Below are 115,343 nucleotides of genomic sequence, written 5' to 3' on the forward strand. Positions count from 1 at the left end.
CTGTGCTTTCGGTATCATTTTTTTACGTACAGCCCATCTATGACTGGCTGATCCGTGATCTCGATCAACAGCTGGCCATTCTAGGGCCAAGTGAGATTCTATGGGTGTATTTTATGATTTCAGGCGTGATTGCTATCGCGTTCACGATCCCCGTCGCCGCTCACCAAACGTGGATGTTCATTAAGCCAGCGCTTAGCAAAAGTGAGCAAAAGGTTACTTTGTCTTATATTCCGGCACTTTTTTTCTTGTTTTTGTTAGGTTTATCGTTCGGTTATTTTATCGTGTATCCAATGGTCTTAAATTTTCTAATGAGTCTATCAGAAGGTCATTTTCAAACCTTTTTCACATCGGAAAAATACTTCAAGTTCTTGATGAACCTGACATTGCCATTCGGTTTTCTGTTTGAGATTCCACTCGTGGTGATGTTCCTGACGTCACTTGGGATTATAAACCCCCACTTACTGACAAAAGCGAGAAAAGTCTCGTATTTTGGACTTGTTGTCGTTGCAGTCTTAATCACACCGCCAGATCTCGTTTCGGATTTTCTTGTAGTCATTCCGCTTCTTGTTCTCTATGAAATAAGCATTATGCTGTCACGCGTTGTCTATAAAAAGAAACTTGTAAAAGAACAGTTGGCAGTAGAAGAAGATAAGGTCGTACAGATGAAACGTCCTTCATAAAAACAAATCGGAAGAACCCCTGTGTACTTACACAGGGGTTCTTTTGCGCTAAAAAATTTGGGGGAATTTTTAGAAGGCTAAATGCGGGGACTAGGTCTTTTAGCAGTACTTTTTGACTAGTGTGAAGTGGAAACTGGAGCGTAATTATCCCAATTGAGTGGTGAGCAACTCAATGCAATAATTTTAGTAACTCTTTATTTCAAAGACGGAGGTGAACTTGGATGGATAATATTCCAGATATACGCTAAGGAATGCCTAAATAGATTGCTAGTGTAAAAGAGGAGGAGAAAGATGGAAAGAAAACCGAGAATCTCACGTTTAGCTGCTATTGCACTTTCTACAACCTTGTTAGTTTCCCCGACTTTAGGGACAAAAGCGGAGACTTTCATCAAACAAGCTGCAGGGAGTGCCATAGAAACTGATGTTGAGCAAACAATCATACCTACTGTAAAAGATGTTCCTGCTGCTAACGGTGAATATACAATCACCCTCATTACAGGTGATGTTGTGAAAGTAACGGATCTTGGAGATGGAAAAAGTACGATTGAAGTTACCCCAGCTGATGGTGTAGAAGATCAGACACGAATCCTTACAGTGGACGGAGAAACATATGTCTTTCCTGAAACAGCCATGACGTATATCGCAGAAGGTCAGTTAGATGATGATCTGTTCAACATTACAAAGTTAATTAAGAACGGCTACACCGATTCAGAGGTTTCTAGTCTTCCTTTGATCGTGGAGTATAAATCAGAAAAAACAGCTCGAACGTTAGCTGTTCAGCCAAAAGATATTGCAGGGTCCAAGCGTACGCGAACGTTAGAGAGCATTGACGGGGCAGCTGTATCTGCTGAAAAAGGGAAAGCGAAGCAGTTTTGGAAGTCCATCTCAGCTGATTTAGGAACGAAGGAACAAAAGGTATTCCCTCAGCTACAACAAGGAATTGAAAAGATCTGGCTGGATGGAAAAGTGGAAGCAACTCTTGATCAGAGTGTTCCTCAAGTGGGCGCTCCAATAGCATGGGGAGCAGGCTATGATGGTACAGGTACAACCGTTGCTGTACTGGATAGCGGAATAGACAGTGGTCATCCTGACGTAGCAGGCCAGATCAAAGATATAAAGAACTTTGTGCCAGGTGAGACTATCGATGATTATAATTCCCATGGAACGCATGTTGCTTCAACAGTGCTTGGAACAGGAGCCGCTTCAGCAGGGAAGATGAAAGGTGTTGCTCCTGGAGCTGATCTTATCGTCGGTAAGGTTTTGGCGAATAACGGAAGCGGTCTGAATTCCTGGATCATTGACGGAATGGAGTGGGCTGCAACACATGCGGACGTTGTAACGATGAGTTTAGGATCTCCAGACGCTAGTGACGGGAAAGACCCTGTATCTCAAGCTTTAAATGAATTAAGTGAAGAGACGGGTACGCTTTTTGTGGTTGCGGCAGGTAACCGTGGCGGGCAAAGCACGATTGGTTACCCTGGAGCAGCAGATCAAGCTCTAACGGTAGGTGCTGTATCAAAAACAGATCAGTTAGCAAGCTTTTCTTCAAGAGGGCCACGTTTAGGAGATAAAGCCATCAAACCTGACATGGCAGCACCTGGTGTTGGAATTGTTGCCGCACGCTCTCAATTCGCAAAAGGTACCGGCATGTATACGTCAAAAGACGGAACATCGATGGCTACGCCACATGTTGCAGGGGCTGCGGCTATCCTAAAACAAAAATATCCAACGTGGACAGGCAAACAGATCAAAGATGCTTTAGTAAGTACAACAAAACAACTTCAAAACTACAAACCGTCAGAAGTGGGTTCAGGACGTCTAGATGTACCAGCTGCTCTGAATGGTGTATATGCAACAGGATCTATCCATTTTGGATTCTTTGACTGGCCGCATGATGAGACAGAAGCAATAGAAAAGACAATCACGTATCACAATGATCGTGACGAAGCGGTGACATTGGATCTAGGTGTAAACTTTAAGGATGCTAGCGGTAATCCTGCTCCAGCAGGGCTGTTAAAACTTTCAGCTAATAAAATTACGGTACCAGCTAAGGGACAAGCATCTGTTAAGGTTTCAGCAGACGTTAAGCTTGGACTAGCTGGAGCTCAATACAACGGATATGTAACAGCAACTGAAGAAGGCAGAAATACAGCTCATACAACATTAAGCTTAATAAAAGAAGAAGAGCGCTATAATCTGACTTTAAAAGCTTACGACCGCGATGGTTCTGAGATTCTTGCAAGAGCTCTTATTTACAGTCCTGATTGGGGTTACCAATATGTAAATGTAAAAGGGACGGCAGAACTTAGATTGCCACCTGGTAACTATTCTGTAACTGCAGGGTTAAATGTAGATGCGAATACCGATCATATGGGAATTGCATTGGTTGGAGATCCAGAAGTGGAATTGAACAAAAATAGAACGGTAGAACTTGATGCAAGAAAAGCAGAAGAAGTGAAATTTGAAGCACCAAAGAAAACCGAGCCGATCTATCGAAATATGAAATTCTCTCGAACATTCGGCAACGCTGGAATTGGTGATCAATGGCTGCTTCCTTCAACAGCTGACAAAATGTATGTTCAGCCTTTTGAACAACCAGAAAAAGGGGAATTTAGATTTGCCACTCGTCAGCGTTTGGTTAAACCCGTTTTAGAAATCAACTTTAAAGGAAAAATTCTGGATGATCTTATGCAGCATGGCTCTACACCACTTAAAGGGAATTTCAGTTTAAAAACGGTTTATGCAGGTAAAGGTTCACCTGCTGATTATGAGAAAATCGATGCAAAAGGAAAGGCCGTTATCATCGAACGCAGTGATGAAGTGGATTCCTATGATAGAGGACAAGCTGCAATTCAAGCGGGTGCGAAGCTTCTGCTCGTCGTGAATGATAAAGAAACAGAGCTAGTTGAATCATACTTAAATGCTAATATAAGCTATGATCCGATTCCTTTAGCTGTAACATCATTAAACAGCACGGATGGAAAAGAGCTGATTGATGCCGTACAATCTGGAAATTTTAATCTACCTGTTCAAGGTTCGGGATTTGCTCCTTATTTGTACGATTTAAACAAAGTTTACAAGAATTCTATATCAAGCAAGGAATTAGTATACGCTCCTACTACAGATGAATTGGCGAAGATTGACACAAAATATCATTCTGATCGATATGCAACAGGTGATGAATGGCGATTTGAACTACAGAATGGATTGGATCGCAGACTGAGATGGGAGCCAATGGCATTCCCGATTGAAAGAGAAGAATGGGTGACGCCAGAAGACAGCGAATGGTACCAAAAAATAGTTACTTCCGATGATGCATGGGAAGTGAGACACGAGCCAACGAAATATAAGGCAGGCGACCGTCTTGAACATAGCTACTTCGCACCGGTAGTACGCCCAGGCTTCGGAAAAAGCCATTTCTATCCATACCGAGAAAATAAACTCTTTTATTTCAATGTTCCAGCGTGGGGGGATTCAGAGGATTCGCATACAGGTTTTCTCGATCAATCAAGATTACTTCACACAACAACGATGAAGCTATATCAAGGATCAAAGCTACTCGATCAAAAATTAGGTACTGGTCTTCATACCAATAAAAATTACACATTTGACCGAACCCAATATCGATTAGTAGCCGATTCTTTCCGAAATGAAGAGCGTTGGTCCACATCAACCAATACGCATACGGAGTGGACGTTCTGGTCCGATTGGAAAGAGTCGTATGGTTTTCGTACAACGGTACCATTGATGGAGATCGACTATGATGTAAAAACGAACCTAGCTGGTGAAGTGGCAGCAGGAAGCACATCTGACCTTGTACTAACTCCTTCCCATATCCCTGGGGCATTAGGTGCAGGAAATATTGAAGGTGCAGCGCTTGACGTTTCGTTTGACGAAGGAACGACATGGAAAAAGGTAGAATTGGAACGCGAAGGAAGTCAATGGATTGCGAAGATTAAACATCCGTTTAAACCAGGCGGTTCTGTATCCCTGCGTGCAAGTGCATGGGATGATGCAGAAAATAAGATTGAGCAGGAAATCATGAAGGCGTATCGTTTGCGTTAAGTTAACGCCTGTGAGCAAGCTGGCTCTATTAAAACAGAGCCAGCTGTTTTTTAAAATGTGGTCTTATACAAACTGATTTTTACGTCTATTTTTATCCGCGATATTCTTTGCATATTGGTTTGCTTTTTCAATCATTCCATTTTTCATATGAAAGTCAAACAGCTTGATCTCATAATGAACGGAAGGCAACACATAACCTAGTTTATTTAGAAATGGATAGAGTTCTGTTTCAAGGTAATGAAAATACAAGTCTTCTTGCTTTTTTAATCGGTAGATATGTAATTGAAAGAAATGAACAAAAACGGTAGAGCCTGTTTCATTGGCAGTTTTTAACCCTTTTTTTGCAAGAGCGATCAGTTTTTTTACAGATTCTTTTCCAAGGAGAAATGAAGCATTTATGTAACCTTCTAAAGAGCCTAGATAGTTTGGAGTGAGAGGATCTTTTAGTTTCATAGACTCCTGGTAATACTGACAGGCTTCTTCGTATTTTTCATGCAGGATACAATGATAGCCAAAGTTATGAAGAAGAAGGGCCTTTTGTTTATCAAAGCCAAAGTTCTCACACATTTCAATAAGCTCTTCATACTTATCGATTTGAGGACCGCTTGTGGCATCTTGCTCAATCTGAATAAGCATCAACATTTCGGTTTCCACTACGCGTGCGTAACAATGCACTCTTTCAAAATAGGCAAGAGCTTTGCTTGCGTAATAATATGCTAAAACACGAGCACTTGTAGAATGATAGGCAACCGCCATATGGTAGTAATATTCTTGGTTGTTATAATGTGCAGGGTTCACCTGTTTTAATAAATCAATCGCTTCATAGTAATTGTGTTTCATCTGGAGCCCGTATATCCCTTTAATATGAAGAAGCATGTTACGTTCTCGAGGTGTAAGATCTACCCACTTTTCCATTTCTTCGATGAGCTTGTCTGCTTTCGTCTTTAGATCAGTCATTAGGTAATACCGTGTTAATAATAGAGTGTGTGTCCGGTAAAAATCAGGAATATGCAATAAAGCAATACACTCAAGTTGTTTCTTGATCTTTTCGGCTTTTTCATTCAGCTTCCTGATGATCGCTTCTTCCCATTTATTCAAGAGAAGCTCTACATGGACATACATCTTTATTTCATCTTGAATATGAATCTCGAGTCGATCAGCTAAAAATTGAATCGTGTCATGCGAGACTTCTGTTAGACCGCGTTCAATTTTGCTTACATGTGTACCCGAACAAATGCCGTCTCCAAGTTCCTTTTGTGTCATGTTTTTTCGTTCACGATAAAACTTTATAATTTTCCCCTCAAGCATGACTGTTTGCCCCCCCATCCTACTTAAAAAAGCAAAATCTCTAATATTTCTATTCTACTAAAGAAAACCCCAATTCAGTTTTACGTTTTTTATGTCTATCTCCCTATTTATTTCTCTCATTTCACGTTGATTTCTCTTAAGTTACTTGTTGCTATAGGTTTTGAGTCATGGATAAAACCCCGATAGCGGTGCGGTGGTATTGGCTTTACAATAATTTTTGAATAAACAGAATTTTTAAAAAGCAGAGAGGAGGCTACCTGTATATTTGTTTTTCTAAAAAAAATAAGAAAGCAGGGAAACGATGAAAAAGAACTCTTTTTTTAAGAAATCTACCGCTCTTACATTAGCAGCAGGATTGCTGTTTTCACCGAATGCTTCACTACTCACACCTAAAACAACAGCTGCAACGTTTAAGGCAGAGGACATCTTATCAACTCTAACTGCCAAACAAAGAGAAGCTTTAAAGCAACTTGAACTAACAGATGTTCACGGTCTTCAAGGCTTTAAAATGGAAGAATTACGCAGTGAAAAAGAAATATCTGTTATCGTACAGTTCCAATCAAAACCTGGACAAGCCGCTTTGTTAGAAGCTCAGCTAAAAGGCAAAAAATTATCTCGCCAGCAAGCAGACAATAACGTTGATCAAGAGCATACTCAATTCAAGAATGATTTAAAAACCCTGATTCCATCAGTTGCACCTATGAGCAAAAAATCCAGTCATAAAATAACGTCAACTTACAAAACGGTATATAACGGAGTCGCGATGAAGCTGCCTGCGAATCAGGTAGAATCTCTTTTGCAATCTGAGGCGGTTAAGGCCGTTTATAAAGATGTGACGTTTATAGTTGATCCCATTGCAATGGGAGAAGAAAAGGCACTAAACCCTAACAGTGCGGGAACATCTGTTGAGAGCATTCCTTACTTGAAGATTGATCAGCTACATAATGAAGGCATTACGGGTGAGGGAGTAAAAGTTGGGGTAATCGATACCGGTATCGACTACAACCATCCCGATCTAAAAGACGTCTATAAAGGCGGATATGACTTTGTCGATGGTGACAGCGATCCGATGGAAACGACCTATAAAAACTGGCAAGATTCTAAAAAGCCAGAGTTCAACGGAAATTCCTATTACACCGCACATGGGACACACGTTGCAGGAACGATCGCTGGTCAAGGAACGAACCCAGATGTATCAATCCAGGGTGTAGCACCTGATGCTGACATCTATGCTTATCGTGTATTAGGTCCATATGGTTCAGGTTCTTCTGAAGCGGTAATTGCGGGTATTGAAAAAGCTGTTCAAGATGGCATGGACATCATTAATCTCTCGCTAGGTGCCGGCATAAATGACCCTTATTATCCAACGAGTACAGCCATCAACTATGCCGTGTTAAATGACGTAACGGCTGTCGTCTCTGCAGGAAATACAGGACCGAACGCCTATACGCTTGGATCTCCGGGTGCTGCTGCGTTAGCCCTTACGGTTGGAGCGAGTGATGTACCGATGACGGTAGCTTCTTTTACAGGATCGGTTGGAAGTGAGAGAGGACTTCAACTCACAGGGATTGCTCGTCATTACGCTGATCGACTGAACGATCTTTCGGGTAAGTCGTACGACCTTGTTGATGTCGGCCTAGGGAAAGCAGCAGATTATACAGGTAAGGATGTAACTGGTAAGGTCGTGCTCATTGTCCGCGGCGAAACAACGTTCAATGAAAAAATAAACATAGCCAAACAAAAGGGAGCAGCTGCTGTTTTGCTATATAACAATGTGGATGGTGTGCTCGATGCGAATTTAGGTGAATCCACTGGATTTATCCCTTCATTCTCATTAACCAAAGCAGCTGGTGAAAAGATTAAGTTGCAAATAAGTTCTGGCCAATCAAGGTTTACTTTTGGTGATTATGCTGAAAAGAAATCAGAAGGAAATCGCTTAGCAGCTTTCAGTTCAAGAGGACCTGCAAGACAGTCTTATGATATGAAGCCAGAAGTAACAGCGCCTGGAGTTGCGGTTCTTTCCACCGTACCGTCTTATATGGTGAATCCGCAGAACCAAGAAAACTATGATTACGCGTATTCTAGATATTCTGGAACATCGATGGCCGCTCCTCATACAGCAGGTATCGCAGCCCTACTGCTTGGTGAGAACCCTAATTTAGAACCAGAGGATGTAAAAACCATTTTAATGAATACAGCTGATCCGCTTAATGGGGATTATTCCGTATTTGAAGTAGGAGCAGGACGTGTAGATCCGTATCAGGCCGTGTACAGCGGAACAAGCTTCCAAGTGAATGATGAGACGCTGATTCCTAGCTCTACCAATCTTGTGAAAATTAAAGAACGTACAGGCGGCATAGCATACGGCAGTCACTATGCAGGTAAGAATTTGTCTCTGAAGAAGACCATTACAATTAACAATTATGACAACGTAAAGAAGACGTTCAACGTGGTAGTGAAAGAAACAAAAGGATCACCAAGTCTGAAGGAAAATGGCATTGTAATCAACATGCCAGAGGAAATTAAAATTGAAGGTGATGATTTTAAAAAGGTGTCAGCAGGGATCGACATTCCGAAAAAGGCCAAAGAGGGCATTTATGAAGGGTATATCACACTGACAAACAAGGCAAAGTCAGCTGAGCAGTACCGAATTCCATTCAGTGTTCGTATAACAGAAGAGGGCTATAACAAGGTAGAGCTTTCAACACCTGCTATTGCACCAAATTATTTGAACCAAGCGGGATTCTTTGGGTATCGCGCAGTGTACACAGGCATGGAATTTAACTTTAAAGCGCCAATGGAAAAAATGGAAGTGGTTCTCCAAGACGGAACGACAGGCAAAGATCTAGGATATATCGGGACACTGAATTTGAGTGGACGCAACGAAAACCAATCGTATTACGTATTAAACGCGTTTAGCGGAATGTATTACAAATTTACGGGTGAGAAATCCGATCCGATCGATTCTAAATTCTCATTCGCACCAACGGGTCACTATAAACTTAAGCTGATCTCCACTACAGCTACAGGCAAAGAGATCATCGACTACCGACATGTGTTCATCGATATTGATGCACCGACATTTAAAAGTTCCCTTGATGGAGAATCACCGTTTATAGAATACAAACCAGGTCAAGCAACCTATCCATTTGATATTCAGATTACGGATCCTCTTGTAGATCAAATGAAGGAAGCGGGATTAAACGTCGATCAATCTTCAAACGCCATGATCTACTACTGGAACTCTCCATTTCCGTCCACTGCTATAAAAATGGACAAAGAAGGGAAATTTGTTGAAGAGATCGCGATGAATGAAAAAGTTCAGGCACTCAACTTCCGTATGGACGGATTTGATCAGGCTGGAAATCAAGCCCAGCAAAAGAACTATTATTTCGTTAAAGAAGGTACAGCCGTTTCTTATACGAAGAGTAATGAAGCCGTTCTGAAATCAGGAGATACGGTGAAAGCTCTTCTTTCATTAGACAATGTAACGAATATTACAAAAGCAGAATGGAACGTAAAGAATATCAGTAATGGAGGGATGTCACTTGTCGACGCTAAACTGAGTGACTCCTATAAAAATAAAGGCTCTATAGATGTAAAAGAAGACATCATAACAGTTCAATTTAATGAAGGAAGCGGCGATTTAGATCATGCTGACCTTGTGGAAGTAACACTAAAAGTAAGCGATACGATCTACACGACTCGAGCAGGTGTACAGCCGGTTGTAAAAGTTACGGATGCTCATGCAATCACAACAACAGTTCTTCAAGCACCATTCTTTTGGAAAGTGAAGCCACAATTCTCTACAGCTAATGGTTACATTACGCCACAAGGATTCAAGAATGACGCCGAAACCGTTACAGAAAAACGAGATTGGACCAAAGTTGGTGGCTCTGTACAAATCATTGATGCACAAGGAAACGCACATGATCCATCAGCGCGCATCGCAGACAATGGACAATACAAATACGACAAACTGCCACTGCAAAAAGAAGCGTTCACGGTCGAAATGAAAGTGCCCGGACACTTTTACACAAAAAATGAAATCTTTGTCGGATTTGAACACAAAGGTGAGTTATACGGCCAAACCCGTTTTATTACGGCACTCGATGTAAAAGCGGGAGATGTGAACCAAGATAACGTAATTGACATTTTTGATGCAATCGAAATTCAAAACGCATGGGGAACAGCGAAGCGCGATGCGGATATTAACTTTGATGGAAAGGTAGATGGCAAAGATATGAAATATGTTCAGAAGAACTATTTGCTCCAAAATCAACATGTGGATGATGCACCACAGCCCAAAAAGAAATACAATGGAAAGACATTAGAAACGATCTTAGTCGAACTAGGCATCTAGCAATAGTGTGAAGCCAAGCAAGTGAACAACCTTTAAAGGAGCAAGTCTTCTTTGGAGGTTGTTTTTTTGACGAGTCCGTCTAAATGGTAGATGCGAGCTTTTCGGCTGCCAGTGAAAGGGAGGTTTAACGTACGCAGCAAATGGTACGTTTGATCATTCGTGGAAAGGTTCAAGAATTTTTTACAAGACTTATTAGATATAGTTGTTGAGATAAGAAGAGCATAGTCAGTTAATGCAGCCTCATGAGCTTTGTTATAGTTTCTTTTACATATGAAGCAGTGCCACGTTCTTTTTACTCTTTGCAACACTACCATTTCACATCTTGGACAAAATACACCTCTGAGTAAATTTTCGTGGGGGATTTGAAACTTGCTGCATACATCTGGATCTTCAGGTGTGTGGTGTTTAGTAAGATACTTAATAATTTTTTTAATGTTATTTGGTTGCAGTATTGCTTTTTGGTGCTTGTTGCTTAATTCTTCAAATTTAGATACTAGACCTGAGCTTTTGATTACTTTCGAGCGAGCTTCTTTATAAAGAGGTGAGAATTCTGTAATCGTTGTAGGATTGGTCATAACTACGAGGGATTCGATAGGTATTTTGGGAGATTTGAGATTATTTAAAATTGACATTAAGTGATAGGACTGTCGTTTTACTTGTTCAACCGGGTTGTCAAACGCTTCACGTTGATTATTGAGCGTACGAATCATTGGATCATAGGGACTCTCAAAATATAAGTGTCCCGCAATATTCTTACTCTCAATAATAAGAAGGAAGTTCGATGTAATAATAAGTGTGTCCATTTGAAAAAAGTAATCTTGGTGCAAGATTCTGATTCCGTGAAGATAATTTAGGTTGTTTTGTGGTAAATATCGATAAAAATAGTCCAGCGATTGTTCGCCGCGATAACCCGATACATATTTTCTGAGAGCGTCCTTAATTTCCTCTCTTTTAAGCTCTGATAAAGATGTTCGCTTTAATAGTGATTGTAATTTATGAATGATTATTGGCCGGGAGCGATATTTTTTTATCAAATAAACTCACCTCAACTAATTTTTTATCCATTTTGACGACTTTGGAAGAGACAAGCAAAAACCAAAATCGTTAAAAATGTTTGGAAAAGATGATAAATAAGAGGTAATCCACTTTAATTACGAGGTAAATGGATTTATACCCGCGTATAAAACCGATAATTACCCACATAAAATTTTTTATACGATTTTCGACGCACCCCAACAAATTGCGACACCCCCAATCAGCTAGAACTCACAATATTGATTGAACTAGCTGCGCCCGGTTCGTCAAACTCCCGGAACAACCACCGAACGCACCGGCCCCACCAAGTTCGAACCCCATCCAAAACATCAGCCTCCCTCCCACTTCACCCCATCACCGCGGCACTAAGGTCGCATTTACAAGGGCATACTGTGATTGGTATACTTTTTTCGGCTTTAGCTTAAACAAAATGAAAGTTTGAGGTTAACGAACAGCGATGATGATGGCAATGAGAAAACGACGAGGGATCTTACATCCAAAAGTTGAACTTTTTTTAGAATATGTATATGTAGTCATTGGATCAGGACTAGTGGCACTGGCTTTCTCGGTGTTTCTGCTGCCAAACCAGATTGCTTCTGGAGGCGTGAGCGGAATATCGACGATCCTATACGGGCTCTTTCAATGGAAACCTTCTATTGTGCAGTGGAGTTTAAACATACCGCTTTTCTTTGCGGGACTCTTTTTCCTCGGCAGACGGTTTGGGGCAAAAACACTTGTTGGTACGATCGTGCTTCCGTTCTTCGTCTTTATTTTTGAAGAGTGGGGCGCAGCGACAGAAGATCCATTGCTAGGAGCGATTTTCGGCGGACTTGGAATTGGAGCGGGACTTGGAATCGTATTTCGAGGAAAAGCTTCTACAGGCGGCGTGGACTTGCTCGCACAGATTGTCCACAAATATACGGGCGCATCGCTCGGTACGATCATCCTCCTCATAGATGGGACGATTGTTACAGCATCAGCTCTTTTCTTCGGAATCGAGCAAGCATTGTACGCACTGATTGCGATGTTCATTACAGCAAAAACCATTGATGTGGTGCAGATCGGACTGGGTACGACGAAAATGGCGCTTATCATTTCTGATCAGGAAGATGAGCTGCGCCAAGGGATACTCACCCACATCTACCGCGGCGTTACGAAGATTAATGCGTTTGGCGGTTATACGCAAGATGAACGTCCGATGCTGATGGTGGTTGTTGCACAATATGAGGTTACGAAATTAAAACAATATGTAAAAAGCGTGGATCCATCCGCCTTTGTTATCGTAGTTAACGCGAACGAGGTACTTGGAGAAGGATTCAAGCGGGGTTAACCAAATCCAGCCGGACTCGTCGGCTGGATTTTCTAATTCATTGGGACTTTTATCACATATCTTTCTTTTTTACTACAAATCACCCTGTCACAGCCGATAAAAGACAACGTGCACCAGGACAAAAAGCACTAAATGTTCTTTCAATGGACGACTTTTTACTAGGAGTGTCGAAAAGTTTATCTGCAGGTTTTTAGTGATTATGAAGGATTACAGCGAATCGTGTCGTATTTTTGATACTACAGAATCTAGAAATCATGACCATTGTCCCTTGTTTGAGGGAAGATGAAACACAACTGTAATAAAATTGTCAGTTCGAGATGTTATAATAGTTATTGCGGAAAAAAACTGACATTAATCGCGCTTTTGTCGAAAGACTCTATATATAGTTGATGGATAGGGAAATATTTTTTTGGGGTAGTAAGGAAGTGATTTAGTTTGATAGAAATGGTTGATGTATGGAAAACATATCCGAACGGTGTTATGGCACTGAATGGTATTGACGTCTACATAGATAAAGGTGAATTTGTATATGTAGTCGGACCGAGTGGTGCTGGGAAATCTACATTTATAAAATGTATGTATCGAGAAGAAAAGCCAACACAGGGTTCTATTATTATTAACGGCACGAACCTTGCTAAAGTAAAAGAAAGACAAATACCGAAAGTTCGCCGCAAGATGGGTGTAATTTTTCAGGACTTTAAACTATTGCCGCGTTTAACGGTATACGAAAACGTAGCCTTTGCACTTGAAGTTATCGAAGAATCGCCAAAAGTGATCAGAGAACGTGTTATGGAAGTTCTTGATCTTGTAAAACTGAAAAATAAAGCGCGTATGTTCCCAGACGAACTTTCCGGTGGTGAACAGCAGCGTGTATCGATTGCACGTTCAATTGTCAATCACCCGCCAGTTGTTATAGCGGATGAGCCGACAGGTAACCTTGACCCAGAAACAGCTTGGGAGATCATGGATATCTTTAAGGAGATCAATGCCCGCGGAACGACAGTTGTTATGGCGACTCATAATAAAGAAATCGTAAATACGATCACAAAGCGCGTAATTGCCATTGAAGGCGGCCGAATTGTACGTGATGAGGCGAAGGGGGATTACGGCTATGAAGATTAGAACATTAAAACGTCATCTGGTTGAAGCATTCAAGAGCATGGGAAGAAACGGCTGGATGTCCTTTGCTTCCATCTCTGCCGTGACGGTAACCTTGCTTTTAGTTAGTGTATTCTTAGCTATTCTTTTGAACATTAACTATATTGCGAGCCAGATAGAAGACGATGTACAGATCAGAGCCTACATCGAAAGAACAGAAAAGCAAGAGAACTATGCAGCATATCAAAAAGAGCTCGAAAAGCTTGATAAAGTCAAAACAGTAGAGTACCAGTCGAAAGAAAAAGGTCTCGATGAATTGATTAAAAGTCTTGGAGATGAAGGGGAAGCCTTCTCATCACTAAAAAATGAAAACCCATTGAGAGATGCGTTTATCATTTATACGGAAAAGCCGCAAGATACGGCAGCCGTAGCTAAAGAAGTTGATAAATTTAAATTTGTAAACAAAGTTGAATATGGAAAAGGGACCGTCGAAAAACTATTTAAAGTTACAGATGTTGCCCGAAACGTTGGGATTGTACTCGTGTTAGGACTTGTATTCACAGCGATGTTCCTGATCTCAAATACGATAAAATTAACGATTGTGACTAGACGCCGCGAGATTGAAATTATGAAACTTGTTGGTGCCACTAACGGATTTATCCGCTGGCCGTTCTTCATTGAAGGATTTGCTCTAGGTGTAGCAGGTGCATTCCTTCCGATTCTCGTAATCGCAGTCGGCTATCAAGCTATTTTCGATATCGTGAATCAAAAATTAGGAACAGTCTTTATTGAGCTGTTGCCAGTAACGCCGCTTATCCCTCAGCTAGCACTATTGATGCTGTTGATCGGCGGAGTGATCGGCGTATGGGGAAGCTTAACGTCTGTTCGTAAGTTCTTAAAAATTTAATTAAAGATCGCAGAAATAAAGAGCTCCAAGAAAAACGAAAAACTCAATAGGGGTTAGGGGAGGAAAATGAATGAAAAGGAAAGTGGTTGGAGCAGTGCTGTCATTAAGCTTAGCACTGAGCGCCTTTACCGTGTATCACTCTGAATCCGTCGTTCACGCGGAATCTTTATCAAGCATCAAGAAAAAACAACAAGAAAATGCTAAGAAAGCTAAGGAATCTCAAGCAAAGCTGGATGCGAACAAAACCAGCCAAGCAGCGCTTGAAAAAGAAATCGCACGAATCGATCAGCTTTCTTCTGAAACAGATTTAAAGGTACAAGCAAAGCAAACTGAGATTAAGGAAACAAAAGAAGAGATCAATGTATTAAAAGGTGAGATCGCCGTTGTTCAAAAGAGAATCGACGAGCGTGACAAACTTTTAAAAGAACGTGTTAACTCGATGTATGAATCTGGCGGAGCCGTTTCTTACCTCGAAGTTGTACTTGGTTCAAAAGACTTTGGTGATTTTCTTGATCGCGTTCTCGCATTGAACATGATTGCAGAGCAAGATCGCCAGCTGTTAGAAGAACAGAAAAAAGATAAAGAACTTCTTGAAGTAAAAATGGCATCTGTTGAGAAGAAACTAAACAATCTTCAAAGTGCGATGCAAGAATTGCAAAAACTTCAGCAGCAGTTAAAAGCGCAAATGGCTGAAAAAGACCGTTTGATGTCTTCGCTGCAAAAAGAAGAAGAGCATTTACATGCAGAAGCACACAAGATTGAAAATGAAGGTGCCCTTCTAAAGGCACAGGAAGACGCGTTCCGTGCTGAGCAGGCACGTGCAGCCGCTAGAGAAAAAGCGGCTCGTGAATCATCAGGTTCAGCTCCATCAATGGGACCTGTTTCAGGTAACGGCATGATCATCAAGCCGGCAGCTGGACGCATCTCATCTGGTTTCGGTAACAGAAGCAGCGGTATGCATGAAGGGATTGATATCGCGCAAGCTGGAACGGTTCCGATCTATGCAGCAGCTGATGGAACAGTTATTAAATCAGAATACTCATCTTCTTATGGAAATGTTGTTTATATTTCTCACTCGATCGGCGGTCAGCAATGGACAACGGTTTACGCTCACATGAGCAGCCGTGCTGTACAGGGTGGATCTGTATCAAAAGGTCAGTTCCTAGGAAACATGGGGAACACTGGACATTCGTTTGGCCAGCATCTTCACTTCGAGCTTCACAAGGGTCCATGGAATGCAGGAAAAACAAATGCTGTAAATCCTGCGGCATACTGGTAAAATAAACACATAAAGTAAACAAGCTATTCATATAGTGAAGTAGGAGACAGGCTGTGGCCTAAAGACTCTTACAATGGAAGGCATCGCACTTTGCAGGGTGTGATGCCTTTTCCTGCAAAAACGAGGTGAGCAGAATGAACGTAAATAAAAAAATGTTGGCCCTGCTAATTGTTCTTTCCTTGCTTGTTGGTGCCGGTGGAATGTATGGTTCGATGGCACTGTTTGGGAACGATTCAAAGTATGTTCAAAACGGCGAAGTAAACGATCTGCCAAAAGCGAAAACAAAGCTTAACAGTGACGAAGAATTTGCCAAGCTCCAAAAAACGTATGAGATCATCTCTTCACGTTATGTAGAAGACGTTGATCGTGACAAGCTGCTAGAAGGTGCCATTCAAGGAATGGTCAAAACGTTAAAAGATCCATACTCGGTTTATATGGATGAAGAAACAGCTAGCCAGTTCTCACAATCGCTAGATTCTTCTTTTGAAGGAATCGGTGCAGAAGTCAGCATGGTGGACGGCAAAGTAACGATCGTTGCGCCGTTCAAAGATTCACCTGCAGAAAAAGCAGGGCTTAAGCCGAACGATCAAATTATCACGATTGACGGTAAAAGTGTGGAAGGCCTTGATCTTTATAAAGCCGTATTAAAGATTCGCGGTGAAAAAGGATCGATCGTCACACTCGGCGTGAAGCGCAGCGGTGTTAACGATGTGATGCCGATTAAAGTCACACGTGACGAGATTCCGATCGAAACCGTTTATTCTGATATTGAAGAAGTAAAAGGCAAAAAGATTGGTGTTCTTGAAATTACATCGTTCTCTGAGAAAACAGGTTCTGATTTTAAAAAGCAGTTAACAGAGCTTGAAAAGCAAAAGATCGACGGACTCGTGATTGATGTGCGCGGAAATCCTGGCGGCTACTTAGAAGCTGTTGACAGCATCCTTCGCCAGATCATTCCAGAAAACAAACCTTTTGTTCAGATTGAAGACCGCAAAGGAAACAAAGAACGCTACGTTTCCACGCTAAAAGAAAAGAAAGACTATCCAATCGTTGGTCTGATCGACAAAGGAAGTGCATCCGCTTCCGAAATCCTTGCAGCTGCCTTACAAGAAGCAGGAAGCTACGATCTTGTTGGTGAAAAATCCTTCGGTAAAGGTACGGTTCAGCAATCGATTGATCTTGGTGATGGATCAAACATCAAGTTGACATTGTTCAAATGGTTAACGCCTGATGGAAACTGGATTCACAAAAAAGGTGTAAAACCGACCTACGAAGTGAAGCAGCCAGAATACTTCTACACGAACCCGATTGCGATTGAGAAAAAGTCACTTGAGTTCGATATGAACAACGAACAGGTGAAGAACGCTCAGATTATGCTAAACGGGCTCGGCTTCCAAACAGGAAGAGAAGACGGCTACTTTGACGAAAAGACACAGTCTGCTGTAACGGCATTCCAGCGTGCAAACAACTTGCCGGCAACAGGTAAAGTAGATGCCAAAACAGCTGGCAAGATGGAATCGAAGGTTATAGATTCGATACGTGATGATAAGAATGATGTTCAGCGTAAAACAGCTATTGAATTGCTTGTAAAATAAGGGATTATGGCAGGAAAAAACAACTGAAACACGAATACTATCCGTAGAGGAAATGTTTCTCTGCGGATATTTTTTTGTAAGATTGTTTTGATAGAATGTGGGAGGTTGATTTCCGCTCCAGGCTGCTCGCTTTCCGCGGGGCAGGCGGTGATCCACATTTGGACGTTTCACTTTTAAGTGTCTCACCTGCTCACCTGTCCCGCAGGACAAGGAAGGCTACGGCAGCGAAACATCGCACGAAGAAAATTCAAATTTTTAATTTTCGAGGAGTCTCGCATCTTACACTCCAATCAACTTGTCAATGGAGTCTTTACAAAAAAATAATTAAAAACCTTTGAAAGCAATCTAGAGTTCGTTTTCTTTTAGTTTTCACCATAAGCACTTCCAAATAAATAAAAAACGAACAAGTAATCAATTTGAGAAAATCCTTTGGAATCGTTAGAGGAGTAAAACAAATGCAATCATTGAATGTTGGAGATCTTATATTTCAGCTGATTTCTTTTTTAGTACTTATAGCAATAATTACCGGAGTTGGCTTGTTGGTGAAACGAGCTGTGACTACGGATCGAAGACTGAAAAGAATCGAAGAAAAAGTGGATGAAATAAACGACGCGAAAAGGAGAGAACGCCCATGACAGACACCTTTGTGAATGAATTGCTGCAAGGCATGGGGCTGCTTTTTTTACACCCGCTTTTTTATGGTTTTATACTAGTGGCTTTTTTAATCGGGTTAAAACGTGTAAAACGAGAGCGAAAAGAATTTAAAGTCAGGGTGCACCCGGTAATTGATAATCTTATTTTTTCTTTATTACCAGGCATACTGATCGGCCTCATTGGCTCAGTTATTTTTGTTGCGGCAGGTATAACATTGCCAATCGGTATGATCGCTTTAATCGGACTTATGTATCTTTTGCTAGGGTTAACGTTTAAGACGCGCTTTGTAAACCCAGCGTATGCCGTGAGCTTAGCGGCAGTTGTCGGTCTTATTCTACCAACCTTTGAATCAGGTATCTCCTTTTTAGACGGATGGATTTTGGATATCCAAGAAACACGGCTTGATTCACTAGCTGCCATCATCGGTGTGCTATTGATTCAAGAAGGAATTCTAGTGCTGTGGAAAGGTGCAGATCGCACATCGCCACGCCTGTTTAAAGGGAAAAGAGGACATTATATCGGAGCTCATGAGGCAACTAGATTTTGGATTGTTCCACAGTTCCTCGTTCTGCCCGTTGGTTCGATTCCAGTATTAGACTGGTGGCCATTGTTTCCGATGGGAGCGGTCGGTTTCTCCTTCATTCTCGTTCCATTTGCAATTGGATACCGTCAGCTTGTTACCCATACACTCCCTGCAGAAGCGATTAAACACTTAGGAAGACAGGTTGTGTTGTTGGGAATAATCGTAACGGGAATAGCAGCAGTTGGGCATTTTTATGAGTTGCCGCTTCTCGTTGCCATTGCGATTGCCGCAGGTCTTGCGGGCCGTGAACTGATTACACTTGTAACCAGTCAGCGTGATGACACACGACCTTCATTTTTTGTACCCCGTGACAAAGGGGTAATGATTCTTTCAGTTGTTCCAGGGACACCAGCTGCAAAAATGGGGTTAAAAGTTGGCGAAGTAATTGTAAAAGTAAACGGTGTCACCCTTTCGCACGATTCAAGTCTATATCGAGCACTCCAAATAAATGCGGCGTATTGTAAGCTAGAAGTGCTAGACCTGAACGGCGAAATTCGTTTTGTTCAAGGATCGCTTTACCAAAACGAGCACCATCAGCTTGGTGTACTTCTCGTTCATGATGTTGTGGACAGGAACGTGGCGGTAGGAGACTGATGTGATTTTTCATAATTAACCGGAATCTGGTCAAAATTCACCGGAATGATTTTTCATAATTTATCGGAATCGCATAACTTTTTATAAAAAAAGGCTCATTTAACGTGAGTCTTTTTTTATTTCTTTTATTCAACAAACGGGCCAGATTGTGGAATAAAAGGGAAAATTAAAATCGTTACAACTTCTTGCTTCATCCGTTAAATTCATTTCATTGCTCCTTTATCATTTTCAGACCAAAAATACTCCATATAAAAAAAGAGAGGGAGGGTATTCATATTATTCGAATATATTATTTTAATATTTACATTATTTAGAATATTATGTTATAATTTAACAAATATGCGCATATTTTAATAAAATTAAAGGGGATTTTAATTTGAATCTATTTAAAATAATAAAAATAGTGATGTCCTTTACTTTGTTGTTTAGTGTTTTTAGTAGCGTATATAATCAAGCCTCCGCTGAGGAAAATACTATACCTCCGGAGAATGTAATTTTTAATGACGATGGGACTGTTATTTACATTAAAGAAAATACTGAACAGGAACGTGTAACTGAGAGTACTATAAATGGGATAAAAACAGTAGCTACCTTTAATAAAATTGAGAACACTATTATCCTTCAGACAGATAATGAGGAGCCAATTTTTATTGATCTCAACACAAATCTATTACCTGAAAATGAACCTAGTTCTGACGGAATGCAAGAAAATCCAGTCACTTCAGATGAAGAAACAGAAGTGCCACCTACTGATGATTCAGAAATTCAATTTCCGAAACCAACCAAACCAACTTTTCCTCCACCAACTTATGTAACTGGGCCACAAGAATTATCCGGAGTTGATGTCTATGAAGCTACTTTTGGAAACTTTGAATACTACATTAATCTAGACAAAAGCCCTGATCTATGGGAAATAAGAAGACCTAATGGAATGTGGAATTACTACTATAAACAAGTCGGTTATTCAGGCACAACTAGAAAAGCAAATCTCAATAATTTTAGAAATAAAGTTGAGTATATAGATAATCAAGAAAAATACATTATTGCATATGGTGGCATGGCCGTTTTAAATACAATACTTACTGTTGCAATAGCAAGTTTAAGCAATCCAGCAGGTTTTGCTACAGCCGCTAGTGCAGCTGGTTTAACAGGTGCTATGCTAAAAGCAGGAGATAATCTTTGCGATGCAGAAAGTGATGCATTTTATTATTATAAGTCCATTTAATCTTTAAGGAGGAATTACCAGTATGCTTCTAAGTATCTTTCAATTTATTGTTTTAGTTATATTAATCATAGGTGGCTTTTACATTTATAAAACTGTTAATACAAATTATAGATATTTAGGAGTATTTCTTTTATTTACTGGTGTTGTAGGTACGGTAATTAACACCATATTAGTTATGGATTAATGAATACTATTTATTGAAATTTAATCAATAAAAGTTCCTTAAGAAAATTAAAGGGGACCGTTTTGAGGTGCAAAACAAAAAACATTTTAAACGACATTCAATTTTGCATTGAAAATGGCATAATAAAGTAAAAACCTCGTTTATAAATGACGAGGTTTTTTTGATGTAATCTTACTTGTAAATCTTACTTGCTCTAAAGGATTGAATGGTATCTCTCTAGAATACAATTTAAGGTTAAATAATATGTATTCAACAAACGTAGCAGGATTTGAAGGGTGGGGGGATTTTGGGTTCAAGAATAATGCACTCGATTATTGGTAATATAATTGCAGACGCGTTATCGATAGATAATAAAACATCATTTTTGCTTGGAAGTGTTGCTCCAGACGCTGTTTTTTCACACGAAGAAAAAAACTTATCACATTTTTTTGTAGGAGAAGTACAAGATTATTCAAGAAGTGTTGACTATAAAGGATTTTTACATAAATATAGTTCGCAAGTAGAAAGTAATAATTATTATATATTGGGGTATTGTGCACATTTAATTGCTGATGATATATGGCTAAGAGGTTTTAATCTTTCTTGGTTAAGGAACAGAATGGATGCTGATAAAGGATTATACAAATTATATCATAATGATTTCCGATTACTAAATGGAAAATTATTAGAACACTATGGTTTTACAAACGAATTGAGAAAAACGTTTAGTCATTTTCCTGCAATTTTAGACTTGGCAGAGGTTAAGTCCAAAGACGTTGAAAAATTTATTCCTTCTTGGAAGAAAGAATTTTGAATCCATTGGAAAAGCTTTGTGCAAAAGAAGAAATATAGTTTTGACCAGAGATAATGAGCTAACGTATGAAGGATGTGAAATGGCTCATTCCGTTCAAGAGGTCTTAGATTTATGTAAAGAGGAAGAGGAAATCTTTATATTTGGTGGAGAAGAAATCTATAAATTATTCTTGCCAAAAGTAGAAAAAATGTATATCACAAAAATTCATGAAGAATTTGATGGGGACATATTCTTTCCAGAAGTTAATTTTAATGAATGGAATGAGGTGTCAGTAAAAAGAGGTATAACAGACGATAAAAACCCATATCAGTATGATTTTTTTATTTATGAAAGAAACAATTGATTACTCAACAATCGGGTGCATTTCTTCAAGAAGGAGATGTGCTCTTTCTTATTGAAGTAAAGGTAGAAAGTAATATTTATTTTTTTTCATGTAGTATTAAGGACGTGATTAAGATGGATAAGAGGTTATCTGAGATCTATTTCAGATGGGAAGATAAAATAGATAAGGACGAGTGGTATTTCAGTAACTCGTTTGAATCAATTACAAAAGATATGTCTGCAGAAGAAGCATTTAATTACATTCCAAATGTCGTTGATATGTTGTTGAAATTAGATGATGATTATTTAATATGGGAAACGCTATATTTCTTAATCAGTCTTTATAATATCGCAGAAACAACACAAATCCACCTATCTCTCGAAGATAAATGGAATGAGTTAGAAGAACACATAAGAAATTATGATGATTCATTTGGAACTCCTTATAATGAACTGAAGAGATATCTTAGAATAAAGGATTAAGTAAAAAGATTGTTCAACAAACGGGTGAATTTCTTTAAAAAAACTAACTTAAGATTAAAACGGTTTTTACTCAACATATCCAAAACCTAAAGCAAGCGCCATTAACCCTAGGATAAAAATAAATCCTCCAGTTAAAAGACAAAATGTAATTCCTGAAGAGAGGGGATCAAACATTAATAACTCTCTTGCAATTCTATTAAATGCCTCTGACTTATCAGAAAATGACTTTTCCTGTTTAATTTCTTTAAAAACTAGATAAATGCCAGTTGAAAGTAGAACTAGACCAACAAGTAACGTTAAAAAACAAACAAATATAAAAATCTTTATGCCCACCTTTACTATTAATAGTTCTATCTTAAACTAGATTTGATTCTATTACCTATGAATGTTCTACAATCGGGTGCGTTCATACAAGAGGATGGCTGTCATTTAGATAAGAAATATCTTAGATATCGATATAATACAAGGAGATAAGTAATGAAAGCAGCAATTAAAGCTGAATTAGATAAATTAAATGGTTTGAAATTACAATATGCAGGAAGATCATCGGACCTTTTGTGGTTAGGGTTTGGAGAAATCGTTCAAATTTCTAGGAGAGGCAGAACCGAAGAAACAGCAGAATACGCATTACATATACAATGTTCGTGGAAAATTACGTTAAACAACAAAATTGTGGTAGCTTCTCGTGATATTTATGCTCCGAGCTCTGAATGGAATAACCTAAATGATGATTTCGATTGGGATATTCAAGGAACCAATAAATTTGATGAGCGTATTAAATCTATTAATAAGTTCAGTGGACAATTAATGGTAGATCGAATAGAAGCTGATGATATCGGAGGAATTGAAGTCTTTTTATCTGGTGATTATAAATTAGAAGTATTTCCGGATAGCTCAGGAGACACTGTTGATTGTGAGCACTGGAGGTTCTTCAATAGAAAAGAAAATAGTCCACATTTTGTTGTTTCTGGAGAGGGTATTGAAAGAGTTTAATCTCCACAAGACCAGCTAATACAGAGGAGGTTTGCTTATGTTAATAAGTTATAATTTATTGAGTTCTGATTATAAAGATTATTTGAGAGACAAAGATTATGGCTTATTTTTTTATACTGAAATTGAGTTGAAAATCTCTGAACAATTAACCTTAAAATCAGAGATGCATAAAGCTTTTTTAGATAGATTTTTTAGGGAGCTGGAATATTTATTTAAAGGAAAAAAGAAAAAGAAAGATGATAGTGAACTCTCCGGGATAGGTTGGACAATTATATATATAATGAAAATGGAAGGTAAGAAAATTTATATAAAAGAATATGATGAATATGACCGCAAAACAAAAAGCGTTAGTTATTTAGATAAATATGATTTTATAGATGGTTTAAAAACGTTTATGGGTAAATACAAAAAAGAAATAGTTTCAATTCAACCAGAAATAGTCAATTCGTCAGAATATAAAGAATTAGAAGAGCAATTTCAGAAAACATTAAAAGCTGCATCTTTATAATTATTAGACATTTTCTACTGATCTTCAATCCTACTTAAATATTCCGCAATCGGGTGCATTTCTGTAATAAGAAATGTGCCCTTTCTTTATGAATGGGCCAGATGGTTGAAAACGTAAACTGGATATATCGGTAAGACTAAGTCTTCACCTTGAAGATAACAGGAGATTGCAAAGGAGCCATTCGGTATTAAAGCTTTCTTGATTAGACCTATGTAGTTCATTCTACGGTGACGAGCAATATGGTGAAAGTAATCTCAAGGTTTTGGAGTAGCTAAACTAGTCCTTATAAACCCTGCATATCCGACTAGTGGTGTAACGGTTCTATTTCTTCCAAAAATCACTGGACCATTTTCAGACTGGTTCTTTCAACTAGGATTACAAGCAGCTAGTCGATCAACGGCTGTAATCATGATTAATTCTAATTGATGATTCCGTTATCAACAATAGTTGTCTCTATGTCTACGTCAATAGGGATATTGGGATACATTCTATTCCAATTTATTGTATTCCACAATTGAGGGTACTTTGCCTTGATTCTTAACCCGAGACCTAATCCATCACAATTCGTTGCTTGGAGTTTATGAACAGTCCGACTTGCAATCTCTGTAAAACGCTCTTCAATATGTTGATCAAGGACTTTTAGTTTCTTCTTGTTATCTAAATGATCTTTAGGATATTCATTCACGCTTACTTGAACATTTAGCTTTATTTTTGCATGTATCTTATCATCTATTTTTTGTATGTTAAGATCTCGCTTAATATTTACGATGTTAAGGTTGATATAATTTTCGAGTCGAGCTTTTTCATGATTAGATACCTTTACTGTGAAGGTAGCATTATGAGACTTATGGTTATTCAGCAATAAGAACATCCGTGACTCATGAACGGTTAAAGTCCCTACCATCTTATCCTTATTGAACATTGCCATACCAACGATCTTTGCTCTTTTTTCTTTTGGTATAACCTTAAGATAAGGAAGTAAAAAATCCTCTCCTTCAGAAAACATAATGGTACAGATATTCTGTATGTTTTGATTTTTAATCAATCCATCTTTAGCTGAACTTTTAAATAAGTTTGAAAAATACTCTATATTTATCGGAGTATCTTGTGGGATCATCTTTAGAGCTTCCTTGGCATTTCCGTCAATTACAGCGACATTCGCACCTAAAGCTCCCTTATAGTCTCTGTAAAAGGAGTCTAGCGCAGAATACACCCCTTGCTTTGCCAAATCTATCCCAATAAGAGTTACCCTGTTTTTGGAGGAATCAAATTTTTCCGCTACCTTTCGTTCTATGTGTGCTTTTGCATTTTTTGTCGTATTCCCAACACCTGTAACCACTATGGGGCTTTGCGGCGTATCAATACCCTTGCTAGATGCCGGAAAGGTAACCGTTTGAGCTATCTTCTTTTTTTCAGTTAAATCAAGAGCAGTCCCTAATATAACCGTAGAATCTTTTAATAATCTTTGGTCCCAGCAGCCTGAATTGAGAATCAGTAACGAACAAATGATGAAAGAACCAGTTATTTTATGCATATTTTATATCCTCTCTTTTCTTTAAGAACATTGTTAACATGAATAAAATAAAAGGTAATATCACAATAAAAACTAAGCTTAAAACAGAGGTTAGATTGGAAAGCTTGCTTACCTCTATCTTTTGGTTATAGATATTAGAGAGAGTAAAACTGATCATACCCCCGAGATACACATACCATTTTCTGTAGAAGGAAATGTAAACACTCTTCAACCCTCTAGACAATGAATAGAGATAGCTCATGAATGAAGTTGCGACCAAAACGATCCAAAATGAAGTGAAAAAGATGTCAGGCCGTTCAATAATTCTAAAACTGAAGGATTTGATTAAATAAAGTACCGGTTGTGGAATAAGCGTCAGTTCATCCGGACTAAAAAATGCTAAACAAGCAAGGGTAATTAGGGTATAAAAGGAAGTAACAAAAAAATTGGCTAAGGTAAAGACCTTTAATTTAGTTCCATCCGTAGCATTAATATTCGGATAGACCACCATAAACAATTCAAATCCAATAAAGGGAAGTATGGCTTCTTTCACTCCTTTTAAAATTGGAGTGACTCCAGAAATTCCAATAGGCATCAAATAATAATGGTTTCCAAAACGAAAAGAGTAAAACATTAGTACAATGAACATGAAGATAACCACAGATGCTAAAACATAAAACCTTGAAATAATTCGGATATTTTCTTTAGCGATATAGATCCCAATGAGCACCATCAATAGTTTGATAACCCATTGTGGTGTTAAAGGAAGTAGCCAACTTTTTATAGCAAGGCTAAATAAAGAGAGAACCACACTAGCTACAAGAATAAAATAAGCCACATAGAACACTATCACTAACTTGCCCAAACGATTTCCTAGAACATGCTTAATGATTTCGAACACATTACGTTCGGGGAACCGTTTTAATAAAGCCCAGTTCATAAGGATAATCAACTGAACGATAAATCCTGCGATTAAAACAGAGATCCAGCTGTCAGTTTTAGCGGCTAAAAATACAAAGTAAGGCAAAGAGATGACAGAGATCCCAATCTGAGACTGAATGACAAGAAAAAACGTCTGGAAAGAAGAAATCTGTATTTTTTTATTCTTCATCATCCCACTCCCTGTTCCGCCCTTGTTTTTGCATATTCTTCGCCCTTGTCTCCTGTGGACGTCTATTGAACATCCAGACTGGGAAACGAACAAAGGAATCTTTTAAATCTCTTATTGTTAATGGAGCGAGTGTAGCAAAATAGGGTGTCCCGAAAGACTCTAATTTGCATAGGTGACCGATAATAAACATAAGTGAAAAGGCCATTCCTAAAAAACCCAAAGAGGCTGCTGAAACCATAAGAGGAAACGTAAGTAATCGGATGGATGTACTCATCTCATAGGACGGGACCGTGAATGAGGAAACGGCCGTAATTGCTATAATGATGACCATCATATTGGAGATAAGCCCAGCATTGATCACGGCATCTCCTATGATCAACCCGCCAACGATCCCAATCGTAGAGCCAATAGGAGTTGGTAAACGGACTCCTGCTTCACGGATTAATTCAATGGTAAACGCCATTATCATTGCTTCGATCAATGGCGGAAACGGAACGCTCTCTACAGAGTGCTTGACGAGAACAACTATTTCATTTGGAATAACCTCAAAATGAAAAGCAACTATCGCGATGTACAAAGCAGGAAAGGTTAGTGCGACAATAAAACTGACGAATCGTATCAACCTGAAGAAACTTCCTGCATATACCCGGCTATTATAATCGTCAGGAGATTGAAAGAAGGAAAAAAGCGTAACGGGTGCAATGACCACGTCAGAACTTCCATCTGTAAATATAGCGATTTTTCCATCCATTAGATGCGCCATCACTCGATCCGGACGTTCAGAATAAAGAGTTTGTGGAAAAGGCGAAAAAGGTTCGTCTTCGATGAATTCTTCAAGATATCCAGGGCTAAAGAGCATATCAGACGAGATGCTCTGCATCCTCTCTTTTAAACAGGAAAGAACCTGTTCATTTGCCAGACCCTTCATGTAAACGACAGCTGTCCTAGTGTTGGATTCTGTTCCAATCTCCATATATTCAATTGTTAATTGACGGTTGGCTAATCTTGTTCTAATCAAATTTAGATTTGTATCCAAATTTTCGACAAAGCCCGAATGTGAGCCGCGGACTACTTTTTCATTGGAAGGTTCATCAGGAGATCGAGAGTTAATTTTACTGGCATTAAAAATGAATGCATTTTCATTGTCTTCCATAAATAATAGGCAGTACCCTCGTAGCATTTGATCGATTGAATAATCCAGATCATTCGAAGATTCTAATCTAGTTGAGGTAATCAATTTATCTATAGTCGTATTATTGCCAGTAAGTTTGGAAATAGGGACAAGGACGTTAGTCTGAATCTTTTCTAGGTCACAAACCGTCTCTAAATAAACGAGCAATCCTTCTTGTTTTATGAATTGAAATGATCGTGTCTTAAGATCACTACTCTGGTTAAAACTCTTTTGTATGTATATCATGTTATCGCTTAGAGATTTACTTACATTTTTGGTCTGTATTTGATCTGTTTGTTTTATTCTCCATCTACCGAACATAGGGAACCTCCTTTCAAGATTCATTCAATGTTCTTAGTATGAGTGAGGGCAAAGAAATCATACATTTGTAGTTTTGAAATTTAGTTTAATCAATTATATTAAAAGATTGTTCATTAAAATAAAGTTTGATATTGATACTTTTTGTAAGCAAGCATTATCCTTATAGGATTATTAGTCCTAGCGTTAATATTTTTTATTCAAATTGTCTTTGTTTTTCTATGGAAAAATGGAAACCCTTATCCCCCATTGATTATTCAACTATCGGGTGCATTTCTTCAAAAAGGGAAATGCACTTTTTTATTGATGATAATATTTTGCTAGCTAATTATAAAATTTCCAATTAATGTTATAATTAATTATTACTTACGTTTAGGAGGATATTTTTATGGAAACAGCGGGAACTTGGCTTCCACTTATGGGGCTTTTTTCTTTTATTCTACCATTAGGTTTGGTTGTCTTTGTTGTTGTGATGTTATATCAAATGAATCAATCTTTAAAAAGAATAGCTGACAAATTAGATGAAAAGTAATTAAAATTGTTAGAAAGACATTATTTTTCTTATAAACGACGTGTGCATTTTCATTAATAATCTATTCGATAATCGGGTGCGTTGGTCAAAGAAGGAATAACGTCTTTTTATGGAACTTTTTGAACAAACACATTGTTGCCTTTTTGAACCATTATGTAAGTGCAACAAAAATATTATCTAAGTATATGTTTCCAATTAGGAGGAAGCTCATAGGTACTTAAATGCTCAAATTTATTAAGTTTGATTAAGCTCGGTATTGTAGGTGCAATTTCAAATACTAATCGATCTTTACCTACTGCAATATGGGGTCCCACTGTAGGTTCAACTTCAAGTGTATATATAAAGTGAAATGATCGGAATTGACCTATTCTCTGAACTTTTGTCACTTTAATATCATATGGATAAACGGTAGGGTTTGTTGTTAGTATACGCGAGTAATATTTCTTAATTAATTCATCTATAGGCAATAAAAGCATTATTGTATCTTGATATTGTAGCTCTCTGGAATCTTGGCTGGTATCAATGAATTCTGCTTTGGAAGGCGATTGAAACAATACAATTAACACAAGAAATGAAGAAATAACAGTTACCTTTTTTATCATTTTTAACTCCACTTGTGAGACTTTTAAAGTTAGTTTTCCGATTTGCAACTGAATAATACAAGTTGTTGCAAATTACTTATCTTTTAAAAGAATTAAATTGAGGATGGGGATTTATGAAGGGTTTACTATTAGCAATTTCAGGTGCTATTGTTAGTTGGTTGCTTTGGGGGTTATTTACAAAAGATTTTGAAACAGATTCCGTTATTTTGCTCATAATTGGCATTTTTATAGGACATAGTATTGGAAAAAAGGAAAGCTCATCTACATAGAGAAGTAAATTTTCTTGTTCAACTATCGGGTGCGTTAGTTGAAGATCGCAGAGCTATTAACGTAGCTCTTTTTTTATTGAAATACTGGAGCAGGTTCAGTTGAACATTTATAAGGCATGGTAACCATAAAAAATGCGTATAAATTGAATCGTATCAATAAATTCTTATTCAGAAGTAAAATTTAGATAAAATTGTGAGGATTACACTTAAACTACATGTAGGATAGTTCGTTAACCCCCGTCCTTTTCGTTTCTCTGACCAACAACTGGAATAGGTACTCATCTATGTTACCCAAAATGAATATCTTATTGTTGAAACCATATTAACTAGGGGGGAATCTTCATGGGATACTTTGTTACCGTAGAGCCAGGTGTGAATTTATATGTAGAAGATATTAACCCGGGGGGAAATAAGACCATTGTGTTTTTACATGGTTGGCCGTTAAATCATAATCAGTTTGAATATCAGTTTAATATTCTTCCTGCTATGGGTTACCGCTGTATTGGTATAGACTGGAGGGGCTTTGGTAATTCGGATAAGCCAATGAGTGGCTATACTTATAACAGACTTGCAGATGATATCCGCACATTAGTTGGTACACTTCAATTAAACAACTTTACTCTCGTAGGTCACTCTACCGGTGGGGCTATCGCAATTCGATATATGTCTCGTTACAACGGTTTTGGGGTATCAAAGCTTGTTCTTATTGATGCAGCTGCTCCAACTGGATTTACCGTAGAAACTGCTAATAACTTTCTTAAAGAAACTTTAAATGACCGCCCTAAAATGATGCAGGACGTAACAGATGGCTTTTTCTTTCAGTATATAACTAAACCATTCTCGGACTGGTTTTTGCAAATGGGATTACAAGCAGCTAGTTGGTCGACAGCTGCTATTATAATTACGTTAAGAGATGAGAAGTTGCATGCGGATCTTCCAAAAATTAATGTTCCTACTTTAATCATTCACGGCATTCATGACAAAGTTATTCCATTTGTACAAGCTCAGGACCTAAATGAAAAAATAAGAAATTCACAGCTTGTTCCATTTCAATATAGTGGTCATGGCCCATTCTGGGAAGAACGTGACAAGTTTAACCAACTATTGACACAATTTATTTAGTTAAAACTTTGATCTAAATTCAAATACACGGAGAACGATAGCACAATAATCAGGCAATCGGGTGCATTTCTTCAAGAAGGGGAAGTGCTCTTTTTTAACAAAGGGGTTGATCAAAATAAAAACACTATTACAAAGTCTTATTATATTCACTGGTTTATATTGTTTAATACATATAATATTTGGCTTAAGATTTAACTCCTCCATTAACTTGGCTACTAATATTATTCAAGCTTTGTTTTTCGGATTTTCTTTTTTATACGTAAGTTTATATTGGAAAGAAGCTAAAAAGTAAATTGTGTATTATCAAATTAAAAAGCTAATAGTTAATCGAAAGGGTTTGGTGTCTAACCAATGTTATTCAAAAGTTACATGCATAAAAAATTCCCCAACTTAGAACTCAGGCAGCCTTTGTACTACAGTTGGAAGAATGCCATTAGGTTTGAGTTAGGGATTGAAGAGTTACGAGATTATGAAGCCGATAGTCTATATCTTACCGAAGTTTATAAACGTGCAATAACCCTTTTTGATTCTGTAAATCAATGTAATGATGAGATTTTCGTGGTAGCAAATATAAGTGATTACGGATATGGTATTACATCTAGGCATAAATTAAATGTATTTCTTAAGTATATCAAGCAAAAAGATGTCCTAAATAAATTGAATCATACAATAATACCTTATGTTTATCCCGAAGATGATGATGAGGGAGATTGTAAAACACATCGATTTATACTTAAATGTAAAGTCTCTGATATTAAATACCTTTCAATGATAAAAGCGATATGTAATCAAGATATGGGAGTTAAGCCAAGTATTAATCATGAAATTTTCTTTATAAACATAAAAAAAGAAACGATTTTCATTATTTATGATGATAGAGGTTGTGACATTTTAGCTAGTTCACGAGAATCACTATACAACATTTACAAAGAATATAATGGCTGGATCTTAGATTATGATCGTAAGGAAATTGATAGCATTTTCAGTTGATACACTGTTTAACAATCGGGTGCATTCCTTAAGAAGGAGAAGTGCACTTTAATATTGAACTATATGAAAGATTATTGAAGAGGTTACAATAAAGAAGGAGTAGCGATTACAATGACATTTAATCTTCTTTCTTCCATCATTCTTATTTCATCCTTAACTTACCTTTTTGCAATTAAATATAATAATCAAACTCTTATATATATTCTTAAACCCGGGACAATGCTCATGATCATTCTTATGGCACTAACTAGTACACCCTCGTCCTACGCCTGGTGGATTATCATCGGTTTGTTTTTGTCATTAATAGGTGACATATTTTTAATGGTCCCTAACGATCGATTCCTCCATGGCCTTGTATCTTTCCTTGTAGCTCATATTTGTTACATTATAGCCTGCCTACAAATGCAACCTCAGCAGGTGGAAGTGAATGTATTTCTTACAGTTTGTTTACTAACAGTAGCAGTTTTATTTTTTATTCTATTAGTAAAAGGAAAACGATTTAAAAGGGGATATCCTCTAAAAGTTGCGGTGTTTATTTACATAGTATGTATTACTAGTATGGTATGGGTTTCTATTTTGACAGAAAATCCATTTATAATAATGGCTGCTTCTCTTTTTTATTTTTCAGATGCAACACTTGCTTGGGATCGATTCATTAAACCTCTAAAGTATAGACACTATTTAGTGATGTCTACCTATTTTCTTGCACAATATTTATTTTCTTTATCCATTCATAAGGTAGTTTTATAAAGACATAAAGTTATTTATTAATAGTCAAAAAACGGTTGCATTTCTCCAAGAAGGAGAAGTGCACTTGTTTTTATTAAAGTTTATTAAAGTAAAGGGCAAGAATGTTTTGAGATATGAATTTAATCCAGAGGTAAAGTTATTACTAGTGAACCATTCGGATGAAAAAGTAAAGATGGTTTATATGGAGGATTCTTGGTTAATGTCCAAAATTGGGCTTAGACCACCTTATTATTGCTATCCAAGTTACGAACTTAATTATCCAATAATCTTAATAGGCAAAAAGACTTCTATACACAGTATGGAAGTCTCTTTGAAACCTAAAACAAATTCAACAAAAGGGTGCATTTCATTAAGAAGGAAATGTACTTTTTCTATTGAACTATAAGAAAGACATATAAGTAAATAGTTAATACGGATAAATTAAAGGGGTATAAGTAAGGGGTATAAGTAAGGGGTATAAGTATGAAAGATTGTGAACTTCTTTTATCAAGCTGGGAACAAATATTACATAAATTAAGTGAAAACAACGGAAATGTCCACCCCATTGAAATTGGAAAAAGAGCAACAATACAAGAGATTGAAGCTAAAGAAAGAGAGTTGGGTTATCAATTACCACCTTCGTATAAATACATATTACAGAACTTAGGGAAATCACTTTCGTTTTATTACTCCTTTTCTGAAGATACGATGATTCCAAGTGAATATAATGAAATATTCTCTGGAGAAATAAATTGGAATATTGATTACCTTCAGAACTTGGATGAATTAGCTGACGAATTGTTTGAAGACGGAGAAGATTATGGAAAGACACTCAGGGGGAAATTAGAGTTTGCTCATGCAGGTAATGGAGATGTATATGCATTTGATATGTCAGTTGAAAGTGAAGAAAAACCAGTTATTTATTGGGATCATGAAGAAGACACAGTCACTTATATTGCGGATTCATTTATTGATTATTTATTGAGAATTACTGAACTAGGATGTATTGGAAGTGAAAAATGGCAGCTTGAATACTTCTTAAGTGATGCAGGCTTGGCAACAACAAGTCCCTCAGCAGTAAAATGGAAACAATGGTTTGAATCATTTTCAGAGACAACGTTAAATGATGTGAAAAATAACATTAAACAGTTAATAGCTTTTGTTGTTTATCGTGAAAAAGTTGATAAAAAAACAATTGAAATTCTCAATAAATTTAATAAAAAAGAGTTATTTAACTTTTGTTTAGAAGAATTACATAAAAAAGATGCATTTGATGATCAGAAGATAATATGTGAGATAATCGGTAGAGTTTTTGGAGTAAACGTTGAGGAATGGGTGATAAGCTTATGGGAAGCTAAGCAATTTACTCTGGATGAAAGATTACGTTCTTTCTTAACGGCAAAATGTATGAGTAAGGATAAAGGATTACGTTTAGTAATAAATTTTTTAGAACAATTACCTAATAATAGTATAGATGGTTATGAAGCACTCTCCCATCTGAAGGATTTTCAATCACGTAAGGTCATTGAATGGATGGAGAAACACGTTAGGTTTCCAGTAACAGAAGGTTGGGACGAACTCTTTTTAAGATCAAACTTTTCATGGGCTGACTTAGAGAGGTGGACCTCATTAGAAGAGAAGCATGAAGTAACTGTAATTCACGCTTTGGAGAAGTATGTTGAGGAGAAAGTCGCTAATGATTTTCATTATGATATATTAGGACTTCCAACCAAATCGGATTTTACTGATTTTCTTGTTAAATTACGTGATAAACAAGTATTAAAAAAAAGAAGACACCCGATAGAAGATATGATACAAAATATAAATATTTTTTATTAAGTTTGTGAGAACATGTAATTCCACAGACAAATACAATAGAACAACAAAAACACGGTAAGAACGGTTTGAGTATAAAGGATCTGTACTTTTTATCACCAATTTAGTCCATTAAAAAATCTCAGACTAACAAATAGTCTGAGATTTTTAGTAATGGCTTCTTGTCGCATCGAATCCATTATGTGTTGCTTCTAATTACTTTGCGGAAAGTGAGCCAAGGAAACTGCTTCCTTGTTTTTTCGCCTTCTATATACGCTAAGGATCAATCCTACGGAAATCATCTCCAGCAATAAGTGTGAACCTCCATAACTCATGAATGGTACGGGTACACCAGTCAGTGGAGATAAACTGAGATTCGTCAGTAGGCTTAGTATAAACTGAGCTGAAAAGACTGCTGCCAGTCCTGTAATCAGTAATTTTCCATAAGGGTGATTCACACTTTTGGCGGTAATCAATATTCTACAAATAAAAAATATAACCAGGGCTAAAGCTATTAATGCAGCTAACCACCCAAACGAATAAATGATGTACGCTAAGATTAAATCTGTATGAACCTCAGAAATAAAACTTGGGGACACCTGGAGGGCACTCCCTATTAAATAAGCCTCACCTATTTTAAAATCTGTATAGCTCTGTGAAAGAGATAGCAGATTCCAAATGGGCCATATAGAAGCAACAACTGTGAATGTTATCGTTTGCTTCAGATTGGAACTTGACGTATGCATGATTGCAGCGCATACAATGATGCTAATTATAGTAGCTGCGAAAGCTCCTGTAGTCGCCATTAATAGAATGGGAATTGACATAATACCTATTCCAAACCATGACTTTTGGTTATCATTCCAATCCCAAGAATGAAACATTCCAGCAAAGGTTACGACCAAAAGGAATGGAGTGATTTCGGTGAAATTAATAGTGGCAAAGCCTACATTTAAAAATGGCACATCATCGACTCTAACACCAATAAGAACGGTTAATAAAAGTATGAGGATTGTTGCCGCATAGATGTACTTGGAGTACTTCATCAATCTTCTGTAATCAATCATAAATAGGCTAAGCATGAGCACGACACCCAACAAGTAGTAGACAAGACTTTTATTGAAAATTTTCATTTCTTGAAGCTCTGTAAAAGCCGAGTGGAATTGCAAATAATACATAACCAGCAGCCCGAATAGAGAAGCTGTAAGCACTGACAGCAAGGTTTTCACATCCATAGGGGCTTTATGTGTTTTGTTAAGCTGCTTTCCCAAAACTCCTACATCTCCCATACGAGCCAATGCTTGATCGATCGCCTCTTCTTCTGAAAGTCCAGTACTCATGAACTCCTCTTTGAGCGTATGAAGGTGATCGTGGATCTCCAATTTTATATGGGCATGAACATCCTTATTTTTTATCCGTTTACACAGATCACTAATATACATTTCAAACTTATCTTCTAATCCCATACGATTTTCTCCCCACGTAAAACTTCGTCAACAGCATTCTTGAAAACGGACCATTCTTCTTTTTTCTCTTGAATAAATTCTTTGCCCTGGTCATTAATCTTGTAATATTTTCTCTTTCTCTTTCCAGTCCCTTCGCCCCAGTAAGATACAATGAGTTCTTTCTCCTCAAGGGTGTGAAGGATGGGATAGATGGTGCCTTCCTTAAAACTAAAAATCCCATTAGACTTCGATTCCAGTTCTTTGATAATTTCATAGCCGTACATTGGTTTAGAATTAAGCAAACTCAAAATAAGAGTAGTGGTACTACCCTTAAGCAATTCTTTGCTTATCTTCATAAACATTCACCTCCATATACATAGTAAATCTATGCATAGTAATTATATGTATAAGTTAAGATATAAATGAATTTCTGTCAATATGTCTATAAAAAATGTTTTATAAAACAAAGGTTCAATAATTAATTTTTTAAAAGCTACTTTTTTAATAGTTCGAATTTGACCTGACCTCAGTAAAAAAGGATAACAGTCAATAAGAACTCCTATCAATTTGATTTTTATGTTTATAAAGCAAACATTGATTATTCAACATATGGGTGGTTTTTGAAGGAGAAGTGCTCTTTTTTATTGAATTTATTGAACAAATAATTAGGAGTAGGATTATCTACTGTAATATTGGAGGAGTTATTGTCTATCGAAAGAGATTTAATGATACCGCAGAACCTAAAAAAAGAGGCATGACTTCAAAAGTTCTACTTTTGGACATCCTCTTTTTTAAAAGATCCTCTAAAGGACCTTTCATGATATTAATTTGCATTTGCTGCACAACGAAACCCCAAATTACCTGTTGAGCTATCAGGCGTATTTGCACTTCTACCGGCTACTCGGTATCGATTGCAATAAGATTGATGACAAAGATAAGATCCACCTTTTGTCACTTTGGAATGTCCCTTAATTGGTCCAGTGGGATTACTAATGCTATTTAATTCATGTATAGGGCTAAACCAATCAGAGCACCATTCCCATACGTTCCCTACCACATTGTACAACCCATAACCGTTTGGCGAATAAGCGTCTACAGGTGCTGTTCCTATATATCCGTCTTCAGCCTTGTTTTCATTAGGGAAATGCCCTTGCCAAATATTACATTGATGTTTTCCGTCTTGCTTTAATTGATTGCCCCATGGATATTTCTTTTGTTCATATCCACCGCGTGCAGCATATTCCCATTCAGCTTCAGTAGGTAGACGCTTCTTTTTCCAATTACAATAATGAACCGCATCATTCCAAGAAATGTGTACGACGGGATGGTTCATGCGGTTTATAATCGTTGAATCTGGTCCCTCTGGCTGCTTCCAAGAAGCTTCATTTACAACAAGCCACCAAGGTGTTTGTTGTGGCACCTGAGTGGTTTGACGTTTCACATTTTCAGACACTAGAAGGTGAAAAACAAAGGACCATCCAAATTTCTCTGCTTCCGTCATATATCCGGTACTTTCAATAAATTGAGCAAACTCTTTATTGGTAACCGCATACGCATCGATATAAAAGGGATCGACATGTACTTCTCGTACCGGTCCTTCGCCATCTTCAGGAAAACCTTCCTGATCATCTGTCCCCATCAAAAAGCTTCCACCTTCTAAATAGATCATATCTTCTTTATATAGATTTAATTCTGCAGCTTTTTCACTGGTTGCGAGTTTGATATTTTTATTCGTTCTGTTTACTGCGCAACAAGCTTTATTCACCATTCTATATACCTCCTTTAAGAAATAGACTGTTTCTACCCGAAAAGGTTGTTTGATACAACTTGATTAAAAGGCTTATTCGAATTCTCTAGGATGACGTTTTTGAAGTTCTGCAATATGTAGTTCCCGTCCAGTTTCTTTTAATCGTTCAGCATACATTTTAAGATGCCCATTAGCATGATAAGGGCCGCCTTCTTTCATGACTGTCCATAATGGATCTACATCGTTATCCATGGTCTTCATCATTTCATCGTGCCATTCGTTTAAATAGTATACCGCTTCCTTACAAATGTCTTTCCGATCGTTCGCAAGATTATGTTGCTCATGAGGGTCTTCTTTTAGATTAAATAACATTTCTTTGTCAAAAAGGTGATAACCGTCATGATAGGTTCGAACATAAAGCCAATCTCCAAAACGAACACCACGTTGACATACGTGAGCACATTGAGAAATGACTAGAAACTCTCGATCACTCTCTTTTCCATTTTGAAGAACGGAAGCATAGCTCATACCATCCCAACTCTTTTTGGCAGGTTTGTTAAAAAGTTCTGCCAATGTAGGGATTAAGTCTATATTGTAGTGCAATCCATGATCTACGTGCTGTTTTAGCATTCCTGGCCACCGAATAATCATCGGTATTCTACACGTTGCGTGATCTGCTGTTCCGTGTTCACCATAAATTCCTAATTCTCCTAAATTCTCTCCATGGTCAGCAGTGATCACAATAATGGTTTCATCCAAAACTCCTTGTTTTTCAAGGTTTGTGAGGATTTTCCCAATATGTTCATCCATATAACGAACGCCACAATCGTATCCATCGATCATTTTTTTCATGTCGTCCATACCTTTTATTTCAACGGGATACCTTGGGAATTGTGGCAATGGATTACTCCAAAACATATCAATCTCGTGGACACTATGTGGACCAACACATTCTTTGTGTTTCTCTAATACGTCTTTATTAAGCCAATTTGGAAGGTCATCTTTTTTAAACGGATTTCCAAAACTCTCCGGAACACGATACGGGGTATGTGGGTCCCAATAGTTTACATATAAGCACCAATCATCTTGTGTTGCATTGCGATCCAACCAATCTATTACAGTAGGTGTAACTTCTTCAGCGGATTCCATGCCACAATTACCTGTATTATAAATCTCATTAAATCCTGCATTAAAATGCCAAGCTGAATGTCTTTCAGGGAAAGGACTGATTAGGGTGGTTTTCAAGCCCTCACTACGTAAAAAACCAGCTAGACTTTCTTGTACTAAGCGATCCTGAAAATCACGTTTTGGTCCCTCGTGACGTAGATCTGCAGCTGTACCACCATGACCAACTGCTCCGTGATGTATACCGAATTGTCCTGTCATAAGGCTTGTACGAGAAGGAAGACAAGGCGCATCGGTAGTATAATAATTACTAAATCGAACTCCTTCCTCAGCCACTTTATCAATATTTGGGGAAGTATTTCGGTGATACCCATAACAACCTAGGTGGTCTGCACGTAAAGAATCTAGATCTAAAATTAACATTCTCATAATCTTTAATCTCCTTTCGTTATCATATACGAGCATCGAAACGTTTCGAAACTAGTATATATGGAATTGTATTCGCTTTCAATGCTATTTTGAATTTTCTATTTTATTGAACTATAATTATCATCTAATTATTTTTAGGTTTTTGTTTAAAAGGAGTATTGATGAAAATAGAATTAGTGGAGTAACTCTGATAATTACTACTATATACAAAGTTAACCGTACTTAATAAAGTAATAAGGTTTACTTCAGGAAGATAAGGTATAGTATATTGTTGAATAGATTCTCTTTTAAGATAAAAAAAATAGGTGAACAAAGTGGGTAAATTTTCAATTGGATAACAAAGGTAAGGTAGCTGTGACAAAGTTTCATGAAAAAACGCGCCTGCCAAATTTGATAAAAAGAAGCATGTTAAAAAAATACGTGCAGAGTATTTGAAAAAGAAACAAAAACAAAAAGATGAATAAAAGAAATGAAAACATAGGAAGATTAAATGCTCCCTATGTTTTTCTAATTTTAAAATCTATTTGGATATCTTCTTAATCGGTGAATTTCTTTAGAAGGAAATGAACATTTGACTAATTTATTTTTAAAAACAACAGGAACTTGGGTTTTCTCCATTAAGAATTAAACCTCTTGACTCTTCTCTTGAGTAGTTGTTCTCCGGATACACTAATTCCATAAGAATGTTGATAAATAATGATGATACAAGATCTGACTAATTTTTTGAATAATTTCATGAAATTAAAAATACATTTGAAAGGAAATGGGTTCTGTATAAGGAGGTACACAATGGGGTATCCAACTGGAGGCACACTTGGGAGTCCAATGGAGAATTTAATCAAGGTTTTTAGAAATCATCGATTTATTCGAAGCGAACCTGATAGGTAACCAAAGTTAATTTAACTTGTGAGTTATTTTTAACATTTTAGAGTATGAATTTAGCAGATAAATACCTTCTATGATAATAAGGTTTTTTTGCATCCATAAACGCTCACGAATAGAACCCTTAGTCCTTTTATGGGTTCTTTTTTATTTCTCCATACTGTTTGAAATCATACCAAAAGATTTCTTTTAACTATTCAACAATAGGGTGTAAGAATGGGACAAGGTGAATAATAGGTTACTTTATATCCTTCAGCAATCCGGTGCAATTCTTCAAGAAGGAGAAGTGCACTTTCTTATTGAACTGAGGAGATAGAGTAGAACTGCTAAGGAGTTATATGAATGATTATAAAAGCTGAAATAAAGGGAGCTTCCCTTTCAGGAGAGTACAAAAGTCCTTATTGGAATTAGAATTAGAAGTTGAGACTTTGAAATTAAGTTTAGTGTAATTGATTGTTTAAAAGAGTTGCCTTCATAGGATTGACTGGGACATTCCAAAATGTGAAATGGGATACTGGATTAATACAAAATATAGCGGAAAAGGCTATATAACGGAAGCAGTAAAGGAGTTAGTTAACTTTGGGTTAAATCATCTCGCATTTAGAAGAATTGAAATACGATGTGACTCAAAAAACGTAAAAAGTCGCTTAATAGCGGAAAAACTGGGTTTTATATTAGAAGGTACTTTAAGGAATGAAGATCTATCCGCAGATGGCAGCCAGCTTACTGACACTTGTATCTATGCTAAAATCAATTAACAATTTAGAAAAGTTTAAGGTATAGGAAGGGATTATATGAAAATCACCCTATAACAAGGAGTTTTTGATCATGAGTATGGCAACCTATATCGGTTTGAACTTTGAAGTTCAACTAAGTGAATACCTTACGAAGGATGAAGTCGAAATATGTTATGTTTTTTCAGATGAAGAGAACCGTGGTGTAGTGAAGCAGAACCATTTTACGACGTCCTCTATTTATGAAGTTTCTGAAAAAGGTCATCCTATTTGGCAAATGAATGAATATCATAGGATTCATTCTCCACATAACTATGAAAAATCCAAAAAGACTTTTCTCTATTTATGTCACCTACTAAAAGAGTTGCTTCCTCAAGGCGATTATTGCGAAATTTATATTTGTTGGTTAGGTGAAGAAGGTGAAGAGCGTGAGGGGAATTTGAAAATTGATTTAAATGCATTACAAATTGAAACAATAGAAATTTATGAAAAGTGCCTACTTAGAATACATAACTAAAGTGTGTAATCCAAAAGTGTGGTGACAGGTTGATTATTGAAGTTATAAAACTTAATTATCTGATCCTTAGCAAAAGAGCACATTCCTTTAAGAAAGGAATGTGCTCTTTTTTATTGAACTAATAAAAGCCGGATCATAGATATGAAAAAAGGAGATCAATAGGTTAACAAAACAACAACTTATAGATATTAAAAAACTACAAAAAGATTGTGAGTCTCATGATCATATAAAGCTAAAACTTAAGTATTATTAAATACACCGGCGGAATCAGATGCAGCAAAAGCTTTTTTATATAAAATAGGCGCTAATTACATTTTCAGAACATCAAATGGTGTGGCAAGAAAAATCCTTACAGCCGGTGGAGGATTTAACCCTCCGACAAGCAGAAGTAGATGATTTAGACATGCGTATCCGTTTATCTGTTGAAGCTTTCGGGATGTCTCGAGAAGATGCCCAGTCCATGGAACGGTCGTTTGAAAAAGAAGGAAACACGAATATGTTAATGATCGATGTCAATGGACAAACAGTAGGGAAAATTCGTGTTTCGCAAAAAGATGGGCAAGCTTGGATCTATGGGTTTTCCATTTTACCAGAGCATCAAGGTAAAGGAATTGGCAGGAACGTGTTGCGCCGAGTCATAAAAGATCAAAGTTCAGTTGGGCATTCGGTACATCTAGAAGTTGAAACAAAAAATGATCATGCTCTTGGTCTATATAAAGCAGTGGGATTCCAAATTGTACATTCACAGGATTACTATTTATATAGACTTTAAATTAAGTTGATTTAGAAAGTGCTACAAATGAATGTTTCGATAAAGAGGTTATGATTGAATTTTTCTTGCACTACACCAAATTGTTATAATTAATATACATCAAAGGATTGCAGGAAAGGTGATCAATATGGGTATATCAACCACTTCCCCAAAGATAATCGTTAATGGTGGTGGATTAGGTGGACTTTCAGCAGCAAATGCCTTGCAGCAGGTAGGGATAGACGTTTCTGTATACGAGAGGGCTACAGAACTTAAGGAAATGGGAGCAGGAATTGTATTGGCTGCAAATGCTATGAAAGCATTGGACAAGTTGGGTATAGGCGAACAGGTTCGTAGAATGGGTTCACCCGTTAAAAAAGCAGAAATACGAACTTGGGATGGTAAGCTTCTTTTGAATTTACCAGTTCACAAACAGGCAAAGCGATATGGGACATACAGTTATTTGATTCATCGAGCAGATCTACAGCGTATTTTATATGGAAATTTAAAGCCAGATACTGTTTTTTTAGGAAGAAAGCTTGTTCGTAAAGAACAGAATACGTCGAAAATAAGGGCGATATTTGAGAACAAAGAAGTAGTTGAAGGAGATCTATTAATCGGTGCAGACGGAGTTCACTCTCAACTAAGGAGATCCTTAATCGGCTCGTCACCTCTTCGTTATTCTGGGTTTACTGCTTTTCGTGGCATATCCCATTTTGAAGATGAACGCTTTCCAATTGAACTGGGAGGAGGTTTTGAGGCTTGGGGACCAGGCAAAAGGTTCGGATACTCTCATTTGGGTAAAGGGAGAATCTTTTGGTTTGCAGCTATTAATACCCCTCTTGGAACTCTGAAGACAACGGAGAACAGAAAAAATACAGCTTTGGATCATTTTAAGGGATGGTGGGGACCAATAGAAGGGGTAATTGAGTCTACTGAGGAAGCAAATATTCTCACTCATGAAATTTTTGATAAAAAACCAATTAAATCTTGGAGCAAGGGTATGGCTACCTTACTTGGAGATGCGGCGCATCCAATGCTGCCAAATTTGGGACAAGGCGGTGCCCAGGCATTGGAAGATGCTATAGTACTATCGCGTTGCATTGTGAAGCATCCCGAAGACATTCAACAAGCTGTTAAGATATATGAAAGAATCAGAATTCCTCGAACTGCAAAAGTTGTAAGGGGATCAAGAGCTATGGGGAAATTCATGCAACTTGAGAATCCAATATCCATCCAACTTAGGAACGTTTTACTGCGTACGATGCCTGACTCCCTTCAAATTAAGCGTTTAGAATGGTTGATTGGATATGAAGTGTAAAAGTGACGTGCTTTCTAAAGTAAGGAATAAATTTTTGGACTGAACCAGGACGTTATTTATTTTAATTCCGGTAGATGACGAGTATGCTGATTTTACATTGTCGTTCATGGTTTGAAGACACTTAATTTATTATTCTAAAAATTTTCTTCATATTTTTGGATAAAACGGTATAATGGTGATAGCTGAATACACGGATAAGGTTCGTTTTTTATAAACGTTAAAAGGGAAGCTGGTTAAAGTCCAGCACGGTCCCGCCACTGTAATCGGGAGAGCTTCTTAAAATCCACTGTTCAAGACGAATGGGAAGGAAAGAAGCTTGATGAACGAGAGTCAGGATACCTGCCTTATCTGTCTGTCTGTGCAACCTTCGAGGAAAAGGTGAAGCAATTGTAATCATCGTATATCATGATTTTTACTATTGATTTGCTCTCCTGAACAAGGAGAGCTTTTTTCTTTTGCACGAAAAACAGCTAAATACTTATACATAACTGGAGCGTGAAGATTTTGAAGAAATTTACACAAATGACCATGATGCTTTTATTGGTGATCGCCATCATCACGGGTTGTTCAACCGCAAATGAAACAGCTGATCAGAACGGTAAGGGTTCACAGAAAGTACAATCAGATTTTCCTTTAAAAGTAAAAGATGCTAGCGGAAAAGAAGTAACCATTGAGGAACGGCCTGAAAAAATCGTTTCTTTAATTCCGAGCAATACGGAAATCTTGTTTGCTCTTGGGTTAGAGAAAGAAGTTGTAGGTGTTTCTGATTTTGATAATTATCCAGAAGCTGCTGCAAAAAAGACAAAGATCGGCGGAATGGAATTTAACGTTGAAAAGATTGTTGGATTAAAGCCTGACCTTGTTTTAGCTCACGAATCAGGCATGGCTACAGCAAAAGACGGGTTAAAACAACTTGAAGATGCCGGTATTGCTGTATTTGTCGTAAAGGATGCGACTAATTTTGACGACACGTATGACTCCATTGATACAATTTCAGAAGTGACTGGAACAGAGAGTAAAGGCGACGAGATCATTAAGGGGATGAAAGATGACCTTGCTGATATTGAAGATAAAGCGAAATCCGTGAAAGAAAAGAAAAAAGTATGGGTAGAGGTATCACCTTCCCCAGAGATCTATACAGCTGGTAAAGGTACGTTTATTGATGAAATGCTCAAAGCGATTAACGCGGAGAACGCAGCAGGTGACCTAGATGGATGGGCAAAAGTATCAGAAGAACAACCAGTAGCTTACAACCCAGATGTAATCGTTACAACTTACGGCTACTATACGGAAAAGCCAAAAGAACAAGTGATAGCAAGAAAAGCTTGGAAAGATGTAAGTGCTGTTAAAAATAATAACATCTATGATGTACATTCGGACAAAGTGACACGTCCTGGTCCGCGATTGATTGAAGGAGTGGAGGAGCTTGCAAAAGCTATCTATCCAGATGTTTTCAAAAAGTGAAATATATGTTTCTTATGGAATACTTTTTATCTTAATCGCTGCATCATTGGTTTTGGGGATATCGATCGGATCTGTGTCGATCCCCCTTTTTCATGTCGTACAAATTTTGGGTGCAGAAATTTTTAATTATCCATTGCGAGCGCCGATTAATGCTTCGACAGTATCGATCATTATGCAAATCCGGCTCCCAAGGGTGCTCCTTGCCATGTTAGTTGGTTTTGCATTATCTCTCGCGGGAGCTGCGTTTCAAGGTCTCTTGAAAAATCCTTTAGCCGATCCTTATACACTCGGCGTTTCTTCAGGATCTTCGCTTGGAGCGGTCATCGTACTGTTCTTTGGGGTTCAGCTTCCGGGTCTCGGACATTTTACCTTGCCAGTCGTTTCGATTGCTGCTGGTTTTTTTACGCTAGTTGGTGTGATCTCTTTTGCACGTTTGGTACAGAGAAACTTGTCTGTGGAAACCATTATCTTAGCGGGCATTCTATGTAGTTCATTTCTTGGCTCCCTTATATCACTGCTGATCGCCTTATCAGGTGAAGAACTGCGTCAGATCATCGGCTGGCTTTTAGGAAGTGTTTCGATGAGAGGCTGGTCATACGTTTCTTTAATCACACCTTTTCTTGCAGCAGGTTTGCTCATGCTACTTGGGAGCGCAAGGGAACTAAATGCTATGTCTTTTAGTCAAAGTGATGCAAAAAACATCGGTGTTGATGTGAAGAAACATACGACAATCGTTCTGATTGGAGCGTCATTCGTAACAGGGTCAGCGGTTGCTGTATCCGGAACAATCGGTTTTGTCGGCCTTGTTATCCCACATATCGGAAGAATGCTATGGGGAGTCGATCATAGACACTTGCTTCCTCTTTCGATGTTGCTAGGTGGTGTGTTCTTGGTGCTGGTTGATTTATTGGCACGCACTATTATTGCGCCAACTGAGTTACCGATTGGTGTTCTGACCGCGATCATTGGAAGTCCTGTATTTGCCATTATTTTTATTCAACATCGACGAAGGAGGATGACCGCATGATCTCTGTTGTCAATGTAAGTGCAGGATATGAAGGGAAAAAGGTCTTAAATGACCTCTCTCTATCCCTATCAAAAGGGAAGATGACTGGAATCATCGGACCAAATGGAAGCGGAAAAACCACTCTGATGAAAGTATTGAACGGAACACATCCTTTGGACAAGGGAGAAGTTCTTATAAAAGGGAAAAGGTTGCAAAACTATACAGCAAAAGAACTGGCAAAAGTAATGGCTGTCTTGCCGCAACATGCAGGAAGTTCATTTGATTTTACGGTTCAGGAAGTCGTAGAGCTTGGCCGATATCCGTTTTACAAGGGACTGCTAAAGGTGGCGAGTGCACACGACGAGCAGGTAGTAAAAGAGGCGATAGAGCTGACGGGTGTTCAGGATTTTGTACACAAAAGCATCAATCAGCTAAGTGGTGGAGAACAACAGCGAGTCATGCTGGCAAAGGCACTAGCTCAAGAACCTGAGATCCTGCTCCTTGATGAACCAACAAACCATTTGGATCTCTCGTATCAGATAAAATTAATGGATTTATTGAAGAAATGGGTATATACAAGGAAGTTAACCGTCGTTGCAATTCTACATGACTTAAATATTGCTAGCCTTTATTGTGATGAAGTTATTTTGTTGGATGATGGAATCGTTAAAGCAAACGGGCATCCACGAGCGATTATGAATAAGGAACTTCTTCAAGAAGTATATTATACCCCTTTAACTCGGAGGGACCATCCTGAAGCACCAAGCCCAATAATCGCACCCGTACCTGAAATGAAAACTCAAGAAAAATCGATTCAAAAACTCGAACTAACTGCTACAAAAGAGCTCATGGTGTTTTCTAGTCCTTTTCCTTTAAAGACATTATCGTCTGCATTGATAGGTGGAGGTTTTCAGTGGGCATCCACATTTGTAAACCGCCACGTAGATAAGAACTATTATATTGATGACGCCCACAATGAATATCGAAACTATTTGAAAGAAAAACAGTTTAATCCGCATGACACGATTGGTATGATGACTGCTGCTAGATTGGGAGATGCTAGTGTAGTTTCAATACAGAAGGAAGATTTCGCTCTCTTGATAGCTGTCACAGTTGGTACAGGGAACGCGGTAGATGCCGCTCAATCATGGATTCGAAAAGAAGAAGCCACAGTCGGAACCATCAACATTTGGATTTTTATTGAGGGTGTATTAACAGATGAAGCGTTTGTTCAGGCGATGATGACGGCAACAGAAGCGAAAACAAGTGCACTAAGTACATATAACGTACTAGATCCTCTTTCAAAAACGGTTGCCACAGGAACTTCAACAGATAGTATATGCATAGGATCTACACAATCCGGTACACATATGAGGTATGCAGGGACGATAACACCAGTTGGTAAGGCAATTGGTAAAGGCGTATTCGAAGCAATCGGACAGGCCATTGAAAATTATAGAAAGAGAATGATGTGATGCTCTACCATTTGATAAGTATTGTCTTAGCTGTCTGTATTGATCAGGTTATTGGAGACCCTCGGTGGTTGCCTCATCCCGTAAGAGGATTTGGGAAGATGATCTCGACCGCAGAACGCCTTTTAAATAAAGGAAGACATAAAAGAAAAAAAGGGGTTCTCATGCTTCTCTCGGTCCTTTTTATCACATGTACTCTCTCTATGTGCGTCGTATGGGCAGCTTATCATCTTCATGTGGTGATTGGTATTTTAATAGAGTCGGTTCTAATCGCAACGACCATTGCAGCGAAAGGGTTAAAAGAAGCGGGTCTCTCCGTCTATGACCCGCTTATCCGAGAAGATATGAAAGAGGCGCGTTTCAAGCTTAGCTGGATTGTTGGTCGTGATACAGATCAACTTCAGCAGTCTGAAATCGTGAGAGGTACGGTTGAGACAATAGCAGAAAATACAAGCGATGGAGTGACATCACCACTCTTCTTTGCTTTGATCGGCGGTGCACCGCTCGCTTTCGTATATCGAGCAGTGAATACGTGTGACTCGATGGTAGGGTATAAGAATGATAGATTTTTAGAGTTTGGCTGGGCATCAGCAAGATTCGATGACCTTTTAAACTATATTCCTGCGAGGCTGACGGGTTGGCTAATGATTTTAGGAAACAGGAAAAAGAAAAAAATAAGAGTTTCGTGGCTTAAACAAGAAGCGAAGAATCATCCTAGTCCGAATAGTGGTTGGGGAGAAGCAGCTGTTGCAGGAATTCTTGGCATCCAACTAGGAGGAACAAATACATATAAAGGGGTCGTTTCTCACAGACCCGTTATCGGTGAAGCATATTCGGACTTAGAACCTGTACATATCGTAGAGTCTATATCCATTATGGAAAAAGCAGTAGTATGGTTTACTGTATTTTTACTAGCGACAGGAGGGATCTTTCTTGCAGTTACCGAGTCATGGGGCTAATCCTCAATTGCTTGCCCAATCATTAAAAAGTGAAATGATAAAAGGTAGTTTGGATTTTAGTGTTAACGTAAATCCATTTCCGCCGCTTAAAGAAATAGAATCTACTTGGGGCAATCTATACGAAGAGATTCTTCATTATCCCGATCCAACGTGCAGTGATTTTATCCAAATAGCCACTGGAAAAGATGGAGTGGAAAAAGAACAGATCCTCCCAGGAAACGGAGCAGCTGAACTGATCTTTTTGATTGCTCAAGCTTACCGAGGTAGCAAAGTACTGATTGTAGAACCTGCTTTTTCTGAATACCGAGATGCCTGTACTGCAAACGGATGTGAAGTATATTCATACCTTACAAAAAAGGAAAACGCTTGGAAATTGAATGTAGAGGAGTTACAAGCTCATCTTACCGGAAAGAAACTTTGCTTCCTCTGCCATCCGAGTAATCCAACAGGCACATCTTATACATTAGATGAATTAGAGGCTATCATCAATCTTACTGCAACCTATGATGTTACATTGGTCATTGATGAAGCATTTCTTCACTTTATGGAGAAGCCCATATCCGCGGTACCCTTTTTAAAGCATTATTCACACCTCATTATTTTAAGATCACTGACTAAAATGTTTCATCTACCAGGAGCTCGAATCGGTTATGCACTTGCATCTGAGGAACAAATTAATTGCCTTAAGGCCCTTCAGCCGCCATGGAGTGTAAACGGGGTCGCACAAAGACTAGGCTCAATTTGTCTGATGAATGGTGAAATGTACATAAAACAAACAGCCCAGAACATCTCTTTAGAGAGAAGAAGAATTTTTCCTATACTGAATTTTTTCGGGTTTGAAGTTTCCCCTTCTTCAGTAAACTTTTATTTACTGCAGCGAAAGGAATCGCGTGAGGATCACTTTCCCCTGCTGCAATTTCTGTTTTCAAACGGAATCATTGTCAGGCATACAGAAAACTTTAGAGGAATTGATGGAAAAGGTCTGCGCATAGCTGTTCGTACACCAATTGAGAATGATAGGCTTCTCACTGTTCTTGAAAGCTGGACATACTCATGATTATTTTTATAACAGGGGGTGTGAGAAGTGGTAAGAGCAGTTTTGCGGAAACGATAGCTGTTTATTATGGTGGGCAAACTCCACTTCATTACATCGCAACTAGTGCCAGGCAAGATGATGAAATGAATGATCGAATCAAGAGACATCAAGAAGCGCGTAGGGTAAGCAGGTACAGGTGGAAAACGTGGGAGCATCTACGAAACATACACGAATTAGAACAAAGTATTGAACCAAACCGTGTTATCCTGTTGGATTGTTTAACCAATCTGCTGACGAATGAACTGTTTCATGGCTGGGAAAGCAAGCGGAAACAGTGGTTGGAACTAAATACAAGAATGAATATCTATAAAAAAATAATGGATGGAATTAGCATGCTTGGAAAGAAAAATATCCTGATTGTGGTGTCCAATGAAGTAAACTATGGTCTGCCGATAAATGATAGTGGAACCTATTTTTTTGCACAATTGCTAGGCAATCTTCATCAAGGCTTGGTTCAAAAAAGTGACTGGGTGTATCAAGTGGAACAAGGTTTACCCATTTTACGAAAGGGGCCGCACGAACTTGAAAAACAGTCCATCGTTTTCTAGATTGCTTCATGGATTGGGGCTTGCTGTTCAGTTTTTGACAGCTATTCCTCTTCGGATATCGTTTCAGTGGACAAAGGAGACGAGTAACTGGAGTTTTCGATTCTATCCATTTATTGGACTGTTTCTCGGCGGACTAGTCGCGATACAGGCTTTTTATCTTTTAGACCATTCGAGCTTCTCACTGTTGATCATATCGTTCTACTTGTTCACGTTTTCTGTTTTCCTGACAGGTGGATTGCATCTAGATGGTTGGATGGACGCAAGTGATGCTTATTTTTCATACAGAGATATTGAGAAAAGACTTCAAATCATGAAAGACCCGAGAACGGGTGCCTTTGGCGTATTATCTGTACTTTTTTTATTAAGCTGGAGGTTCTTATTCATGTATGAAAGTGTAGTGATGATAGGGGCAGATATATGGTTAATCTTCTTACTTGTTCCATTCCTATCAAGGACGTGGATGGGCGTTCTTCTCTTCATTACTCCTCTTGCAAAAGAAGAAGGCATGGCCTATGAGATCCGAAAAAATGTAGAAAGAAGAAGTGTTAAGTTTTATGGATGGTATGGGGGAATTGCTTTATTACTAGCTTTTTTGTCAGGTGGAGGAATGATTGTTCTTGTCATGTTGGGAGTAAGTATAATAGGTTTTTTGTTAAGTAGAAGGTTTATTATCAAACAATTTAGCGGGATAACAGGGGATACAGTCGGAGCATTTACAGAAGGGATGGAAACATGGTTATGGTTCGCAGGATGGCTGTTACTCTCATACGTCATGGCTTAACAAAGGCCAACCAGGAAAAAAGATATATAGGTCATTCAGATCATTCCCTCTGTGAGAAAGGGAAGACGGAGCTTTTGGACCTAAAACCATATCATGGATACTTAAAACCGGACCTTGTTTTAACAAGTGACAGAAGACGCTGTTTAGAAACGGTTGAGATTTTATACCCTGATGTACACATCAAGATTTGTGAAGAGTTTAGAGAATTGAACTTCGGTGATTGGGAGAATAAGACGTACGCTGACCTTTGCAAAGATCCTACATACCAAAAGTGGCTTAATCAGCCAAAAGAAGTCTGTCCACCAAATGGAGAAGACTTTACTGAATTTAAAAAGCGTGTATCCCTTGGATGGGAACACAAAGTGGTCCCCTTATTTAAGAATATCGAAATAAATCATGTTGTAATCCTTACACATGGTGGACCGATTCGATATCTATTGTCTCAATTTGCACAAGAAAAGCGGGATTTTTGGGAATGGAACGCCCGACATGGACAGGGTTATACGCTTAATTGGGAAGGAGGAATGGAGGGGAGATGCACTTTGTTACAGGCGGCGCCTTTAATGGAAAAGCAAAATGGGTGATGAAATCCTATGGTGTTACAAGGGAAGATTCTGCATGGTTTAACGGATATGAATCTGATGATTTTGATATCCTTTCTTCAGAACATGCACTCATTGTGTTTGAAGGGTTAGAGCATTTCGTAAAACATGTGATCAGGGAAAACCACTCAGATCCTAAAGAGAAGTTAGAACAATATTTGAAAACCTGGCATATGTGGGAACAAGAAGCAACGAATCGGAAGCTTGTTTTGATTGGTACGGATATTGGAAAAGGGATTGTACCGATAAATAAAGAAGACAGACTTTGGCGTGACTATACAGGCTGGTTCTACCAAGACATTGTCATGGTCGCTAAACACGTTGATGTTATCTGGTACGGACTTTCACAAAACTTAAAATGAATTGAAGGAGTAAAAAGTATGAAACTCTATACACGGACAGGCGATAAAGGAATGACAAGTGTAATTGGCGGAAGACTTGCTAAAAGTGATATCCGCGTAAAAGCATATGGGACGTTAGATGAGCTAAATAGTTTTGTAGGGTTAACCATAGCTAAACTACATGAACCCAAATTCGATGATATCAAAAACGAGTTGATTAAAATTCAGCATGAGCTTTTTGATTGCGGCGGGGATCTTTCAGCGATTTCTAAAGGTTATACCTTTAAGGCAAAAGAAGAAATCATTACGTTTTTGGAAGAAAGAATTGACGTGTACATAAAAGAAGCACCAGAGTTAGAACGGTTCATCTTGCCTGGAGGGACGGAGGCTTCTTCTTATATTCATGTTTGCCGCACCATTGCTAGAAGAGGTGAAAGAGAAATTGTGGAGTTACAGCAGTCAGAAGAGATACATCCCGTTGTTTTAAAATATGTAAACCGATTATCTGATTACTTTTTTGCGATAGCCAGAGTTGTTAATTCCCGGTCTGGACTAAAAGATGTGGAATATGAACGGAGTGCGGTCGTTTTCCGTGGTGGAAAACGTAAAGAAAATAATAATGAATAAAAAGTATGTGATGTTCATCGTGTTTCTCTCTTTATCGGCAGCAGGCTCATTCCTTAAGATTCCATCACCTGTAGGGAGTGTGGCATTTGATTCTATGCCTGCTCTTTCGGGAGCCGCACTCATTTCACCGGTGTTTGGTGTCGGAGTCGCAAGTTTAGGTCATCTTATCTCCGCATATCTTGCTGGCTTTCCACTAGGACCGTTGCATATTATAATTGCTGTGCTTATGGGTGGGTTTGTTTTTCTTTTTGGTTTGCTTTACCGCTTAAATAGAAAAAAGACAGCCATTTTTACATTTATTGCAGGAAACGGGTTTTTTGCTCCTCTATTCTTTTACCCGTTTCTCGGGAAAGCAGTGGTTTTGGCACTACTCCCAAGTTTATTGGTTGCAACTATTTTAAATGTTATAGCTGCAATAATCATCATTCCAAGAGTTAGACCTTCCATGCAAAAGTCTCTTATCCGGATAAAGCCATGACTAGTTATAGAAATCTTTTACTTTTACCGCTTCAGGATGATCAGCTTTTAACGGTAGCTTCCGACAATTCAGGCAATATAGGAGAAAAAAGGGATGACGCCGTAAATGTGCCTTATGACATAGTCGCCTATTATGGAACAAGAGTCTGTCTCATGGAAACGCTAGCTACTGCTTCCAAACCTAAAACCTTAATTATTCATTCTTTTAATGATGAAAAAGCATGGTCTTCCTTGGTACAAGGAGCTACAAGAGCATTTGAAGAGTTAGGGCTGGATAAAATTGAAATTACGGGAAGCACAGAAAGCAATTTTTCTTTAGTACAGTCTGCTACGGGATTTACACTAATTGGTTCGATTAAAAAGCAGAAGCTACGAACCATAATGGCACCCTATGATGCACGTTATGCAGTTGTGGGAAAACCTCTTGTGGGAGATGAAATTATAAAACATCCTGATGAAATTCTTCCTCTAAAATTATTCAAGAAATTATGTGACTTGGAAGAAATTTATGAGCTCATTCCAGTTGGTTCTAAAGGAATTAAAAAAGAACTCGATCAGATATGCAAGCAAGGCGGTGAATACAAAAGCGCTTTACCGCTAGATAAATCAGCAGGTCCATCAAGTTGTATCTTAATCAGCTACGATATAAAAAATGAAAAACGTATTAAAGATCTAACAGGAGACCTCTTTTATCCACTATTTCTAAACAAAAAGTAATCTATTTTAAAAAAATGGAAAGCTTAAAAGGCTATTCTTTTAAGCTTTCTAGAATAAAATTAGTTTTACTATCTAATCTAAAAATTTCATGTATCATATGTAACTGCTAGTTTTAACAACATAAATTTATGCTGGCATTAAAATTGGTTGTTCAGTTTCATGTTTAACTAAAACATGATATGTCTGATCTTCAAGTTTCTCTCTCACCACTAAAGATATCGTAATTCTACCTCTCAAACCTCTCAACTGTGTAAATCTCTTTGCACCTTTTTTATCAATTACGATCTTATCATCCTCAATATCTAATCCTACTGTTTCTCCTATTTCAAACTGAAGTCCTTCCCTCCAAACCAGTAAAAATAGCCTTTCCTGTTGTCTTAACGTCTTAAGTAGTACAACCATGAGATCATCCCAAATGTCGTTAGATGCATTACGGCTAACTTCATTATTTTTAGCTGAGTTTATGTTTTTAATGACTGCTTCAATCTTACTATCTAGAGCCCCAAAGCAAATAATTGCACATTCAAACATAGGCCTTTGTATATAAATCCTTTTTAAACTGTTTTATATGAAAACGACAGGGAACTCTTAAGTTGTGTTTCAAAATTCTTTTTCCCGGGAGGTATTATATGTTTCGCCACCAGAAGGAACTACAGTTTGAAATTAAGGTAGATCGTCCGGATCCACAGCTTGCCAAACAGGTACAAGAAGTGTTGGGCGGTCAGTTTGGAGAAATGACGGTAATGATGCAATATCTTTTTCAAGGCTTTAACTGTCGTGGAGAAGAAAAATACAAAGATATGCTGATGGATATTGGAACAGAAGAAATTGGGCATGTAGAAATGCTTTGTGCCATGATCAGCCAGCTGCTTGACGGTGCTTCGCCAGATGATCAAGCGAAAGCAGCTCAAGATCCTGCAACAGCAGCGATCATGGGCGGGATCAATCCGCAGCATCTGCTCGTAAGTGGCCTTGGAGGAATGCCGACGAACTCCAATGGTGTACCGTGGAACGGAGCATATATAGTAGCGAGCGGCAACTTGCTTGCTGATATGCGTTCAAATCTTCACGCAGAAAGTCAGGGTCGTCTGCAGGTAGCACGTTTGTATCATATGACGAGGGATGAGGGTGTAAGAGCTGCCTTTCGTAAGATGCTAGCACGTGATCGTTATCATCAATATCAATGGATGGCAGCAATTGAGGAACTTGAGCAGCGTAACGGAGTGGTCGTACCAGCTTCATTCCCGCCTGAGGCAGAACTTGAATCACAGACTGAAGCATATAAGTTTTGGAACCTTTCGGAGGGGCAGGAGTCAAAAGAAGGGTTATGGGCTACCGGGAGTGCTCCAGACGGAACAGGAGACTTTGTTTATGAAGCAGACCCAGTGCCGCTTGGAAATATTCCGAATCCAGAAATTCCGGCTTCATCTCTGCATCATGACTTGGATGGAAAGAAATTTAAGAACTCCGATCAAGAGACCCGTACAACTAATAGAAATTATTGATCTTCCTTTTTACTAATAAGGTGATCATGATTCTAATTTCGAAGCACAAAGAACCTGGGAGACTTCCCAGGTTCTTTGTGCTATTAAACAATATTTCGGGTTTATATCCTACAACTGCATATATGGATACAGCTTCGATGGGCGGCTTTTGCAATACTACCAGCGCTTATAGTACTATTTGAAAGTCGAAAAATCTCATCCCCACACCAAATTTTATAATAACAAAAGGAAAAGAACCGCTATTAAGCTGTTCTTTTCCTTTACTCCATATGCTCTAATAAGTTCTTATTGTTTTATTTACTAGTTTAGATTTGTCACCTTTTTCACCACGTGAAGCAATGTTATCTACTTCAATAGCAAGATCAAGTCATATAGAAAGAGATGAAGCCTTTTTTGCTTTTGTTTTTTACTTTGTTACCAGGAGCAAGTATTCTAAGGTATTCATCATCTTCATCATTTTTGTCTTTATCAACTTAGCCAATAATCTTTAATATACGTTGCCATAGAAGTTGGTTTAGTATGGGTAATCATTTCAAAGTCATTGGTTATTCCTTTAGCAAGTCCCAATTTAGTTGGGAAATGTATGCCCACAACTACATAAATATAGTCATTACTCATATTTCCCATATAGAGGTAAGTAATTCAACATTGATATCAGGAATTCGGATATAACAATGGTTCTTATTCAGATGAAACAGAATTTGGTCTAATTGGTACTTCAGAGAGTATGAAATAGGTAGCAGTATAGGCAAAAGGTGTGATTAAATCAATAAATTGCTCTACATCTTGCATAGCTACAACGTTGAGCTTAACCATATAACAGGACTTACCTGAAATTCTGTAACAAAAGACAACACCAGGGTGACGTTGAACAATAAGTTTGAAACGATCATATTCCGCTTGCTTTAACGTAACCTCGATTATACATTCAGCCCCATAACCCATTTTTTTGGGGTTTGTTTTAATTGTATATTCCTCTATAATCCCTTTACTTTCTAAACGACGAACTCTTTCTGTAACAGATGGCGAAGACAGATTAACTCGTTTTGCTAACTCACGCATTGAGAGTCTTGCATCTTTCCTCAATTCTTCTATAATTTTAAAATCCATTTCATCCATTTTCATTTTTAAAATTATCCCCCTCGTTTAATTACATTTGAAAAGTGTTTATGTAAATACGATTTAATTTTTAATTTAAAATAGTTATTTTACATTGTAACATTATTTCACATAAACATTAATTTAAATGGAATTCTTAAGAGGGTGTGATTTATTGAAGAACAAAAAATCGGGTCATTTTTTTGCTTTATTAACGGTTTTCATCTGGGGAGCGACTTACACATCAACCAAAGTTTTATTAGAGAATTTAAGTCCCATTGAGATTCTGTTGTACAGGTTTTTAGTTGCTTACTTCTTATTGTTTATCCTGTACCCAAAGCTTCATAAAATAAGAAGTCTAAAAGAAGAGTGTCTCTTTTTAGGAGCAGGTTTTACAGGGGTAATGTTGTTTTTTTTAATTGAAAACATTGCACTGCAGTATACTTTAGCATCAAATGTAGGTATTTTGGTCTCTACATCTCCTTTGCTCACTGCATTAATAGCATACAAAGTACTGAAAGAAGGAAAGCTTAGCAAAAGCATGCTTATTGGATTCGGGGTAACCATGTCTGGGGTCATTCTTCTCATAACTAACGGTACCTTTTCCCTTACATTTAACCCTACAGGTGATTTATTGGCTCTATCTGCAGCCATTATATGGTCAGTGTATTCTATTTTATTAAAGAAATTAGGTAATTCTAACAACTACATTTATATCACCAGAAAAGTCTTCTTTTACGGGCTCATTACCATGATACCGATTCTAATTCTTACAGATTTTTCGTTTGATAGTAACAAACTATTTGTTCCTGATGTATTAGCTAATTTATTTTTCTTAAGTTTTGGCGCTTCTGCCTTGTGTTTTGTCTGGTGGAATATAGCTATTCAAACCATAGGTGTTGTAAGGACAAATAACTATATATATTTAGTACCACTATTTACAGTTGCTACGGCTTCAGTTGTTTTAAATGAACAATTAACGGGAGCTTCTGTAGTGGGCGCATTATTTATCGTTATTGGTTTATATGTATCAGAAAATAATTTTAACAAAGTCTTAAAAGTCTTTAAAAATAAACTGACAATAAATAACGTAAATAAAAATATGTAGTTTGTGTAGTTTACTGATAACTACGGTTACTAAATCGATTAAGATCATAAATTAAATTAGTGATAGTTTTCAATTACTTATGTAAAGTGGTGAGCATCTTTTTCTATTTTTTCAGTATTAAAATGAAATGCTTTTATATTCTGATCTAATGCTATTCCCTCACATTCATAGGTAGTATATCTAGCAAGACCGCCCATTACCTTGGAGTAAATAAGGCGGTCATATTCATATGTAAGCTAGATGACCGTTCTAAAATGCTCGACATGATCTTTAGAATGGCTACCCCTTCTTCTCCCCTGTAGTAGCGCTTCTTTTTCCTTTTGTGATTTCTTGCGTATCATGCATGAACCAAGCGAACTAGTTGGCATTAACATTTCAAGTTCATAATCAGTTCATATTTCTCCAGTAGTTTTATCTCATCAGGATAGCTGGAGGGATAGAACATGAGTAAACAGAAAACAAAATGGGTGTTCGGTTTGATAATTGGAGTGGTTGTGTTTGGTGCTGTAGCGGCTCCGTTGTTTATGCCGCGCGATCAGGCTGCCTATCAAGAAATTTCTGTAAAGAAGGGCAGCTTGTCATCCTACTACACATTTTCTGGAACGGTAGAAGCAAAAGTACGTCAGACTGTTAGAAGTGGTAAAGCTATGCAAATAGAAGAAATGAAAGTAGAAAAAGGAGATGCTGTAAAGAAAGAGGATGTACTTTTAGTAACTACAGAAGGCGAAGAAATTAAAGCTCCTTTAGATGGAGAAGTATCAAATATAGTAGCGGAAGAAGACCAACAAGTTATGCAAGGGGCTGAACTGCTAGAAGTTGTAGACTATGATGATTTGCAGACGAGCATGAAGGTGGACGAGTATGATCTGAAAAGTGTATCAGAAGGCAAAGAGATAAACGTTACGATAGCGGCCTTGGATCTGAAAGTGAAAGGTGTCGTATCTTCGATTTCACAAGAAGCGATCAATGAGAATGGAGTAAGCTATTTTACAGCCGTAATTGATCTTGATGAGAATAAGGACATACGTGCTGGGATGAGTGCAGGAGCCCAGATTCTTAACGAAAGTGTAGCGGACGCTATTTCCCTTCCAATGGATGCTGTCATGTTTGACAACAATGATAACGCGTATGTTCTTGTACCTGGCGAGAAAGGTGAACCTAAGCGAAACTACATTAAAACCGGCATCAACGACGGTATAATGGTCGAAATAAAAGAAGGATTAACAAATGGAGATAAAGTCTTGATTGCCTTGAAAGAAAAAGCAAAAGCACCAGGTGGATTTATGCCACCAAGACCAACAGGGATGTCTCCTTCTGGCATGGAGGGGGGACAATAATGACTGAAACAATCCTTAGCCTGAAGCAGATTTCTAAGTCCTATCAAATGGGTGAAGAAGAACAGGCCGTATTAAAATCAATCAATCTTGAGATTAAAAAGGGAGAGTTCCTAGCCGTCCTCGGTCCATCTGGTTCAGGAAAGTCAACACTTATGAATATTATAGGTCTACTCGATGAGCCGACGTCCGGTCACTATTTCTTAGCAGGAAATCAGGTAGACCATCTCAGTGAAAAAGAACTTGCAGCCATTCGTAACAAAGAAATTGGATTTGTCTTTCAGCAATTTCAGCTTCTTCAAAAACTGACTGCTCTTCAAAATACTGAGTTGCCGCTCATCTACTCAGGCATACCTGCAAAAGCACGGAAAAAACGTGCCATTGAAATGCTTGAACGTGTAGGCCTTAAGGATAAAATGCTGAATCGACCCCATCAGTTATCCGGAGGACAACAGCAAAGGGTCGCTATTGCAAGAGCATTGGTAACAGAACCCTCTATTCTGCTTGCAGATGAACCTACTGGTGCACTTGATCAAAAGACAGGGCAGCAGATCATAAAACTTTTCCAGGAGCTCCATGGGGAAGGAAAGACCATTGTCATGATTACACATGATTTGGAGGTAGCTGCTAACGGGAGCAGAATAATCCGCATATTGGATGGCGAGATTGACGAGGTGAACAAGCATGATGATTGAAAATATAAAAATGTCCTGGACCAATATTGTTCACAATAAGATACGTTCGTTCCTTACGATCTTAGGTATTGTCATCGGTGTAGCGTCCATAATTGCTCTGATCACCATTGTTAAAGGCGCAACAGGGGAAGTAACAGAGCAGATGTCGTCTCTTGGGGCAGACAAGATTACTGTCCAGATAAAAGGTACCCCTCTAAAAAAGGGTCTTTTAGATAGTGATATAAAAGAATTAGAAGAAATAGAGCATGTCTCAGGGGTATCACCAACTCTCACCGGTAAAACATCTATCGTGTATTTAAAACATGTTATGAAGGACATCACTGTACAAGGAAAAAACCAAATGCACTTCCGAAAAAATAATGACTTAGTTGAAGAAGGAAGGGCTATCAATAAGCTTGATATTGATAGTAAGAACAAGGTTGTTTTAATTGGTTCAGAAATATCAAAGGAACTATTTGAAGGCAAAAAATCAATCGGAAATAAGATTGAAATTTCAGGCGTGAAATTTAAGGTGATCGGAATACTTGAGCAGTCTGACAGCTACTCCAATGATTCAACTAACGAAACGATTATCATGCCTTATACAACTGCTAGGAGTTTCCTCCAAGCCGGATCAGTCTCAAATACAGATATTTATGTAGATGATGCTAAGTATGCAAGTGATGTAACAAGCAACGTGGAAAAAGCTATGAATCAGGCATTTAACTATAAAGATGAAGGCTACTCTATTGTGAATATGGGGGATATGATTACTTCCATTAATGAAATCACAACCATGATGTCACTCATGCTTGGGGGAATAGCATCAATCTCCCTTGTAGTTGGCGGAATAGGGATTATGAATATGATGCTCGTTTCTGTTACCGAAAGAACTCCCGAGATTGGACTTAGAAAAGCACTCGGTGCAGAACCAAGAAGAATTCAGCAACAGTTCTTATTCGAATCCGTTTTTCTTTCTCTTATTGGTGGAATGATTGGTTTGTTATCAGGAATCGTAATCGCTTTTATCGTTTGTAGCATTATGGGAACAAGTTTTGCTTTGACCGCAACAACCATTTTTATTGGAGTTGGTTTTTCCGTAGCCATAGGGATCATTTTTGGTATCGCACCAGCTAAAAAAGCTTCGAAGCTGCATCCTATCGATGCACTAAGAAGCCATTAATGGAGGAGAAAGATGGGTAAATCAAAATGGTTTTATATCAGTTTAATAGGACTGTCAATGATAGTTATGATCTTGTCAGTAATGCCTCTTTTTATGAAGCCGTCTATTGAAGAGGGTAGTTCCATACCGCGAGGCTTCCCTCGGTTAGGAGAGATGCCAGCGGGTGGTATGCCTGGGGCAGAGTTGCCTAATAACCTGGATGGGTTTAAGGTACAGCAGTTTATGGAGGAAGTAGAAGAAAAAGGGGGTCTTACTCCTGAACTTAAACAAAAGGCAAAAGAAATGGGTTTACCTGACCAAATGCTTCAGATGATGGGAACGGCAGAGCAGCCGCAAGGGTTGAACACTGTATCTCTTAGCGCTATGATAATGGGAACAATTGTAATAAGTTTCAGCTCTTTCCGACTGTATAGGTTGAAAAACGATAACAGAACAGAAAAAAGTGTACTTTAGGCGGTGTAAGTATGGTAACGATCCTGGTTACAGAGGATGATGCCAATATAAGAAGGCTTATAAAAGAACATCTTATGATAGAAGGATATCGCGTACTAGAATCGAAAGACGGTGCTGACGCGCTTCATGTCATGGAACATCATCATATAGATTTACTGATTACAGATGTAATGATGCCATCGATGAACGGTCTAGAGCTGACCCGTGATTTGCGTGGGGCTGGTTACGAGTTTCCTATATTATTGATTACGGCACTTGAAACGCTATCTGACAAAAAACAAGGTTTTTCCTCTGGTGGGGATGACTATATGGTTAAACCAGTAGATATGGAAGAGATGGTACTGCGGGTTGCGGCTCTCTTGCGGAGAGCAAAAATTGCCTCATCTAATATTCTGGAAATTGGTAAAACGGTATTAAATCAGGAACAGTTGACGATTTCAACTGGTGAGAAGGTATTTGAACTGCCGGCCAAAGAATTTAAGCTTCTTTATAAGCTGTTGTCTCATCCACGCAAGATTTTTACAAGGCAACAGCTAATGGATGAAATTTGGGGGTATGATGTTCAAAGCATCGACCGGACGGTTGATGTGCATATTAAACGCCTCCGTGAAAAACTTTCCGGATTTGAAGACTTCGAAATTATTACGGTAAGAGGACTTGGTTATAAGGCTGAGAAACGAGGCTTTTCGTGAAGAAGCTGTTATATTCCATCTATGTTAGATTCATATGTTTTTTCATTGGAATTCTCATCATATCAGCCTTGCTCTCTTTTGGGATTGTAACGGCGTTTCAGCTTAATGATATCAAAGCCATGGTCCAGAAACAGCTAGAGGACAAAGTTAGTGCAATCGATTCACTCACCCAAGAAGGAAATATTCCCTTAGAAGAAGCTGTTCGTTATATGGATGGGAAAGAGCTTACCATACAAGTATATAAGAATCGAGATGAGATATTAAAAGCAAAGCATTATTTATTACTTGCGGAAGATCTGAAACAACTGGAACCGGGGAGGATTCTGACAGGAGAATTAAGCAGCAAACCCCCTTTACCTATTTCTGTGGCTATCATTCAAGGATATTATGTTACGGTCTACCCTGAAATGGATAACAATCAGATTGTACGTTTTCAAAAAACGGTTCAAACGGTACTTCTGACAGCTATTGTCTTAGGCTCTTTTCTCATTCTTCTTGCCGTATCAATGGTAGTAAAGCCGATCAAAAAAATTTCTAGAGCTTCTGTTGAGGTTGCTAATGGGACGTTCGATGTTCACATTCAACATAAAGGAAAAGATGAAATCGGAGAACTTGTAAACAACTTTAATATCATGGTCCAAGAACTCAAAGCAAATGAATATCTGCATAAAGAATTCGTATCTTCTGTATCTCATGAATTTAAAACGCCGCTTTCTTCCATAAATGGATTTGCTGAACTTTTGAAAACACAAGATTTATCCATAAAGGTGAAGGAAGAGTATACAGATATTATCATTCAAGAGAGCAAACGTCTCTCCAACCTTTCATCCAACCTTTTAAGGTTATCAAAGCTTGATCATCAGGCCGTACAATTTAGGAGAGACATTTTTCAATTGGATGAGCAGATTCGTCGTATTATTTTGTTGCTGCAGGACAGTTGGGAAAACAAACAAATTCAGCTACAGGTGGATTTGGATCAAGTCTCCTTTAGAGGAGATGAAGAACTCCTTCAGCAAGTGTGGCTGAATCTATTAGTGAATGCCATAAAGTTTACACCTGAACACGGAAAAATTAGTGTTATTCTGAAAAAACAGCATAGCGAGCTTGTTTTTTCTATAAGAGACAACGGAATAGGTATCAAAGAAAGTGATGTAAAGCGTATCTTTGAACGGTTCTACAAAGCGGACAAATCACGGTCTGATCACGGAACAGGACTTGGGTTATCGATAGTTAAAAAGATTGTAGAAATCCATGAAGGAAAGATTTTGGTTGAAAGTGAGTTTGGCAAGGGAAGTCTTTTTAAAGTGGTGTTACCTATGGGCGAAATAAAAAAAATCGGTTCCTAAACGATGTTGGGAATCGATTTTTTTCTTATCGTGCTAACATTATCAAAACTGAAGCTATCCTTATTGGAACGAAAGCTCTATTTCTCTCATAAGAGGTGCGTATTATTGCTATTTAAACTGTTTAATCCAAACGGGATTGTATATTAGAGAAGTTAGTAAAGTGGGTTTATAAGGAGAACAGTTATCGCCAAATGATCCCTCTCAATGACTAGATTTGTCTATAACTCCTGTCTTCTTGTAGGATCATAGCTTCGCTTTTTATGCTGGTTCAAAACCTCAACTAGAGTTTCTACAAGTAGGAGATGGATAGTTACGGTCAGGATCAAGTCCCACGAGCGCTTATGTCCTACCTCGATTACCTAACAAATAGCCCGATTACATTTTGATCAGTTTGAGAAGGATTGTCGGTACACATCGATTCCAAAGGTATTTTATTGTATAAATAAAATCGTCTTACCAATAATAAAACTATAAAAATGGTTTAGGCGGTATGCTAATGCAGGGTACAATCAATGGGAATTTAATAGAAAATAAGAATATAATCAAAACAAGCTTTCATCATACTTCTGATCTTGTCTTTAGGGATATCAAGTTTGGGACAGAATATGATAAAACAGCTGTCATCGTATTCTTAGAGGGATTAGTTGACTCTGAAACCCTTCAAAACTCAGTAGTTGTTCCACTTATTGAATTTTTGCGTCAAAGTGACTCTAATTCTGATGAGAATCATATAAACAGGATTGCGTACACAGTTCTAACAAATATAAATGTCTCGACTACAAAGTATTTTAAAGAATTAATCAATTCATTATTAGAAGGAAAGGCAGTTCTGTTGTTAAATGGTTCCACTGAATGTATCATAACGGATACCACAAGGTGGCAAGAAAGGTCCCTTGAAGAGTCTAAAGGTGAAAAAGCTGCCTTTGGTATGATTTATGGATTTACTGAAAAGGCTCAAACGAATATCAATATCCTTCGTGGAATAATCAAAACTGAGGACCTTTGTGTTGAGAAAATGACATTCGGGACGGTCTCTAATACGAACGTGAATCTCATTTTTCTTGATAATATTGTTGATAAAGCATTACTTAGGAAGGTACGAAAAAGGCTTAAGACGGATGTAAAGTACATTCTACAAGGAAGAGTTATCCAGGAAGCAATTGAAGGAAACCCGAAATCAATCTTTCCTTTATCAAAGTTAACAGAACGACCGGATGTAACGGCATCCGCCTTATATGAAGGCAGAGTTATTGTCATTATAGATGGGAACCCACAAGTGATGGTCTTTCCAGCTTTATTAAATGATTTCTTGCAGTCCCCTGACGAATATTTTACAAACTTTGGACAGATTTCGATGAGACTTGTTCGATTATTAGCCTTTCTTTCAACAATATTTATTCCCTCTATTTTTGTCGCGTTAGGCTATCATGGAAAGGAATATCTTTCGGATAAAGAATATGAAATCTTAATAAGCAAGGATGAATATATCCCAATTATTTTGGAAGTCCTAATTCTAATCATTTTATTTAGAATCATTCTAGATTCTACTTTACGAGTTCCCTCGGGTTTCATTGTCTTAGTTGCTATCCTTGGACCTATCGTGGTTGGTGAAACGGCTGTAGTCGGCAAGCTGATTCATCCGGTAAGCTTAATTGCCATTGCCTTTACATATCTAGCATCAACATTATTTGGCGATAAAGGTTTATCTACCGCTACAAGCAGCTTACGAATAATATTTATTTTCATAGCTTATTTCTTCAGTTATGAAGGTTTAATGATTGGCTTTACTATTTTAATACTTTACCTTGTAAGCTTAAGATCTGTTGGCGTTCCATATTTATCGCCCTTCATTCCATTTAAGCTAGAAGAAATGAAAGATGCGCTGTATCGCGGTGACCTAGAAAAGTTGATAAATAGTAAGCACCGTTATCTTTATAATAAAAAATAGAATACACTTGTTTGAAAATGTAATTCTCAAAAAGGATTACTGTACTAAATTCAGGCTAACCTTATATTACGAATCGGGTGCATTTCTTCATGAAGAAGAAATGCACTTTTTTTATGCGTACCTCAGAAGACTTTAGGGTGTATCACAATCGTTGTATCTGAAAGTAAATTCCTACTTGAAGAAGTAGACTGAAAGCCATGTCCAGGAACTTCATGAGGGTGGAGAATAACTCTAACAGAAACATCGAATGATGGAATGAATCGTGTCACGTGAAGACTCTGCGTGCACTTAAACTCAGTCAACTAGACGTCAATAGGGAAATGTACTGATTTACATTCTTATATTTTAGTATTCTCATACTTTAGATTTACCGCAAAAATATACATATTTTTACAAATAGTTACTTTTTGACCATGGTAAATATTTACTCTAGATAATATCATTATCAATGTAATCTGTCAGTGGTAGACGTACCCTATACATATTGCAACTAAAAGTAAGAGGAGGAATAAATATGAAGAAGAAAATTGCAGCAATAGCAGGTGTTATGACAATAGCAGCAGCAGTAAGTGTTTCGGCTGGTACAACCTACTCTAACTATAGTACTACTGTAGGAGCTTTTAATGGTAGTGGATACACAGGATATTCACAGACTAAAACTTCAAGTGGTGCGAATGGATACATCAAGTCTTCAACAGTAGGCGGAAATTATGTTGTAGATGTAAGAATGCAAGATGCACAAGGTAACTCAGGTGATTGGGTAAGAAATCTTGGAGATAATGATGACAGGGCGATAGACGGTCATATTAATCATATTAAAGGCGATGATATGAGATTACACTTCTCAAATGATTTTGATACTTCAGTTAGTGTCCAAGTAAGTGGGCAATGGAAAAGCAATTAAATGAATGAATAGTAATACACCTTGTGACATATGTGTTTTGTCATGAGGTGTTTCCAATTTTCGTAGAATGGATGTGGAAGATTGATGCAACTAATTAAAATTGAAATAAAAAAACTGATCTATCCTTATTTAGCTTTCCTTCTCTTTGCTTTATTGTACAGCAGTTTGATCATTATTCCATTTACAACAGGCTACCAATACAACTACAACATTGAAATATGGGAAGAGTCCGGAGAATTATTCAGAATGTTATTTCCCTTGTTTGCTGTCGTTCCAACATGCTGGTTAATGTACTATGAACGAAAGAACGGATTCCTGTCTTACACCATCACAAGGGTATCTAAAAAGAGGTATATCACTACCAAATGGCTAGTGTCTTCTATTGGAGGGGCACTCATAGTATTTCTCGTGTCGTTTGTAGGTCTCTTGATCACTATATATTACTTACCAGAGGTTACTCCTGCTACTGGGAATAATAATGCATTGAATAGATATGCTGGCGACGCATTTGTTAATGATCCTCTCTTATATGGTTTTTTATTAAGTCTCTGGAGAGGTGTAATTGGTTTCTTAGTTTCCTCATTTGGCTTTGCGCTATCACTTTATATAAACAATATTTTTATAGTATTAACAGGGCCATTTGTCTATTTGATTCTGGAAAATTTTGTTTTGTCTGTATTGGGATTTCCTTTTTTTAGGCTTGTTACATCCTTTGATCCAAACACATTGGACATTGGAGCTATAACTACAGAACGATTGTTAGTAGGACCCATTCTATTAATCATATTAATAAGTGCTTATCTAGGTTACTTTAAAAAGTTTAAGAACGAGTCTATTTATTAAGCATAACATTCAATACAAAAAGGGGATTACTTCCTACATGATAAAGACCTTGATAAAAAGTCACGTCAATATGTTTCTTTCAAAAAAACTAATGTTCGTTTTACTGATTTATATCCTTTATACCTTCTACTTGAAGAATATTGCTATTTATTACCAATTAACGTATTTTGAATTTACCATTAACGCTTTAACCGATCATTATTATATTTTGTACTGTATGATCATTAGTTTTATCTTTTTATTATTGAATATTAATAACCCTAATGAAGAATGTGTTTGGATAAGATCAGGAACATTTTTTAATTATTTCCTATCTAAAATAGCTGCAGTCGTCGTCAACTCGATTTTATTTGTTTTTCTGCATATTTTAATCGCATTATTAATGGGATTTGGACTTGATTTTGAAAATAAATATACTTTTATTGAAAGCAATAATCTGTTCATTCTAGAGAAGTTAGAAGCAATTTTTAGCACACCACTCGAATCAATATTACCAATTGTAGGATATATGATAGGTGGATTAACATTACTTGGAATCTTCTTGCTTTTTATTAGGCATTTTCTTAAGCCAGGTTATGTAATAGGGATAATCGTTGTTCTCTACCTTATGATGTTAGTAGGTTTGCGATCTGATTTAGATGCAGAGGTGCCATATTTATTCTTAAATAACTATGTTATTTTTCATCATGCATTAGCTGCCGCTGAGGAAAGGTTTTATATTTTTATTTTCTTGGGGCTTTTATATATTGGTTTCATTCTATGGTTTACAAAGAAGTACTGGTGTAAATCATTTTCATTTCAATTATTAGACCCATTGTCCAAATGGAATCTAAGTATTCTTTTTAAGAAGTCCAACTTATTTACAATTATACTGCTACTTTGTTTTATTGTAATTTCAATAGCGTTCACATATAAGGATATAACATTTAAAGATCTACTGACCCTTGTTTATTTTGGTCACGGCACAGGATACCTTAGAATGTTAGATTTTCTTCGTTTAATTATCTATAACGGAATACCGATTTATTTACTAAGTATTTTTTTAGAAAAAGAAAGTCTTGATAAAAGCATTATGGTTGTTATTCGATTAAAAAAGATGAAAAATTGGTTATTTTGTATTTTAAAATCCGCTACTTTATTTATTGTTAGTTATATATGTATATCTTTGACTATCATCATTTTGGTATCCGCCTTTATGGGTTTACCTTTCAATGGTTATGAATATATGAAGCCCTTTATCAATGATAACGGTATCGGAAATTTAGACACAGGTTATCTGCTGCTGATTATCATCAGTACTAAATTTCTAGAACTTCTTTTTTCATTTTTAGTTATTGTTACTCTTTTCAGTTTAACAAAGACTTCAATAACTGGGTTTATTGTAATTGTTTCAGCATATTTAATAGGGTTGCTGAAAATTGCATATCTCAAATACTCACCTATAGGGTTATCTTCATTAGTCAGAATTACAGAAGTCTTTGGAGAAGATCAAAGTTTACCTTATTTCGTTTCTTTTTTGATTTTACTTATTTCAAATGTATTACTGTATGCCGTATTAAAGAGTGGACTCTATAAAAAAAGCTTTAGCAAAGGATGATTACTATAATGGAAACGGTTATTGAACTTGTTAATGTATCTAAAAAATTTAAAAACCGAACGATCCTGCAAGATATCAATCTAAAGATTTCAAAGGGGCAATCTATTGGGATTATCGGTCCGAATGGCAGCGGAAAATCAGTGTTGTTCAAACTTATTGCCGGCTTTATTAAACCAGATAGTGGAGATGTTTACATTCGTGGTCAAAAATTAGGAAAAGATTTTGATTTTCCAAATGATACCGGCGTCTTAATTAATAACCCTGGATACATCGGTTTATATAGTGGTTTAAAAAATTTGAAATTTCTAGCGGAGATAAATAATAAGATAGATGAAAATAAAGTAAAAGATACGTTAAAGTTAGTCGGATTAGATCCTGACGATAAAACCAGAGTCAGTGCCTATTCACTGGGAATGAAAAAGAAACTAGGAATTGCTCAAGCGATAATGGAGGATCAAAACATCGTCATACTCGACGAACCATTTAACGCATTGGATATAAAGAGTTATAAGGATGCTAAAAATATCATTAAACAACAAAAAGAAAAAGGTCATACTATTTTATTAACTAGCCATAACCAAGCAGATATTGAAGAACTGTGTGATGAGAAATATATTATTATAGACAACAAACTTGAAAGACTTACAAAAGAAATTAAAGAAGCATACTTACAGATTTAAATTATGTGTATGTTCTTAAAAATACTGGTCTCAGTTAAGAAAGGCATAACAAACGATAAAAACCCATATTAGTAGGATTTCAATGACCGGATGCTTTATAAAAGTAAGGACCAAACAAAACAAAAAATCTGGTCTTTTTGTTGCAGATCGTTTGAATCCGATTTACTTATATTTACAATGCAGTTAACATCTAAGAGTGAGTGTTCTTTGAAGTGTTTTCTAATAATTCCGTCTCCAACATTATTGTAATTTAGTAATCCAACCCTTTGAACGATTTATACATTTAACTACATGATCGATGATTTCATATCCATACCCATTACTCCTCTTATCCTAAGTGGTTCTGATTACTTCAGTAAAATAAGGTATACTATATTTGTTATATAGATTCTCTTGTAAGATAAGAAAGTGGTGAACAAAGTGGGAAAATATCAATTGGATCAAAAAGGCAAGGTAGCTGTAACAAAGTTTCATGAAAAACAGACACCTGCCAAATTTGATAAAAAGAAGCATCTTGAAAAAATACGTGCGGAGTATTTGAAAAAGAAGCAAAAACAAACAGATAAATAATATAAATAAATTGATAAGAGGATTATCCTCTATAGTTTTCTACAATGATTCGGTACATTTCTTTAAGAAGGAGAAATGTACCTTTTTTATGATAAAGGGAGAAATGGTTTTAAAATGGAGTATCAGAAATTTATGATCTGGGTGAGTTATGAAATTAAAGTATTAAGTGTCGGGAAGAGGCTGTGCAAAGTCCCAAACTCTCATTCAAGTGGCTGAGTGAAAATGATATAAAGGCGTATGAACTATTTAAAAACGCATTAGCAGCTGATACAACTAAAAATGACGCGGATCAATTATTTAATTAATAAGTAGATAAGGAATATGAGGAAAGGACAAGAAAGTTAAATAAGGCAGCTTAAAGTAAGAAATGAAATTAATTTTTACCTGATAGGGGAGTGTGTATTATATTATCAACAAATGTATTCACTTATAAGTCTAAGAATGGAAAAACAATAACTATTAGTGAAGCTCAAGAACATGATGCGAAAAGAATGCTAGATTCGGCTTCAAAAGCTTTAATAAACGCTCCTTACATGCTTACTTCGGTTGAGGATGTAAAGAATTTGAATGTTGATGTTATTCAAAAAACGTTAAAAGATTATCTTGAAAATCCAAATTATGTTCAGTTTATTGCTGAAGTTGAGGGTAAGTTTGTAGGTAAAATAGATTTTAAGAACGGCAACAATGACAAAATTAGTCATCAAGGGGCTTTTGCGATGATCATACTACCTGAATATCGAAATTATGGTATAGGCAGCGCTCTTTTAGAAACCTTAATCACTTGGGCAAAAAATAACAGTAAGATTGAAAAAATTTGTCTTGAGGTAATGGAAGACAATATAGGTGCAATCCAATTATATAAAAAACAAGGTTTCTTTGAAGAGGGAAGAAAAGCAAAGGGTGTAAAATTGGAAGACGGTTATCAAGATTTAATATTAATGGCATTATTTGTTTGAATATAAATAGTGTTCATCCTAATTGCCCTTATTTTCAGAAGGAGTGAGTACGCCCAGGTGATTACTATTGAAAACGGTTCAAATCAATTAATTATTGTTTTACACGAAATCTATGGAATAAACCAACATATAAAAGATATATGTGATTTATTTTCAGAGCAAGGCTTTGATGTCTTATGTCCAAATTTATTAAATTTAAAGAGTCCTTATCACTATTCTCGAGAGGATGAAGCTTACCAACATTTTATGAATAGATATGGGTTTACTCATGCACTTCAAAAAGTGAGAAAGGTAGTCTTAGAGAAGCAAGAACATTACTCCAAAATTTTTATTATTGGATTTAGTATAGGGGCGACTATTGCTTGGCTGTGTAGTCAGGAAAAAAAGGTTAATGGAGTTGTAGGTTTTTACGGTTCGCGCATCAGAGACTACTTAAGGATTAATCCGAACTGTCCATCCTTGTTGTTTTTTCCGACAGAAGAAAAGTCATTTAATGTTGAGAACATAATTCCAATATTAGAGAATAAGGGTGTAAGAATACAGATTTGCGAGGGTCAACACGGATTTAGTGATCCATATTCCTCAAAATACAATAAGGAATCAACAGTATTTGCATTCAAAGAAACATTAAAGTTTTTAATAACGGAACGAGTAGTTCTTCCGTAATCGATTGCTACTTAAAATAGAATTAATGCATCTTAAATTTTGGGATACATAAGCACAACCAAACACAACTCCTCACTCAACGCACTTATAATTCAGATAAGTGCGTTTTTGAGTGCGTACAATTTCTTATTTTTCTTTACATTGATTTATTGACTGCTTTAAGGTTCCTTTACATCCGCTCTGTATACTTTTCATGTAAAAACCTATTTCAGAGTTGGAGGATTAAAAGTGATCAGGAAAAAGGGAATACCCTCATTAATGTTTGCACTTATGTTAAGTTCGGTTATTGTGTCGGGTGACCATGTCACGGCAGCTGAAAAGTCATTGGGTCCAAAAGGTTTTGATTTACAAGCACACCGTGGAGGTATGGGACTTGTAGTGGAATCCTCAATCGCCTCATTTTCCAATGCATTGGAACTGGGAGTCAGTACACTTGAACTAGATGTACAGATTACAGAAGATAAACAAGCTGTTGTAACCCATGATCGGAAAATATCGAGTGCGGTTTGCAGGGATACGGCTCCAGCATTTGAGGATGACCCCGAGTATCCTTATGTAGGGAAGTATATTAAGGATCTTACCCTGAAACAGATTCAAACGATGGATTGCGGGTCCTTGACTAAGCCGCAATATCCTGGACAAGAAACAAGTCCAGGTGCAAGAATGCTGTTGCTAAGTGATGTGTTCAACTTGGTCAACGAATATGGTGCCAAAAAGGTTTGGCTGAACATTGAAACAAAAGTTGAAGCAGGAGCTCCTCATGAGACGGCTCCTCGTGAAGATTTTGTTCATATCGTAGTTGATGAAATTCGTATGGCAGGACTGTTGGACCGGGTTTCAATCCAAAGTTTTGATTGGGGATCACTTATGATGATGCGTAAAGTTGAGCCTAGTCTTCCAATCGTGGCTTTGACAAACGGCCCACAATTTCTCCAACCAGGTCAACCAGGTGCGTCACCTTGGCTAGGAGGAATTGATATTGATGACTTCGGAGGAGATCTTGTTGCAGCTGCGCACTCATTTGGTGCGAATGCCATCTCACCCGTTCATGGATTTCCTCAAGACGGAAAGGTTACAGAAGAAAACTATGAACCATATGTGAACGCTAGTATGGTAGCTGAAGCACACCGAGTGGGTATGAAAGTGATACCGTGGACAGTAAACGATAAAGCTACAATGAATAAACTTGTGAACGATGGTGTAGATGGTATCATTACAGATTACCCTGATCGTCTTCGTGAAGTCATGGGGGAACATGGTTTTAAGCTTCCTAAACAGTATAAAGCTCAGAAGTACTAATAGGAGTTTTTCATAGAAAGAGAGCATTTCTTCTAAAATGGAGAAATGCTTTTTTAATTCTCCTCCACTTAAAAAACCCAAAAGTATAAATGGAAAATAAGTATTATTGCTTATTTTATGTGCCTTTTTATAAACCTTTTATTGAAGCTTGTACCTAATCTCATTACATAGACCTATTAAAATAACCCAATAGTTAATTCACCATTCTTTTATTAAACTTTAAATAATTATTGGTCTATTAGACCTTAGGGAAAGTGGGAGTTCTGTGCAGATTCAATCATTCTTTAAAAAAGCGTTAACCGTAACCTTTATGTCCAGTTTGTTATTATCCCCATTTGATTCAACTAACTTCGCAAAAGCAAACGAATATGATGCTACAAAGATTCTATCCTCATTAGATGAAAGTCAGAAAGCGGCTCTGTTTAAACTTGAAACTTCTGAACAAAAAGGAATTCAACTGGATGCTTCTGTAAATCTAAACGAGGACCGTTTAACAGATGTAATCGTTGAATTTCGGCAGCAGCCAGTAAAAACAGAAATCCTGGTCGAGAAGGAAAAAGGAAGAAAAATCTCTTTAAATGAAGCGAAACTAAGAGTAGATGCTACACACGAGCAATTTAAAAAAGATATAAGTTCGATTTTTAAACAGCATAAGAACAAGGAAGATTTGGTCATCAAAAAAGCGTATAAGAATGCGTTTAACGGTGTTTCCATGTCCATTCCGGCTAATAAGATAGAAGATCTTCTCACATCGAATGTCGTAAAGAGTGTTTGGAGTGACCACGAGGTAAAGCTTGATCTGCCAAAAGTTAAGGAAGATTCACCCGCTTTTACTCAACAATCTAACAACCTTACTATGCTGCATGAAAAAGGGATGACTGGACAAGGCGTTAAAGTAGGCGTCATCGACACGGGTATTGATTATAATCATCCTGATCTGAAAGAAGCGTATCGAGGCGGTTATGATTTTGTAAATGATGATAACGATCCGATGGAGGCTACCTATCAAGACTGGAAGGCCACTAAGCTGCCAGAATTTACTCAGAATGGCAATGCCTATTATACGGTTCATGGAACTCATGTAGCTGGAATTATTGTAGGAAATGGAAAAAATGATAGCGAATATGCAAAAATAGGGGTTGCACCAAAAGCAGAATTATATGGATACAGAGTGCTTGGACCATATGGGTCTGGACATTCAAGTGACATCATAGCAGCTATTGACCAAGCTATAACTGATAAAATGGACATTATTAACCTATCATTAGGTAACTCAGTGAACGATCCATCATATCCTACCTCTATTGCCATTAATCATGCTGTCCTAGCTGGTGTTACCGCAGTGGTGGCGGCTGGTAACAGCGGGAGCAATATGAAAACACTAGGATCACCAGGGACTTCAACACTTGCACTTACAGTCGGTGCGAATAACGAGTCCATCACCGTACCTACCTATAATGGCAGTGTAGAAGGTGCTGCAGATATTCATTTGCGTCTTCTTTCAAAAAATATAACGGATCAGCTCTCGACGTTTGAAAACTGGGCATTACCGCTAGTCGACGTGGGGCTAGGACAGAATGTGGATTATACCGGTAAAGATGTGAGAGGAAAGGCTGTCTTAATCGAGAGAGGAGTTACATCGTTTGATGCTAAGATCAAACTAGCGAAAAGTAAAGGGGCAATAGCGGCATTCTTGTCTAATAACAACGAAAATGAAGGCCACATTCCTTATTATCTTGGCGAAACAGCACATTATGTTCCTACTTTCTCGTTAACAAAAAGTGATGGTGCAGCACTAAAAGATAAAATTATAAATGGAAATCCGACGATAACGTTGAAAAATCCAGGCGAGTATATACTGAAGGGTGGGTACCTTGCTGAGTTTAGCTCACGCGGACCGTCAAGAATTCAACATGAGATCAAGCCAGAGGTAACCGCTCCTGGCGAAGGTATACGGTCTACTGTTCCTACTTATGCTCATGGAGAATCCTATCTAGGAAACTATAAATATGCTTATCAGCGGCTTTCTGGAACGTCAATGGCTTCACCTTATGTTGCTGGCGCAGCGGCATTATTGTTACAAATGAACCCACATATGCAGCCTGAGGAGATAAAATCCATCCTTATGAACACAGCGGATCCCCTTAGTAAATCCTACAGCGTGTTTGAAGCAGGCAGCGGAAAGGTGGATGTATCAGAAGCCTTAGAATCCAAGGTGAAAATCATGGTGGATAATCCGTCTTTTACGTATGTAGAGGGCGTTGAAAATAGACTGCAATCAAAATCAGGTGCGCTTTATGGAAGTGAACTAAAAACAGGTAATAACCTCTCAGAAACGAGAGCCATTACAATAGAGAACCTAGACAACAGACCAAAGAATTTTGAAGTGAGCGTGGCCTTCCAGGTCGGTGAAAGGGGCTCAAAGGACCCTATTGCTAACGGTGTAACTTTGACCGTTGATAAAAAATTAACTGTTCCTGGAAACCAAAACCGTTTGCTGGATGTAACCATAACCGTGCCTGGAACAGCGGAACCAGGGACATATGAAGGGTTTGTGAACATTAATAACAAGCACACTAAAGAAGAAGGTTATCAGATTCCATTTGCATTTGTGGTTACTGAAGAAGGTTTTTACGAAATGAAAACGGATCCAAAAGTTTTATCATCAAACTATGGAATCTATTATCCGTTCGTTCCTTATGAGACGGGTGTGTCATACATTGCCAAATCTACTATGGAAACCATTGATTTCATACTTTTAGATGGCAAGACAGATAAAGAGATTGGCTTCTTAGGCAGATTAAACACGTCTTCATTATTAGAAGATACTTCATACTATGTAAACGGTGTTTTTAAACGTTCCTATTACCCGTTCACAGGTGATCCGAATTCGCCAATCTCAACAACAAGGGTACCTGTTCCATATGGACCTGCTCATTATAAGGTTAAGATGATCGGTACGAATAAAGAAGGAAGAACGTTTAGTCTTGAAGATCACACAATGATTGATATTACGGGCCCAGCATTTCATACAGACCTTCCAGAAGGCATCGTAGAATATGCACCTGGTACAGGTCACTATCCAATCAAGGGAAGTGTCATTGACAAAGACTATCTAGAGTTCCAAGCTCAGAATATCCCAGGGTTTGATCAATCGAAGAACTTTATCATGGAAAAAAACAACAGTTCAACGTTTACAGCAGGTATCCAAACAGATGCTAATGGAAATTTCTCTTACAATATTCCTATCAGTAAAACATTAAAAAGTACGAATGTTGAACTGACAGGTTACAATTCTGCTGGTATCGGAAGAGAATCAAAATATTTTACCTTCATCGAACAAGGACAACCTTATGTGTTTGGAAAATTAAAAGATAAGCGTTTGAAGATGGGGAAAGAAACGACGATTACCCTTACAGCTAACAACCTGAAAAATACGAAAGGATTAACAACGAGTTTTGCGTTTAATAAAAACTTGTTAGAAATTGTGAGTGTAAAGCCTCATGAAGCATTAACAGAGCTAGGGAAAGATAACTTTGAATTGACTACACAAGCAGTACCTTCAGGTGTGAATGACACGAAACTAAGCATTAATCTTAACGTTTTCAATCAGGGCCTATCAGGGGACACGCCAATTGTGGATATTACAGTTAAAGCAAAAGATATGACCTATGATCAGTTTGCACCGATAAAAAATGCTGTCTCTTCATTTAAAGATGAAGAGGGAGTAACTCAATCCATGACTTCGGTGTTCTATCCGATATGGATTGCACCCACGTTCTCAAAGGTTACAGGTACAGTATCGCCTCCATCTTCTTTACAGTCAGATTCAAATGGAAACTGGAGAAGGGATATTGATACATCCCAGCTTGGAGCGACCATAACGGTTGGAGATCAAGATGGAAACAACTATAGCCGCTCATTAGAAAGATTTGCAAAAATCAATGTTGATAAGCTGCCAGTGACCCTTGACCAATTTGAAATGATGCTTGATATACCAGGGCATTTTACTTTGCTGAATTCGTTCTATGTTGGCTATCAAGATGACGATGGTGAATTAATCGGACACTGGAACCCTGAAGTAAATATGGGAAGAGCCACACCTGGTGATGTCACAAAAGATCATGTAATTGATATTTTGGATGCCATACAATTAGAAAGAGATTGGGGCACGAGTGAAAGAAGCTCCGATATCAATTTTGACAAGATAGTTGATGGAAAGGATATGAAATATATCCAAGACAATTACTTACGGAAAAACCCGGACTTTAAGAATGCTCCAGAACCGAAGAGCGTGCATGAAGGTAAAACAATAGAGGATATAGTAAAAGGTCTAGGGTTAGAATAAAGAAATTTATTGATCATCCGCAAAAGATGGATATTTAACGTCTCAAGCAGGGTGCATTTCGCTTTACTGAAATGTATCCTGTTTTATTTTTACCTGAAGTAAAGGATAGGTTTTAATAATTGGCACCTGCAGGAAAATGATTCAATTTAACGAATACAGGTAACAAAACAGGCAAATACACCAAACAAACATGAATGCATCTGTTTCATAAAACTAAGAAAATTGTATTGGGGAGGAAAAGTATATACATTATTAAAGTAATCCTCTCATTCTCATTTAGCGATAATTTATTGTAAGCTTAAACACATACAGTGAAAAAACCAGGAGGTACGATGATGACAAAGACGATTAATAAAAAGGAGCTCTCACAAGAACAACGTGATGAATTACTCCTAGTATTAAAAGAACGTTTTGAGAAAAACATGCACCGCCATAAAGATCTGGAATGGTCTAAGATCCAAGCTAAGTTAGAGGTTAGCCCTAAAAAACTATGGTCTCTCAATGAAATGGAAATAACGGGTGGAGAACCAGATGTTGTTGAATACGATATAGAGAAGGACGAATACATTTTTTATGACTGTTCAGCCGAAAGCCCTAAAGGCCGCAGAAGTATTTGTTACGACCGTGAAGCGCTTGAGGCAAGAAAGAAACATAAACCAGAAAATTCCGCTATGGATATGGCAGCTGCCATGGGCATTGATCTTTTGACAGAAGAAGAATATCGAAATTTGCAGAAGCTAGAAAATTTTGATAAGAAAACTTCCAGTTGGGTTCAAACGCCTTCTGATATCAGAGAACGCGGCGGTGCTCTTTTTTGCGATTTTCGCTACGGGCATGTCTTTTTATATCACAACGGAGCAGATTCCTACTATGGTGCTAGAGGGTTTCGGGGCTCATTAAGGGTATAATATTTTACAAAGTACAGCTTACTTTTCTTTTTAATTTTTCAACTACCGAGTGCATTTCTTTATGAAGAAGTGCGCTTTTTTAATGGGTTTAAAGGAGTCAGTGCTTAGCTTTTTATACGGAAGGCAATGACTAGGAGATCACACACTCTCAACAAAGGGGAATAGTCGTTTAAATGTGCTCCTAAACTGTGTGTATAGAATTGTCACTTTATATCAGCTATCAAATAATTTATAATTATCATATAAGCGTAAATATTTATTCTGTAAGTAAGTGTAATATACGATGATATTGTTTTAATGGATACAAAACAAGTGGACGGCTAGTTCGTGCCTTGCTTGGTAATGCCTACATTTTTATGCAAATTTTAAAAGAAAAGGTTGATAAAAATGAGCAACAAAGAAACTAAAACAGACGTCATTTTAATTGGTGCCGGAATCATGAGTGCGACATTAGGTACTCTTTTGAAGGAGCTCGCACCAGAATGGGAAATTACAGTTTATGAAAAGCTCGCTCGTGCAGGAGAGGAAAGTTCTAATGAGTGGAATAACGCCGGAACGGGACATGCTGCACTCTGTGAACTTAACTATACAGTTGAAAAACCTGATGGAACTGTAGATATCAGTAAGGCTATTAAGATTAACGAACAGTTTCAGGTTTCCATGCAATTCTGGTCTTATCTTGTGAACAGTAAGCTGATCCAAAATCCACAAGATTTTATTATGCCATTGCCTCATATGAGTATGGTGCAGGGTGAAGAAAATATATCCTTTTTGAAGAAACGTTTTGAAGCGATGGCCAATAATCCTCTGTTTAAAGGGATGGAGTTTTCAGACGATCATAAGAAATTAATGGAGTGGATTCCGCTTATTATGCAAGGACGTCCAGCTGACGAACACATTGCGGCTACTAAGATCGACTCTGGAACGGATGTGAACTTTGGTGCTTTAACTCGAATTCTGTTTGACCACTTACAAACGAAAAACGTAGATATTCAATACAAACATAGTGTTGAAAATTTAAAACGTACGAGCGATGGTTCGTGGGAATTGAAAGTGAAGAATGTGGATACTGGATTAGTAGAGCGTAAGACAGCTAAATTCGTCTTTATTGGAGGCGGTGGCGGAAGTCTTCATTTACTTCAAAAGTCAGGTATTCCTGAAGGCAAGCATATTGGAGGATTCCCAGTAAGCGGAATCTTTATGGTATGTAAAAACCCTGATGTTATAGAGCAGCAGCATGCTAAAGTCTATGGAAAAGCTAAAGTTGGTGCACCGCCAATGTCTGTGCCTCACCTTGATACAAGATACATTGAAAATAAAAAATCGTTGCTGTTTGGACCGTTTGCCGGCTTCTCGCCGAAATTTTTGAAAGCGGGTTCAATGTTTGATTTAGTCACTTCTGTTAAGCCGAATAATGTCTTAACGATGCTAGCGGCAGGCGCAAAAGAGATGTCACTGACCAAATATTTAATTCAACAGGTTCTGTTATCAAAAGAACAGCGCATGGAAGAATTGCGAGAGTTCATCCCGAATGCGAAGGCTGAAGATTGGGATTTAGTAGTGGCCGGCCAGCGCGTACAGGTTATTAAGGATACGGAAGTTGGAGGAAAAGGAACGCTGCAATTTGGTACTGAAGTGATTACAGCAGCTGATGGTTCGATTGCAGCATTGCTAGGCGCTTCACCTGGTGCTTCTACTGCCGTTACGGTTATGCTCGAAATTCTTGAAAAATGCTTCCCAAATCATATAGATGAATGGGAGCCGAAAATCAAAGAAATGGTACCTTCTTATGGTACAGCTTTAATGGATAACCCAGAGCTTCTGGAGGAAATTCATCGTTCAACGGCAGAGGTGCTTGCACTTAGCAAAAAAGAGCCATCTTTAGCCGACTTTTCAAATGGTGAAACAGAGCAATTGCCTGAAACGGTTTAAATATTTTAGGAAACTAGATTAATACCCATAGAATAAAAAAAAGAGCTGGCATTTGTGCAAGCTCTTTTTTCTTTGTTAAAAAGCAATTAAGCTATTACTCGGGATCATCTTAATAAAGATTACAAAAACCAACTTTTTCAAAAGTTTGAAAATGGGATGTATAGAAATATAGCTTAGTGGGATTCTAAAAATAGAAAAGAAAGGGAGGTGAATAGAATGGCTAGAAACAACAATCAATTAGTAGTACCTGGAGCTCAAGGTGCTCTTGATCAAATGAAGTATGAAATCGCTTCTGAATTTGGTGTGAATCTTGGACCAGACACAACTTCTCGTGCTAACGGATCAGTAGGTGGAGAAATCACGAAGCGTCTTGTAATCCAAGCTTTAAGCGGACAACGCTATTAATTCAATCTTTTGGCTACGGCTATCTGTTGCGAGCAGATAGTCTTTTTATTTTGCACTGAATCTAATGTTATATTTCTCACTTAAACCGAAGTGGCAAGCGAAATATATTTTATAAAACACTCTTCGTTATGAATCAATTTTTAAACAACCGTTTAAACTATCACTGTTGGAGGTGATTGTTGAAATGAACGATGAAAAACCGTTGCACTTTGATGGAAGTCTTTTAAACCAAGAGGGATTTGACAAAGATTCGCCTGAAAAACCTTTTGTTTTAACAGATGAGATGAGAGCGAACATAAGCGGAAACCCTTATATGAACCAAAGTGAATAATGAATGAGACAACGAAAGGCAGGATTTTAAAAAAATGACAAAAGTTTTATATATTACAGCACATCCTCATGATGACCAAGTTTCATACAGCATGGCTGTCGGAAAGGCTTTTATTGAACAATACAAACAAGTCAATCCGTCTGATGAAGTGGTGCATATCGACTTATATAAAGAAAACATCCCTCATATTGACGTTGATGTATTTAGTGGATGGGGAAAACTCCAGTCAGGTAGCGGGTTTGATGATCTATCACAAGAAGAGAAAACAAAAGTTGGCAGACTTTCAGAACTATGCGAGCAGTTTATTTCAGCGGATAAATATGTATTTGTAACACCAATGTGGAACTTTTCCTTTCCACCAGTCATGAAGGCGTATATTGATTCAATTGCTGTGGCAGGAAAAACGTTCAAATATACAGAACAAGGTCCAGTCGGACTTTTAACGGATAAAAAAGCATTACATATTCAGGCGCGTGGCGGAATTTATTCCGAAGGACCAGCAGCTGCGATGGAGATGGGGCACCGTTATTTGAGTGTAATTATGCAATTTTTTGGAGTACCTTCGTTTGAGGGTCTTTTTGTAGAAGGACATGCAGCAATGCCTGATAAAGCAAACGAAATTAAAGAAAATGCGATTGCCCGAGCGAAGGATCAGGCACATACGTTTTAGTCGTTAAAACTGAATACATGAAGAGTCTTAGCCGTTGTGCTATGATTATGAAAGAATGAGCTGATCATCGTTGGTCAGCCTTTTTTCGTTGCAACCATGAGAAAGAAGGGGTAGGACATGATAGAGCTGTTACGTATTATTCTTCCTGTATTTGCGATCTTTACCATCGGATTTATAGGCCAAAAAAGTATGGGATTTGAAACGCAAACTCTTTCAAAAATGGCGCTCTATCTTATGTCACCTTTCCTTGTTTTCCGTACGTTTTACGATACGACTTTTACGAAGACGTATGGATATATGCTCATTTATACGCTTATTCTTTGTTTTGTTCTGATCGGTCTTGTATATCTGATTAGTTACATTAAAAAATACAACATGCGAGAAACGTGCGGAATAATTTTAGCTTCTGCCTTCATGAACAATGGAAACTACGGTACCCCTGTTGCACTCTTTGCGTTCGGAGCGGCGGGATTAGATTATGCGGTTGTTCTGATGGTTATTCAGCAGCTCGTGATGTGTACGGTTGGTGTTTATTATGCAGCAAAAGGGAGCCCTGAAAACGATGGGGTTTCATCTGCGCTAAGAGCGGTACGACGAATGCCGATTGTATACGGCGCAATCGCAGGGGTGGCATTTCAGCAGTTGGGTATCCCCATTGAAGGTTCAGTCTCAGAAGCGCTTGATCTAGTGGCAAACGCTGCAATTCCAACCATTATGATCATCCTTGGAATGCAACTCGCTAAGATTTCATTAAGGAATGTTCAAGTTGAAAAACTAACATATTCATTAATACTGAAACTGGTGATTTCACCCGTCATCGCGTTTGGCATCACGCTGTTCTTACCTGTTGATGATATGCTAGCTGCAATCATGATTCTTATGGCCGCAATGCCTTCAGCCGCAAACACAACGATGTACGCCCTGCAGTTTGGAACAGAACCCGATTTTGTTTCGAGTGCAACACTAGTCAGTACTTTATTTTCACTGATTACGTTGCCGCTCTTACTCGTGATTTTGCTGTAATAAAAAGGAGAACTCAAAAGTAAAGGATGCTTTTGAGTTTTTTGTTTGCAAATTATGAAGCGCAGCCTTTAAATGTGCTTTCTGCATAGACATTAATGGGTGGTTGTGTGCGTGAGAAAAACACACACAATATATTCACGTTAGCTTTTTAATGCAATTTCAAATAATAAGGAGTCATTCTTAACAGGTGAAGTTATATTAAGAAATATTGATTTATAGTTAATAATTTCTTAATTTACATAATAATGGATAAGGCCTATCATAAATACATACCCCATTATGGGGAGCATTTTGTGTTTAGAAAGGAAATCAATATGGATGAAGATTTGAGGATATTATTGCAAGAAATTAAAATATGTCGTCAACAGATGTATGATCTCAAACCAAGTTCCAATGATTTTTCTGATCCAGAACTCGTAGTACAGAGTCAAAAGCTAGACAAGCTAATTTATCTATACCAAAAACTAACTATAAAGCACATTCAGCCAGCAAAATAAGAAATTACTGATCCAGCAAAAACTTCACTTTCTCTCTAAATTGTTTTGCTTCTGGTGATAGACCTTTTGTTAAAGGGTAGAGTGTCCAGAAATCTTGATAGATAAGTTCCGGATTCTTAAAAGGAATGATGGCCAGATTGCCGTTTTTTACATCTGCGTTATGTTTAAACGTAAAGTTAAATACAAAAGAAAAGGCATGGCCATCTAAAATCGCTGAACGCATAACTTCTATGTTGTTAGATGAAAAAAGAATTTGTCCATTTTTTACGTATTTGTCTTTATACATCCTGCCGCCTTTGGAATTATAGATTACTATTTTTTCGTTTGTTACCTCATCAGGTGTAAGGAATTCTTTATAGTACAAAGCAGATCTTTTGCCAGCGCAAACGCATACATGTCCTGTGTACAATCGTTTATATCCAATTCCTTCGTGCTGAAGGGGGGATAACTCATATTCTGTAAACGGACTTAAGCCCACATCGATATGGCCGTTCTTCAGTTCCTCTAAAATATGTTCTTGATCTATTTCCTTAATCATGACATTCGTTTCTGGAAATTCCTCATGAAACAACAAAAAGGCATCGTAAACAATATACATAAGCGCTGGGGCACATCCTACGTTTAAAACATGTTTTTTGGCTTGTTGTTTAGAAGCGAGTTCTTCGTGTAATTCCTGCATCTTTTTAAGAATCTCATAGGCTTTTGCAACAATAAACTTTCCATCTGGCGTAGGAATCGTACCATGTCTAGATCGACTGAAGATCGTAACACCAAACTCTTTTTCCAGTTGCGAAATAGACTGAGAAATAGCCGATGGTGATAAATGAAGTTTGTCAGCTGCCTTTGTAATGGAGCTTTCTTTTGCCACTTCCACAAGGTATTTCATTTGTTCTAAGTTCATAAGAATCTCCTTTGATTAAGCCATGATTAACAAAAGAATAATTATATTCATTTTATCTTAATCGATATGTTGTTTGTATACTATAAAAAAATTATTTTTTACCCTAAAATGTTCTGCTATACCAGAAAAAGAGACTGTAAATACAGCAGGGAATGTTCTTTAATTGAAAAAATCTTATTAACTATCTTCATTTAGAGAGAATCAAAAGAGGCTGATATGGTCTCTTTTTTTGTCAGGAAAATAAGTTAAACTAGAAACAGTTATGAAAGGGGGATGTAAGATGATTGAAACGAGCCGTCTTCTATTATTGCCATACACGTATGAAAGGGTAGTGGCCACATTAAAGGGAAAACGGGATCTTGAAAACTTACTAGGATACAAGGTTTCAAATGAATGGCCTAGTCCTCAATATATGAAGTTGATTAAGATGAAAAAAGACAAACTTAAACGAGCACCTGAAGTGAGTATTTGGAGCAGGATAGTTGTACATAAAGAATCCGGCACATTGATTGGTGAAATTGGATGTAAAGGGGGTCCTGATGAAAAGGGAACCGTTGAGATCGGCTATGGAATGGTAAATGAAGCGCGTAATAATGGTTTCGCTACAGAGATGGTCATTGGATTAACGGACTGGCTATCTGCACATCCTGAGGTAAAAAGAATAATAGCAGAATGCCTGATTACCAATATTCCTTCTGCAAAAGTATTAGAAAAATCAGGATTCAAATTGATTAATAAAAATCACGAAATGCTTTATTGGGAAAAGAGCTGAAAATTATTTACTTGGGTAAGCAAAATAAGGTTTCAAACCGCATTTAAAGGGTATCCAAAGAGTGTTGTCCATATCTTGCCAAAATAGCTACACACCAAGTAACAAACGAGAAAGGGTAGATGCAGTATGAACCTTTCAAAAGGTGAATTGAATGGACACACTTTTTTAGCAAAACTTATTACTCAATATGCCTATATCCATAGAAAAGCAATTGGTCCTGCTGCCGAAAAATATATTGAGCAGCTAGGTCTTCGGACAGGTGAATGGATTGAGGGTTTTTATGAAGATCCACTAAACTGGACAGTTGATGAATATGTTCATGTGATTGTGGATTTGAAAAATTCAATCGGTGGGCATTTTGAGATTGTCAGTGTAAATCCTGACCATGTAATAGTTCGTGCAAAAGAGTGTCCTTTCGGGGAATTTGTTAAGGATGCACCGCACTTATGCAAAATGACATCTAGTGTTTTTGGAGGAATTGCAGCACGAAAATTTGGTTATGGAAAAGTTACATTGCGTCAACGAATTGCCTTAGGGCATCCGATGTGTGAAATAGCCATTTACTTTCAGCCTGATGAACGAGAAACAGGCGATATTTATCAAAACGTTCCAATAACCCCTGAAAACGGAGATCCTTTCACTTGGGAGGAAGAAACCATTAGTATGCTTAATAACGAATTAAAAAGAAGCGACGATATGGTACTATCTCTATTACAGGAACTAGAAGAGTTAAAACGCGGAAAATCCTAAATGTTATGAACAGACCCTTCGTCAGAGTCTGTTCTTTTTATTAGATGCGTCCAGTTTGCCGTATCCAAAATCGGCTAGTGCTTGACGCAAGTTTCCTTTTAGTGTGATTTCATCAAAGTTTAAATTAAGACTAACAGAAGTTTGTGCGATTTCGGGACTTAATCCTGTTAGGGTTGTTTTTACACCTAAAATTTTTAACGTTGAAACGAGCTGAAAGAGACGATGAGCAACCATCGTATCTATGTAACTTACCCCTGATAGATCAATAACGAGAGAAGTAATCTCATGTTCCAAACATTGCTCTAATGTAGATTCAAGTAAGAGTTTTGCCCGATTGGTGTCAATGTCACCGACTACTGGAAGTACAGCTACACCAGGGAAGAGGGGAACAACTGGAACGGAAAGCTCTTGAAGAGACAAATGGAATTTTTGAGTAATCTCTTTGTAATTCATGACGTAAGACTTGCTGAATGCTTGCACAGCATGATCAATCATCGGATTTATTGTTGTTGAAATATGCAAAACCGAATCCAATGACATGGATTGCAGTGAACCCTCTTCTTTTATAAAATCCCATATCACTTCCCGATAATAAGAGGTGCTTTCAAGTGAGACATCGAGTGGCTGTCCTGAGTGAACGGCCAGCATGCCGATATTTTCTCCCCATTCGAAGATCGTGCTTTTCGTATCCGTAATTTTTCCGGACACGGCATCGCCAATTAATCGGATAAAGGAAATGGATTGTTGGAGTCCTTCATATTCATTCATTTGAGCGCCTTGGTGAAGTGGTACATATGAACCGCCATTCTTCATGTTAGTCATGATCTTCTCTGCGATTAGAACTGCATTTTCAGTGATTCGCGTGCCGATTTCGATTTGATCTTGTGTTAGCTTCAATTGAAGATCCATTTTGAACTCCTAATAGTTTAAGACGTTAAACTTATTCTAACAAAAATAATAGACACGTGTTTGAATTTATTGAAAAATTTTTAAAAGTATGAAATAAAGGAGTTGACGAGGTTTTTTTGAGGAAAACAAAAAAACAGGCCTCTTCTACAAGAGTCCTGTTTATCTATAGGGTTATTATGCTTTACGTACGTTAGTAGCTTGAGGTCCGCGTTGTCCTTGTTCAACTTCGAACGTTACGTCTTGACCTTCGTCTAAAGATTTGAAACCTTCAGCTTGGATAGCTGAGAAGTGTACGAATACATCGTCTCCACCTTCGCGCTCGATGAAACCGAAACCTTTTTCTGCGTTAAACCATTTTACTTTACCTTGTTCCATTTTTGTTGCCTCCTGTCGTGCCAATCCGCACAATAATACTATCTCTGCTCAAAAATATCAAGATAATTGGTTTACCTGTACAATCGAACAAAAATAATTCCTATTTATCGTAACACTTTCATAACCAATAAACAAGTGCTGATGGAAAAAGGAAATCAATATTTAGTAGCGGGTATCGCATAAAGCCACTAGAATAAGGATATGTTGAAGAAATTGTAGGAAAATATGATAAAAATGATCTATGTAAACCTTTGCAATAGTGATTAAGCCCTACTTAATCTGCTTTTAACAGCGCTTATTATTTAAGCGATTTCAGTTTGAACTTCCTTTTATTCATGGTACATTGGTAAAAATACTAAAACAAATGGCGTGATGATATGAAGAAGAGTAATGTAATTACTGATCGTTTGCATCGTCCCCTTCAGGATTTGCGGATCTCTGTAACCGATCAATGCAATTTTCGGTGCACCTATTGTATGCCCAAAGAAATATTTGGACCGGACTATCCGTTTTTAACACAATCAGAGCTGCTTTCATTTGATGAGATCGAGCGAATTGCTTCTCAGTTTGCCCGCGCTGGTGTGGAAAAAATCCGTATTACCGGTGGCGAGCCTTTGCTCAGAAAAGGACTTCCAGCACTCTTGAAACGGCTCCGAGCAATAGATGGCATACGTGATATCGCATTAACAACGAATGGTATACTTCTGCCAAGATTAGCGGGTCAGTTGAAAGAAGCAGGTATGGACCGGGTTACGGTAAGCTTAGATACACTCGATGATCATCTGTTTGGAAGAATCAATGGAAGAGGAGTAGGCGTTAAACCTGTCTTAAAAGGTATCGAAGCTGCTCATCAAGCTGGTCTTTCAGTCAAAGTAAATATGATGGTCAAAAAGGGAATCAATGATGGAGAGATTCTCCCAATGGCGCGGTATTTTAAACATACACCTTACGTTTTACGGTTTATTGAATATATGGATGTTGGCACTTCAAATGGATGGAATTGGGATGATGTTGTATCAAAGAGTGAGATTTTATCCATTATCGGGGATGAAATGCCGTTAAATCCGATCGATCAAAACTATTACGGTGAAGTCGCAAAACGATACCGTTATCGGGATGGACATGGTGAGATCGGAATCATTTCTTCTATTAGTGATACCTTTTGTTCTACTTGTACGAGAGCGAGATTATCTGCAGATGGAAAAGTTTATACGTGCCTTTTTACTGGCAAAGGAACCGATTTCAAACACTTCCTTCGCGATGGTGCGTCAGATGAAGATCTCTTCCAACGGATTGTGGAAACTTGGGGCAATCGTGCTGATCGCTATTCAGATGAAAGAAGAGAACAAGGTGCTCGTGAGCAAAATAAAATAGAGATGTCTTATATAGGGGGCTGAGGAATCAGTCTCTTTTTGTTGTTTAAAAATAAAAATACAGTTGATTACAGGCAGGTCTCTATTTATAGGGAAAACATCAACGTTTTGCATCTTAGATAAATCATTTGGAATTCAATCCGTATATTATCCGTGTTCTCGAAGGATACTGCTAAGAGAATTTTGCAGTTGAAGTTTGTTAATAACCATTCTATAATTACTTACATAAAGTAATTTAATAATTAATTTGAAAGAAGGTTATATATATGACACCTATTCATAAGGATACTCATATCGGAAGTGTTACATTAAAAGTAAGAAACCTGGAAAAATCAGTCCGCTTTTATACAGAAACGATCGGTCTAAGACTATTAACCAAAAGTCAGTCTGTTGCCGAATTAACAGCAGATGGCAAAACACCGCTTATCATTTTAGAAGGTAATTCAGCTCTTCAACAAAGACCCGTAAAAAGTGCAGGTTTATATCACTTGGCTTTACTTGTACCAACTAGAAAAGACCTTGCGAATATTCTGTATCATTTCATTGAAACAAACACTCAGCTCTTAGGTGCTTCTGATCATAAATTTAGTGAAGCCATCTATCTTCAAGACCCTGAAAATAACGGAATTGAAGTGTATCGCGATGTGGATCGAACAGAATGGGTTCGTGATGAAAGAGGAAAATTGCCTGCTGTCAGCGAACCTTTAGACGTACAGGGATTATTGAATGAAAGAGAAACAAATGCATGGAACGGAATTCCTCAGAACACCGTAATGGGGCATGTTCATTTAAACGTTGTTAGTGTACAGGAAGCAGAACATTTTTATGTGAACGTATTAGGATTTGAAGAGCAAACACGAATGGCGCACCATGCCCTATTTATCTCAGCAGGGGGATATCACCATCATATTGCATTGAATATTTGGAACGGCCCGAACACTGTGGCAGCTCCTGATGACGCGACTGGTCTATTGCAATATGAAATTATTGTTCCTGGAAAACAGGAGCTTCAGAAATTGATAAGTGCACTAGAACAAGACGAAATTCCATATATAGTTGAAGGGGATCGCATATCTTTAAAGGATCCAGCAGGTAATGGAGTGGTAATTAAGCCTTCTTAAGTTTATGATTGACATCTTTTAGGGAATGTTTGTATTACAAACAATTCATAAAAAAGTCTGAGCAAAGAGGGGTCATTATGAAGAAAAAAACAGGGGTGAAGTTAACAGCGATTTTTCTAATAGTTGTAATCTTGTTAGCATTAAACCATTTTGTTTTTGAAATAACCCCAATATCTTTGCGCGATTGGGTCTTGTCTTTCGGGATGGTCGCACCCATTATATATGTCATTTTGAATGTAATACGTCCATTTACGCTGTTTCCGATATCCGTTCTGTCACTTGCTGGCGGTTTGGCTTTTGGTGTTTTATGGGGTACGGTGTACACGGTTTTTTCCGCTACTATTGGCGCAATACTTTCTTTTTATATTGCAAAACATCTAGGAGGCCGTTGGTTAAAAAAGAAATCGTCTGCACCTTCTAGGGTTGAAAAATGGCAAAAAAAATTAAAAGAAAAAGGATTTGTATATATTTTGCTGTTGCGGATTATTCCGGTATTAAATTTTGATCTTGTAAGCTATGTAGCAGGTATTTCAAAGCTAAAGCTTCGTTCTTATATTATGGCCACGATTTTAGGTGTCTTGCCAGGGACCCTTGCATACAATTTACTTGGCGATAGCTTCATTAAGGGAAATGGAGCCGTGATTGCTGTAGCGATAGGAATCGTTCTTCTCGTAGCTTGTATTCCAATTCTTTTAAAGAACAAAGAACTCCTAACAAATCAATTGCAGCAACATAAAGAAGATAATGCTTAAACCTTGCTCTTAACATGGAGCAAGGTTTTTTTTTTTGTTCTGGCAACATTTTGCTGTCTTGAAAGTAGTTAGTTTCCGTGAAAATACACGAGTTATGAGCACAATACTTGTTCCTTAATAATAATTATTATAAATTAGTATTGACTTCAAAAAAGAAGTAAGTATAATAAAGAATGTGAATAAAACGTGATAATGATTTTCATTATCATTTAAAGGTATAAGGAGTGAATTTTAATGGCAGAACGTATGGTAGGTAAACAGGCACCTCGCTTTGAGATGGAAGCGATCATGCCGAATAAAGAAACAAAAAAAGTAAGTTTAGAAGAGAACATGAAAAATGGAAAATGGACGGTTCTTTTCTTTTACCCAATGGACTTTACATTTGTTTGTCCGACAGAAATTACAGCATTGTCTGACAGATACGATGAGTTTGAAGATCTGGATGCAGAGGTAATCGGCGTTTCTACAGATACCGTACACACGCACTTAGCTTGGATTAACACAAGCCGTGACAATAATGGACTTGGTGAATTAAACTATCCGCTCGCTGCAGACACGAACCACCGTGTTTCTCGCGATTATGGCGTTTTAATTGAAGAAGAAGGCGTTGCCTTAAGAGGGCTATTCATTATCAATCCAGAAGGTGAAATGATGTATCAAGTCGTTTTCCATAACAACATTGGCCGAGATGCTGACGAAACTTTGCGGGTTCTTCAAGCATTACAAACAGGAGGCCTCTGCCCAGCGAACTGGAAGCCAGGACAAAAGACACTTTAAGAAAATTGAGTGAAAATGGCTTGAAGCGGCGGGATGGGGGAGCCTCCTAAAAAGGCACAATGCGCGAGGAGGCTCACTGTACTCTCCGTAAAAACCGAGCAACAACTTAAACAAACAATCTAAACAAACGTTAACTTTTGGAGGAAATAAAAGATGAAATTACGTGAACAAATGCCTGACCTAAATGGTGCTACTACTTGGTTGAATGATGAAGTAACAAAAGAAGAATTAGTTGGAGAAAAAGCAACATTGATTCATTTTTGGTCCGTGAGCTGCGGTCTTTGTAAAGAAGCGATGCCTGATGTGAACGAACTTCGTGACGAATATGAAGATGACTTGAACGTAGTGGCTGTGCACATGCCGCGTTCTGAAAACGATCTGGACATGAGTGTCATCGAACAGATGGCAATCGGTCATGATATCACGCAGCCAATCTATGTGGATAGCGAGCACAAATTGACGGATGCTTTTGAAAACAAATATGTCCCTGCTTACTACGTTTTTGATAAAGAAGGTAAGCTTCGTCACTTCCAAGCTGGCGGAAGCGGAATGGACATGCTTCGCAAACGATTGAACCGTGTATTAAATGAAGAAACAAAATAAGGGGAGATGAAATGATGAATACGATCCAAGATGTACTGAATCGCCAAGTAGCAAACTGGAATGTACTATTTGTTAAACTGCACAACTATCATTGGTATGTAAAAGGACCACATTTTTTCACACTGCATGAAAAGTTTGAAGAGCTGTACAATGAAGCAGCAACAAACATTGATGAACTGGCTGAGCGACTGCTCGTTCTAAAAGGAACACCTGTAGCAACAATGAAAGAATACTTGGATCTGGCTACAGTTCAAGAAGCAAAAGGAAGCGAAACGGCAGAAGAGATGGTGCAAAACGTGATTAACGATTTTGAGCTTCTAATCGCTGAAATTAAAGAAGGAATGGAAGTAACCGAGCGCGAAGGTGATGAAGTGACGCATGATATGTTACTATCCGTTCGAGAAAGTCTTGCAAAACACAACTGGATGTTGCGTGCATTCGTAAGCTAAAACAGGTAAAGAGTGACTTCGGTCGCTCTTTTTTTATTGGAGGCTAATGAATGAAGTATGAATTATTTACAGAGTGTACAAGATTGTAAGGTTAAACATGGTGAATTTATGATACAATCAATAAGTATGCATTTTTGTATGATACGGATTGATTATTTCTATGAAAGCTGAATGATTATGTCTGCAAGCTTTATATAAAAGGAGAGATTTCCATATGATTACGGTAACTAACGTCGGTCTTCGCTACGGTGACCGCAAGCTGTTTGAAGACGTTAATATAAAGTTCACGCCAGGAAACTGCTATGGTTTAATCGGTGCGAACGGTGCGGGTAAATCTACATTTTTAAAAATTCTATCTGGTGAAATTGAAGCGCAAACAGGTGACGTGCACATGACACCAGGCGAACGTCTGGCTGTATTAAAGCAGAACCACTTTGAGTATGAAGATCAAGAGGTTATGCAAACCGTTATCATGGGCCATGCCCGTCTTTATGAAGTGATGCTAGAGAAGGACGCAATCTATATGAAAGCTGATTTCTCAGACGAGGACGGAATCCGTGCAGCTGAACTTGAAGGTGAGTTTGCTGAACTTAACGGGTGGGAGGCTGAATCTGAAGCGGCGATCCTTCTTAAAGGGCTAGGCATTAAAGAAGATCTTCACACGAAAAAGCTTGCTGAATTGACAGGTTCTGAAAAAGTAAAAGTATTATTGGCTCAAGCTTTATTCGGTAAGCCAGATGTTCTCTTACTGGATGAGCCTACGAACAACTTGGACCTTCAAGCAATTCAATGGCTGGAAGATTTCTTAATTAACTTTGAAAACACAGTTATCGTTGTATCCCATGACCGTCACTTCTTAAACAAGGTATGTACGCACATGGCTGACCTTGATTTTGGTAAGATCCAAATCTACGTCGGGAACTACGATTTCTGGTACGAGTCTTCTCAATTAGCCCTTCGTATGGCACAAGACCAAAACAAGAAAAAAGAAGAGAAGATTAAAGAACTTCAAGCTTTCGTTGCGCGTTTTAGTGCGAATGCTTCAAAATCCAAACAAGCAACATCGCGTAAGAAGTTGTTAGATAAAATTTCTTTAGATGATATCCGACCGTCTTCTCGTAAATATCCGTACGTGAATTTTGGTATCAACCGTGAGATCGGTAACGACCTTCTTCGTGTTGATGGCCTAACAAAAACGATTGACGGCGTAAAAGTGCTTGATAACGTGAGCTTTATCATGAACAAGGACGACAAGATTGCTTTTGTTGGTAAAGAAGAGATCGCGATCTCCACTTTATTTAAAATTCTAATGGGCGAGATGGAAGCGGACAGCGGAACTTACAAGTGGGGTGTAACAACATCTCAAGCGTTCTTCCCGCGTGACAACTCTAAGTACTTTGAGGGCAGTGAGCCGACACTAGTAGATTGGTTGCGTCAATACTCTCCTGAAGACCAAACGGAAAGCTTCCTGCGCGGATTCCTTGGCCGTATGCTCTTCTCAGGCGAAGAAGTTATGAAGAAGCCATCCGTATTATCTGGAGGAGAGAAAGTGCGTTGTATGCTTTCTAAGATGATGCTTAGCGGTTCGAACGTGTTGATTTTAGACGATCCGACAAACCACTTGGATCTAGAATCGATTACGGCATTAAACAACGGTTTAATCAGCTACAAAGGTTCATTGATGTTCACATCACATGACCACCAGTTCGTTGAAACGATCGCAAACCGTATTATTGAGATCACGCCAAAAGGAATCATCGATAAGCAAATGTCTTACGATGAGTACTTGGCTAACGACGAATTGAAGAAACAGCGTCAGCTTATGTATCAATAAAACATGCAAGGAGTGTTAAGTCTTTTTCATAGATTTAGCACTCTTTTTTTGGATTTTTTTAAAGGGGGAAAAGGTGTGGAGCGTTTTACGGAAAATGTAATAACGATTATTAAAGAGATTCCGCGGGGCAAAGTGATGTCGTATGGCCAGATCGCGCGTAGCGCAGGAAATCCTCGTAGTGCCCGACAAGTCGTTCGCATTCTTCATTCAATGAGCAGGAAGTATAATCTTCCGTGGCATCGAGTGGTTAACGTAAAAGGGGAGATACCCATGGAGGATGAAGAATTTTTTATCTCACAAAAATCATTATTAGAACAAGAAGGTATCCAGTTTAAAGGGAAAAACAAGATAAATATGGAATTCTACAGATATCAGCCGATTGAAGAATAGACGGTTTAGTAAATATATGGGGAGTCGAAGGATATGAGCGTTAAAGATTCACTATTAAAAAAAGCGGCAATTCAAGAGAAAGACATCATAAGCAACTTAATGCAGTTCTACTTTTATGATTTCTCTGAGTTTATAGACATGAATGTGGGGAATGCAGGCTTGTATAGCGGTTATCCGTATCTCGATCAATATTGGGAAGAAGACGGAAGGTATCCTTACCTTATTGAATCAGAGGGGAAGTATGCAGGGTTTGTTTTAGTAAGAGAGGTTGTAGAGGAAGGTCAGAAGTACTGGTCAATCGCAGAATTTTTTATCATGAAAAAATTCAGGCGTACGGGTTTAGGTCAGCGGGTTGCTCATCAAGTGTTTGACAGCCATAAAGGAAACTGGGAAGTAGGTCAGATTGAGAAAAACAAACCTGCTCAAATTTTTTGGAGAAAAGTGATCGGTAATTATACAAATGGTCAGTTTGAGGAAAAAACAGAAGAGGGAATGATTCTCCAAGTTTTCTGCAATAAATAATTTTTTTGAGGCGGTCTCTTATGAGTACCGCATTTTATTTTTGTGAAAGTCTTAGAGGGGATTTTAGGGAATACCTTTTAGAATACATAGAAAAAAGGATAAATTCACACGAAAAAGCCCCTAAAATAGCTTTAGGGGCGTTTCGCTTTTACATGCATGCTAGTTATAGCGGTTTTGACACTGATAACAGATTGGAACGGCTCATCCAACTGCAGCATTTTACGTAGTATCGATTTTAAGGACGGGGAGATCTCTAATTCTTCTTCCCAGCTTCTTTCTTTCTTAGATTGAGGTTCATAAGAAGAATAAAGAAGAAACAGTGCAAAATGACCGAGTGCAAATAGATCACTTTTAACGGACACTGCCCGCATCCGTAGTTTCTCTGGATGATCGTTTAGGTCTTGAAATTCTTCGTCAGTTACAAAACAAGCTAGCCCAAAATCGATAATGTGAAGCTTTCCATCCCTTAGTATAATGTTTGGAATTCGCAGATCGCGATGTATGATTCCTTTTTGGTGAAAGTTTTCTACAATATTTAATAATTCCAGCAATATATGAATTGTTTCCTTTTCACTATAGGTTTTCTGATCTCGGAAAATCATGTCTTCGAACGTGTCGCCTTTGACCCATTCCATAACGATAAAGAAGCCATGTTCATTTTGAAATTCATCGAGAAGATTCGGAACATGCTCGTGCTGCTCCAATACCTTTAACATTTGAGTCTCTCTTTGAAAAGAACGAATACCGCTATCTGTTTTTGCTTTCGTTTTCCGAAGCTGTTTTAACACTATGGAATCGCCCTTTTTAATATCAAATGCTATATATGTGATCCCGTAACTCCCCATACCAAGTACTTCTTTAATTTTGTAACGGCCATGGATCAGAAGCTCTGCTTTAAGGGGCCTGTCGTAAACTAAGCGTTGAAGACCGTTCCACCATTCAGTAATCATGATTCGTTGTTAGTGAAAGAGATGTTCAGCTGCTAAAGAAGCTGCTTCTCTTTTTCTTCTTGTAATGCTTGTGTCCATATCCGCCATAATGTTTCTTTCCAAAATCACTGCTGCTGTATTTCTTATACTTCTTTTTGTACTTGTAACCTGAGCTGCTGTATTTTTTGTAGCTTTTATGTCCCAATAATGATTTTAATAGCTTCATTAACATGATGAAACCCTCTCCTTTAATAAACGATTTTTGTTAAGGATATTCGTACTTTTAAAGCAATATCCTACTGTACGTACTTTTAAACAGAAAGTTTCATTGTGGGAAATGGGGTCTGACCCCAAACAATTTATTTCCCTCAACAATTTCCTTGTTTTTGTCTAGAGAGTTTTGTTAAATTTAGAGAGGTATATATGTACGTTTACAAAAGCTATTTTTTGGGGTTGTTCAAGGAGAGGGGTTTTTTGTTTCATGTTGGAGTATGTTTTTGCAGTTTTGCTGCCTGTATTTTTACAGCTGCTTTTTAATAGAGTGCTATTTACAAAATATTTGCCGTTAGGAATAACGATCATTATTTTAATTTTTGGTTTTGATGGCTTGAATCAGCCATTACCTCTCCAAATCGTTGCTGTCATCTTTACGATCATCGGATTTTTACTAGGGCTCAAAATTTATAATAAACAAAAAAGAAAAGTTAGATAGAAAAAGACGTCACCTTTACGAGTAACGAGTTCGGTTTTAGGGTTCAAAAATTAAATTAACACGTCAATTAGCAGTCCGATTCGTAACTGATTTGGATTGCTTCTTTTTTTGTTTATTTTGTAGCGGTATAACCAAATTATTGAACAAATTAGCATTCGTATTTGTAACCTTTTTGACAGGTTGACAGAAATTATTGTCAACGTGCAATTTGTATGTGAATTGTAATGTGAATGCGATGCTAATATTAAAATTTTATTGACAGGTTTATTGGATATTAATGTTAAAGTATAAGTAAGCTTTTTTAATCGGAGGAAGAAAATGAAGACAAACGAAGAAGCGATTTGGCAAATGATTAAAGATACTTTTGCTTATTTTAAGTACCTCACTCTGTCAAAAGAAACAAAGACTGAAATGAATATAAATTTAGTAAAAGAAAAATATTGGTTTCAACAATTAGTGATAAAACAACCATCTATACTTAAAATGATAGAAGGAGATAAAGAAATAAGAGAATATTTTTCATCAAGAAAGATGGTTAGGAAATTGCTAAGTGACAAGGAGGAACGCCAACGTTTTAAAGATTTGTTAAACGATAAAATGACCTAACAGAAAAGTTAAAAGAAAAATGAAAGCTCAGACCTTTATTGTAAGGTTCTGAGCTTTTTTTATGTGTATTTATAGCTAAATTCCTTGCTAATTTAAAGCTGATTTCTATTTTGTACTTCAAAACCGAACCTGTTACTTTACGAGGTAGACGTCTTTCCTTTTGTATGAGAAATGGTTTCTTTTAAGAAGAGAATAAGCATTGTTAACACATAAAGTGTAATAACAGCGAGTCCGACTTTGTCAAAGTGTAAAAGTTTAAGAACAACTGAAATTAAGATTGTTATATATAATGCACCTAAATACTTTTGTACCTGTTCGCTTGAATAGATCGTCGTAAGCTTTGCTCCAAGTTGAGTCCCCACTAATGCACCGAGAATTAATAAGATCCCCAATTTGTAGTCAAGATGAACCGAGGAAGCATACGTTAAGAATCCAGCTGTTACAATCAAGAATACACTGACTAAACTTGTTCCTACCGCTTTTCTTGATGGAAAATTCATTAAAGAGATGAGCATCGGTACCATTACAAATCCTCCGCCAACACCCAATGTTGTAGAAATGAAACCACCTGTAAATCCAATAAAGATGGCATTAATCCAAGAAAAACGAATTTCAGTGGATGACTTCTCCGTATTGGTGCGTTTTGATTGCTTGTAAAGCAGGGAAAGGGCAAAGTAAGCAAGAAGCACAATATAAAATACAGGGATTACTGTATCGTCATAGCCCTTTTTCTCAAACCATACGACCAGTGGATGAGCGACTTGAGTGGCTACTACCCCAACTAATCCTAATACAGCGGCCGTTTTCCAGATAATATTCTTGTATTTAAGATGTGCTGCAACTCCAGAAACACTTGTCCCGATTGAGTACATGAGACTCGTCCCAATTGCTGAAAGAGGCGGAATGCCGAATAAAATTAAAACGGGGGTCAGAATAAAGCCTCCGCCGATACCGAAAATACCAGAAAAGATTCCGATGCTCAAACCTAGCAGTATGTAGAAAAATTCCATTGTATAACTCCTTTTGGGGACACACCTAATACAATTTCCCCTTAACCCTTGGTATGGCTTGTGGGAAATGGGGTCAGACCCCACACAATTTATTTCCCAACAAGCGCCTATCAATAAGTATAACACTTTGCTTTCTTTCCAGAAACTTCTGCGAATATTTGTTCGTAATTATTAGGTTTTTGGATATGGCCTGTGATATAATTTGAGTAACCAGAATTTAGGAACGGAGGTTCGGTTTTGTGAGTCAAAGTCAGATGTTCGATATCAAATCTAATTATCAGCCACAAGGGGATCAGCCCGCAGCGATCAAGCATCTTGTGGAGAATATTAATGCAGGGAAAAAGAGTATGACCCTGCTTGGTGCGACCGGAACAGGGAAGACGTTTACGGTTTCCAACGTTATTCAGGAAGTAAACAAACCGACTCTTGTGATTGCTCATAACAAAACACTAGCCGGACAGCTTTATAGTGAGTTAAAAGAATTTTTCCCGAACAACGCAGTTGAATATTTTGTTTCGTATTACGACTATTATCAGCCAGAAGCATACATTGCTCATTCTGATACGTACATTGAAAAAGATGCAAGCATCAACGACGAAATAGATAAACTACGCCACTCTGCCACTTCTTCATTATTCGAGAGAAAAGACGTTATTATTGTAGCCAGTGTTTCGTGTATTTATGGTCTAGGATCTCCAGAAGAATATAAGGACATGGTCATCTCTTTAAGAGAAGGAATGGAAAAAGACCGCGATCAGCTTCTTCGTGACCTTGTTGATATCCAATACAACCGAAACGACATTAACTTTACGCGCGGTACGTTCCGCGTTAGAGGTGATGTCGTTGAAATCTTCCCAGCCTCACGTGATGAACGTTGTTTGCGTGTGGAGTTTTTTGGTGATGAGATTGACCGAATTACAGAAGTGGACGCACTAACTGGTGAAATTCTAGGTGAACGCAACCACGTCGCCATTTTCCCTGCATCTCACTTCGTTACTCGTGAAGAGAAAATGAAACTAGCGATCAAACGCATTGAAGCAGAACTTGAAGATCGCCTGAAAGAGCTGAACGAAGCTGGCAAGCTGCTAGAAGCGCAGCGGCTCGAACAGAGAACGAGATACGACCTTGAGATGATGGCTGAAATGGGCTTTTGTTCAGGAATTGAGAACTACTCTGTTCACCTGACACTGAGACCGTTAGGGTCCACACCTTATACATTGCTTGACTACTTTCCAGACGATTCATTAATCGTAATTGATGAGTCGCATGTTACACTTCCGCAGATTCGTGGAATGTTTAATGGAGACCAAGCTAGAAAAGGGGTTCTAGTGGATCACGGATTCCGTTTACCTTCAGCAAAGGATAACCGGCCGTTAACGTTTGAGGAATTTGAGGGGTACACAAAGTTTCAGCATATTTATGTTTCAGCAACCCCTGGTCCGTATGAACTTGAGCACGCTCCAGAACCTGTTGAGCAGATTATTCGTCCAACGGGGCTCCTAGATCCTACACTAGAAGTCCGTCCGATAAAAGGACAGATCGATGACTTGCTCGGTGAGATCAATGAGAGAATCGAGAGAAATGAAAGAGTTCTCGTTACGACATTAACGAAGAAAATGTCTGAGGATCTTACTGATTATTTTGTTGAACTTGGTATTAAGGTTCGCTATCTTCATTCCGAAATCAAGACGCTCGAACGGATTCAGATTATACGTGACCTCCGTCTTGGTGTGTTTGATGTTCTCGTTGGGATCAACCTGCTTCGAGAAGGATTAGATATCCCTGAAGTATCACTTGTTGCCATTTTGGACGCCGATAAAGAAGGTTTTCTGCGTTCAGAACGTTCACTTATTCAGACGATTGGACGTGCGGCGCGTAATTCCAACGGTCACGTTATCATGTATGGTGATAAAATCACAAAATCCATGCAGATTGCGATTGATGAAACGCAGCGCAGACGTCAGAAGCAGATGGAGCATAACGAAAAGCACGGTATAACACCTACAACCATTAAAAAAGAAGTGCGTGATGTTATTCGTGCGACACAAGCTGCGGAAGAAACTGAAACGTATACGGGCGCAACAGCTCCTAAACAAAAAATGAGCAAAAAGGATCGCGAAGCCTTTATCGAGCGTATGGAAAAAGAAATGAAGGATGCTGCGAAGAACTTGCAGTTCGAACGTGCAGCAGAGCTTCGTGACCTCATACTTGAGTTAAAAGCGGAAGGATGATTGCAGTTGGCAACCAATCAAAACATTATCGTTAAGGGTGCTAGAGCCCATAATTTAAAAAATATAGATATTACCATCCCGCGAGATAAGCTGGTTGTTCTAACCGGCTTATCTGGTTCGGGCAAGTCTTCACTTGCTTTTGATACGATCTATGCAGAAGGTCAGCGCCGTTATGTTGAGTCCTTGTCTGCCTATGCCCGTCAGTTCCTCGGACAGATGGACAAGCCGGATGTTGATTCTATCGAAGGTCTTTCACCTGCCATTTCGATCGATCAAAAAACAACAAGCCGTAACCCGCGCTCAACAGTAGGTACGGTTACGGAAATCTATGACTATCTTCGTCTTCTATTTGCACGAATCGGACGACCGGTATGTCCGATTCATAACGTAGAAATTACCTCTCAAACCATAGAACAAATGGTAGACCGGATTTTAGAATACCCTGAACGTACGAAGCTTCAGATTTTGGCACCCGTCGTATCAGGGCGAAAAGGTGAACATGTTAAAGCGTTAGAAGATATTAAGAAACAAGGTTATGTCCGTGTGCGCATTGATGGGGAAATGCGCGAGATATCAGAAGAAATTAAACTTGAAAAAAATAAAAAGCATACGATTGAAATCGTGGTTGACCGTATCGTTGTCAAAGAGGGTATCGCTACTCGTCTAGCAGACTCTCTAGAAGCTGCTCTTAATCTGGGCGGTGGCAGTGTTGTGGTGGATGTTATGGGAGAAGAAGAGCTTTTATTCTCTCAAAATCACGCTTGTCCACATTGCGGATTTTCTATTGGCGAACTCGAACCCCGACTGTTTTCATTCAACAGTCCATTTGGGGCATGTTCATCATGCGACGGATTAGGCGTTAAGCTAGAGGTGGATCCGGAGCTTGTTGTTCCAGACTGGAGCCGTTCTTTACGGGATAACGCGATCGCACCATGGGAACCGATCAGTTCTCAATATTATCCTCAGCTTTTAGAAAGCATCTGTAATCACTTTGGTATTGATATGGGTGTTCCTGTGCAAGATCTGCCGAAAGATCAAATGGACAAAATTCTGAACGGCAGCAAAGAGTATCTGACGTTCCGCTATAAAAATGACTTTGGTCAAGTGCGTAAGAACGAAATTCAATTTGAAGGTGTGCTGGGCAACATTCAGCGCAGATATCGTGAGACAAGCTCTGACTATATCCGTGAGCAGATGGAAGGATATATGGCACAAAAGCCTTGTCCGACTTGTAAAGGACACCGTCTGAAAAAAGAAGCACTCTCTGTATTAATCAACGGAAAACATATCGGAGAAACAACGGCGCTTTCCATTACGGAAGCTAAAGCATTCTTTGATAACCTTGAACTTACGAATAAAGAACGTGCAATTGCCAAACTGATTCTACGTGAAATTGTTGATCGTTCTGGATTCCTCATCAATGTGGGATTGGATTATCTCACACTAAGTCGAGCAGCTGGTACGTTATCAGGCGGAGAAGCACAGCGTATCCGCTTGGCGACACAAGTAGGGTCTCGTTTGATGGGTGTTCTCTATATTCTCGATGAGCCTTCAATCGGTCTTCACCAGCGTGATAATGATCGACTTATTCGAACGCTTGAAGAAATGCGCTCACTCGGCAATACCTTAATTGTCGTTGAACATGATGAAGATACGATGCTAGCGGCAGATTATATTATTGATATCGGTCCTGGTGCAGGCGCACATGGTGGTGTGATCACGTCACAAGGAACGCCACAAGAAATTATGGAAGACCCGGCATCACTAACTGGACAATATTTGTCTGGCAAGAAATTCATCCCACTACCGAAAAAGCGCAGAAAACCTGATGGCCGATATATTGAGGTGAAGGGTGCAACTGAAAACAACTTGAAGAATGTTTCTGCCAAGATCCCATTAGGATTATTTACAGGAGTTACTGGTGTTTCTGGTTCAGGAAAAAGTACACTTGTAAACGAAATTCTTCATAAAGCTCTTGCACAAAAGCTTCACCGTGCAAAAGAAAAGCCAGGTGCGCACAAATCCATAAAAGGTCTTGAGCATATCGACAAAGTTATTGATATCGACCAATCACCAATCGGACGCACACCGCGTTCAAACCCTGCAACATATACAGGTGTTTTTGATGACATTCGTGATGTATTTGCAGCAACAAATGAAGCAAAAGTGCGCGGGTATAAAAAAGGACGTTTTTCTTTCAACGTGAAAGGCGGACGTTGTGAAGCATGCCGTGGTGACGGTATTATCAAGATCGAGATGCACTTCTTACCGGATGTCTATGTGCCATGTGAAGTGTGCCATGGAAAACGTTATAACCGAGAAACGTTAGAAGTAAAATATAAAGGAAAAAACATTGCCGATATTTTAGATATGACGGTTGAGGATTCCGTAGAGTTCTTTGCCAACATCCCTAAAATCAAGCGAAAGCTTCAGACGATTTTGGATGTAGGTCTTGGATATATTAAACTTGGACAATCCGCTACAACCCTCTCAGGTGGAGAAGCGCAGCGTGTGAAACTTGCTTCACAGCTTCACAAGCGCTCAACAGGTAAAACGATTTACATTCTAGACGAACCTACAACAGGGCTCCACGTCGATGATATCTCTCGTTTACTCGTTGTTCTGCAGCGATTGGTTGATAATGGGGATTCTGTTCTAGTTATCGAGCATAACCTTGACGTGATCAAGCAATGTGATCATTTGGTCGACCTTGGGCCAGAAGGCGGGGACAAGGGAGGTACAATCGTTGGAGCCGGTACGCCAGAAGAACTTGCAGAAATCGAAGCTTCTCACACTGGCCGGTATCTTGCCCCAATCTTAAAACGTGATAAGAAGCGTATGACCAAAAAGGTAAAAGAAAAAGAAACCGTTTAATAGCGAATGAATCTAGATCAGACCCATCATTTATAGGGTTTGATCTTTTTTTATAAAAAAAGCACCTCCCACTAACGGGAAGCGCTCAACCATTCTATTTGTATTTTTCCTCTGAGGACGAAGAATTCTTTGTGCCTTCCTTATCCTTTTCTTCACGTTTTTCTTGTTTTAAGTCTTCCATCGGAATAGGATCGACATTTTGTTCACTTTCAAATTTATCAAACAAACTTTCTTTATCTGTTTTGTATTGTTCAGGATTGTCCATCTTTTTTTCTTGCTTCTTTTTTGTCTCAGCCATTAGACATCACTCCTGTTCGTATTTGTTTATCCATTCCTTTAAATATCGAACTTTAAACAAATTCTCCTCAAAACGACAATTATCGTTTAAAATAAGTGGGTGTCTTTATTTCCATATCTTAGTAAGAAGTTTGTAGATTACATAATTGATTGAAATTACGATGAACGAGCCAACCAAGCCAGCAAGGATTCGATCCGTTTTTTTTAACTCCATAGCATCTTCTGTTATCACGCCGAATAAAATGCTAGTGACCATGAGCGTGGACAATACTATAAAGAGAATTTTTATTGTTTTAATCTGTTTCAATTTTTTGCTCCCTTTGAATGTTTGTTTATGTCATTATGATACGGATTTTTAGAAGTTATGTCGAATGGCTATAGAGATAAAGGAAGTTTGTTTTATGAGGTCGAAGTAAAAAAGGCACGTGCCTTTTGCTTGCACACCGTTCGTACATCGTTTTAATTAAAGCAGGAGGTCTTGTTTCATGAATGAAGGCTCGAAAAAAGCAATTTCAGCACTTTGTTATTTCAGTTTATTTTTTGCTCCTTTTCTATTTCCGATTGCTGTTTATTTTATAGCAGATGACTCTGAAGTGATGGAGCATGCCAAAAAATCATTTCTATCACATCTGCTGCCCATTATTGCAGTTCCGCTTGGCATTATTATTATTTTTGAAACACAATATCATCTGATCGCGATCATTATTAGTGCACTCATTTTCGGTACTCTGACATTAATTGTGATGATCTGGAATATTGTTAAAGGAATAAAGGTAATTCTTTCATAATGAAATTTAGTACAAGTAATACCGGAAAGTCTCAGTCATCCTAGAATCAGCCGACGCCGGTGACGGAATCCAAAAGGAGGCGTCAATGTATGGAAGAACGGAAAATGATTTTAACCATGCTGAACGAAGGAAAAATCTCTGCTGAAGAAGCCGAGAAACTTTTGTATGCCCTTAATGATAAGAAAAAGATGCAGCTTAGTACGATCGGTTCACTCAATCTCAAAAAGAAAGCCGTTAGTGGAGCAACTGCTGTAAAAATGCCGACGTCAGGCTATAAAGTAGCAAAATTTTTTGACAGAGTTGTAAAACGGATTAAGACGGTTGACTTTGATTTGAACTTCGGGCCGTCAGAACCTGTACACTATGTGTTTCAGGACAGTCACGTAATGTTTCAATCCATGGACATTGAAGTGTACAATGGCTCAGTTACCATCGTGCCTTGGGATCGGAAAGATGTGCAAGTAGAATGTGATGCACATGTGTATAAAGTGCCAGAGGGATCTTCAGCTAAAACGAAATTCAGAAATGAAACCTTCTATGATTGTGACGCGACTAAGATGCGTTTTTATTCTAGAAACAAACATCAAAAAGTAAACGCAGTCATCTCGATCCCGAGAGAATCATATGATGACATTAAAGTTACAACATTTAATGGACCTGTTAAAATAAGTGATTCACATGCCAAAACGATTACCATTAAGACGACGGTAGGAGCTATTGCAATCAATCATTGTACGGGTGAGAATGTCAAAGCCACTGCGGCTAACGGGTCGCTGACTTTAAATGATTGTCAGTTTAAAGATGTTGAAGCGGAAACCATGAATGGACCTGTCCGACTCACTGTTGATGCATCACAAGTGCGCTCAGAAACGATAAACGGATCGATTTATTGTAAGTTTACCTCTGCTGCGGAGGGCTATGCATCATTTAAGACGGTGACGGGAAAAATAGAAACAGAATTTCCAGAAACGTTAGAGCTTGATGCTGTTTTAAAAACCATAGTAGGCGGGTTTGTCTGTGACTTTGAATCAGTAGAAGTTCGAGAAGAGAAGAAAGAGGTAACACGCAAGTTTCTTTCTTTTATTGCGAATAAAGGCACAAGCTGGCCACCATTTAAGTTGGAAGCAGAAGCAAAAACAGGCTCTGTCGTAGTGTTAAAAGCGAAATAGAGGTGACGCACATCATGAAAAAACTTAAAAGATCAAACGATGCAAAAATATCAGGAGTCTGCGGCGGTATCGCGGAATACATGGAACTAGATCCGACGGTTGTTCGGCTAGGTACAGTGGCACTTGCTTTATTCACGGCTGTTATACCGGTAGGGTTAGCCTATTTTATCGCAATGGCCGTTATGCCTGAGGATACCGTGTAAATGAAGAGCTGGCTGGCATCTCTTATTATTAATACAATTGCGTTAATGGTGGTAGCTGGTTACTTTGATGGTTTTCATATAGAAAATATCACTGCTGCACTTTCAGCAAGTGTATTGTTATCACTGTTCAACGTTTTTCTAAAACCCATCTTAGTTTTGTTAACGTTGCCTGTAACTATCTTTTCACTGGGGTTATTTTTGATCGTCATCAATGCGGCATTGTTATCGTTAACAGCAGAATTAATGGGTGATTCGTTTAATATCGATGGCTTCGGTATGGCTTTAATCGCTGCCATCATCATATCTTTGCTCAATATGTTCCTAACGAATTTCGTGTTAGAACCTTTGAAGAAAAGGCGTAAAAGAAAATAAAGAGTAAAAACATCTCTGGAAACAGAGGTGTTTTTTTGTGTGAAAAATTAGAAGAAATAGACTACTCTTGTCGAGCGGAATTAGAGCACACAAAACAGCTCATAGAAATATCGTTAAAAGGCTTAAGTATTATCACAAAAGAAGTATATATGAAACTGGATGAACAAGCGTTTGGTGCAGAAAGAATTGTTTTTAAAATAAAAATAAGTATAATTACCTAGCATTATTTCACTTTGTGTAGTAAATTAGTCTAATTTCAAATATTAGACGATATGGTACATTTTAGTAGCGTTAAAAATCTGAATATTCATATTAGTCAATCAGGAGGGGACGTAATGGGGAAGGGCAAAAAAGTTTGGGGTAAAACGCTTCTTGCAACAAGTCTATCACTTGGACTAGCTTCATCTTCTTTGTTTGCGGGTTCAGTGGATGCTAAAGTACAAACGGCTTTGGATGAAGTGGTGAAGGGGAAGCACAGTCATTCGCATTCTAGTTTGGATCTTGCTATCGTAAACGAGGAAAGATTACTAGAGTCACTTATCAAACAAGGGGTTATTTCGAAAGATTCTTCTGCAAAACAAAAGGATGCAGCTCTTCACGAGTATCTTGAATTGAAAGGAAAAGAAAGCGGAGTAAAGGAAAATGATCCTCTAGCTGCGAAAGTTAAAGCATCAGATGCTGAAAAACAGCGTGAATTTAAAGGTTTTAATAATGGCCTTTTAAATGGTAACGGGAAAAAGAACGGACAATATAAAAAACAGCCAGATCCTGTAAGTGAAACAGAGTATACAGGTGCAGTTAGAAAAGATAAAGTTTTAGTTCTTGCAGTAGAATATTCTGATTTTGCTCATAACAATATTAAATCTACTGAAACAGATAACTATTATCCTGATTATCCACTATCACACTATGAAGATATGATTTTTGGAGATAACGGAGTAAAAGGACCAAATGGTGAAAATTTCGTATCAATGAAGCAATTCTATGAACAGCAATCTGGTGGCACGTATTCAGTTCAAGGTAAAGCTTATGGTTGGTTAAAGATGCCAGGGACTGCTAAATATTATGGTGCTGACAAGTCAACCGGAGGTCATGACAACGTAACTCCAGGGGGTTCTAAGAAACTAGTTGCAGATGCTTACAAAGCAGCTCTTGCTGCTAATGTACCAGTAGAAGACTATGACTTAGAAGATCCGCATGATTTAGATGGAGATAACAATGTTCTTGAGCCAGATGGCTTAGTAGATCACCTGATGATCATTCATTCTGGCGTTGGTCAAGAAGCGGGTGGTGGTTCTCTAGGAAATGATGCGATTTGGTCTCATCGTTCAGCAACACTTGTTGATCCCGATGGTCTAGGTAAAGGTAAACCAGGCTTCTATGACTACACTATGATGCCAGAAGACGGAGCGACTGGAGTGTTCGCTCATGAATATGGCCATGATCTGGGATATCCAGATGAGTATGACACGATCTATTCAGGTACCGGTGAAGCTGTAGGGTACTGGTCAATCATGGCGAGTGGATCATGGGCTGGTAAAATTGGCGGAACAGAACCAACAGGTTTCTCACCTCTAGCGAAATCATATTTCCAATCAACTTTGGGAGGAAATTGGACAACTCCAACTGCTGTAAAATGGGAAGATGTTTCCTCTAAAGGAGCGCAATTTTTACTAGATCAGGCTAACTCAGCTAATGGTGCAAATCATCAAGCTATTCAAGTAAACCTGCCACAAAAGAAGACGTTCGTTAATGAACCTGCTGCTGGATCTTATCAGTATTGGGGCGGGCAACAGGATGAAATTGATACAAACATGGTGACAAATGTTGATTTGACAGGTAAAAGTACTGCTAAGTTAAACTTTGACTCTTGGTACAAAATTGAGCAAGATTGGGATTATGCGTTTGTACAAGTATCAACAGATAATGGTGTTAATTGGAAATCGTTAGGGAATACGAATACTAATTCTAATCCAGTGTCAGGTGCTTATCCTACAATTGCACCAAACCTTCCTGGTTTCACGGGTGATTCAAATGGATGGACTAATCAAGAGTTTGATCTTACTCAATATGCAGGGAAAAAAATCCAATTAAAGTTCCGTTATATTACTGATTGGGGTACAAGTGAACAAGGATTTTTTGTAGATAACATAAAAGTAACAGCTGATGGCGCTTCAATTTTTGAAGATGGAGCAGAAACAAATAACAAAACATTTGATTTAGCAGGTGGTTTTACCAAGTCTGATGGACACAAATATAGTGACCATTATTATTTACTAGAGTGGAGAAATCATTCTGGTGTAGACATGGGTCTTAAAAACATTAAACGAGGCAACTCTTTAATGAGCTACGATGGTGGATTAGTAGTTTGGTATGTTGATCCAACATATACGGACAACTGGACAGGAATTCACCCGGGTGAAGGCTTCGTAGGTGTAGTTGATGCACACGTAAATACAGATTTAAATTGGAGCACTGGTGTTAAAGCAAGTTCACGCTACCACATTGCAGATGCTGCATTTGGTTTAAATCCGACTTCAGGATTAGATTTAATCTATCCTACCCAAACACTATCGCTTCCAAGTCAGCCAGCAGTTTCTTTATTTGACGACAGCAAGTCATTTGAGAATCCATTCATGCCTGATGCTGGACGAAAACTAGGAGAATACGGTTTGAAAATCCGTGTTAACGGACAAGCAAAAGACAAATCTGTAGGTGCTGTAGTAATCTACAAATAATCAAAAATACCTCTCGTGAAATGCGAGAGGTATTTTTATACCCATTTTAGTAAATATGTGGTAAAATGAATTTAATCTGTTTGAAAGAAAGGAACTTCAGTGACCTGTATGCCAACATCTAATCTGTAATGGAAAACAATTGGATCGCTTCTCAGCCGTTAAAAAACACATGTTTTTGACCACGGGAGAAGTCTGTCTATATCCCATTACAGAGGAAATACAGCGAACTGCAGTCCGTTGCGTTTTTTAACGATGCGTTCCAAAGCCTCCTTGTTATAGGGGGGCTTTTTTCGTTCTGCAAGATTTTCAAATAGAAGTTGTATTCCCTCGCTACTAATACGAGGTGAATTTCGAATGGAAACGAAACAATACTCTTTAAAACTACTAAAAAAACAAGAAGCCGATACGGTAAAAAAACAATGCAAAATGTGTGGAAAGGTCACAATTTTTACAGATACGACAATACGAAGACATAACGCGAACGGTAAAAACATTTATCAGTTTGCGATATATAAGTGTCCGAAGAATCATTCGTGGAACAAAAAGCTTGATAGTTATAAATCGTTTACCAATCATGTGGATCCAGCGACACTTGTTCCTTCTGAGTTTCAAGCAATTGAGGAAGGTGAAAAGATATCACTTTCTGTAGCAGATCATCAATCCTATGAAATCAATATTGCAGGAGCTGATGGAAACTTCCGTTTGGACCGTACGCTCGCTGATTATATAGAAGGATGGAGCCGTACTGAGATCGCTCAAAGAATTAAATGCGGCTCTATTCTTTTAAACAATTGTCTAACGAAACCAAGTCAGAAGCTAGCTGTTCATGATAAAATTTCAATAACGATAAAAAAATAAACAACAAATTCAAGGCCGTTTGTATTTTTCAAACGGTCTTTGTTATGTAAAGGTGGCAAATGAAAATGGAAACAGAACGTCTTCAATTCAGGTGCTATACAAACGGTGATTTTCCGTTCTTTGCGTCTTTATGGGCTGATCCAGACGTCGTTCAATTTATCGGCAAAGGTGTAACCCGGACAAAAGAAGAATCAAAAAAAAGCTTTGAAGAATGGCTGCTGCCAGGTTATCGGGAAGGAAGAGGTTTGTATCTTATTCTACATATAGAAACGGAGCAGCCTATCGGTCATGCTGGAGTGGTTCAACAAACAGTCGATGGAAAGAAAGAATACGAAATTGGCTACTGGCTCGCTAAGGAATATTGGGGAAACGGCTATGCAACAGAGGCCGCAGCATTTTTCAAAAATTACGCAATCAACGAACTAGAAATCATAAGACTCATCTGCCTCATTCAGCGAAATAACAAAAAATCCATCTCAGTCGCTTCTAAACTAGGTATGACCCTTCATAAAGAAACGACTTTTAACACAATACCAGTAGATGTATACGGTTGGTCCCAACAGAAATAACCGATTGTAGTCTTTGGTTAAACCAAGGGTGAAGTGATACAATAGAATCATTGGAAAATGTCGAGGAGGACCCTATGGCGAAGGTACATATTCATGAATTAATTAAAAAATTTCAACTAGAGCTCGTTAGTGGAGAAGAAGGCATTCACCGCACGATTCGAACGAGCGACATCTCACGACCTGGTCTTGAGATGGCTGGGTATTTTACTTTTTATCCCGGAGAGCGTCTTCAGCTGCTCGGAAAAACAGAGCTATCGTTCATTTCGGAACTTGATCCTGAAACACGTATGGAGCGTTTAACGGCACTATGTACAGATGAGACACCTGGAATTATTGTTTCACGCGATATTGAAGTTCCTAAAGAACTGCTTAAAGCCTCTCACAAAAGCGGTGTGCCGATTATGCGTTCACCGGTAACGACAACGCGTCTTTCTAGCCGTATTACCAACTATTTAGAGAGCCGTCTTGCGCCAACGACTGCCAAGCATGGCGTACTTGTTGATATCTATGGAATCGGTGTGCTGATTACAGGTAACTCAGGAGTAGGGAAAAGTGAAACGGCGCTTGAACTCGTAAAGCGCGGCCACAGACTCGTCGCAGATGATTCTGTTGAGATCAGGCAGGAAGATGAAGATACGCTGATCGGCAGCGCGCCTGAACTCATTCAACATCTGCTTGAGATTCGCGGTCTTGGCATCATTAACGTGATGACACTGTTCGGTGCAGGAGCGATCCGCAACTACAAAAAGATTGCGATTGTTATGAATCTTGAAGCTTGGGATTCTAAAAAAGTGTATGACCGACTAGGATTGGAAGAAGAGACAACAAAGATCATTGATACAGAGATTCCAATTTTAACGATCCCTGTCCGTCCTGGACGTAACTTAGCCGTCATTATTGAAGTAGCAGCGATGAACTTCCGTTTAAAAAGAATGGGCATGAACGCTGCACAGCAATTTTCAGATCGTCTGACAGATGTTATTGAAGCTGGAGATGACGACGATCTATAGAAACTAAAAGGAAGTGGAGAATGTGGAAGAAACGATTCAGCCTTTAAATCGTGTTGCGCTCGAGCTAGGGCCCATCACGATTTATTGGTACGGACTTATAATTGGTTTTGGCGCAATGCTTGGCCTTTGGCTCGCTGTAAGAGAATCAGAACGCCGGGGACTTGCCAAAGACACTTTTGTTGATGTTGTCATGGTTGCCGTACCGGTTGCCATTTTGTGTGCGCGACTTTATTATGTGGCGTTTGAATGGGACTTTTATAAAGATAACCCAAGTAAGATTCTTGCTGTTTGGGAAGGCGGAATCGCGATCCACGGTGCACTTATCGGATCATTTTTAACAGCACTCATCTTCTCAAAAAAAAGAGGCATTTCTTTTTGGAAACTCGTTGATATTGCAGCACCTAGCATTTTGCTCGGTCAAGCAATCGGGCGCTGGGGCAACTTTATGAATCAGGAGGCCCATGGAGGAGAGGTAACGAGAAGCTTTTTAGAGTCACTGATGCTTCCGGACTTTATCATCAACCAGATGTATATTGATGGTGCATATTATCACCCGACTTTTCTCTATGAGTCCCTTTGGAGCTTTCTCGGCGTTATCGTCTTGCTTTATTTACGAAGAGTCAATCTTCATCGAGGAGAGCTTTTCTTAACGTATATCATCTGGTATTCAATCGGTCGTTTCTTTGTAGAAGGGCTGCGAACGGACAGTTTAATCGTATGGGGGACTTCTCTTCGCATCGCGCAAGTCGTAAGTTTAGTATGGATTGCTGCGGCAGTCATCATTTGGATCTACAGAAGAAAAGCAGGCTTAGCCCAAAAGCGCTATTTAGAAAGTTAAGGAGGCGAATGAAAAGTGGAAACGTTAAAAAAAGGCACACTTGCAGGCTTGAAAACCACTTGGACGCTCGGGAAAATCATCTTTCCCGTAACATTAATCATTACGTTACTCAGTCATACTCCTGTATTGGATTGGATCATTGCATTCTTGTCACCCGCAATGAAATGGATCGGCCTTCCGGGTGAAGCGGCGATTCCGCTTGTACTCGGGAACTTTCTTAACCTTTATGCCGGAATAGGCGGTATTTTAACACTTGATTCATTAACGGTTCAGGATGTATTTATTCTGGCTGTTATGCTTTCGTTCTCTCATAACCTTTTTATAGAATCAGGTGTTGCAGCGAGCGTTGGCATTAAACTATGGGTGATTTTGCTTGTTCGCATCGGGTTAGCGCTGTTCTCAGCTTTTATGATCAACCTTTTATGGGATGGCGGAACGGAAAAAGCGCAATACGGCTTTATGCCTAAGCCGGAAGCTGCACCAAGCGGCTGGGGAGAAATCACGCTCACCGCGCTTGAAAAAGCATCTCTTGGCATTCTGCAGCTGGCACTGATTGTGATTCCTCTTATGATCATCATGCAATTTATGAAAGACAAAGGCTGGCTGAACAAGTTTTCGAACTGGATGGCACCTGCTATGAAACTTTTAGGAATGAAAGAAAACACGTCCATGACAATGGCTGCTGGCCTAACGATCGGTCTTGCGTATGGAGCTGGTGTAATGATGCAGGCAGCGAAGGAAGACGGCGTATCAAAGAAAGATTTGTATCTAGCTTTTATTTTTCTTGTAAGCTGTCATGCTGTTGTAGAAGATACGCTTGTTTTTATTCCGCTAGGTATTCCGGTGCTTCCGCTCTTGATCATTAGAGTCGTCACCGCAATCGTATTAACTATTGTCGTAGCCTATTTCTGGAACAAAATGGAGCGGAAAAATCGTTTAACAAGAGAGGAATTTCAACATGAAACGCGACACCATACTATTTGATTTAGACGGAACATTGATTAATACAAATGAACTGATCATCGCTTCTTTTCTATATACACTGGATAAACATTTTCCAGAGCAGTACAACCGTGAGCATATCCTTCCGTTAATGGGGATGCCGCTTGTAGAAACGATGGAGCTCTTCGACAAGGAAAAAGTGCAAGACTTGGTCCAAACATACCGTGAACATAATATCTCTCATCATGATGAGCTTGTAACAGAGTTTGAAGGAGTTTTTAAAACGGTCGAAGAATTGTATAAAAAGGGTTATAAACTGGGCATTGTAACGACTAAAATGAGAAATACCGTCGAGATGGGTTTGAGACTTGTTGGACTCGACAAATTTTTTCAAACGGTTGTTACGCTTGATGATGTTGAAAAAGCGAAGCCAGATCCAGAGCCGATCCAAAAAGCGCTTGCACTGCTGGATTCAACGCCAGAACGCGCCATCATGGTAGGCGATAGCAAATATGACATCTTAGCTGGTCAGAATGCAGGAACACAAACAGCGGGTGTGGCATGGACCATTCGCGGCAACGACTATTTGCAGCAGTTTAATCCAGATTTCATGCTGAATGAAATGACGGATTTGCTGGATGTTTTAGGAGAGAGATAATTGCGTAATACAGAGCGTTATCCGGTTAATGGAAGAAACTCGTTGTACCAGGTGTATGATACGGTACCTTTCTGGAAAGTTGTGAAAAATTTCATTGCGATTCAGGTCGCTCGTTATACGCCATTCTTACCCGTTAAGAATTGGCTGTACCGTACGTTTTTGAAGATGAAAGTCGGTGAAGGAACGGCTTTTGCCTTGATGGTCATGCCAGATATCATGTTTCCTGAACGAATTACGGTAGGAAAGAACTGCGTGATCGGCTATAACACAACGATTTTAGCTCATGAATATCTAATAAAAGAATACCGCCTTGGTGATGTGATTGTGGGTGATGAAGTGATGATCGGTGCGAATTCCACGATTCTGCCTGGAGTCACGATCGGTGATGGTGCGATCGTATCGGCCGGAACACTCGTCCACAAAAATGTCCCAGAAGGTTCTTTCGTTGGCGGCAATCCGATGCAGGTTATTTATACAAAAGAAGAGCGTTCAAAGAGGGAAATGGAAAACAGCTAGAAATTTGTCGGAAGTTCCCCTCTTGGGTTTTCTTGTATTTAGTCGTATACTAAAAACAGGCAAAAAAGCGAAAGCTGGAGGCGCATACTATGAGAAGGAAATCATTCTCGATCGTTTTTCTGAAAAATACTTTTAAAATTGGACACCTTGTAGAAGACAGCTGTCAAACTCAGCATGCACCGAAAGCATCACATCCACAAAATAAGGCCGAACAATTGGCTGCCCGCGATACCTATCGTTTCCGGACGGCTGTGTCAAAAATGAAAGGCCACGGTCTTGTTAAGCATTATGAACTTCAAAGCCAACGGGCTAAGCTAGTTTTTTACGGCGACTATTCTACCTACAAACGGAACGTACCTCATATTGCGTTTACACGCGAACATTTTCAACACTACTTTGGAACAGAAGACTTAATCTGTGAATTTCTCCTTGATACTTCTATTTATTTATTTAAAGAACTCCATTTTTTAAACGAGATCCAATTGGATATTCCAAGTCACGGCAAAATGTATACAGTCGAACTGACGCGTCAAGAGCTGGATGATTACATGAAGTGTGATCTGGCAGAAATGAAAGATGGCCATCACCATCGGTTTTTCTACATTTACCGGGACGAAGAATTGGATCAGTTTACGAATCAATTTGTTAAGGTCAAGCGTTTAAGACGCAAAAAACTATAACTTAAGTAAAACTGGCGCCCAAACGTCTTGTGATGGGTTCCAGTTTTTTTGTTGTGTGAGGACGGGTGAAATAGCGAGTAAGTGGCTAGTAGCGGCTAGCGAAATTTGTCGAGGCTTGTAGACTCGTGGATAAACAGTCAAAACTTGTGGATTGAGCACCCAAATTTATGGATTCAGCCTTAAAACTTTTGGATTCAGCACTAAAACTTGTGGATTCATGGCTCCCTATGAGCGAAACCACCTTGTATTGGCAACCGCTAAGCAACAAAATAAGTAGCTTTTCCAAAAAAAATCTATTTCTTTTGTCGAAAAATGTCTTTATAATAAAAATGTTCCTTTTTTAAATTTTAAAAATATTGAAAGCGTTTTTACATCAAGATAAGACAGGAGGAAAACTGAATATGGATTTTGGAGTTATCTTTTCAATTAGTCTTTATATGATCGGCATGGTGCTGATCGGATTGTACGCGTATCGCAAGACCGATAACCTCACGGACTATATGCTAGGCGGCAGAAACCTTGGGCCGGCTGTTACGGCACTTAGTGCAGGTGCATCAGACATGAGCGGATGGCTGTTGATGGGTCTTCCGGGTGCGATGTACGTTTCAGGGTTGAGTGCAGGGTGGATTGTGATCGGTTTGTGTGCAGGTGCTTATTTAAACTGGTTATTTGTCGCACCTCGTCTCAGAACGTATACAGAAGTGTCAAACAACTCTATAACGATTCCGGATTATTTTGAGAATCGTTTTAAGGACACATCTCGCATTTTAAGAATTACATCTGCTTTAGTCATCGTGATCTTTTTTACCTTTTATTCATCGTCTGGTATGGTAGCCGGCGGTCAGCTTTTTGAAACAGCGTTTGGTCTGAACTACATGTGGGGAATTCTACTTACTGCTGGAGTAGTTATTATTTATACGTTATTTGGCGGTTTTTTAGCGGTAAGCTATACGGACTTTGTCCAAGGAACCATCATGTTTGTAGCGCTCATTTTAGTTCCGCTCGTTGCTATTTTAAAAGTTGGAGGATGGGATGCTTCGTTTAACGAAATCGAGAGCATCAGCCCAACTCTGCTTGATGCCTTCACAGGGACAAGCTTGATCGGCATTATCTCACTGCTAGCTTGGGGATTAGGTTATTTCGGCCAGCCGCATATTATTGTTCGTTTTATGGCGATCACGTCTGTAAAAGAAATGAAGAGCGCAAGACGAATCGGAATGGGATGGATGATTTTCTCCATTGTTGGAGCGATGTTTACAGGTCTTGTGGGGATTGCTTATTTTAATCAAGCTGGTGCTCCGTTAGGTGAGGCGAAAGCGGAAACCGTATTCATTATATTATCAGAAGTATTGTTCCACCCGATTATTACAGGATTCTTGTTAGCTGCGATCTTAGCTGCTGTTATGAGCACGATTTCTTCTCAGCTGCTCGTAACATCAAGTGCTTTAACAGAAGATTTTTATAAAGCATTCGTAAAACGCTCTGCTTCTGATAAGGAGCTTGTGCTAGTAGGGCGCTTAGCTGTTCTGGCGGTTGCCGTGATCGCTTTTGTCATGGCACTGAACCCAAGTGAAACGATTCTGAATCTAGTAGGCTATGCATGGGCTGGATTTGGTGCAGCGTTCGGACCGGTC

The 115,343-nt window shown here is 38.3% G+C and carries 110 protein-coding genes, 3 pseudogenes and 1 riboswitch (2 of these 114 running past the window's edge); of the genes and pseudogenes, 92 read left to right on the forward strand and 21 right to left on the reverse strand.

Annotated features, from left to right (window positions below; genetic code table 11):
- A protein-coding gene (gene tatC / locus AWM68_RS19215) for a twin-arginine translocase subunit TatC (RefSeq protein WP_066245441.1) crosses the window boundary here: on the forward strand, positions 1-680 show its 3' portion. It extends 82 nt beyond the left edge of the window; 680 of the gene's 762 nt are visible here — the last part of the coding sequence; the start codon falls outside the window, past its left edge; the stop codon is at positions 678-680.
- Between the two features lie 291 nt (positions 681-971).
- Positions 972-4,745: a S8 family peptidase gene (locus tag AWM68_RS19220; RefSeq protein ID WP_231868456.1), complete on the forward strand. Its 3,774-nt coding sequence runs from the start codon at positions 972-974 to the stop codon at positions 4,743-4,745.
- A gap of 63 nt (positions 4,746-4,808) precedes the next feature.
- Here AWM68_RS19220 and AWM68_RS19225 read toward each other — a convergent pair whose 3' ends face one another.
- Complete coding sequence (locus AWM68_RS19225; RefSeq protein WP_066245443.1) at positions 4,809-6,053, reverse strand: helix-turn-helix domain-containing protein; 1,245 nt, start codon at positions 6,051-6,053, stop codon at positions 4,809-4,811.
- A 301-nt stretch (positions 6,054-6,354) separates the two neighbouring features.
- Between AWM68_RS19225 and AWM68_RS19230 the strand changes: the two genes are divergently transcribed.
- Positions 6,355-10,416, forward strand: coding sequence for a S8 family serine peptidase (locus AWM68_RS19230; protein ID WP_066245445.1), 4,062 nt, complete (start codon positions 6,355-6,357; stop codon positions 10,414-10,416).
- 32 nt (positions 10,417-10,448) lie between these two features.
- On the opposite strand, the gene AWM68_RS19235 is transcribed toward AWM68_RS19230, so the two are convergent.
- Positions 10,449-11,450, reverse strand: a complete 1,002-nt coding sequence (locus tag AWM68_RS19235) for a nuclease-related domain-containing protein (protein ID WP_066245447.1) — start codon at positions 11,448-11,450, stop codon at positions 10,449-10,451.
- A gap of 470 nt (positions 11,451-11,920) precedes the next feature.
- Here AWM68_RS19235 and AWM68_RS19240 point away from each other — a divergent pair, with 470 nt between their 5' ends.
- The 13 genes and pseudogenes from AWM68_RS19240 (at position 11,921) to AWM68_RS19295 (ending at position 23,998) form a co-directional block, all read left to right on the forward strand.
- Positions 11,921-12,781, forward strand: coding sequence for a YitT family protein (locus AWM68_RS19240; RefSeq protein ID WP_066245766.1), 861 nt, complete (start codon positions 11,921-11,923; stop codon positions 12,779-12,781).
- A gap of 435 nt (positions 12,782-13,216) precedes the next feature.
- Positions 13,217-13,903, forward strand: a complete 687-nt coding sequence (gene ftsE / locus AWM68_RS19245) for a cell division ATP-binding protein FtsE (RefSeq protein ID WP_066245449.1) — start codon at positions 13,217-13,219, stop codon at positions 13,901-13,903.
- Positions 13,893-14,786, forward strand: coding sequence for a permease-like cell division protein FtsX (gene ftsX / locus AWM68_RS19250; RefSeq protein ID WP_066245452.1), 894 nt, complete (start codon positions 13,893-13,895; stop codon positions 14,784-14,786). The genes ftsE and ftsX overlap by 11 nt, the downstream gene beginning before the upstream one ends.
- 70 nt (positions 14,787-14,856) lie before the next feature.
- On the forward strand, positions 14,857-16,065 hold the full coding sequence (locus tag AWM68_RS19255; RefSeq protein WP_066245454.1) for a murein hydrolase activator EnvC family protein: 1,209 nt from the start codon (positions 14,857-14,859) through the stop codon (positions 16,063-16,065).
- A 134-nt stretch (positions 16,066-16,199) separates the two neighbouring features.
- Positions 16,200-17,660, forward strand: coding sequence for a S41 family peptidase (locus AWM68_RS19260; protein ID WP_066245456.1), 1,461 nt, complete (start codon positions 16,200-16,202; stop codon positions 17,658-17,660).
- Between the two features lie 455 nt (positions 17,661-18,115).
- Positions 18,116-18,295 carry a hypothetical protein gene (locus AWM68_RS19265; protein WP_066245457.1) on the forward strand — a complete coding sequence of 60 codons (180 nt, stop codon included), beginning with the start codon at positions 18,116-18,118 and terminating at the stop codon, positions 18,293-18,295.
- On the forward strand, positions 18,292-19,491 hold the full coding sequence (locus AWM68_RS19270; protein WP_066245459.1) for a PDZ domain-containing protein: 1,200 nt from the start codon (positions 18,292-18,294) through the stop codon (positions 19,489-19,491). The genes AWM68_RS19265 and AWM68_RS19270 overlap by 4 nt, the downstream gene beginning before the upstream one ends.
- A gap of 376 nt (positions 19,492-19,867) precedes the next feature.
- Positions 19,868-20,716, forward strand: coding sequence for a geobacillin-26 family protein (locus tag AWM68_RS19275; protein WP_066245460.1), 849 nt, complete (start codon positions 19,868-19,870; stop codon positions 20,714-20,716).
- Positions 20,717-21,201: 485 nt separating this feature from the next.
- Positions 21,202-21,693 carry a zinc dependent phospholipase C family protein gene (locus AWM68_RS21155; RefSeq protein ID WP_419865598.1) on the forward strand — a complete coding sequence of 164 codons (492 nt, stop codon included), beginning with the start codon at positions 21,202-21,204 and terminating at the stop codon, positions 21,691-21,693.
- Positions 21,671-22,036 (forward strand): annotated as a pseudogene (locus AWM68_RS19280) (dihydrofolate reductase); the annotation flags it as partial. The gene AWM68_RS21155 and the pseudogene AWM68_RS19280, both read left to right, overlap by 23 nt.
- Entirely contained in the window at positions 22,033-22,497 is a 465-nt protein-coding gene (locus AWM68_RS19285; RefSeq protein WP_231868457.1) for an ABC transporter, read from the forward strand. The pseudogene AWM68_RS19280 and the gene AWM68_RS19285, both read left to right, overlap by 4 nt.
- A gap of 477 nt (positions 22,498-22,974) precedes the next feature.
- Entirely contained in the window at positions 22,975-23,490 is a 516-nt protein-coding gene (locus tag AWM68_RS19290; RefSeq protein ID WP_066245462.1) for a hypothetical protein, read from the forward strand.
- A 37-nt stretch (positions 23,491-23,527) separates the two neighbouring features.
- Positions 23,528-23,998 (forward strand): hypothetical protein, encoded by a 471-nt coding sequence (locus AWM68_RS19295; RefSeq protein ID WP_066245465.1) that lies wholly within the window; start codon positions 23,528-23,530, stop codon positions 23,996-23,998.
- Positions 23,999-24,135: 137 nt separating this feature from the next.
- On the opposite strand, the pseudogene AWM68_RS21925 reads toward AWM68_RS19295, so the two are convergent.
- The 4 genes and pseudogenes from AWM68_RS21925 to AWM68_RS19310 all read right to left on the reverse strand — a co-directional run.
- Positions 24,136-24,246: pseudogene (locus tag AWM68_RS21925) on the reverse strand (SAM-dependent methyltransferase); the annotation flags it as partial.
- A 170-nt stretch (positions 24,247-24,416) separates the two neighbouring features.
- Positions 24,417-25,532 (reverse strand): Ger(x)C family spore germination protein, encoded by a 1,116-nt coding sequence (locus AWM68_RS19300; protein WP_066245467.1) that lies wholly within the window; start codon positions 25,530-25,532, stop codon positions 24,417-24,419.
- The gene (locus AWM68_RS19305; RefSeq protein ID WP_066245469.1) at positions 25,525-26,622 is read right to left on the reverse strand and encodes a GerAB/ArcD/ProY family transporter; all 1,098 of its coding nucleotides are present in this window, start codon (positions 26,620-26,622) and stop codon (positions 25,525-25,527) included. Before AWM68_RS19305 ends, AWM68_RS19300 begins: the two co-directional genes overlap by 8 nt.
- Positions 26,612-28,114, reverse strand: coding sequence for a spore germination protein (locus AWM68_RS19310; protein ID WP_231868458.1), 1,503 nt, complete (start codon positions 28,112-28,114; stop codon positions 26,612-26,614). The genes AWM68_RS19305 and AWM68_RS19310 overlap by 11 nt, the downstream gene beginning before the upstream one ends.
- 385 nt (positions 28,115-28,499) lie before the next feature.
- On the opposite strand from AWM68_RS19310, the gene AWM68_RS21595 reads away from it, so the two are divergent.
- Complete coding sequence (locus AWM68_RS21595; protein WP_156488466.1) at positions 28,500-28,643, forward strand: hypothetical protein; 144 nt, start codon at positions 28,500-28,502, stop codon at positions 28,641-28,643.
- Between the two features lie 173 nt (positions 28,644-28,816).
- On the opposite strand, the gene AWM68_RS19315 is transcribed toward AWM68_RS21595, so the two are convergent.
- Entirely contained in the window at positions 28,817-29,245 is a 429-nt protein-coding gene (locus tag AWM68_RS19315) for a DUF3888 domain-containing protein (RefSeq protein ID WP_066245473.1), read from the reverse strand.
- A 113-nt stretch (positions 29,246-29,358) separates the two neighbouring features.
- On the opposite strand from AWM68_RS19315, the gene AWM68_RS21600 reads away from it, so the two are divergent.
- The 5 genes from AWM68_RS21600 (at position 29,359) to AWM68_RS19340 (ending at position 34,194) form a co-directional block, all read left to right on the forward strand.
- Complete coding sequence (locus AWM68_RS21600; protein ID WP_156488467.1) at positions 29,359-29,514, forward strand: tRNA U-34 5-methylaminomethyl-2-thiouridine biosynthesis protein; 156 nt, start codon at positions 29,359-29,361, stop codon at positions 29,512-29,514.
- A 342-nt stretch (positions 29,515-29,856) separates the two neighbouring features.
- A complete protein-coding gene (locus tag AWM68_RS19320) occupies positions 29,857-30,636 on the forward strand; it encodes an alpha/beta fold hydrolase (protein WP_066245476.1) in 780 nt (259 codons plus the stop codon).
- A 351-nt stretch (positions 30,637-30,987) separates the two neighbouring features.
- The gene (locus AWM68_RS19325) at positions 30,988-31,626 is read left to right on the forward strand and encodes a DUF3885 domain-containing protein (protein ID WP_066245479.1); all 639 of its coding nucleotides are present in this window, start codon (positions 30,988-30,990) and stop codon (positions 31,624-31,626) included.
- A 111-nt stretch (positions 31,627-31,737) separates the two neighbouring features.
- Positions 31,738-32,376 (forward strand): lysoplasmalogenase, encoded by a 639-nt coding sequence (locus AWM68_RS19330; RefSeq protein WP_066245480.1) that lies wholly within the window; start codon positions 31,738-31,740, stop codon positions 32,374-32,376.
- 462 nt (positions 32,377-32,838) lie between these two features.
- The gene (locus AWM68_RS19340) at positions 32,839-34,194 is read left to right on the forward strand and encodes an SMI1/KNR4 family protein (RefSeq protein ID WP_066245483.1); all 1,356 of its coding nucleotides are present in this window, start codon (positions 32,839-32,841) and stop codon (positions 34,192-34,194) included.
- Positions 34,195-34,382: 188 nt separating this feature from the next.
- Here the strand turns inward: AWM68_RS19340 and AWM68_RS19345 are convergent, their stop codons facing one another.
- The 4 genes from AWM68_RS19345 to AWM68_RS19360 form a co-directional block, all read right to left on the reverse strand.
- Positions 34,383-35,636 carry an FtsW/RodA/SpoVE family cell cycle protein gene (locus AWM68_RS19345; RefSeq protein ID WP_066245485.1) on the reverse strand — a complete coding sequence of 418 codons (1,254 nt, stop codon included), beginning with the start codon at positions 35,634-35,636 and terminating at the stop codon, positions 34,383-34,385.
- Entirely contained in the window at positions 35,627-35,971 is a 345-nt protein-coding gene (locus tag AWM68_RS19350) for a PadR family transcriptional regulator (protein WP_066245487.1), read from the reverse strand. The genes AWM68_RS19345 and AWM68_RS19350 overlap by 10 nt, the downstream gene beginning before the upstream one ends.
- Positions 35,972-36,438: 467 nt before the next feature.
- On the reverse strand, positions 36,439-37,383 hold the full coding sequence (locus tag AWM68_RS19355) for a formylglycine-generating enzyme family protein (RefSeq protein WP_066245489.1): 945 nt from the start codon (positions 37,381-37,383) through the stop codon (positions 36,439-36,441).
- A 72-nt stretch (positions 37,384-37,455) separates the two neighbouring features.
- Positions 37,456-38,916 carry a sulfatase family protein gene (locus AWM68_RS19360; protein ID WP_066245491.1) on the reverse strand — a complete coding sequence of 487 codons (1,461 nt, stop codon included), beginning with the start codon at positions 38,914-38,916 and terminating at the stop codon, positions 37,456-37,458.
- A 1,352-nt stretch (positions 38,917-40,268) separates the two neighbouring features.
- Between AWM68_RS19360 and AWM68_RS19365 the strand changes: the two are divergent.
- The 16 genes and pseudogenes from AWM68_RS19365 to AWM68_RS19440 form a co-directional block, all read left to right on the forward strand.
- Positions 40,269-40,556, forward strand: a pseudogene (locus AWM68_RS19365) (GNAT family N-acetyltransferase); the annotation flags it as partial.
- Between the two features lie 70 nt (positions 40,557-40,626).
- On the forward strand, positions 40,627-41,049 hold the full coding sequence (locus tag AWM68_RS19370) for a hypothetical protein (protein ID WP_066245493.1): 423 nt from the start codon (positions 40,627-40,629) through the stop codon (positions 41,047-41,049).
- Between the two features lie 328 nt (positions 41,050-41,377).
- On the forward strand, positions 41,378-41,821 hold the full coding sequence (locus tag AWM68_RS19375) for a GNAT family N-acetyltransferase (protein ID WP_066245495.1): 444 nt from the start codon (positions 41,378-41,380) through the stop codon (positions 41,819-41,821).
- A gap of 127 nt (positions 41,822-41,948) precedes the next feature.
- Positions 41,949-43,121: an FAD-dependent monooxygenase gene (locus tag AWM68_RS19380; RefSeq protein WP_066245497.1), complete on the forward strand. Its 1,173-nt coding sequence runs from the start codon at positions 41,949-41,951 to the stop codon at positions 43,119-43,121.
- A gap of 180 nt (positions 43,122-43,301) precedes the next feature.
- A riboswitch (cobalamin riboswitch) is annotated at positions 43,302-43,482 on the forward strand.
- Positions 43,483-43,625: 143 nt separating this feature from the next.
- Complete coding sequence (locus AWM68_RS19385) at positions 43,626-44,585, forward strand: ABC transporter substrate-binding protein (RefSeq protein ID WP_066245500.1); 960 nt, start codon at positions 43,626-43,628, stop codon at positions 44,583-44,585.
- Positions 44,548-45,612, forward strand: a complete 1,065-nt coding sequence (locus AWM68_RS19390) for a FecCD family ABC transporter permease (protein WP_066245502.1) — start codon at positions 44,548-44,550, stop codon at positions 45,610-45,612. Before AWM68_RS19385 ends, AWM68_RS19390 begins: the two co-directional genes overlap by 38 nt.
- The gene (locus AWM68_RS19395) at positions 45,609-47,066 is read left to right on the forward strand and encodes a heme ABC transporter ATP-binding protein (protein ID WP_066245504.1); all 1,458 of its coding nucleotides are present in this window, start codon (positions 45,609-45,611) and stop codon (positions 47,064-47,066) included. The genes AWM68_RS19390 and AWM68_RS19395 overlap by 4 nt, the downstream gene beginning before the upstream one ends.
- On the forward strand, positions 47,066-48,022 hold the full coding sequence (gene cbiB / locus AWM68_RS19400; RefSeq protein ID WP_331710060.1) for an adenosylcobinamide-phosphate synthase CbiB: 957 nt from the start codon (positions 47,066-47,068) through the stop codon (positions 48,020-48,022). Before AWM68_RS19395 ends, cbiB begins: the two co-directional genes overlap by 1 nt.
- Positions 47,997-49,079: a pyridoxal phosphate-dependent aminotransferase gene (locus AWM68_RS19405; RefSeq protein ID WP_066245508.1), complete on the forward strand. Its 1,083-nt coding sequence runs from the start codon at positions 47,997-47,999 to the stop codon at positions 49,077-49,079. Before cbiB ends, AWM68_RS19405 begins: the two co-directional genes overlap by 26 nt.
- Positions 49,076-49,666 (forward strand): bifunctional adenosylcobinamide kinase/adenosylcobinamide-phosphate guanylyltransferase, encoded by a 591-nt coding sequence (locus AWM68_RS19410; protein ID WP_066245510.1) that lies wholly within the window; start codon positions 49,076-49,078, stop codon positions 49,664-49,666. The genes AWM68_RS19405 and AWM68_RS19410 overlap by 4 nt, the downstream gene beginning before the upstream one ends.
- The gene (locus tag AWM68_RS19415; protein ID WP_066245512.1) at positions 49,641-50,447 is read left to right on the forward strand and encodes an adenosylcobinamide-GDP ribazoletransferase; all 807 of its coding nucleotides are present in this window, start codon (positions 49,641-49,643) and stop codon (positions 50,445-50,447) included. The genes AWM68_RS19410 and AWM68_RS19415 overlap by 26 nt, the downstream gene beginning before the upstream one ends.
- Positions 50,417-51,031: a histidine phosphatase family protein gene (locus tag AWM68_RS19420; RefSeq protein WP_231868469.1), complete on the forward strand. Its 615-nt coding sequence runs from the start codon at positions 50,417-50,419 to the stop codon at positions 51,029-51,031. The genes AWM68_RS19415 and AWM68_RS19420 overlap by 31 nt, the downstream gene beginning before the upstream one ends.
- Entirely contained in the window at positions 50,983-51,411 is a 429-nt protein-coding gene (locus tag AWM68_RS19425; RefSeq protein WP_066245514.1) for a bifunctional adenosylcobinamide kinase/adenosylcobinamide-phosphate guanylyltransferase, read from the forward strand. Before AWM68_RS19420 ends, AWM68_RS19425 begins: the two co-directional genes overlap by 49 nt.
- An 18-nt stretch (positions 51,412-51,429) precedes the next feature.
- Positions 51,430-52,017 carry a cob(I)yrinic acid a,c-diamide adenosyltransferase gene (locus AWM68_RS19430; protein WP_066245516.1) on the forward strand — a complete coding sequence of 196 codons (588 nt, stop codon included), beginning with the start codon at positions 51,430-51,432 and terminating at the stop codon, positions 52,015-52,017.
- A complete protein-coding gene (locus tag AWM68_RS19435; protein ID WP_066245518.1) occupies positions 52,010-52,495 on the forward strand; it encodes an ECF transporter S component in 486 nt (161 codons plus the stop codon). Before AWM68_RS19430 ends, AWM68_RS19435 begins: the two co-directional genes overlap by 8 nt.
- Positions 52,492-53,211, forward strand: a complete 720-nt coding sequence (locus tag AWM68_RS19440; protein WP_066245519.1) for a hypothetical protein — start codon at positions 52,492-52,494, stop codon at positions 53,209-53,211. Before AWM68_RS19435 ends, AWM68_RS19440 begins: the two co-directional genes overlap by 4 nt.
- 126 nt (positions 53,212-53,337) lie before the next feature.
- On the opposite strand, the gene AWM68_RS19445 is transcribed toward AWM68_RS19440, so the two are convergent.
- Positions 53,338-53,613, reverse strand: a complete 276-nt coding sequence (locus tag AWM68_RS19445; RefSeq protein ID WP_156488469.1) for a hypothetical protein — start codon at positions 53,611-53,613, stop codon at positions 53,338-53,340.
- A gap of 227 nt (positions 53,614-53,840) precedes the next feature.
- On the opposite strand from AWM68_RS19445, the gene AWM68_RS19450 reads away from it, so the two are divergent.
- Positions 53,841-54,716, forward strand: coding sequence for a manganese catalase family protein (locus tag AWM68_RS19450; RefSeq protein WP_066245522.1), 876 nt, complete (start codon positions 53,841-53,843; stop codon positions 54,714-54,716).
- Positions 54,717-55,397: 681 nt separating this feature from the next.
- Here the strand turns inward: AWM68_RS19450 and AWM68_RS19455 are convergent.
- Positions 55,398-55,841 carry an Lrp/AsnC family transcriptional regulator gene (locus tag AWM68_RS19455; RefSeq protein ID WP_066245524.1) on the reverse strand — a complete coding sequence of 148 codons (444 nt, stop codon included), beginning with the start codon at positions 55,839-55,841 and terminating at the stop codon, positions 55,398-55,400.
- A gap of 148 nt (positions 55,842-55,989) precedes the next feature.
- On the opposite strand from AWM68_RS19455, the gene AWM68_RS19460 reads away from it, so the two are divergent.
- The 24 genes from AWM68_RS19460 (at position 55,990) to AWM68_RS22155 (ending at position 82,181) form a co-directional block, all read left to right on the forward strand.
- Positions 55,990-56,922 (forward strand): DMT family transporter, encoded by a 933-nt coding sequence (locus AWM68_RS19460; RefSeq protein ID WP_197468205.1) that lies wholly within the window; start codon positions 55,990-55,992, stop codon positions 56,920-56,922.
- Positions 56,923-57,365: 443 nt separating this feature from the next.
- Positions 57,366-58,259 (forward strand): efflux RND transporter periplasmic adaptor subunit, encoded by an 894-nt coding sequence (locus AWM68_RS19465; protein WP_066245528.1) that lies wholly within the window; start codon positions 57,366-57,368, stop codon positions 58,257-58,259.
- A gap of 11 nt (positions 58,260-58,270) precedes the next feature.
- Positions 58,271-58,951, forward strand: coding sequence for an ABC transporter ATP-binding protein (locus tag AWM68_RS19470; protein ID WP_197468212.1), 681 nt, complete (start codon positions 58,271-58,273; stop codon positions 58,949-58,951).
- Complete coding sequence (locus AWM68_RS19475) at positions 58,941-60,113, forward strand: ABC transporter permease (protein WP_066245532.1); 1,173 nt, start codon at positions 58,941-58,943, stop codon at positions 60,111-60,113. The genes AWM68_RS19470 and AWM68_RS19475 overlap by 11 nt, the downstream gene beginning before the upstream one ends.
- Before the next feature lie 12 nt (positions 60,114-60,125).
- Complete coding sequence (locus AWM68_RS19480; RefSeq protein ID WP_066245534.1) at positions 60,126-60,566, forward strand: hypothetical protein; 441 nt, start codon at positions 60,126-60,128, stop codon at positions 60,564-60,566.
- A gap of 11 nt (positions 60,567-60,577) precedes the next feature.
- Positions 60,578-61,258 carry a response regulator transcription factor gene (locus AWM68_RS19485; protein WP_066245536.1) on the forward strand — a complete coding sequence of 227 codons (681 nt, stop codon included), beginning with the start codon at positions 60,578-60,580 and terminating at the stop codon, positions 61,256-61,258.
- A complete protein-coding gene (locus AWM68_RS19490) occupies positions 61,255-62,604 on the forward strand; it encodes a sensor histidine kinase (RefSeq protein WP_066245538.1) in 1,350 nt (449 codons plus the stop codon). The genes AWM68_RS19485 and AWM68_RS19490 overlap by 4 nt, the downstream gene beginning before the upstream one ends.
- 496 nt (positions 62,605-63,100) lie before the next feature.
- Positions 63,101-64,552 (forward strand): spore germination protein, encoded by a 1,452-nt coding sequence (locus AWM68_RS19495; protein ID WP_066245540.1) that lies wholly within the window; start codon positions 63,101-63,103, stop codon positions 64,550-64,552.
- 514 nt (positions 64,553-65,066) lie between these two features.
- Positions 65,067-65,456 (forward strand): hypothetical protein, encoded by a 390-nt coding sequence (locus AWM68_RS19500; RefSeq protein ID WP_066245542.1) that lies wholly within the window; start codon positions 65,067-65,069, stop codon positions 65,454-65,456.
- Between the two features lie 84 nt (positions 65,457-65,540).
- Positions 65,541-66,299, forward strand: a complete 759-nt coding sequence (locus AWM68_RS19505) for a hypothetical protein (RefSeq protein ID WP_066245544.1) — start codon at positions 65,541-65,543, stop codon at positions 66,297-66,299.
- A gap of 37 nt (positions 66,300-66,336) precedes the next feature.
- Complete coding sequence (locus AWM68_RS19510) at positions 66,337-67,896, forward strand: hypothetical protein (RefSeq protein ID WP_066245545.1); 1,560 nt, start codon at positions 66,337-66,339, stop codon at positions 67,894-67,896.
- Between the two features lie 8 nt (positions 67,897-67,904).
- Positions 67,905-68,576 carry an ABC transporter ATP-binding protein gene (locus AWM68_RS19515; protein WP_066245547.1) on the forward strand — a complete coding sequence of 224 codons (672 nt, stop codon included), beginning with the start codon at positions 67,905-67,907 and terminating at the stop codon, positions 68,574-68,576.
- 420 nt (positions 68,577-68,996) lie between these two features.
- The gene (locus tag AWM68_RS21775) at positions 68,997-69,146 is read left to right on the forward strand and encodes a hypothetical protein (RefSeq protein WP_197468206.1); all 150 of its coding nucleotides are present in this window, start codon (positions 68,997-68,999) and stop codon (positions 69,144-69,146) included.
- Positions 69,147-69,541: 395 nt separating this feature from the next.
- Positions 69,542-70,102: a GNAT family N-acetyltransferase gene (locus AWM68_RS19520; protein ID WP_082820799.1), complete on the forward strand. Its 561-nt coding sequence runs from the start codon at positions 69,542-69,544 to the stop codon at positions 70,100-70,102.
- 57 nt (positions 70,103-70,159) lie between these two features.
- Positions 70,160-70,768: a dienelactone hydrolase family protein gene (locus tag AWM68_RS19525; RefSeq protein WP_066245548.1), complete on the forward strand. Its 609-nt coding sequence runs from the start codon at positions 70,160-70,162 to the stop codon at positions 70,766-70,768.
- Positions 70,769-70,996: 228 nt separating this feature from the next.
- On the forward strand, positions 70,997-72,067 hold the full coding sequence (locus AWM68_RS19530) for a glycerophosphodiester phosphodiesterase (RefSeq protein WP_231868459.1): 1,071 nt from the start codon (positions 70,997-70,999) through the stop codon (positions 72,065-72,067).
- Positions 72,068-72,332: 265 nt separating this feature from the next.
- Positions 72,333-76,415 carry a S8 family serine peptidase gene (locus tag AWM68_RS19535; protein WP_066245550.1) on the forward strand — a complete coding sequence of 1,361 codons (4,083 nt, stop codon included), beginning with the start codon at positions 72,333-72,335 and terminating at the stop codon, positions 76,413-76,415.
- 335 nt (positions 76,416-76,750) lie between these two features.
- Positions 76,751-77,323: a DUF4256 domain-containing protein gene (locus tag AWM68_RS19540; RefSeq protein WP_066245551.1), complete on the forward strand. Its 573-nt coding sequence runs from the start codon at positions 76,751-76,753 to the stop codon at positions 77,321-77,323.
- Between the two features lie 387 nt (positions 77,324-77,710).
- A complete protein-coding gene (locus tag AWM68_RS19545; protein WP_066245553.1) occupies positions 77,711-79,255 on the forward strand; it encodes a malate:quinone oxidoreductase in 1,545 nt (514 codons plus the stop codon).
- A 216-nt stretch (positions 79,256-79,471) separates the two neighbouring features.
- Positions 79,472-79,660: an alpha/beta-type small acid-soluble spore protein gene (locus AWM68_RS19550; RefSeq protein WP_066245554.1), complete on the forward strand. Its 189-nt coding sequence runs from the start codon at positions 79,472-79,474 to the stop codon at positions 79,658-79,660.
- 184 nt (positions 79,661-79,844) lie between these two features.
- Positions 79,845-79,991 carry a hypothetical protein gene (locus AWM68_RS21780; protein ID WP_197468207.1) on the forward strand — a complete coding sequence of 49 codons (147 nt, stop codon included), beginning with the start codon at positions 79,845-79,847 and terminating at the stop codon, positions 79,989-79,991.
- A 34-nt stretch (positions 79,992-80,025) separates the two neighbouring features.
- Positions 80,026-80,661 (forward strand): FMN-dependent NADH-azoreductase, encoded by a 636-nt coding sequence (locus tag AWM68_RS19555; protein ID WP_066245556.1) that lies wholly within the window; start codon positions 80,026-80,028, stop codon positions 80,659-80,661.
- A gap of 120 nt (positions 80,662-80,781) precedes the next feature.
- Complete coding sequence (locus AWM68_RS19560; protein ID WP_066245776.1) at positions 80,782-81,684, forward strand: AEC family transporter; 903 nt, start codon at positions 80,782-80,784, stop codon at positions 81,682-81,684.
- A gap of 314 nt (positions 81,685-81,998) precedes the next feature.
- Entirely contained in the window at positions 81,999-82,181 is a 183-nt protein-coding gene (locus tag AWM68_RS22155; RefSeq protein ID WP_419865599.1) for a Spo0E family sporulation regulatory protein-aspartic acid phosphatase, read from the forward strand.
- A 4-nt stretch (positions 82,182-82,185) separates the two neighbouring features.
- Here AWM68_RS22155 and AWM68_RS19570 read toward each other — a convergent pair whose 3' ends face one another.
- Positions 82,186-83,082, reverse strand: a complete 897-nt coding sequence (locus tag AWM68_RS19570; RefSeq protein WP_066245560.1) for a LysR family transcriptional regulator — start codon at positions 83,080-83,082, stop codon at positions 82,186-82,188.
- Between the two features lie 280 nt (positions 83,083-83,362).
- On the opposite strand from AWM68_RS19570, the gene AWM68_RS19575 reads away from it, so the two are divergent.
- Together AWM68_RS19575 and AWM68_RS19580 are read left to right on the forward strand one after the other, a co-directional pair.
- Positions 83,363-83,854, forward strand: coding sequence for a GNAT family N-acetyltransferase (locus AWM68_RS19575; RefSeq protein WP_066245562.1), 492 nt, complete (start codon positions 83,363-83,365; stop codon positions 83,852-83,854).
- A gap of 126 nt (positions 83,855-83,980) precedes the next feature.
- Positions 83,981-84,604: a methanogen output domain 1-containing protein gene (locus AWM68_RS19580; RefSeq protein ID WP_066245564.1), complete on the forward strand. Its 624-nt coding sequence runs from the start codon at positions 83,981-83,983 to the stop codon at positions 84,602-84,604.
- Between the two features lie 21 nt (positions 84,605-84,625).
- Here the strand turns inward: AWM68_RS19580 and AWM68_RS19585 are convergent, their stop codons facing one another.
- Together AWM68_RS19585 and AWM68_RS19590 are read right to left on the reverse strand one after the other, a co-directional pair.
- Positions 84,626-85,513, reverse strand: a complete 888-nt coding sequence (locus AWM68_RS19585; protein WP_066245565.1) for an STAS domain-containing protein — start codon at positions 85,511-85,513, stop codon at positions 84,626-84,628.
- 174 nt (positions 85,514-85,687) lie between these two features.
- The gene (locus tag AWM68_RS19590; protein ID WP_066245567.1) at positions 85,688-85,888 is read right to left on the reverse strand and encodes a cold-shock protein; all 201 of its coding nucleotides are present in this window, start codon (positions 85,886-85,888) and stop codon (positions 85,688-85,690) included.
- Between the two features lie 377 nt (positions 85,889-86,265).
- Between AWM68_RS19590 and moaA the strand changes: the two genes are divergently transcribed.
- From moaA to AWM68_RS19635, 9 genes are all read left to right on the forward strand, one after another.
- A complete protein-coding gene (moaA, locus tag AWM68_RS19595) occupies positions 86,266-87,285 on the forward strand; it encodes a GTP 3',8-cyclase MoaA (protein ID WP_066245569.1) in 1,020 nt (339 codons plus the stop codon).
- Between the two features lie 242 nt (positions 87,286-87,527).
- Positions 87,528-88,382, forward strand: coding sequence for a VOC family protein (locus tag AWM68_RS19600; protein ID WP_066245571.1), 855 nt, complete (start codon positions 87,528-87,530; stop codon positions 88,380-88,382).
- Between the two features lie 77 nt (positions 88,383-88,459).
- Complete coding sequence (locus AWM68_RS19605) at positions 88,460-89,134, forward strand: TVP38/TMEM64 family protein (RefSeq protein WP_066245573.1); 675 nt, start codon at positions 88,460-88,462, stop codon at positions 89,132-89,134.
- A gap of 234 nt (positions 89,135-89,368) precedes the next feature.
- Complete coding sequence (locus AWM68_RS19610; RefSeq protein WP_066245575.1) at positions 89,369-89,911, forward strand: peroxiredoxin; 543 nt, start codon at positions 89,369-89,371, stop codon at positions 89,909-89,911.
- A gap of 153 nt (positions 89,912-90,064) precedes the next feature.
- On the forward strand, positions 90,065-90,514 hold the full coding sequence (locus AWM68_RS19615) for a TlpA family protein disulfide reductase (RefSeq protein WP_066245577.1): 450 nt from the start codon (positions 90,065-90,067) through the stop codon (positions 90,512-90,514).
- 11 nt (positions 90,515-90,525) lie between these two features.
- A complete protein-coding gene (locus tag AWM68_RS19620) occupies positions 90,526-90,963 on the forward strand; it encodes a Dps family protein (RefSeq protein WP_066245579.1) in 438 nt (145 codons plus the stop codon).
- A 214-nt stretch (positions 90,964-91,177) separates the two neighbouring features.
- Positions 91,178-92,797 carry an ABC-F family ATP-binding cassette domain-containing protein gene (locus AWM68_RS19625; protein ID WP_066245583.1) on the forward strand — a complete coding sequence of 540 codons (1,620 nt, stop codon included), beginning with the start codon at positions 91,178-91,180 and terminating at the stop codon, positions 92,795-92,797.
- A gap of 75 nt (positions 92,798-92,872) precedes the next feature.
- A complete protein-coding gene (locus tag AWM68_RS19630) occupies positions 92,873-93,187 on the forward strand; it encodes an MGMT family protein (RefSeq protein ID WP_156488470.1) in 315 nt (104 codons plus the stop codon).
- 33 nt (positions 93,188-93,220) lie between these two features.
- Positions 93,221-93,709 (forward strand): GNAT family N-acetyltransferase, encoded by a 489-nt coding sequence (locus AWM68_RS19635; protein WP_066245585.1) that lies wholly within the window; start codon positions 93,221-93,223, stop codon positions 93,707-93,709.
- Between the two features lie 131 nt (positions 93,710-93,840).
- Here the strand turns inward: AWM68_RS19635 and AWM68_RS19640 are convergent, their stop codons facing one another.
- Positions 93,841-94,659 (reverse strand): serine/threonine protein kinase, encoded by an 819-nt coding sequence (locus AWM68_RS19640; RefSeq protein ID WP_066245587.1) that lies wholly within the window; start codon positions 94,657-94,659, stop codon positions 93,841-93,843.
- Positions 94,660-94,684: 25 nt separating this feature from the next.
- A complete protein-coding gene (locus tag AWM68_RS19645; protein ID WP_066245589.1) occupies positions 94,685-94,870 on the reverse strand; it encodes a hypothetical protein in 186 nt (61 codons plus the stop codon).
- A 249-nt stretch (positions 94,871-95,119) separates the two neighbouring features.
- Here AWM68_RS19645 and AWM68_RS19650 point away from each other — a divergent pair, with 249 nt between their 5' ends.
- On the forward strand, positions 95,120-95,350 hold the full coding sequence (locus tag AWM68_RS19650) for a DUF2198 family protein (protein ID WP_066245591.1): 231 nt from the start codon (positions 95,120-95,122) through the stop codon (positions 95,348-95,350).
- Positions 95,351-95,668: 318 nt separating this feature from the next.
- A complete protein-coding gene (locus tag AWM68_RS19655) occupies positions 95,669-95,956 on the forward strand; it encodes a hypothetical protein (RefSeq protein ID WP_066245592.1) in 288 nt (95 codons plus the stop codon).
- A 137-nt stretch (positions 95,957-96,093) separates the two neighbouring features.
- On the opposite strand, the gene AWM68_RS19660 is transcribed toward AWM68_RS19655, so the two are convergent.
- On the reverse strand, positions 96,094-96,966 hold the full coding sequence (locus tag AWM68_RS19660) for a sulfite exporter TauE/SafE family protein (protein WP_066245594.1): 873 nt from the start codon (positions 96,964-96,966) through the stop codon (positions 96,094-96,096).
- 254 nt (positions 96,967-97,220) lie between these two features.
- Between AWM68_RS19660 and uvrB the strand changes: the two genes are divergently transcribed.
- Entirely contained in the window at positions 97,221-99,197 is a 1,977-nt protein-coding gene (gene uvrB, locus AWM68_RS19665) for an excinuclease ABC subunit UvrB (protein WP_066245779.1), read from the forward strand.
- Between the two features lie 6 nt (positions 99,198-99,203).
- Positions 99,204-102,071, forward strand: a complete 2,868-nt coding sequence (uvrA, locus tag AWM68_RS19670; RefSeq protein ID WP_066245596.1) for an excinuclease ABC subunit UvrA — start codon at positions 99,204-99,206, stop codon at positions 102,069-102,071.
- A gap of 94 nt (positions 102,072-102,165) precedes the next feature.
- Here uvrA and AWM68_RS19675 read toward each other — a convergent pair whose 3' ends face one another.
- Positions 102,166-102,369 (reverse strand): hypothetical protein, encoded by a 204-nt coding sequence (locus tag AWM68_RS19675; RefSeq protein WP_066245598.1) that lies wholly within the window; start codon positions 102,367-102,369, stop codon positions 102,166-102,168.
- Positions 102,370-102,474: 105 nt separating this feature from the next.
- Complete coding sequence (locus tag AWM68_RS19680; protein WP_066245600.1) at positions 102,475-102,675, reverse strand: hypothetical protein; 201 nt, start codon at positions 102,673-102,675, stop codon at positions 102,475-102,477.
- Positions 102,676-102,853: 178 nt separating this feature from the next.
- Here AWM68_RS19680 and AWM68_RS19685 point away from each other — a divergent pair, with 178 nt between their 5' ends.
- The 14 genes from AWM68_RS19685 to putP form a co-directional block, all read left to right on the forward strand.
- Positions 102,854-103,156: a DUF4870 domain-containing protein gene (locus AWM68_RS19685; protein ID WP_066245604.1), complete on the forward strand. Its 303-nt coding sequence runs from the start codon at positions 102,854-102,856 to the stop codon at positions 103,154-103,156.
- Between the two features lie 89 nt (positions 103,157-103,245).
- Positions 103,246-104,325, forward strand: a complete 1,080-nt coding sequence (locus AWM68_RS19690; protein WP_066245605.1) for a DUF4097 family beta strand repeat-containing protein — start codon at positions 103,246-103,248, stop codon at positions 104,323-104,325.
- Positions 104,326-104,339: 14 nt separating this feature from the next.
- Positions 104,340-104,528: a PspC domain-containing protein gene (locus AWM68_RS19695; protein ID WP_066245608.1), complete on the forward strand. Its 189-nt coding sequence runs from the start codon at positions 104,340-104,342 to the stop codon at positions 104,526-104,528.
- Positions 104,529-104,900 (forward strand): phage holin family protein, encoded by a 372-nt coding sequence (locus tag AWM68_RS19700; protein WP_066245610.1) that lies wholly within the window; start codon positions 104,529-104,531, stop codon positions 104,898-104,900. It abuts the gene before it with no gap.
- A 335-nt stretch (positions 104,901-105,235) separates the two neighbouring features.
- Positions 105,236-107,638: an immune inhibitor A domain-containing protein gene (locus AWM68_RS19710; protein ID WP_066245614.1), complete on the forward strand. Its 2,403-nt coding sequence runs from the start codon at positions 105,236-105,238 to the stop codon at positions 107,636-107,638.
- 354 nt (positions 107,639-107,992) lie between these two features.
- A complete protein-coding gene (locus AWM68_RS19715; RefSeq protein WP_066245615.1) occupies positions 107,993-108,496 on the forward strand; it encodes a hypothetical protein in 504 nt (167 codons plus the stop codon).
- Between the two features lie 65 nt (positions 108,497-108,561).
- On the forward strand, positions 108,562-109,065 hold the full coding sequence (locus tag AWM68_RS19720) for a GNAT family N-acetyltransferase (RefSeq protein WP_066245616.1): 504 nt from the start codon (positions 108,562-108,564) through the stop codon (positions 109,063-109,065).
- A 74-nt stretch (positions 109,066-109,139) separates the two neighbouring features.
- Positions 109,140-110,075, forward strand: coding sequence for an HPr(Ser) kinase/phosphatase (hprK, locus tag AWM68_RS19725; RefSeq protein WP_066245618.1), 936 nt, complete (start codon positions 109,140-109,142; stop codon positions 110,073-110,075).
- A gap of 22 nt (positions 110,076-110,097) precedes the next feature.
- The gene (lgt, locus tag AWM68_RS19730; protein WP_066245620.1) at positions 110,098-110,913 is read left to right on the forward strand and encodes a prolipoprotein diacylglyceryl transferase; all 816 of its coding nucleotides are present in this window, start codon (positions 110,098-110,100) and stop codon (positions 110,911-110,913) included.
- A gap of 15 nt (positions 110,914-110,928) precedes the next feature.
- The gene (locus tag AWM68_RS19735; RefSeq protein WP_066245624.1) at positions 110,929-111,897 is read left to right on the forward strand and encodes a nucleoside recognition domain-containing protein; all 969 of its coding nucleotides are present in this window, start codon (positions 110,929-110,931) and stop codon (positions 111,895-111,897) included.
- The gene (ppaX, locus tag AWM68_RS19740) at positions 111,872-112,513 is read left to right on the forward strand and encodes a pyrophosphatase PpaX (RefSeq protein WP_066245626.1); all 642 of its coding nucleotides are present in this window, start codon (positions 111,872-111,874) and stop codon (positions 112,511-112,513) included. The genes AWM68_RS19735 and ppaX overlap by 26 nt, the downstream gene beginning before the upstream one ends.
- Positions 112,514-113,029, forward strand: coding sequence for an acyltransferase (locus tag AWM68_RS19745; RefSeq protein WP_066245628.1), 516 nt, complete (start codon positions 112,514-112,516; stop codon positions 113,027-113,029).
- An 89-nt stretch (positions 113,030-113,118) separates the two neighbouring features.
- Positions 113,119-113,709, forward strand: coding sequence for a hypothetical protein (locus tag AWM68_RS19750; RefSeq protein WP_066245630.1), 591 nt, complete (start codon positions 113,119-113,121; stop codon positions 113,707-113,709).
- A 401-nt stretch (positions 113,710-114,110) separates the two neighbouring features.
- On the forward strand, positions 114,111-115,343 hold the 5' portion of the coding sequence (putP, locus tag AWM68_RS19755; RefSeq protein ID WP_066245631.1) for a sodium/proline symporter PutP. 237 nt of this gene lie beyond the right edge of the window; the window shows 1,233 of its 1,470 coding nt (coding positions 1-1,233); its start codon is at positions 114,111-114,113; the stop codon falls past the right edge of the window.

It is taken from the genome of Fictibacillus phosphorivorans, assembly GCF_001619875.1.
Lineage (GTDB): Bacteria > Bacillota > Bacilli > Bacillales > Fictibacillaceae > Fictibacillus > Fictibacillus phosphorivorans_B.

Excerpts from the sequence above, each read along its gene's own strand:
- AWM68_RS19660 (WP_066245594.1), bottom strand. The coding sequence starts at position 96,966 with ATGGAATTTTTCTACATACTGCTAGGTTTGAGCATCGGAATCTTTTCT.
- AWM68_RS19300 (WP_066245467.1), bottom strand. The coding sequence starts at position 25,532 with ATGCATAAAATAACTGGTTCTTTCATCATTTGTTCGTTACTGATTCTC.
- AWM68_RS19260 (WP_066245456.1), top strand. The coding sequence starts at position 16,200 with ATGAACGTAAATAAAAAAATGTTGGCCCTGCTAATTGTTCTTTCCTTG.
- AWM68_RS19690 (WP_066245605.1), top strand. The coding sequence starts at position 103,246 with ATGGAAGAACGGAAAATGATTTTAACCATGCTGAACGAAGGAAAAATC.
- AWM68_RS19505 (WP_066245544.1), top strand. The coding sequence starts at position 65,541 with ATGCAACTAATTAAAATTGAAATAAAAAAACTGATCTATCCTTATTTA.
- AWM68_RS19545 (WP_066245553.1), top strand. The coding sequence starts at position 77,711 with ATGAGCAACAAAGAAACTAAAACAGACGTCATTTTAATTGGTGCCGGA.
- AWM68_RS21155 (WP_419865598.1), top strand. The coding sequence starts at position 21,202 with ATGCACTCGATTATTGGTAATATAATTGCAGACGCGTTATCGATAGAT.
- AWM68_RS19445 (WP_156488469.1), bottom strand. The coding sequence starts at position 53,613 with ATGGTTGTACTACTTAAGACGTTAAGACAACAGGAAAGGCTATTTTTA.
- AWM68_RS19685 (WP_066245604.1), top strand. The coding sequence starts at position 102,854 with ATGAATGAAGGCTCGAAAAAAGCAATTTCAGCACTTTGTTATTTCAGT.
- AWM68_RS19640 (WP_066245587.1), bottom strand. The coding sequence starts at position 94,659 with ATGATTACTGAATGGTGGAACGGTCTTCAACGCTTAGTTTACGACAGG.
- AWM68_RS19230 (WP_066245445.1), top strand. The coding sequence starts at position 6,355 with ATGAAAAAGAACTCTTTTTTTAAGAAATCTACCGCTCTTACATTAGCA.
- AWM68_RS19475 (WP_066245532.1), top strand. The coding sequence starts at position 58,941 with ATGATGATTGAAAATATAAAAATGTCCTGGACCAATATTGTTCACAAT.
- AWM68_RS19570 (WP_066245560.1), bottom strand. The coding sequence starts at position 83,082 with ATGAACTTAGAACAAATGAAATACCTTGTGGAAGTGGCAAAAGAAAGC.
- ppaX (WP_066245626.1), top strand. The coding sequence starts at position 111,872 with ATGAAACGCGACACCATACTATTTGATTTAGACGGAACATTGATTAAT.
- uvrB (WP_066245779.1), top strand. The coding sequence starts at position 97,221 with ATGTTCGATATCAAATCTAATTATCAGCCACAAGGGGATCAGCCCGCA.
- AWM68_RS19550 (WP_066245554.1), top strand. The coding sequence starts at position 79,472 with ATGGCTAGAAACAACAATCAATTAGTAGTACCTGGAGCTCAAGGTGCT.
- AWM68_RS19695 (WP_066245608.1), top strand. The coding sequence starts at position 104,340 with ATGAAAAAACTTAAAAGATCAAACGATGCAAAAATATCAGGAGTCTGC.
- AWM68_RS19345 (WP_066245485.1), bottom strand. The coding sequence starts at position 35,636 with ATGGGATTAGAAGATAAGTTTGAAATGTATATTAGTGATCTGTGTAAA.
- AWM68_RS21595 (WP_156488466.1), top strand. The coding sequence starts at position 28,500 with ATGGAAACAGCGGGAACTTGGCTTCCACTTATGGGGCTTTTTTCTTTT.
- AWM68_RS19650 (WP_066245591.1), top strand. The coding sequence starts at position 95,120 with ATGTTGGAGTATGTTTTTGCAGTTTTGCTGCCTGTATTTTTACAGCTG.
- AWM68_RS19350 (WP_066245487.1), bottom strand. The coding sequence starts at position 35,971 with ATGAAGATAAGCAAAGAATTGCTTAAGGGTAGTACCACTACTCTTATT.
- AWM68_RS19620 (WP_066245579.1), top strand. The coding sequence starts at position 90,526 with ATGATGAATACGATCCAAGATGTACTGAATCGCCAAGTAGCAAACTGG.
- AWM68_RS19585 (WP_066245565.1), bottom strand. The coding sequence starts at position 85,513 with ATGGATCTTCAATTGAAGCTAACACAAGATCAAATCGAAATCGGCACG.
- AWM68_RS19290 (WP_066245462.1), top strand. The coding sequence starts at position 22,975 with ATGAAAGCAGCAATTAAAGCTGAATTAGATAAATTAAATGGTTTGAAA.
- AWM68_RS19605 (WP_066245573.1), top strand. The coding sequence starts at position 88,460 with ATGAAGAAAAAAACAGGGGTGAAGTTAACAGCGATTTTTCTAATAGTT.
- AWM68_RS19305 (WP_066245469.1), bottom strand. The coding sequence starts at position 26,622 with ATGAAGAATAAAAAAATACAGATTTCTTCTTTCCAGACGTTTTTTCTT.
- AWM68_RS19310 (WP_231868458.1), bottom strand. The coding sequence starts at position 28,114 with ATGTTCGGTAGATGGAGAATAAAACAAACAGATCAAATACAGACCAAA.
- AWM68_RS19625 (WP_066245583.1), top strand. The coding sequence starts at position 91,178 with ATGATTACGGTAACTAACGTCGGTCTTCGCTACGGTGACCGCAAGCTG.
- AWM68_RS19360 (WP_066245491.1), bottom strand. The coding sequence starts at position 38,916 with ATGAGAATGTTAATTTTAGATCTAGATTCTTTACGTGCAGACCACCTA.
- AWM68_RS19380 (WP_066245497.1), top strand. The coding sequence starts at position 41,949 with ATGGGTATATCAACCACTTCCCCAAAGATAATCGTTAATGGTGGTGGA.
- ftsX (WP_066245452.1), top strand. The coding sequence starts at position 13,893 with ATGAAGATTAGAACATTAAAACGTCATCTGGTTGAAGCATTCAAGAGC.
- AWM68_RS19635 (WP_066245585.1), top strand. The coding sequence starts at position 93,221 with ATGAGCGTTAAAGATTCACTATTAAAAAAAGCGGCAATTCAAGAGAAA.
- AWM68_RS19540 (WP_066245551.1), top strand. The coding sequence starts at position 76,751 with ATGACAAAGACGATTAATAAAAAGGAGCTCTCACAAGAACAACGTGAT.
- AWM68_RS19575 (WP_066245562.1), top strand. The coding sequence starts at position 83,363 with ATGATTGAAACGAGCCGTCTTCTATTATTGCCATACACGTATGAAAGG.
- AWM68_RS19330 (WP_066245480.1), top strand. The coding sequence starts at position 31,738 with ATGACATTTAATCTTCTTTCTTCCATCATTCTTATTTCATCCTTAACT.
- AWM68_RS19315 (WP_066245473.1), bottom strand. The coding sequence starts at position 29,245 with ATGATAAAAAAGGTAACTGTTATTTCTTCATTTCTTGTGTTAATTGTA.
- moaA (WP_066245569.1), top strand. The coding sequence starts at position 86,266 with ATGAAGAAGAGTAATGTAATTACTGATCGTTTGCATCGTCCCCTTCAG.
- AWM68_RS19420 (WP_231868469.1), top strand. The coding sequence starts at position 50,417 with ATGGCTGTTACTCTCATACGTCATGGCTTAACAAAGGCCAACCAGGAA.
- AWM68_RS19710 (WP_066245614.1), top strand. The coding sequence starts at position 105,236 with ATGGGGAAGGGCAAAAAAGTTTGGGGTAAAACGCTTCTTGCAACAAGT.
- AWM68_RS19295 (WP_066245465.1), top strand. The coding sequence starts at position 23,528 with ATGTTAATAAGTTATAATTTATTGAGTTCTGATTATAAAGATTATTTG.
- AWM68_RS19325 (WP_066245479.1), top strand. The coding sequence starts at position 30,988 with ATGTTATTCAAAAGTTACATGCATAAAAAATTCCCCAACTTAGAACTC.
- AWM68_RS22155 (WP_419865599.1), top strand. The coding sequence starts at position 81,999 with ATGGATGAAGATTTGAGGATATTATTGCAAGAAATTAAAATATGTCGT.
- AWM68_RS19450 (WP_066245522.1), top strand. The coding sequence starts at position 53,841 with ATGTTTCGCCACCAGAAGGAACTACAGTTTGAAATTAAGGTAGATCGT.
- AWM68_RS19720 (WP_066245616.1), top strand. The coding sequence starts at position 108,562 with ATGGAAACAGAACGTCTTCAATTCAGGTGCTATACAAACGGTGATTTT.
- AWM68_RS21600 (WP_156488467.1), top strand. The coding sequence starts at position 29,359 with ATGAAGGGTTTACTATTAGCAATTTCAGGTGCTATTGTTAGTTGGTTG.
- AWM68_RS19270 (WP_066245459.1), top strand. The coding sequence starts at position 18,292 with ATGACAGACACCTTTGTGAATGAATTGCTGCAAGGCATGGGGCTGCTT.
- AWM68_RS21780 (WP_197468207.1), top strand. The coding sequence starts at position 79,845 with ATGAACGATGAAAAACCGTTGCACTTTGATGGAAGTCTTTTAAACCAA.
- AWM68_RS19580 (WP_066245564.1), top strand. The coding sequence starts at position 83,981 with ATGAACCTTTCAAAAGGTGAATTGAATGGACACACTTTTTTAGCAAAA.
- AWM68_RS19455 (WP_066245524.1), bottom strand. The coding sequence starts at position 55,841 with ATGAAAATGGATGAAATGGATTTTAAAATTATAGAAGAATTGAGGAAA.
- AWM68_RS19265 (WP_066245457.1), top strand. The coding sequence starts at position 18,116 with ATGCAATCATTGAATGTTGGAGATCTTATATTTCAGCTGATTTCTTTT.
- AWM68_RS19600 (WP_066245571.1), top strand. The coding sequence starts at position 87,528 with ATGACACCTATTCATAAGGATACTCATATCGGAAGTGTTACATTAAAA.
- AWM68_RS19715 (WP_066245615.1), top strand. The coding sequence starts at position 107,993 with ATGGAAACGAAACAATACTCTTTAAAACTACTAAAAAAACAAGAAGCC.
- AWM68_RS19750 (WP_066245630.1), top strand. The coding sequence starts at position 113,119 with ATGAGAAGGAAATCATTCTCGATCGTTTTTCTGAAAAATACTTTTAAA.
- AWM68_RS19555 (WP_066245556.1), top strand. The coding sequence starts at position 80,026 with ATGACAAAAGTTTTATATATTACAGCACATCCTCATGATGACCAAGTT.
- AWM68_RS19355 (WP_066245489.1), bottom strand. The coding sequence starts at position 37,383 with ATGGTGAATAAAGCTTGTTGCGCAGTAAACAGAACGAATAAAAATATC.
- AWM68_RS19480 (WP_066245534.1), top strand. The coding sequence starts at position 60,126 with ATGGGTAAATCAAAATGGTTTTATATCAGTTTAATAGGACTGTCAATG.
- AWM68_RS19615 (WP_066245577.1), top strand. The coding sequence starts at position 90,065 with ATGAAATTACGTGAACAAATGCCTGACCTAAATGGTGCTACTACTTGG.
- AWM68_RS19225 (WP_066245443.1), bottom strand. The coding sequence starts at position 6,053 with ATGCTTGAGGGGAAAATTATAAAGTTTTATCGTGAACGAAAAAACATG.
- AWM68_RS19590 (WP_066245567.1), bottom strand. The coding sequence starts at position 85,888 with ATGGAACAAGGTAAAGTAAAATGGTTTAACGCAGAAAAAGGTTTCGGT.
- AWM68_RS19220 (WP_231868456.1), top strand. The coding sequence starts at position 972 with ATGGAAAGAAAACCGAGAATCTCACGTTTAGCTGCTATTGCACTTTCT.
- AWM68_RS19465 (WP_066245528.1), top strand. The coding sequence starts at position 57,366 with ATGAGTAAACAGAAAACAAAATGGGTGTTCGGTTTGATAATTGGAGTG.
- AWM68_RS19485 (WP_066245536.1), top strand. The coding sequence starts at position 60,578 with ATGGTAACGATCCTGGTTACAGAGGATGATGCCAATATAAGAAGGCTT.
- AWM68_RS19700 (WP_066245610.1), top strand. The coding sequence starts at position 104,529 with ATGAAGAGCTGGCTGGCATCTCTTATTATTAATACAATTGCGTTAATG.
- AWM68_RS19425 (WP_066245514.1), top strand. The coding sequence starts at position 50,983 with ATGCACTTTGTTACAGGCGGCGCCTTTAATGGAAAAGCAAAATGGGTG.
- AWM68_RS19395 (WP_066245504.1), top strand. The coding sequence starts at position 45,609 with ATGATCTCTGTTGTCAATGTAAGTGCAGGATATGAAGGGAAAAAGGTC.
- AWM68_RS19240 (WP_066245766.1), top strand. The coding sequence starts at position 11,921 with ATGAGAAAACGACGAGGGATCTTACATCCAAAAGTTGAACTTTTTTTA.
- AWM68_RS19500 (WP_066245542.1), top strand. The coding sequence starts at position 65,067 with ATGAAGAAGAAAATTGCAGCAATAGCAGGTGTTATGACAATAGCAGCA.
- AWM68_RS19375 (WP_066245495.1), top strand. The coding sequence starts at position 41,378 with ATGGTGTGGCAAGAAAAATCCTTACAGCCGGTGGAGGATTTAACCCTC.
- AWM68_RS19510 (WP_066245545.1), top strand. The coding sequence starts at position 66,337 with ATGATAAAGACCTTGATAAAAAGTCACGTCAATATGTTTCTTTCAAAA.
- AWM68_RS19610 (WP_066245575.1), top strand. The coding sequence starts at position 89,369 with ATGGCAGAACGTATGGTAGGTAAACAGGCACCTCGCTTTGAGATGGAA.
- hprK (WP_066245618.1), top strand. The coding sequence starts at position 109,140 with ATGGCGAAGGTACATATTCATGAATTAATTAAAAAATTTCAACTAGAG.
- AWM68_RS19410 (WP_066245510.1), top strand. The coding sequence starts at position 49,076 with ATGATTATTTTTATAACAGGGGGTGTGAGAAGTGGTAAGAGCAGTTTT.
- AWM68_RS19340 (WP_066245483.1), top strand. The coding sequence starts at position 32,839 with ATGAAAGATTGTGAACTTCTTTTATCAAGCTGGGAACAAATATTACAT.
- AWM68_RS19255 (WP_066245454.1), top strand. The coding sequence starts at position 14,857 with ATGAAAAGGAAAGTGGTTGGAGCAGTGCTGTCATTAAGCTTAGCACTG.
- AWM68_RS19495 (WP_066245540.1), top strand. The coding sequence starts at position 63,101 with ATGCAGGGTACAATCAATGGGAATTTAATAGAAAATAAGAATATAATC.
- AWM68_RS19440 (WP_066245519.1), top strand. The coding sequence starts at position 52,492 with ATGACTAGTTATAGAAATCTTTTACTTTTACCGCTTCAGGATGATCAG.
- AWM68_RS19645 (WP_066245589.1), bottom strand. The coding sequence starts at position 94,870 with ATGTTAATGAAGCTATTAAAATCATTATTGGGACATAAAAGCTACAAA.
- AWM68_RS19675 (WP_066245598.1), bottom strand. The coding sequence starts at position 102,369 with ATGGCTGAGACAAAAAAGAAGCAAGAAAAAAAGATGGACAATCCTGAA.
- AWM68_RS19435 (WP_066245518.1), top strand. The coding sequence starts at position 52,010 with ATGAATAAAAAGTATGTGATGTTCATCGTGTTTCTCTCTTTATCGGCA.
- AWM68_RS19655 (WP_066245592.1), top strand. The coding sequence starts at position 95,669 with ATGAAGACAAACGAAGAAGCGATTTGGCAAATGATTAAAGATACTTTT.
- AWM68_RS19430 (WP_066245516.1), top strand. The coding sequence starts at position 51,430 with ATGAAACTCTATACACGGACAGGCGATAAAGGAATGACAAGTGTAATT.
- AWM68_RS19320 (WP_066245476.1), top strand. The coding sequence starts at position 29,857 with ATGGGATACTTTGTTACCGTAGAGCCAGGTGTGAATTTATATGTAGAA.
- cbiB (WP_331710060.1), top strand. The coding sequence starts at position 47,066 with ATGCTCTACCATTTGATAAGTATTGTCTTAGCTGTCTGTATTGATCAG.
- AWM68_RS19370 (WP_066245493.1), top strand. The coding sequence starts at position 40,627 with ATGAGTATGGCAACCTATATCGGTTTGAACTTTGAAGTTCAACTAAGT.
- AWM68_RS19515 (WP_066245547.1), top strand. The coding sequence starts at position 67,905 with ATGGAAACGGTTATTGAACTTGTTAATGTATCTAAAAAATTTAAAAAC.